A 110,983-nucleotide genomic window follows, 5' to 3' on the forward strand; every position below is an offset into this window, starting at 1 on the left:
GATCGACGCCGCCCTGGACGTCTTCGACGAGGAGCCGCTGCCACCCGACGACCCGTTGCGCGCACTCCCGAACGTTCTCCTGACACCCCACCAGGCCGCCGCCACCGTCGAGTGCTACTTCGAGATGGGCCAGATCACCGTCGACGAAATCGAACGCCACGCGACCGGCCGCCCCCTCCGGTACGAACTGACGGAGGCGGCCCTCACGCGGATGGGGTGATCAGCAGGTTGCCGTCGAGGCGGTTCGGAGGGCTCGGCGGTGGAGGGGGTCGAGGTGGTGGTGGGCGGCGCCGGTGGCGTTGGCGATCGCGAGGGAGATGTCGCAGCGCAGGCCGCTGCCGCGGAGGTCGTCCACGCGGACCAGTTCGGCCAGCAACTGGGTGGTGAGCGCGTCGAGCTTCTGGCGGATCACGTTCAGGTCGGGTCCGCTGGTCGGGGCCTTGTCCGGATGGGCGGCCCAGTAGGCGAGCAGGCCGCGCTGGACCACCTTGCTGGCCTCGATCTGGGCGCGGAAGAAGGCCGCGGTCGAGTCCGGGTCGATGCCGAGCTGTACGGCGGACGCGCGGACCGAGTCGAGGATCTGCTGCTCACGGACCGGGTCGTCGACCGGCTTGCCGCTGAAGTATTTCGAGGCCGCGACGTCGTCACCGACCAGGATCCGCTGGATGACCAACTCGGTCAGCGCCTCCAACGACGGCGCTGTCTCGTGCACTCCCCCGAGCTGGACGGTCGTATTCGGCGCCGCATCGGCTGCCGGCATCAGCAGCGTCGACGTACCGACTGTGGTTGCCGCGACGGCTGTCGTGATCAGCTTTCGAAGCACTTGCTCCACCCTTCCCCGATGAAAGTCCAGAACGGGTGGGGACTTTACGCCGCGATGGGTGCATCCATGCAGCTCGCACCCATCCGGAGCCCCGGCGGTACCGAATCCCAGCCATGCACAGGGCACTCGGGGCATTAGGTGGTGTGGTCGCAGCCGGTACGGCGCTCGCGGCCGGATATCTCGTCGCGGGCCTGACCGGCGGACCGTGGCCTGTCGACGCGGTCGGCGTACAGGTCATCGACTGGTCCCCCGGGCCGGTCAAGGACTGGGCCGTCCGGAGTCTCGGTACGGCCGATCGTCCGCTGCTGCGCGTCGGCATCTGCGTGACGCTCGTGATCGTGGCGGCCGTCGCCGGATGGATCGGCGCGGGCGGGCACCGGCGGACGGCGGTTGCGATCGCGGGCGGGCTGGGCCTGGTGGGGTTGGTGTTCGCGATCGTGAGCCGGTCGTCCGCCGCCAACCTGGTCGACCGGTTGCTGCCGGCAACGGTCACCTTGGTGGTCGCGGTGCTGGCGATGGCCCTGGTCACACACGCCAGACCAACGCGGCAGCCGGGCGATGCCGCGCAGCCGGACGGGTTTGATCGGCGGCGGTTCTTGCTCACCGTTTCGGCGTTGGCCGTCGTCGGGGCCGGGGCTGCTGGTGCTGCTCGGTTTGCCGGCGGATCCGGGCAGGAGCTGCGGGCGGGTGTTCGGGTGCCGCGGCCGACCGACGCCGCGGGGCCCATGCAGGCGAGTCTCGACGTCCCCGGCATCAGCCCGTTCACGACACCGAACGCCAAGTTCTACCGCGTGGACACATTGCTCCAGGTGCCCCGGATCGACCCGCGGGACTGGGAGTTGCGGATCCACGGACTTGTCGACAAAGAGCTCCGGCTCTCGTTCGACCAGTTGCTCGAACGACGGCTGATCGAGCGCGACATCACCCTGACATGCGTGTCCAACGAGGTCGGTGGTCCGTACACGGGGAACGCCCGCTGGATCGGCGTACCGATCGCGGATCTCCTGCGCGAAGTCGGCGTCCGGCAAGGGGCTGACGCGGTGAAGTCGACCAGCGTCGACGGGCTCACCATCGGTACGCCGCTCGCGGCGCTCACCGACGGACGGGACGCGATCCTCGCGCTCGCGATGAACGGCGAACCGTTGCCGTTCGAGCACGGCTTCCCGGTGCGGATGGTCGTCCCCGGCCTGTACGGGTACGTGTCCGCGACCAAGTGGATCGTCGACTTCGAGGTCACCAGGTTCCAGGACTTCAGCGCGTACTGGACCGACCGCGGCTGGTCGGTCGAGGCGCCGATCAAGACGTCCTCGCGCATCGACGTACCGAAGGGCTTCGCGACCGTGAAGGCCGGACCCGCGGTCGCCGCCGGGGTCGCGTGGGCGCAGCGCCGCGGCATCAGCAAGGTCGAGGTCCGGGTCGACAACGGCCCGTGGCGACCGGCCCGGCTGGCGCCCGTCGACGGCCCGGACACCTGGCGGCAGTGGACGTTCCGCTGGAACGCCACGCCCGGCACCCACAAACTCACCGTTCGCGCGACCGACGCGACCGGCGAACTGCAGACCGATCGGCAGGCACCGCCGCGGCCGAACGGCTCGAGCGGCCTGCACAACACGGTCGTGATGGTCGAGTGACCCATCCGGCCCCCGAACGGCTCCGAAGTACTCCTGTCATCAACCCATTGAAGGAAGAGATCGAGTCATGACCAAGTACCTCACCCGCGCCGGCGTCGCCCTCAGCGCGCTGGCCCTCGCAATGACCGCATCCGCTTGTGGTGGTGGCGACGACAACAGCAGCGCCTCCAGCGGTACGACGACCAGCACGAGCAGCAGCGCACCGGCGACCAGCACCACACCGTCGACGAGCGACACGGCCGGCGGACTGGTCGGACCGGGCTGCGCCGGCTACGCGAAGGCCAACCCCTCGGGCGCCGGCTCGATCGACGGTATGGCGGCCGCACCGCTGGCCACCGCCGCGTCCGGCAACCCGCTGCTCAAGACCCTGGTCGCGGCCGTCTCGGGCAAGCTGAACCCGAAGGTCGACCTGGTCTCCACGCTGAACGGCGGCGAATTCACCGTCTTCGCGCCGGTCGACGCCGCGTTCGCGAAGATCCCGGCCGCGACCGTGAACACTCTGAAGACGAACGACGCGCTGCTGACCAAGATCCTCACCTACCACGTCGTACCCGGCCAGCTCGACCCGATGGCGGTCGTCGGCAAGCACTCGACCGTCGAGAAGCAGGACGTCACCGTGAGCGGCTCGGCCGACAGCCTGAAGGTGAACGGCGCCAACGTGATCTGCGGCGGCGTGAAGACCGCGAACGCTACGGTGTACCTCATCGACTCCGTTCTGATGCCCCCGGCAAGCTGACCGTGAACGAACCGACCGCGCTGCCTTGGCCCGCCGGATCGCACTCGCGATCCGGTGCGGTCGCGGACAGCGACCTCCTGATGCTGACCGCGACCGGTGACACCGCCGCGTTCAGCGCGCTCTACGACCGAGTCGCGCCGTGGGTGTTCGGCCTCGTACGCCGGGTGCTCCGCAACCCGGCCCAGTCCGAAGAGGTGACCCAGGAGGTCATGCTCGACGTCTGGCGCACCGCGACCCGGTACGACGCCGACCGCGGCTCCGCGCGCTCCTGGATCCTCACGATCGCGCATCGTCGCGCGGTCGACCGGGTGCGCTCCGAGCAGGCCGCCGCCGACCGCACCGAGCAGGTCGGCGCGCGGTCCGTGGACGTCGCTTTCGACCAGGTGGCCGACACCGTCACCACCCAGCTCGAAGCAGAGCAGGTTCGGCGGTGCCTCGGCTCGCTGACCGACCTGCAACGCGAATCCATCGAGCTCGCGTACTACAACGGCTACACCTACCCCGAGGTCGCCCAGCAACTCGGGGCCAAGCTCCCGACCATCAAGGCAAGAATGCGCGACGGCCTGATCCGCCTCCGCGACTGCCTCGGAACCACGAAAGGGCAGGCGCGATGACGGAACCCGACGTACACACCCTCACCGGCCCCTACGTGCTGGACGCGCTGCCGGACGACGAGCGGGTCCGCTTCGAGGCCCACCTCGCGGAATGCACCTTCTGCACTACCGAGGTCGACGAGTTGCGCGCCGCCGCGGTGAAGCTGGCGACCCAGGTCTCCACTCCGCCGCCTCCCGCGCTGAAGGCGAACGTGATGTCCGCGATCGAGAACGTCCGCCAACTCCCCCCGGTCGTCCACGATCAGCCCGCCGTGCGTCGGCGCTTCAGGCGTCGATCGATCCTGGCACTGGCGGCCGCGGCGGCTGTGGTCGCCGTCAGTGGCGGGATCGCGATCGACCAGTACCGGGATCGGACCGCCGCGGAGCAGGCCAACCGGCAGATGGCCGCTGTTCTCACGCAGCCCGACGCGCGGACCGTTCACGGGGCGGTCCAGGGCGGCGGGCAGGCCACGGTCGTCGTGTCGGCGAAGGCCGACAAGTCGGTCGTCGTCCTGCGGGATCTGCCCGAGCTTCCCGCGCACCGGACCTACCAGCTGTGGATGATCGACCCCGGCCAGACCGCCCACTCGGTCGGCCTCGCGGCCGGCGATCTCACCAGGGTCATCAACGGTTCGACCGCCGGGATGAAGGCGTTCGGTCTCACGGTCGAGCCCGACGGCGGATCCCCCAAGCCGACGCTCCCCGCAGCGGCACTGATCCCGCTGGCCTAGCGGGTGTCTGATGGTTCCACCCCCCGAGCGCAGAAAATCTGGTTCTGAAAATCTGGTTCTGAAAATCTGGCGCTGGAAACTCGTGCTCATCGGACCGATGAGTTCGGGGTGGCTCGGCGGTCTGTACAGGTGTGACTAGAGAACAACGATGGGTTCTGGGCTTGGCCTCGCTCGGGTCGGTCATGGTGGCGCTGGACGCTCTCGTGGTGGCGGCGGCGCTGACGACGATCCGCGGTGACCTCGGCGCAACCGCCGAGCAGCTGGAATGGACGGTCAACGCCTATGGACTGAGTTTTGCGATGCTTCTGATGACGGCCGCCGCGATCGGCGACCGTCTGGGCCGGCGCCGTACCTATGCCTCAGGTTTGGCGCTCTTCACGGCCGCGTCGGTGGGGTGCGCGTTGGCCACCACGCTGCCGTTCCTGATCGCGGCCCGGGCCGTGCAGGGCGTCGGCGCGGCGATGGTGATGCCGTTGGCGATGAGCCTGCTCGGGGCGGCTTTCCCGCCGGAGAGGCGCGGCCAGGCGATCGGTGTGTTCAGCGGCGTGACCGGGATCGCCGTACTCGGTGGGCCGCTGATCGGCGGCGCAGTCACCGAAGGGCTGTCGTGGCAGTGGATCTTCTGGATCAACGTGCCGATCGGCGCGCTCGCGATCGCGTTGGTGCTGACGAAGATCCAAGAGAGCACCGGCCCGGCGCGACGCCTGGACCTGGCCGGCGCGGTGCTGATCAGCCTCGCCGTACTGGGCCTGGTCTGGGGCACGGTGCGCGGTGAGTCGGCCGGCTGGACGAGTACCGAAGTACTGGGTGCCTTCGCGATCGGGGTCGTGATGCTGGCGGCGTTCGCATGGTGGGAACGGCGGACGGATCATGCGATGGTGCCGCTGAAGTTCTTCCGGAACCGGACGTTCACCGCGGCGAACTCGGCCGGGTTCTTCCTCAGCGCGGCGTTGTTCAGCGCGGTCTTCTTCCTGTCGCAGTACATGCAGGTGATGCTCGGATCGGCGCCGTTCAAGGCCGGTCTGCAGCTGCTGCCGTGGACCGCGACACTGTTCATCGTCGGCCCGATCGCCGGCCGGCTGGTCGACCGCGTCGGCGAGCGCCCACTGGTCGTCATCGGTATGGCGCTGCAGACCGCCGGCATGTTCTGGGTCAGCCGCGGCGCGGACCACTACTGGGAACTGATCGTGCCGCTGGTCGTCACCGGGTGCGGGATCTCGCTCGCGATGCCTGCGGCCCAGAGCGCGGCGATGGCGGCGCTGCCCCGGGAGTCCGTCGGGATCGCGTCCGGGATCTACAGCATGAACCGGCAGATCGGCGGCGCGGCAGGGGTCGCGGTCCTCGGCTCGGTCTTCACAGCAGCCGGTGGCTACGCCGGCCACGGCTTCGGCCGGGCCCTCGCCGGATGCGGCGTACTGTCGTTGATCGGGGCCCTCTCGGGGCTGGCGATCGCGGCCCGCCGTCGTACCGGCGGTGTCGACGGTGTCGACGGTGTCGACGGTGTCGACGGTGTCGACGGTGTCGACGAGGCGAAGGTGGTGGAAGGAGTCCGATGAACCTCGAGGAGGAGTTCGCGCAGTATCGGGGCGAGCTGGTCGCGCACTGCTACCGGATGCTCGGCTCGCTGCACGACGCCGAGGACGCGGTCCAGGAGACGTACCTGCGCGCCTGGCGTGGTCACGCGGACTTCGAGCACCGTTCGTCGGTCCGGACGTGGTTGTACCGGATCGCCACGAACGTGTGCCTGAACCTCCTGCAGCACAGCAGCCGACGGGTCGTCCCGTCGGCGCTGGGTGCCCCGGGCAACGATCCCGACGAGCTGCATGCCCAGGCCCTGGAGGTGCCGTGGCTGGAGCCGTTCCCGGATCAGTTGCTCGGGGCCGACCCGGCCACGGTGGTCGGTGATCGCGCGAGCCTGCGACTGGCGATGGTCGCGGCGATGCAGCACCTTCCGCCGCGGCAACGCGCCGTACTGATCCTGCGCGAGGTGCTCACGTGGCCGGCCGCGGACGTCGCCTCGTTGCTCGACACCACGACCGCCGCGGTGAACAGTTCGCTGCAGCGCGCACGGGCCGAGCTCGCACGGTTGCGGCCGCGTGAGGACGAGTTGAGCGAGCCGCACGAGCCGTTGCGGCGAGCGTTGCTCGACCAGTTCCAGGCCGCGATGGAGAGCAAGGATCTCGTCGTACTGGAAGGGCTGTTCAGCGAGGATGCGCGGTGGGAGATGCCGCCGATCCCGACGTGGTTCAGCGGGCGTTCCGACGTACTGCGATTGCTCGACTCGAAGCTGCGCCCGGGTCCGGACCGACGGGTCCTGGTCGAGACGTCGGCGAACGGCCAGCCGGCGTTCGCGCTCTACATCCGCGGCACGGACGACCTGTTCCACGCGCACTCGATCAAGGTGCTGACGTGCACGAAGGACGCGATCTCGGCCGTGCTCGCGTTCCACCAACCTGCTTTGTTCCCAGCCTTCGGGCTGCCCCTGATCCATGGGAGATCTTGATGTCATTGGCAACCACTCTGCGGGAACTGCATGTTCCCGGCACGCCTCTCGTCGTACCGAACGCGTGGGACGCCGCCTCGGCCCAAATGGTCGAGAAGGCCGGATTCGCCGCGGTCGCGACCAGCAGCAACGCGACGGCCGCGGTCCTCGGGTACGACGACGGCGAGCACGCGCCCGTCGACGACGTACTGGCGGGTGCGGCACGGATCGCGCAGTCGGTGTCCGTCCCGGTCACGGTCGACTTCGAACGCGGCTACCGGCTGGCTCCGGGCGAACTCGTGGAACGCTTCCTCGCGACCGGCGCCGTCGGGCTCAACCTGGAGGACTCCGACCCGGCGACCGGGTCGATGATCGACGCCGGTGAGCAAGCGGACTTCCTGGCCGCGGTCCGTGCCGCGGCCGGTGACGCGCTGGTGATCAACGCCCGGATCGACGTGTTCATCCGCAAGGACGGTACGGCGGACCAGCAACTGGCGACCGCGCTCGACCGCGGGAACCGCTACCTGGACGCCGGCGCCGACTGCGTGTACCCGATCGGCGTCGGCGACCTGGACCTGATCTCCACGCTCACTACGCAGCTCGACGGCCCGGTGAACGTCGGCTACGGGCAGGGCGCGAACTCGGTCGCGGACTACGCGGCGCGCGGCGTCGCCCGGGTCACCTTCGGCCCGATGTTCCAGCGGCACCTGTACGCGAAGTTCGCCGACGCGCTCCTGCCCGCGATCGCCGCGGACCACAATCCGTTCACTGCATGAGATCGGGAACTTCCTCGGCGTGGATTCGGCCGCGGTCCTGCTTTTCGGCGGACCGTAGAGCGGCGGGCGCTGCGGTCGGATCCGCCGGGCGGCGATGGTGCCAGTCGGTGACGGACTGGTAGGCGGCTGCGACGGAGAGGAGGCGGTCCTCGCCGAACGGCTTGCCTCCCAGGATCGTGCCGATCGGTACGCCGTTCGCGGTGAAGCCGATCGGCAGGGCCAACTCGGGAAGTCCGAGCGCGTCGAACGGTGTCGGTGACGTCTGCACCACGACGTCGCACTGCTCGAACAGATCCTCGAGGACCCGCTCCAGCAGCACCACCTTGGCGCGCTGGCCGATCAGGAACTCGTTGGCTCCCAGCAACGCGCCCTGCAACCAACCCGTCACAGACACGCCGAAGCCGCGGAGGTTCGACTGCAGCATCGGAAGGAACGGCTCGCTCCGCTCAGGGAGCCGGACATTGTTGAAGGCCGCGTTCGTGAGCAGGTCCCATTCGTCGGGCATGGTCACGTCGACAACCGACAGCCCCTCGATCCCGGCGAGGACGTCGAGTGCCGTCGTACGAGCGGCGGCGGTCTCCGACGTACCGCTGGTGAACCCGGGGATCACGCCGATCCGGGTCCGCCAGCGGGCCCGTCCCGGTCGCACGGGTGTCGCTGCCATGACGAGGTCGGGCACGGGCGGTAGCCCTTGTGTTCTTGGGTCTTCCGGGTCCTCGCCCGCCATCGCGGTGAGCATGATCGCGGCGTCCATCGCGTCGCGTGCCAGCGGGCCTGGATGGTCCCGGGTGTAACTCAGCGGCACAATGCCGTGCAGCGACACCCGGCCCATGGTGGGCTTCAAGCCTGTCAGGTTCTGTGCGTTCGACGGTGCGGTGATCGAGCCGCCGGTCTGCGTTCCGACAGCCGACGTCGCGAGCCGGGCCGCTACCGCGGTCGCCGAGCCGGACGACGAACCGCCTGGGTCTGTGGTGGGATCGTTCGGCGTCCAAGCGTTCACCGTGGTGATGCGGCCATCGGGCGTGGTCGCACGAGTGGTGGCCAGCGGCCCCATCTGCGTCTTGCCGAGAACAATCCCGCCGGCTGCGGTCAGCCGTCGTACGGCGGTCGCGTCGAAGGGCGGCACGAAGTCGGCGAACAGGTACGAGTTCGCCGTCGTGGTGACTCCCCGCGTGTAGTAGTTGTCCTTGATCGCCAACGGGATCCCGTGCAGCGCGCCGCCGCGGGTCCGGCCGAGCGCACGCGCCCGGGCCAGCGCCTCGTCGGCCAGCACCAGGTTGAACGCCTGGTACGCCGAGTCGAACGCGGTGATCCGCGCCAGATGAGCTTCCACCAACTGTTCGGGCTTCAGTTTGCCCTTGCGGATCAACGTGGCGGCTTCGGCGATCGTGAGCTCGCTGACGTCCACCGATCTCGCCGGTACGTCGACCAATGACGCCGTACCGCTGGACTCTGGGGCTGCGTGCGCGACGGCCGGCAGCGCTACCGAGCCGACCGCGGTGGCGGCAGCCAGTGCGCTCGCGCGGTGGAGGAACGATCGCCGGTCGACCTGGTTGTCCTGCGGCGCGCTCATCGGGCCTCCCGTACGACGTCGATGGACGGGTACAGCTTCGGCGGAGCGGCCTGCTGCGCGAGCCGGGCGTCCGCGGCAAACGTGTACGAGCTCAACGGAAGCACCGTCGTACGCATGAAGCCGCGCAGACTGGCGAGCACGGAATCCCGGCCCGGGCTCCCGGTGTCCGGATCCGGCGCACTTCCGGCCGGCAACTGCTCCAGATCGATCCCGATGGACGCCAGACGCGCCCTGATCATCACGTCCAACTCGGCGTCGGTGGGCTGACTGAGACTCACGAGTCCCTCCCGGTCGTGGCGGCAACCTGTCAGCCTTTTATGTCATCTTCAACTACTCCGTACGTTTCACGGGGATCACCACCAGATTGCGGCGCGCGGTGGTGTGGGATCGGATCGATCGGGTACTGACGGTTCGGTAGTAGAAGGCAACCATCGAGAGAACGGGGAAACCACGATGGGCATGTTCGACAACATGAAGGACAAGGCCGGCGACCTGGTCGACGATCACGGCGACAAGGTCAGCGAGGGCATGGACAAGGCCGGTGACTTCGCCGACGAGAAGACCGGCGGCAAGTACGGCGACAAGATCGACCAGGGCACCGACATGGCCAAGGACCGCCTGGACGACCTCGACGGCCAGAACGACGACATCCCGGACGACCAGTCCTGAGCCTGTTCTGAGCCTGTCCTGGACCTGGCCTGAACCTGGCCTGAACCTGGCCTGAACCTGGCCTGAGCCGAGCGCACCTGAGGCGGCCGCGGATCTCCCCGCGGCCGCCCAGGAGCCTGTCTGCTCGCCGCGCGGACGCAATACCGGCTGGTCGATGCCGCAGGCAACAAGTTCCCCGAGTGCCGGCTGAGATTTCCGCTGAATGCTGGCGGCAACCACGCGGTCGCTGGTGGTCAGAAACGCTCGGCCCGGAGCTGGTGGTGTTCATCCACAATGCCGGAACGCTGACGCCGCTCGGCTCGGCGGATCACGTCGACACCGAGCAGTACACGCGCAACGTGCTGCTGAACTCCGCGGCGGCTCAGGTGCTGGGGCAGTCGTTCCTCCGCGCGGTATCCGGGCGAAACTGCGAGCAGCCTCGGCCACCTCGCGAAACCGGAGACCGTGGCGCGGACGATCTGGTCACTGCTCGACCGCGATCTTCCCAACGGGATGGTGCTGCACGTCCGCGACGTGACCTAGCGGCCTCCGGCGACTGTCCAGGTGTGGGAGACGCCGGCAGCGAGAGACACCTCCTCGCGCTGCTCCCGGTGCCGGAGTACGACGGTGGTGTCCCGGTCGGCCGTCAGTACGGCGTTGGCCGCATCCGGGGACCAGGTGAGGTCGACACGGACACCGCCACGGGCCCGGAGACCGGTGATCGATCCCTCCGGCCACGCCTCCGGGAGCGCGGGGAAGATCTCGAGCTCGCCGGTGTGGCTCTGCAGCAGCATCTCCGCGATCCCGGCGGTCGCGCCGAAGTTGCCGTCGATCTGGAACGGCGGATGCGCACAGAACAGGTTCGGGTACAGGCCGGATCCGTCGCCCACGTAGTCGGTGGCGGCGTCCGCGGCGGGGGTGAGCAGTTCGCGGACCAAGCGGTGAGCGGCGGCGCCGTCGCGCAGCCTTGCCCACAACGAGATTCGCCAGGCCAGCGACCAGCCGGTGCTCTTGTCGCCACGCAACTCCAGGGTGCGGGCAGCGGCCGCGGCGAGTTCCGGCGTACCGTCCGGGGTGATCTGGTCGCCGGGATGCAGGCCGATCAGGTGGGACGTGTGGCGGTGCTGCGGCTCGGCCTCGGGCAGGTCGGCCAGCCATTCCTGCAGCTGCCCTTTGCTACCGATCTTCGGGGCGGGGATCCGCTTGCGGGCTGCCGTCAGGTCGTCGATCAGCGGGTCGGCGAGGCCGAGCTCGGCGGCGATCTGTGCGCACCGATCGAACAGGTCGGCGATCAGCGACAGGTCCATAGTGGACGAGGTCGTGACCGAGGCCGGTTTGCCGTCTTCGGCGACGTACTCGTTCTCGGGTGAGGTGGAGGGGGCGGTGCCGAGGGTGCCGTCCGGGAGTTCGATCAGCCAGTCCCGCGCGAATTCCGCGGCGCCTCGCAGCGTCGGCCAGACGTCGTTCAGGTACTCGCGGTCGCCGGTGAACGCGTAGTGGTCCCAGAGGTGCCGGCACAGCCAGACGCCGGCCATCGGCCAGTTCGACCACTTCGGGTTGCCGTCGACGGGCGTGGTCCAGCACCAGGCGTCGGCGTTGTGGTGGGCGGTCCAGCCCTTGGCGCCGTACAGCTGTTCGGCCGTACGGCGGCCTGCTACGGCGAGATGTTTGACGTAGTCGAGGAGCGGTTGGTGACACTCCGAGAGGGATGTGGTCTCGGCGGGCCAGTAGTTCATCTCGGTGTTGATGTTGACCGTGTAGTTACTGCTCCACGGCGGCTGCAGATGCTCGTTCCAGATCCCTTGCAGGTTGGTCGGCAAGCCACCTGGACGGGAACTGGAGATCATCAGGTATCGCCCGAAGTTGTAGATCAGCGCGGCCAACCCGGGGTCGTCCCCCGCCTCCACGAGCCGCCGGTCGGTCGTCAGCTCCTTCGCCGAAGGAAGAGTGAGCACCGACCGCCGAAAGAGCTCCTGGTAATCGCGGACATGCTCCTCCCGCAACCCCACCCCAAACCGCCCGCCGTCTCTCACCTCGGCGTCCCCCACCTCGGCGTCCTCCACCTCGGCGTCCTCCACCTCGGCGTCCTCCACATCGGTGTCGTCCACGTCGGCCGCTTCCACGCCGGCCCCTGCCACACCGGTCCCCTTGGTGAGGGCGGTGCGGGCGGCGGTGTCGGCTGCTTCGCGGCACTCGTCCGCGGTGCGGGTCGGGGTGGTGTGTGGGTCTTCGTAGCCGGTGGCTGTGGAGAGGACGACCAGGAGTTCCGTGGTGTTGCTGACGGTCAGTTGGTCGTTCGTGGGCGTGAGCGTGCCGTCGGAGTGCGCACGCAGTACGACGGCCGCGTTCATCCCGCGGTCGTCGCCGTCGGAGTACTGGATCGGCTCGACAGCGTTCCCGTGGGGCGGGGCGACCGACGACGGACAGATGGCTAGCAGTGCTAGCCCATTGTTGCCTAGGGCCTGCGTGGTGGCGCGGAGCTGCGAGGTGAGACTGAGCGTCACGGTCAGCGGCTGCGAGGCACCCAGACGTAGGACCAATGCCTGCGCCGGTGCGCTGACGAAGACCTCCTGCCAGACCTCGACCCCGCCCACTTCGTACTCGGCGCGGGCGACCGCGGTATCCAGGTCGAGCCGGCGCCGGTAGTGCGAGACCGCGCCGGCGGACTCAAAGTCCAGCAGCAGGTCGCCCAGCGGGAGATAGGCCTGCGAGTGACCGCTGTGAAACACGTGCGCAAGCTCCTCGGCCGCGCGTACGTCGCCCGCCGCCAGCGCCGCTCGCACCCGCTCAACCGCACCCGCCCCAACCCCGCGCACCCCAACCCCATCGACTCCATCGCGCCCACCGGTCGCGCCGACCTCGCCGGTCGCGCCGACCTCGCCGGTCGCGCCGACCTCGCCGGTCGCGCCGATCTCGCCGGTTGGCGTGGCGAGCCGACGGGTCGTCTCGGGGCTGCCGGACCAGCAGGTTTCGTCGTTCAGGGCGATCCGGTCCTGCGTGGTGCCGCCGAACCACATCGCGCCGACCCGGCCGTTGCCCAGCGGGAGCGCCGCCAGCCAGTCCGCGGCGGGAGCGTCGTACGTCAACTCGGTGGCGGCCGCAGTCATCCGATCTCTCATGCCGCGATCCTCCCCCGCGCACACACCGCCGCGCGACCGGGGGTCCGGCTGCTGGTCAGGTATGCCGGACCTGGGCCACTCACCAAACGCGGCGGGCCGCCCCGGGGCAGGCGTGTAGCAGCAGTGAGCGAGGGCGTCGGGACGAGTTGGTGAGTGACGGACGTCCGCGCAGCGCTCAGGCGGCTTGGGCGAACTGGGTTGCGTAGAGGTCGGCGTACAGGCCGCCCTGAGCGAGTAGTTGGTCGTGGGTGCCGCGTTGCTGGATGCGGCCCTCGTCGAGGACGAGGATGACGTCGGCGTTGCGGATCGTGGAGAGGCGGTGCGCGATGACGAGCGACGTACGGCCGACCAATGCGTTCGCGAGTGCGGTCTGGACGGCGGCCTCGGACTCGGAGTCGAGGTGCGCGGTCGCCTCGTCGAGGATCACGATCGACGGCGACTTGAGCAACAGCCGCGCGATCGCGAGCCGCTGACGTTCACCACCGGACAACCGGTACCCGCGATCACCGACCACGGTGTCGAGACCGTCCGGCAGGCTGTCGACAAGCGTCGCGATCTGCGCCGCCTCGAGCGCCTGGTGCAGCTCGTCATCGGTCGCGTCCGGGCGGGCCAGTTGCAGATTCGCGCGGATCGTGTCGTGGTACATGTGCGAGTCCTGCGTGACCACACCGATCGCCGCACGGAGCGAGGCCTGGGTGACTTCGCGTACGTCGTGACCCCCGACCAGGACCGCGCCGCCTGTGGCGTCGTACATCCGGGAGACGAGCGAGGAGAGCGTGGACTTCCCGGCGCCGGACGGGCCGACGACGGCGACCATCTGCCCGGGCTCGACGGTGAACGTGACGTCCTTGAGGACCTCTTCCCCGGTCTCGGCCGACAGCGTCGCGACGGACTCGAGCGAGGCGAGCGACACTTCCTTGGCGGACGGGTAGTGGAACGACACGTGGTCGAACTCGATCGACGGCTCCGCGTCGGGCGGCAGCGTCTTCGCGTCCTTGCGGTCGGCAACCATCGGCGGCAGGTCGAGCACCTCGAGAACCCGCTCGAAGCTGACCAGCGTAGTCATGATGTCGACCTGCATGTTCGAGAGCGCGGTGAGCGGCCCGTAGAGCCGGTTCAGGTACGCCGTCAGCGCGACGACCGTACCGATCCCGAGCGCTCCTTCGACGGCGAAGACCCCGCCGACGCCGTACACGAGAGCGACCGCGAGCGCGGCTACCAGGGTGAGCGAGACCCGGAAGACACCGGCGTACATCGAGGTGGTGACACCGATGTCGCGGACCCGGGCGGCCTTGCCGGCGAAGTCCCGCGAGGCGTCCTCGGTGCGGCCGAACACCTTGGCGAGCACGGCGCCGGCGACGTTGAAGCGCTCGGTCATGGTCTGCGCCATGGTGGCGTTCAGCTTGTACGTCTCCGCTGTTGCCGTGCGCAACTTTCCGGCGAGCAGCCGGGCGGGGATGACGAAGAGCGGCAGTACGACGAGTGCGAGCAGGGTGATCTGCCAGGACATCACGAACATCGCGGCGAGTACGAGTGTGACGCTGAGCAGGTTGCTGACCACGTTCGAGAGCGTGGAGGTGAACGCCTGCTGGGCGCCGAGCACGTCGCCGTTGAGGCGCTGGATGAGCGCGCCGGTCTGCGTCCGGCTGAAGAACGCGACAGGAAGCTGCTGCACGTGGTCGAACACCGCGGTGCGGAGGTCGTAAACCAGACCTTCGCCGATCCGCGACGAGAACCAGCGCTCGGCGAGCGTGATCGCGCTGTTCGCGACCGCTAGCAGTGCTACGACGAGTGCGAGCCAGACGACCACTTGGGCGTGGCCCGGCACGATGCCGCGGTCGATGATCGCCTTGAACAGCAGCGGGGTGACCGCGCCGGTGCCGGCGTCGAGCGCCACGAGGACGAGAAAGGCGGCCAGGTGGCCGCGGTACGGACGGGCGAACCCGAGGATCCGGCGGAGCGTGCCCGCCGACAACTTGTGGTGCCGGACGGAGGAGTCCTTCAACAGCGAGCGCATCGCGCGCCCACCGCCCCCTCCCCCACCCGGAAATCCGGAAATCTGCGACATGCAGTTCCTTCCAGTCAGGGATCACAACATAGTGAGGTTAACTCACTATGAGCTAACCTCACAAGATGGTGCTTTGTTCCCCGCGGGCGCGACGGCACGACACGCTTGCTCGTCTGGGTTCTGCTGGTGCTTCCTGGGTTGCTGGTCTGGGTTCTGCTGGTGCTTCCTGGGTTGCTGGTCTGGGTTCTGCTGCGCTTCCAGGGGGTGGGCGCTCGCGGATGCGGAACGGTTCGCGGCCGGTCGCTCCCATTAGGCTCTGGGCATGCGTGATCCCGATGATGCTGCGGAGCAGATTGCCGGCCTGCTGGACGGGATCGTTCGCCGCCAGCGGCGGGCCTCGCGGGAGGGGTTCGGCGGGAGCGTCACGCACGGGCAGTTCCGGGTACTGCGGACGCTCGATCGCGCGGACCGGCTGCTGCGGCTGAGCGAACTGGCAGCGCAACTGGGCATCGTGCCGCGATCGGCGACGTCGGTCGTGGACGATCTGGAGGCGGCCGGGCTGGTCGCGCGGCAGCCGGACCCGCACGACCGCCGCGCCACCCTCGTCTATCTCACCCCTGACGGCCTGAAGGTTCTGGCCACCCTCCGCAAGAAGCGCCGCGACGTGATGGTCAGTCAGTTGGCGCGACTCACCCCCGACGAGCAGCAGACGCTCGCCGTACTCCTCCAGCGCCTTGCCGAGGAATAACCCGACGCCACACGCCGCACCCCCGCGCTGCACGCCGACGTCCCACCCAGCCCCGCCTCCCGTGGGTTGACGTCCGAGATGCAGGGTTTGCGTCCGGGATCTCGGACGCAAACCCTGCATCTGATGGGTCGACCCACCAACGGTGGGGATCCGAGCGGGGCGGGTCAGGCCTTTTTCAGGTGGGCGATGATGCCGTCGAGGTCTTCGATCATGCGGTCGGGGCGGACCATGTGGCCGCCGGGGTCTTCGTAGGCGGTGAAGGGGATGTTGGCCTTGTCGAGGGCGGCGCGGAACTCGCGGTGGCCGGCCAGGACCTGGGTCTCGTTGGCGTAGTCGAACGGGTCGGGGCTCGGGCTGGTGCCGGCGACCAGGAAGATGCGTTTGCCGCGGTAGCGCTCGAGGTTCTCCATCGGGTTGTCGGCGGTGACGCGTGCCTCGTCCCACGCCGGGGCGCCGTAGATCGTGCCGCCGGCCAGGTCGACGGCCGCGGAGGACACGTTCGCCCAATGCACGACCAGGCCCGCGTCGCGGCGGACGCTCGCGGGACCGGAGTGCGAACTGACCGAGGCGAAGTGGCCGTAGTACTTCGCCGTGTACTTGAGCGCGCCGAAGCCGCCCATCGAGAAGCCGGCGACGGCACGGCCGGCGAACTCGGCGTACGTGCGGAAGTTGGCGTCGATCCACGGCACCAGCTGGTTGAGGTGGAAGCTCTCCCAGTTGCGCGGGCCGGTGTTGGAGCTGACCGGATTGGAGTACCAGCCGGCCTTGCCGCCGTCCGGCATCACCACGATCAGCGGCTTGCCCGCGGTCCAGTCGCGGATGCCGAGGCGGTCGAACGCGATGAAGTCCTGGTTGCCGCCGTGCAGCAGGTACAGCACCGGGTAGGTGCGCCCGCTGGTGTGATAGTCGCTCGGCAGCAGGACGTTGACGGCCGGGGCCCAGCCGATCGCGTCGGTCTGGAAGCGGTAGTACCACATCCGCGGATCGTCTTCGTTCCGCTCGGTGATGTGCAGGCCGAATCCGTCGTCGGCGGCACTCGCGGCGAGGGAGGTGGCCAGAATGGTGCCGGCGCCGAGGCCGGCGGCGACGGTCAGCCCGCCGGCGGCCTTCAGCATCGTGCGCCGGGTGGGGCGAGGTGCGCTCACCATGATCTCCTGAGCTGTAAGGGATAGAAACGATCACCATCGGTGACGGTGTCGATCTAAGTTAGTAGCATAACTTTGGGTCAGGCCCGGTAGAGGAGAGTTGTGACAGCGAATCCGCCCCGCCGGAAGACCGGCGGTCGCCAGGCGCAGATCACCATCGCGGACATCGAGCGGGAGGGCCTGCGGCTCGGCCTGACCAACCTGACGGTGAACGGCGTCGCGACCGCGCTCGGCGTCACCCCGACCGCGCTGTACCGGCACGTCGACGGCAAGGCCGGGCTCGAGGCGCTGGTCGGTGAGGCGGTACTGCGGCAGCTGCACATCGTCGACGATCCGAACGACGACGTCGAGACGCACTTGTTGTCGTTCGCACGGCAGCTCCACACGTTCGTGCTCGAGCACCCCGGGCTCGCGGCGTACCTGCAAGGGCTATTCCCGCGCGGTGAGGCCGGCGTACGGCTGCAGCGGGAGGCGGTCGAGGCGCTCGGCCGGCGCGGTTACAGCCCGGCCGGTGCGGTGCTGATGTCAGGCACCGTCGCGTCGCTCGCGATCAACCTGACCGCGGCCGAGGAGCGGCATCGCCCGTACTCCGAAGGTCCGCACCAGCGCGAACTCGAGAAGGTCTACGCGCTCCTCGCCGCGGACGAGGTGCTGAGCGCGGCGCATCAGGAACTCCCGACGATCACCTCCGAGGCGTACTTCCGGATGGTCATGACCGGCTGCATCCGCGGCCTGGTCGCCGCGGCACCACCGAACCGCCCGGTGCTCGACGTACTCACCGACCTCGGTCTGGAGTAGTCGCCCCTAGGTGAGCCAGTACGGCGAGCACGCGGCGGTGGCCGTCTTCGCTCTCGGGCAGCGACAGCTTCGTGAACAGGTGCCGGACGTGGGCCTCGACAGTGCGCTCGCTGAGGTAGAGGCGCTTGGCGATCCCGCTGTTCGTCAGGCCCTCCGCCATCAGTTGCAGTACGCCGCGTTCGCGCTCGGTCAGTGTCTCCAGCGGATCGCGCCGTGCCATCAGTCCCGCGACCACCTGCGGATCCAACGCCGATCCACCGCGGGCGACCCGCTCCGCCGCGGCGAGGAATTCGGCCACGTCGAGCACCCGATCCTTCAGCAGGTACCCGAACCCGCCGAGCGTCACGAGCTCGACCACGTGCTGCGTCTCGATGTGCTGCGACAACAGGAGTACGCCGACCTCAGGGTGCGTGCGCTTCACCGCGTGCGCGGCCCGGGCGCCCTCGTCCGTATGGGTCGGTGGCATCCGGATGTCCGCGACGACCAGATCAGGCCGGTACGTCGTGACCGCTTCGAGCAGACCGTCCGCGTCGCCGAGGGCCGCGACCACCTCGTGGCCGCCGTCGACGAACAGCATCCGGAGCCCTTCGCGCAGCAGGACCTGGTCCTCGGCGATCACGATCCGCACGGCAGCTCCGCGACAAGCGTCGTACCGGCACCGGGCCGGCTCTGCACCTGGAACGTCCCGCCGAGGGCGGCCACGCGGTCGGCGAGCCCGGTGAGCCCGGTGCCAGTTCGCGGTGCCGCTCCGCCGACGCCGTCGTCGACGACACGGACGACGAGACGCTCGCGGTCGTGGTCGGCGATCAGGTCCACCCGGCTCGCACCCGCGTGCTTGACCGCGTTGGTGAGGCCTTCGCAGCAGATGAAGTAAGCCGCGGCCTCGACGCCGGTGTCGAAACGACGGTCCGGCATCCGTACCGAGACCGGCAGCGGCGCCCGCCGCGCCAGCTCCTGACACGCCGGCGCGAGCCCTGAGTCCAGCTGCGCGGGCGGCAGGCCACGGGCCAGCTCCCGCAGCTCCCCGATCGCTACAGCCGCCTCTGCAACCGCCCCGTCCAACGTGGCTCGAACATCGCCGGCCGGAGCATCGCCGAGTTGGTGCTGTGCATGGCGGAGGGCGAGGCCGATCGACACCAGGCGTTGCTGGGCGCCGTCATGCAGATCGCGTTCGATGCGACGACGCTCCGCGTGGGCGGCCGCGACGATGCGCGCCCGGGACGCCGTCACCTCGACCAACTGCAGGCTCAGCTCGGCCCGCAGCCGCGCGATCTCGACCGCGAGCCCACCGTCCTCGACGACTCGCCGTACCAGGTCCGGAGCAAGCTCGGTCCGGTCGTACAGCATCACGCCGACGGGCTGTTCACCTCGCTCGATCGCGACCCGGTGCCGTCCGTCCGCGTCGTCTCGAGCGGTCCCCGACAGATCGACATACCGACGGCTCTCGGGAAGAAACACGAGCAGCTCCAGGCGAGGATCACCGAGAATCTCGCGGAGCACGGCCTGCACGTCCTCGGGCGGCCGCCGCCCCGCCCGCACGTCGTCGAGGAACGTGCTCATCCGATGCAGAGCGTCGTACCGCGACCGGTTGAACCGTCTGTCGACCAGGTCCTGGACCCTCGCCCGCAACGGCCGGAACAGAACCGTGCAGACAAGGGTCGCGACCGCGACGGTCCATGCCGACCCCCGTCCGAGAAAGGCGCCCAGGGCAACAGTCACGACGGCGTACGACGAGACGAGGAGGACCGTCAGACTCGCGTACGCGACCGTCCGGCTGATGAAGAAGTCGATGTCGTACAGGCGGTACCGCAGGATCGCCGCGCCCGCCGCCAAGGGCAGTCCGGTCAGCGCGACCGCGGCAATGAGGCCTGCGGCGGGGCTGACGTACCAGAGCACGAAGCTCAGAGGCAGCGCGATCCCCGCCACTACCGCGGCGAGCACGAACCACTTCAGTTGCTGACGTTCCAGCCCGGTGGAGCGCCGGAATCGTACGGCGAGCGACACCACCGCGGCCACGAGCGAGCCGAGGAACAACGGCATCCCGATCCCGAGCAGCAACCCCGTCGGCAGTGATGCGATCGCCCACGGATTGCGCCCGGAGGTGAAGTCCCGACCGCGGTCGGGGCTCAACGACCACGCCGCCATGCTGATCAGCAGACCGGCCGCGCCGACCCACGGCAGTGCACGCCATCGTCGGCCCGGCAGCCGCCCGGTCGGGAACAGCAAGAACGTCAGCGTCCACCCGTACCCGTTCGGCAGCCAACTGACCGCCGAGATCCCCTCGCCGATGGGGCCGCCCGGCCACCCCTCCGCGGCCGCGCGGAGACCCCATCCCTGGGCGAGGTCGGAGCTGATGATGTTCAGCAGACCGAACCCGCAGAACAACCACCCGATCGCGTTCTCCGGCCGCCGCCGCACGATCACCGTGCCGGCACCGAGGACGGCCAGGTTCGACAGGCCGTAGAGCACCGTGTCGTAGACCGGCTCGAGGCGCCACGACAGGACGACCGCGGCCAGCTCCGCGATCACACCGATCCCGAACATCCCGGCTGCTACCGGCCGACGACCTCCCACGGCACCATCGTGGCAGCGCCGGGCCGTCCCGCCAACAGTGCTGACACCTACGCCGAACCTCGTACTGCTGCCGATGCGCGCGGCAACGAGCCGTTCCTACCGTCGAGGCACTGTCTTCGAAAGGTGGGGAACCATGAACCGCAACCTCGGTATCACCGGTCTGATCGGCGCCGCAGTGACCACACTGACCGGCCTCGCGGTCGAGGTCGTCGTGAAACCGGCGTCCGAAATCTCCGACAAGCTGTGGAGCTACCCGTGGAGCGCCGACGCGTTCGTCCCGGTCTCGATCGTGTACGCCGTACTCCATCTGCTCGTGTTCCTCGGGATGGTCGCCGTGTTCCGCGCGATGACGACCCGGGCCGGCCGGATCGGCGCCGCGCTCGCCGCGGGCGGGACGTTGGTCCTGCTGCTCGCCGAGCTGGCGTCCGTGCCGATCGCCGACCAGCGCCTCGACGACACCGGTCCGCAACTGGTCGGCGCCTGCTTCGGCCTCGGGGTCGCCCTCACCGCGATCGGCCTGATCGTTGCCGGCGTCGTCGCATTGCGGCTGTGGACCGGCTGGCAGCGGTACGCCGCCCTCCTCGCAGGCGTCTGGTCCGTGGTCATGATCGGGCTCAGCATGACCAGCGCACTTCCACTCGGCGTCACGATCTACGGCATCACGCTGTGCGTCTTGTTCGCAGCCGTCCTCACACGTCGCACGCAGGCAGCAGCCTCGAACCCACGGATCCGCGCCCGGATCGAGCCCCGGATCGAGCGCTGAGGATGTGGCGTCTGTTGGCGGCCGGCGGGGCCTGCGGGCTGGCCTGGGCCTGCGGTCTGCGCGGATTCATGGCACAGGTCGCGGGGCCCGGGTCCACGGTCACCTGGTCCGGAACCTTCGGCTGGATCCTCCTGCCCGGGGCGGTTCTCGGCGCCCTGCTCGGATGGTCCGAGTACCTGCGCCGGACCGGCGGGAGGCGGCGGCGGTGGCTGACGTTCTCCCCGCTGCTCCTCGCCGCCGTACTCCTTCCCGGCATCACGGACCCGGCACATTTCCTCGCCGACGGCATCGGCGGCGGCGCTCTCGCGGTACCGCTGTTCGGCATGGCCGGCGGCTACGCGATCGCCGGAAGTGGCCGCCGATCGGCCCGGATCGCCTGTACGGCGGTCGCGTTGCTGCCGATCCCGGGATGGCTCATCGCGGCGCTTGCCCAGGGCTCCGCCATCGGACCGCGCGAGGTGTGGGTCGCCCTCTATTTCTGGTCGCTGCTCGCGGTGCTGTCGTTCGCGTCGTCCATCCCGCATCGGAGGACGACCACGGATCGGCTCGTCAGTTACCAGTAGCGAGCGCTCGGGCGCCGGCCAGTTCGAAGAGGAACGTGTTGACCGGGGTCGGGACGGCCGATTCGGCGCCGAGGCGTACGACGGCGCCGGTCCAGGCGTCGAGCTCCGACGGGCGGCCGGCGATCAGGTCGCGCTGGAGCGACGTCGTCCCGTCGGCGGGGAGCTGATCGACCCAGGCGAGCGTCCGCGGTAGGATGTCCTCGGCAAGCCGAATGCCTCGCGCCCGTGCGATGTCGCGGATCTCGGTGATGGCCTCGGTGAGCAGCCGGCGGGTGGCGGGGTGGGTGCGGAGTACGCCGTACCCTGCGCCGGTCGCCGTACCGAGGCCGCCGCCGGGGACGACCGAGAGGAACTTCGTCCACAACGCTGCCCAGATGTCGTCCGGAACGGTCGCCTGGAGTCCCGCCGCGACGAAGGCGTCGCGCAGCAGACCGGTTCGCGGCGTAGCCGTGTTGTCCCATTCGCCGAAGTTGAGCTTCCCGTTGCCGAGATGCCGGATCAGGCCGGGACTCTCGACGTACGCGATCACCTCCGCGGCGCCGGGCAGTACGGCGTCGCGCCCGTAGACCTCGGCGACCTGATCGGGCGCCTCGACTCCGTTCTGCACCGTGACGATCGCGGTGTCCGGTCCCACGAGCGGGCGGATTGCGTCGATCGCGTCGGGCAACTGCCACGTCTTCACGCAGATCAGCACGTAGTCCACCGGACCGATCTCGGTCGGCTCACTGGTCGCCTGCACGGGTAGCTGCAGGTCGCCCGCCGGGCTCCGCACCACGAGCCCGTCGGCCGTCAGCGCCTCCAGGTGCTTGCCCCGGGCCACGAACGCCACGTCCTGCCCGGCGGCGGCCAGCCGCGCGCCGAAGTACCCGCCCACACCGCCCGCGCCGACGATCCCGATCCTCACAAGCCCTCCCTCTGCTACCGGTTCAACTGGTAACAGAAGGATAGACTACGCGGCATGGACACGCGCTTCACCTGGGTCGGCGGGCGGCCGTCGGTCGACTTCACTGCGACTCTCGGCAAGCGGCAGCAGGCACCGTTCGAGCGCATCCCGGAGCCGGCCGATCTCGGCCGCTGGTTCCGCGAAGCCGGGCTCGCGCAGGACGAGCCCGCTGTTTCGGGGCGTGCATATCGCCAGGCTGTCGAGCTGCGGGAGGCGTTGTACCGGCTCTTCACCGGGACGACGTACGCCGCTGATCTGGAGGTGGTCAATCGGTGGAGCAGTCGTCCGTTAGCGGGTCCTCGGCTGACTGCGGAGCTTCATGCGGAGAGTGGATCGGTCGATGTGCCGGGTCTGCTCAGTGGTTTGGCTCGGGACGCGGTCGACTTGCTGTCCGGTCCGCTTGGCGATCGGATCCGAACGTGTGCGGCGGACGAGTGTTCGCTGCTGTTCGTTGACGCTAGTCGTGGCGGGCGGCGGCGTTGGTGCTCGATGAACACGTGCGGAGCACGCGCGAAGATGGCGACGTACCGCGCTGTGGATTGATTGAGAGTTTCGCGCAATCGGCCGGGGCGGTCGCGGGCGGGATGGTTGATTGATCGGCATGCGTACACCGACTACAACGCCGGCGCAGGCGGCCGGGATGATCCGGCGGGACCAGGACCTGTTGCTGAGCCGGATCGAGGGACTGGGCGAGGACGAGCTGCGGGCGCCGTACGACGTGACCGCCGGACCGCTCGGGGATTTCTGTGACTCGTTGCACGACCTGGTCGCGCACGTGCTGATGTGGGACGAGATCACGCTCGCCGTACTGCGAGAAGCCCGGGCGGGCCGCCTGCACTGGAGTCTCGATCCGCGCTGGGAGACCGCCGAGATCGGGCGCGCGCTCAACCTCGGCGGCGTCGAGGCGGGCCGGCGGATCCCGTCCGAACTCGTGCTGCACCGATTCCACAGTGTCGGCGAGGCCCTCGTCGACGAGATCTCGCGGTACGACGAGGAGACCTGGGCGGACCCGTCGACGGGTGCCGGGTTCGACGGGGGGATCGGGGCGCTGACGGAGTACGTCTCGACGACGCCCGACGGGATCCTGTTCGCGCATGCGGCGCGTCACCTGCAGCCGGTGAGCGCATGACGCGCGAAGTCGTCGACAGCCCGGAGTACGGACCGGAGACGGACGCGCTGCGGAAGGTGCTCGCCGATCAACCCGGGTACCCCGAGCTCGATCCGTATCAGGCGTTACTGCTGGATCGGGAGGACCTGCCGGATCCGGCGCTGGCGGGTGAGCGTGATCCGCGGCCGGGGATCGCGGACGTCGTGATCGAGCTGCCGGGGCGGTCCCTCGAGACGCGGATCTACAGCATGTCGCCGGAGCCTCGACCGGTTCTGCTCTGGCTGCACGGTGGTTCCTTCATCGGCGGGCATCTGCGGGACATCGAGTACGCGACGTCCGGAATAGCTGCCGGCGGCAACGTTACTGTTGTCTCCCTCAACTATCGGCTCGCGCCGGAGAATCCTTATCCAGCAGGACTTCTCGACGTTCACGACACGCTTCAGTGGATTCGCGAGAACCTCGACGGCGACGGGCGGGTCGCGGTGGGCGGTCAGAGTGCGGGCGCGGCCTTGGCCGCCGGGGCGTGCCTGCTCGCTCGGGACGAAGGTGGCCCTGTCCCCGATCGCCAGATCCTGTGTTATCCGACGCTGGACGTGCACCCGGACGCCGAGTGGTACGAGTGGTACTTCCCCGCGGACGACGTACCGGCGGCCGCCGTACCGCTGCGGGCCGACTCGCTCGCGAGGCTTCCGCCGACGCTGATGCTGGCGGCCGGGCGGGACTCGTTGCGCGACGACGCGCTGGCGTATGCGGGTCGCCTGGAGCAGGACGGCGTACCGACGCGGCTGGTCGAGTACGCGGACACGATGCACGCGTTCCTGAACTTTCCGGGCGCGCTGTCCGCGGGCCGCCACGCGGTCGAACTCATCGCCGCGGACCTTCGTGCTGCGTTTTCCTAGTTTTCCTAGTTGCCTAGTGGTCGGCGCGGTGAGTGAAGAAACGGGCCGGGTTGCCGGCGGCGCGCGGGTTCGAGGCCAGCCAGACGGCGAACGAGTCGGGGTGGCGGCGTTCGAGTTCGTCGAGGTAGGCACGGCGTACGTCGGCCATCGCCTGCCTCCGGTCGGGCCCCATCGCACGCTGGAGCTGGGTGAAGCTTCGCCGCCAGGCGAGGCACAGCTCCTCGTCACTCAGCTCGCCGACGCTCCGCACCACGGCGACCAGATACTTCGGCATCGGCAGGCCCGCGGCCGGGTCGTCCTCGGCGCGGACCGCGTTCAAGTGCCGGTTCGATGCCTTGGGCAACCTGATCGTCCGGCGCGGCCGTTCCCGCGCCGGCCGGTCGGCCCGGCCCGAGCGCAACCAGTCGATGACCGGCGGAGACACGCCGACCATCAGCAGGAGCAGCGTCACGGTGCGGGCTCCGATCGCGGCGGCGTACCCGCAGACCGCGAGTACGCACAGTCCACCGAGCACCGCACCGCGGGGAACCATGTTGAGCAGGTCCGAGGTCGGCAAGTCGCGGCCGAGACCGATGCTGAGACAGATTGCGCCGGCGGTGAAAGCGGCGACCGTGAAGACCACCAGGTTCGTCGCCGGTGACACGAAAACCAGTGCACTGACCACACCGAGAATGGCCAGCAGCCCCACGGCTGCCCGCCAGATCCGCAGATACCGCAGCTCGACGTCCACCATGCTCACCCAGTGCCCATCGCCCGGTCCTCCAACCGGAGTCGAGTGGCTCCCCCTAGGCCAGTGTTACTCGTTTCAGGGCAGTAATGAAGGCCGCCGTGGCCGGCGGGTCGGGCGGTTCGCCGTAGGTGGCGAGCAGGATGCGGCGAACGACCGGCAACTCGGTCGATCGCACCCCCTCGGCGAGGTGCGCCCGCAACGCCAGACCGGGCGTGGTGGTGACACCGAGACCGGCGCGGACGAGGGCCTGCTTGACGATCACATCATCGCTGGTGAAGGCGATCCGCGGCGTGAAGCCGGCGTCCGCGCAGTGCTGCAGCAGCTCGTCGCGGCAGTTCACGCAGCCCGCGATCCAGTCCGAGTCCCGATGGTCGGCGAGGGTTTCTCCGGTCCGGCGGCTGAGCAGATGGATCGGGTCGTCACGCAGGTATGTGTACCGGATGCCGTCGTCCGGCTGCTCGTCGTCGTACCGAAAGACGATCGCGAGATCGATCGCACCTGCCCGCAACTGCTGGACGGCAACCCGCGGGTGGACGTCGGAGAGTTCGAACTGGATGTTCGGGTGTTCGCGACGGAGCTCGGCCGCCGCGGGTGGGACGAGTTCGCTGAGCGCCGAGCTGAAGGCGCCGAGCCGGACCAGGCCGGAGCGCAGGCCGACGAGCGCGGCGAGCTCGGCGTCGGCGGCGTCGACGCGGCCGACGATCTCCGCGGCGCGGCGCGCGAGCACCTCGCCCTCCGGGGTGAGGCGGATGCCGCGGCCGGCCTTCTGGACGAGCTTCGCGCCGGTCGCGGCCTCGAGCCGGGCGAGATGGTGGCTGACGGTGGGCTGCGTGTAGTGCAGCGCCGCGGCCGCCGCGGTGACCGAACCGTGCGCGGCGACCGCGGCCAGCACCCGCAACCGGACAAGATCAAGCATGTATCGATGCTATCTATGCTTCGGTCGCGACATTGGCATTGGACGCATGGATCAGGCCGGAGCAAGCTGAATGCCATGACAGGCACAGTGATCTGGCACATGACGATGTCCCTCGACGGCTTCATCGGGGACCGCGACGACAGCGTCGACTGGATGTCCGCCGCCGACGGCGGCCCCTCCGGGCTCGGCGACGAGGTGATCGCGACGTGCGGCGCGTTCCTGTGCGGCGGCAAACGCGTCGAGGCGGTCGGCGAGAACCGGCCGTACGGCGGGGTGTGGCAGGGCCCGATCCTCATCTACACCCACAAGGACCCGGCCACGAACCCGATCCCGGAATTCACCTATGTCTCCGGGGACATCCGGGACGTCGTGGCCCAGGGCCTGGAGGCAGCCGCCGGCAAGAACCTGGTCGTCACCGGCGGCACGGTCCCCCGACTGGCGGTCGAAGCCGGACTCGTGGACGAACTCGTCCTCCACATCATCCCCATCCTTCTCGGCGAGGGTGTCCGCTTCTACGACAGTCCCGGCGTACACCCCACGAAACTGAAGCTCCTGAGTGCCGAGAACCTGAACTATCGGTTCGAGGTCCTGAGGTAGTGCAACCGGTTGCACGGAGCCTTAGGGTGTGGGCATGGCATCACGTGCCGGCCGGGCGCCGGGGGTCACCATCGGGGACGTCGCGGCCGCCGCCCGGGTTTCGCGGTCGACGGTGTCGCGTGCCTTCACCCGGCCGCAGCTGCTCAGCCAGGAGACCGTGCAGCACGTCCGCGCTATCGCGATGCGGCTCGGGTACGTCGGCAACCAGGCGGCGCGGGCGCTGTCGACAGGACGGTTCGGGAACATCGCCGTCGTCGTACCGGATATCGCGAACCCGTTCTTCCCGCCGCTGGTGCGCAGCCTGCAACTGGCAGCGGAGACCGCCGACCTCGCGGTGTTCCTCGGTGACTCCGACGAGTCCGCGGAGCGGGAGGCCAAGCTGATCGCCCGGCTCGCGCCGCAGGTCGAGGGGTTCGTGCTCGCCTCGCCGAGGCTGTCCGAGGAGTTGATCCGCGAGCTGGCGGCGACGCGTCCCGTCGTCCTGGTCAACCGCGATCTGGACGGGATCCCGCGGGTCCTGATCGACTCGTCGGGCGGGATGACCGAGGCCGTGCTGTTGTTGAAGAAGCTCGGCCACCAGCGGCTCGCGTATCTGGCCGGGCCGCGCGACTCGTGGTCGGACCAGCAGCGGCGGAAGACGCTGACGCAGACGTCCGCCAAGGCGGGGCTGACGGTGGAGATCGTCGAGGTCGGGCGGCCGACTTACGCAGCGGGGCGGGACTCGGTGTCGGCGGTCGTCCGATCGGGAGCGACCGCGGCGATCGCGTTCGACGACGTGGTGTCGCAGGGCGTGCTGGCCGGGCTCGAGGTGCGCGGCATCTCGGTGCCGACGGACTTCAGCCTGGTCGGCTGCGACGACACCCTTGCCGCCCTCACGACGCCGGCCCTGACCAGCGTCTCGGCGGGTGCCGCAACCGCCGGTACGGCGGCCGCGAAACTGCTCGTCAACCTGCTGGAGGCCACCGAGCCGAGCGCCGAGTGCGTCACCATCGCGACTCACCTGGTGACCCGCGCGACGACCGCGGCGGCACCGAACTCGACGTCCTGATGCGTTGACGTGCAACCGGTTGCATGCTGGAATCACGATCATGACGCGTATCGCCATCGCCGGCGCCGCCCATCCACACGTGGCCTACGCGACCGCGGAGGTCGATCAGGTCGCCGAGTACGAGCTGGTCGCGGTGGCTGATCCGTCCCGCGAGACCGCCGAGCGGTGGGCCACGCCGTACGACGCCAAGGTGTTCACCGATCACCAGCAGATGCTGCGCGAGGTCGAGCCCGATGTCGTCATGGTCGCCGGGATCTACGGCGACCGCGGTCAGGTTGTGGTCGACGCTCTGAACGCCGGCTGCCACGTGATCGCCGACAAGCCGCTGTGTACGACGCTCGAGGACCTCGACGCGATCGCCGAGGCCGCGGAGCGCACCGGCCGCCACGTGACCCTTCTGCTGGAGAAGCGGTACTACCCCGTCACCCTCGGGGCACTGGGAATCGCGGATCAGCTCGGCACGATCCACGGCGTGACGTCGTCCGGCCCGCACAAACTGAACCGCCCGACGCGTCCGGCGTGGTTCTTCGAACGCGCGCGGTACGGCGGACTCCTCAACGACCTCGCCGTCCACGACATCGACGCCGCCCTGCTCTTCACCGGCCTGACCAGCGGGACCGTGAGTGGCTCGATCGTGAACAGCTCGTACGGCGTCGCGACGCTGAGCGGACCTGGTGCGGTCATCACCGCGGGCGTGGACTGGATGAACCCGGCCGGCTCGCCGGTGCACGGCGACTACCGGATGAAACTCGTCGGCACCAGAGGCACCGCCGAACTGCTCTGGGCGCGCAACCGCCTCGTCCTCACCACGACCGACCTGGCGCCGCACGACGTACCGCTGCCTGCCGGTCATCGCCCGGCCGAGCTCGTCCTGCAGGCGCTTGCTGCGGGCAACGAACCGGACATCACCACCGAGCGCGGCCTGCTGGCGACGCGGCTCGCACTCCTCGCGCAACGGTCCGCCGAGAACGGCGGGGTACCCATCTCCTGGACGACCGACTGAAGAGAGGTCCTATGCGTTTCGCCCTCATCGGTGCCGGCATGATCGGCGCCGTGCACGCTCGCCTCATCGAAGCCCTCGGAGTTCTCGGAGAGGAGGCCGTGCTGGCAGCTGTCGTCGACCAGAGCCTCGAACGCGCCGGCAAACTCGTCTCGCAGTACGGTGGTCGGGCCTATGCGACGCCGGCCGAGGCGTACGCCGCGGAGGAGGTCGACGCCGTCGGGATCTGTCTACCGAGCGCACTGCATGCCGATGTTGCCGTCGAGGCGCTGCGAGCCGGCAAACACGTGATCGTCGAGAAACCGGTCGACATCACGCTGGCCGCCGCCGACCGGTTGATCGAGGTGCAGCGGGAGACCGGGCTGACCGTCTCGGTGATCAGCCAGCGCCGCTTCCAACCGCCGGTCGCGCAGATCCGGGCCGCGATCGACAGCGGCGCCCTCGGGCGCGTGACATCCGGGATCGCCGAGTCCGCGTTCTTCCGGCCGCAGTCGTACTACGACGGCGACGACTGGCGGGGCACGCTCGCGGTCGACGGCGGCGGCGCCCTGATGAACCAAGGCATCCACGCGCTCGACCTGTTGGTCTGGATGCTCGGCCGGCCGGTCCAGGTGAGCGCGCAGACCGGGCGACTCGCCCACTCGGGGATCGAGGTCGAGGATCTCGCCGGTGCATCGATCGTCTTCGAGAGCGGCGCTATCGGGCTGATGCTGGCCAGTACGGCGGCGTACCCGGGCCGTCCGGTGCGGCTGACGATCCACGGCGATCAAGGGACTGCGGTCCTCGACGACGACCAGCTCGCGTACTTCGCCGCGGCGAACGCCGACGTACCCGAGGCGCCGGTGCTGGAAGGGCCGGACGGGTGGGGGCCGGTCGAGCTCGCGCATCTTGCGCAGTACCGCGACTTCATCGGCGCGGTCCGCGACGACCGCCCGCCGGCGGTGCCGCTGGAGGCCGGGCGGCGATCGTTGGCGACTGTGCTGGCTGTCTACGAGTCCGCCCGTTCAGGGCAACCGGTCGAACTGAAAGAGGACTGACTCATGCCCTTTCGCATCGCCCTGGTCGGCACCGAGAACAGCCATGCCGAGCACATCATCCAGCACTTGAACGTCGATCCCGTCGCCGACACCGCCCGCATCGTGGCGCTCGTGGGCGCGGATGACGAACGCAACCGGAAGCTCGCCAAGATCGGTGGGATCACCGAACTCGTGCCGACCTCGGCCGAGTTGCTCGGCAGCGTGGACGCACTGATCGCCACCAACCGCGACGGCGCGTTGCACCGCGAGCACGCCGTACCGTTTCTGGAGGCGGGCGTCCCGGTCTGGGTGGACAAGCCGTTAGCCGCGAGTACGGCGGATGCGCGGGCGATCCTGGACGCGTCGCGGCGCGGTGGTGCGCCGGTGACGTCGTACTCCGCGGTGCGCTGGGTCGCGGACGCGGATGCGCTCGCCGCGGCCTCGGTCGGTGAACTGCAGGCGGTCACGGTGACCGGGCCGGCTGATCCGGACAGTGAGTACAGCGGGATCTTCTTCTACGGAATCCATGCGGCTGATCTGGCGCAGCGGTTGGCTCCTGGCGAGCCTGGTCGGGTGACGGTCGAGCGCGTTGGGTCCACTGTCGTCGTGCGCTATGTGTGCGGCGGGGTGCTGGTGACGTTGCAGTTGGTGAAGCCTACGGACGACGGCCGGGTGCCGTTCCATGCCGAGCTCGTCGGGCGGACGGTGCTGGTGAGTCGCGACGTACGGCTTGATTCGGAGTACGTCGTACCTGGGCTGAAGGTCTTCCTCCAGATGCTCGAGACGGGTGAGCGCCCGCTTGACGACGCGACGATGCTGGCTCCGATCACGGTGCTGGAACAGGTCCTCACATAACTGTGGGCTGTGCCGTTCCATGGGTATGAACAGGTACGAACGACGCGTCGCCGGCGCTGACTGGGACGCTGTGGCCGCTTCGGTTGATGATCTCGGTTGTGCACTGTTGCCGCAGTTGCTGACGCCCGCCGAGGCCTTGCGGATCGCTGGGATGTACGACGACGTACAGCGGTTCCGGGCGACGATCGACATGGCGCGGCATCGGTTCGGCGAGGGACAGTACCGGTACTTCGATCGGCCGTTCCCTGAGGCTGTGGAGGCGTTGCGGCAGGCGCTTTATCCGCGGCTGCTGCCGATTGCGCGGGAGTGGTACTCGAGGCTCGGGCGGGAGGCCGAGTGGCCGGACACGCTCGACGAATGGCTGGACGTTTGTCATCGGGCGGGGCAGGAGCGGCCGACACCGATCCTGCTGCGGTACGGCGCGGGCGACTGGAACGCCTTGCACCGTGATCTCTATGGCGACAAGGTGTTTCCGCTCCAGGTCGTGATCAATCTGAACGACCCTGGCGTCGATCATTCCGGCGGTGAGTTCCTGCTGGTCGAGCAGCGGCCGCGGGCGCAGTCGCGGGGTACGTCGACGCTGATCCCGCAGGGGCACGGGTTGGTGTTCACGACGCGCGATCGTCCGGTGAAGTCCGCACGCGGCTGGTCGGCCGCGCCGGTGCGGCACGGCGTTTCGGCGATCCGCTCAGGACAGCGCCACACGCTCGGACTGGTCTTCCACGACGCGAAGTGAGGGCCGATTTGGCGATACGTCGTATTCGAACGTATGATCGAATGCATGAGTGAGTGTCCGGTCGATCAGGCTCCCGACGAGGCCAGCGGCCCGTCGGAGGTGCCGGCCGGACGGGCGCTGTCTGTCGTGCCTGGTGCGCCGGGAGCAGCGTCGGCGGGTCAGGGTGACGACGGGCACTGGGATGCCCCGTTCTTGGCGTTGGTCGACCGGGTGCGCGCTGATGCGCGGCTCGCGGCTCGGCACGGACTCCTCGGCCGGTATGACGGCCCGGACGACCGTGGTGCCGACTTGTTCGAGGCGGTGGCGTTCCAGGACACGTCAGAGTTGAGCGACTCAGGCTGGTTGGATCGGCACGAGGCGATCTGCCGGTTGGAGGCACGGCTGGCCGCCATGAAGGCCGAGGCGACCGCCGCGTACGAGACCTCGTTGCACGGTGTGTCGGCTGATCTCGGGCACCGCCACCCCGAGCCTGGGGATCGGGTCGCGGAACCGGGCGAGCGTCGATGGGTGGCGGGTGATCTCCGGTCGACTGCTGACGAGCTCGCGTTGGTGTGGCAGATGCACAAGGGCGCTGCGATGGCCAGGATTCATACGTCGTGCGAGTTGGTGCACAACTTTCCGGCGACATTGCGGGCGCTGGAGGAAGGTCAGTTGACCGAGCGGGCCGCGTTCACGATCGTGCGGGAGTTGTCGGTCCTGGACGATCCGGACGCTCGGCGTGCGGCCGAGACGGCACTGCTGGGGTGGGCCGAGAAGCATCCGTTGCAGAAGCTGAAGCAGGAGGCGCAGCGGGAAGCCGCGCGGCGTTCGCCGGATGCGCGTAGCAAGGCGCACGCGCGGGCGATGGATGAGCGGTCGGTGCGGATCTTCCCGAACAGTGACGGCACGGCTGAACTGGTTCACACCCACGACGCCTTGGACGCGGGCGCGGTGATGAACAGCCTGACCCGTGCGGCGGCGTACCAGCGTCGTCAGGGGGACTCCCGCTCCATGGACCAACTGCGGGCCGACATCGCGCTGGAGCGGCTCCTACCCCGGACTCGAAGGGGCAGAGAACCGGGCGAAAACGCAGACGTTGAGCTACACGACGACTCTACCGCTGGCGTGGACGCCACCGTCGTCATCCATGCGACTGGCGCCGAGATTCGCGCACTGATCGACGGCGAGAACAGCACTGGCGGGACGGCCGAACACTACGGGCCGATTCCCCAAGAATCTCTGCGTAAGCACCTCACTCGCGCTCTGGCTCGAACTCTCCTCGGGGGTGCCGGCCGGTCCCGGATCGGCCTTCGGCTCAGCGACGAGCCACCGGCCGGGAAACCGGACAGGTACGCACCGGATGCTGCGACCGATCGCTTCGTCCGCCTGCGTGATCGAACCTGCCAGTTCCCTGGGTGCAACCAGCCTGCTGAGTTCGCCGATGTCGACCACCGCGTCGCCTTCGCGGAAGGCGGCCGTTCCACCACTGACAACCTTCATTGCCTGTGCCGGCACCATCACCGCCTCAAGCACGAAGGCGGATGGGTCATCACATCCAATCCCGATGGCACGGCCACGTGGACCAGCCCTGCGGGTCGGCGCTACCGCACGCCTCCGCCTGATCGCGGCGGTTCTGATCCACCCGACTCTGGTGCGCCATGGTGATCGTGGCGGGTTACTCGGCTGCGGCCAGGTCGGAGCAAATGTCCCAGGCCGCCTGCCGGAGCTGGGCGGCGGTGTCCGCGGTGAGGCCCTTCACCGGTACGTCGGTACCGACCGGGTCCTCGTTCAGCAAGGCGATGAGGAACACGCATGCCGCGAGGTAGCTGCCCGCGAGCGCGGGGTGGCTGTTGTCCGCGTCGTGCAGTGCTGGTTCGTCGTACTGGCTGAGGAAGCGCTCCCAGACCATCCCGACTGGTACGAGCGTCGCACCGAGTTCCACCGCGGCGCCGCCGTACGCCTTGGTCAGAGCCTGCTGGGTCTCTGGTGCGTTCCTGCGTGCCCAGGTCAGGTAGAACGCGGTCCGCGCACCGGCCGCGGTGATCGCCTCGTCGAAGTCGCGGGCGCTCTCCCGGAAGCGATCCGGGCTCTTGATCGGAAGCGTGCTCTGCTCCTGCAGTACGACGGTGTCGAATCCGCCGCCCGCGATCTCGTCGAGCGCCTTGCCCGCGTTGAGATGCTGCCGCAGCGACGCGCCTCCGGCCGAGATCAGCTTGTGCTCGATCTCAAGGCCGCGCGCCCCGGCCAGCCCCTTGAGCAGCCCGGGCAGGTTGTTCCGCGAGGTGAAGCTGTTACCAACGAAGAGGATCCGCACGACACGGACGCTACTACTCCCCCGGGACCGAATCCGTTTGACCGCCGCCCGCGCCCGGCTGTTGAGTTGCGGGATGAGCGAGCTTCGGATCGTGCCGGTGACGGACGACCAGACGGTGCTGGACTGGCAGCGGGTGCACAACGAGATCATCCCGACGGCGCCGCTGTCGGTCGACGAGATCCGTGAGCGGATGACGCGGCACGTCCTCGAGGTGGCGTACGACGGTGACGTTGTCGTCGGATGCTCCACGGTCCGGCCGCCGTCCGAGGAGACCTCGGCCGCAGTGGTGATCGCTCGCGTGCTCCCGGCGTACCGGCGTCGTGGCTTCGGTACAGCGATCTACGAGCACTGCTTGCGGCGCGGGCGGGAGCTGGGCGATGGCATCGAGACGCACATCCTCAGCAGCAACGAGGACGGCGTACGGTTCGCGAAGGCGCACGGGTTCGTCGAGGTGGAGACCTACTTGCTGCCGGGCGACACGATTCCGTTCATCGAACTACGGCTGGGTGAGTGACCATGCGTTTCTCGATCAACATTCCGAACTTCGGAGACTTCGCCGACGCCCACACCGTCACGCGGGTGGCGAAGGCCGCCGAGGACGCCGGCTGGGACGGGCTGTTCTTCTGGGACCACGTCGTGCACAGCAAGGAGCGGCGGCGCGGCCAGCCGTTCGGCGACCCATGGATGCTGATGACGGCGGCCGCGCTGGCGACGTCGCGGATCAAGCTCGGTCCGCTGGTCACGCCGATCGCCCGGCGGCGGCCCGAGCAACTCGCGCGACAGGTCGCCACCCTCGACGGCCTGAGCGGCGGCCGGGTGATCTTCGGCGCCGGGCTCGGTGGGCCGATCGACGACGAGTTCGGCAGCTTCGGCGACGAGACCGACCCGAAGGTGCTGGCCTCGCGGCTGGACGAGGGCCTCGACCTGCTGACGGCGTACTGGTCCGGCGAGCGGGTGGACCACGCCGGCGAGCACTACCGCGCCGATGACGTCGAGTTGCTTCCGGCAACGGTCCAGCGACCGCGGCCGCCGGTCTGGATCGCCGGCTACTGGCCGCGGAAGGCCCCGATGCGCCGAGCCGCGCGCTGGGACGGCGCCGTGCCGCTGTTCAAGACCGCCAACCACGGCGAAGCCCCACCGGTCGACGAGCTCCGTGACCTGGTCGCGTTCATCAACGGCGAGCGCAAAGACACAAGCACGCCGTACGACGTGATTGTCGGCGGCATCAGCCCGTCCGACCCCGCCCGTTCCCGCGCCCTCGTCGAACCGCTCGCCGAAGCGGGTGCGACCTGGTGGGACGAACGCCAACTCATCACCGGCACCGACTTCTACCGCCTGGACCCGATCTTGCGCCGCATCGAGCAAGGCCCACCGAGCCTCGGCTGACCCCGCGAGTGCAGCCGACCTAAGCTTGCTCGCATGAGCGATGACCGTCCGTCCTGTTGTGCGCCCGCACGCGCTGAGGTGGCGGCACCTCCGCCGGTCTCGGACGCACGCGGGGAGCATGGGGTCGAGCAGGTTGTGCTCAGTGGTGGCTCGTTCGCGATGGGTAACAGCAACGGGGACGAGAACGCCGCCGACGGCGAGACGCCGGTGCATCAGGTCGAGTTGGCGTCGTTCAGCATCGACGCGACCAGCGTGACGAACGCCGACTTCGCCCGCTTCGCCGATGCGACCGGCTACCGCACCGAGGCCGAGACCTTCGGCTACTCGGCAGTGTTCCATCTCGCCCTGGCCGCCGAACCGGACGAGGTGATGGGACCGGCATCCGGGACCCCGTGGTGGGTCGGCGTCCGCGGCGCCGACTGGCGACATCCGGGCGGCTCGCGGTCCGATCTCGACGGACTCGACGACCATCCCGTCGTCCACGTCAGCTGGAACGACGCGGTCGCCTACAGCAAGTGGGCGGGGCGACGGCTGCCGACCGAGGCCGAGTGGGAGTACGCCGCCCGCGGAGGTCTCGAGGGCCTGCGGTACCCGTGGGGCAACGAATTGATCGACAACGCGACCGACGGCGAGTGGCGGTGCAACATCTGGCAGGGCGAGTTCCCGCGGACGAACACCGAGGAGGACGGCTACCTGACCACTGCGCCGGTCCGCACCTTCCAGCCGAACGGCTACGGGCTGTGGCAGATGGTCGGCAACGTGTGGGAGTGGTGCGCGGACTGGTTCGGCCCGCGCTACTACAAGTTCTCCCCCGCCGAGAACCCGCCCGGACCATCGCTCGGCGCGGCCCGGGTGATGCGTGGCGGCTCGTACCTCTGCCACGACTCGTACTGCAACCGCTACCGCAACGCCGCCCGCTCATCGAACACGCCTGAGTCCTCGATGGGCAACGCCGGCTTCCGTACGGTCGGTCTCACGCGTCCTGAGTGACCGCAGGCTGCCGCAACCCCGGCGTACTGGCCGCGACCGCGGCGACGGCTGCGACACACAGCAATGCTCCGGAGGCGAGCGAGGCCACCGGTGAGGTGAGCTGCGCGACCACGCCGCCGCGGAGGTTGCCGAGATCGGGGCCGGCCTGACCGACGATCTGCTCGGCAGCACTGACCCGGCCGAGCAGTTCGGGCGGCGTGTGCAACTGGACGATCGTGCTGCGGGAGACGACCGCGACGGTATCCGCCGCACCGGCGAACGCGAGGCACACCAACGCCAGCCACGCGGCCGGCGAGAACGCGAACAGCAGCAGGGCAATCCCCCACCCGGCCGAACCGCACAACATCACCAGCCCGTGCCGAGGCAATCGGGTGAACGACCCGGAGAACAACGACGCGGCGACCCCGCCGACAGCGATCGCGGTCAGGAACAGCCCGAGCGTCCGCGGGTTGTTTCCGAACCGCTCCGCGTTGATCACCGGGAACAGACTGATCGGCATCGACAGCACGGTCGCGGCCAGGTCGGTGATCAACGCACCCCGGATCACCGGCGTCGCGACGACAAACGTCAACCCGTCCCAGACCCCGCGCAGCCCCGGCTTCGCAGTGGCCTCGATCTTCATCCGCGGCAGCCCGAGTACGCCGTACAGCGCGGCGAGGAAGCTCACCGCGTCGACGAGGTAGCAGACGCCGACTCCCCAGGTGCCGACGATCACGCCACCGAGCGCCGGCCCGAGCAGCATCGCACCTTGGAACCCGATCCGGTTGAGCGCGATCCCGGCGGCCAACTGGTCACGCGACAGCAGCTGCGGCAGCACGGTCCGCGCCACCGGTCCGGCTGTCGCGGCGAACGCCGACTGTACGGCGACCAGCGCCAGCAGCACCCCCACCGGGACCCGACCGATCACCAACTGGCTGGCCATGACAGTTGCGGTCAGCAACTGCCCGATCGTGGTGAGCAGGTAGATCTTGCGCCGTTCGAGCCGGTCGACGAGCGTGCCCGCGAACAGGCCGAGCACGATCAACGGCAACGCCTGCGCCAGTCCGACCGCGCCGGTCCAGGCCGGACTCGCGGTCTGGTCCCAGACCTGGAACATCACCGCGACGAAGGTCAGCTGACCGCCGAACCCCGACAGCACCTGCCCGATCCACAACCGCCGGTACGTCAGGACCTTCAGCGGCCCGAGGTCGATGAACGTGTGCTTCACTGCAGCTTCTCCGCGATCCGGTCGTGGAAGCTCTTCCGGGCCAGTGCTTCCTCGACATCGCGGACGACCTGGGTCATCGGGTACGGCAGCTCGGCCTCGAGCTCGGCGATCGCGGCCTCGGTCGCCCGCCACTCGGCAGCGAGCAGCTCGACGAGCTTCTTGGACTTCGCGGTGAGCGTGACCTGCTTGCTCCGCGCATCCGCACCCGGCACGGTCCGGACCAGGCCGGCCGCGCGCATCCCGGCCACCTTCTGGCTGAGCGCCGAGTGCGTCCGCCCGATCGCCTCGGCCAGCTCGGTGATCGTCATCGGCCCTTTGAGATGCAGCTGGAGCAGTTCCCGCACGTACGTCGGCTTCAGCCCCTTGATGTCCCGATCGAGGTAGATCTGCCCGATCTCGGCATCGAGCCGCGCCAGCAACTCGTGCAACGGCCGCCACAAACTCTGCTCAGTGGGATCCTCCATGCACGGATCATAACAGCACTTATATAAGCACTGTTACATCTGGTCGATGCCGCGCAATGGTTGAGATCCACCCAGCGGCGAGACCGGCGGCCAGCAGGCTGATCACGGCGACGGTCGCGAAGCCGTAGCGCGTGTCGGAGTGGCCGGTGACGACCGAGGCGATCAGCATGACGACGATGGTCGCGGCGAGTCCGTACCCGTTGGCCAGACCGAACGCGTGTCCGACCCGCGACACGTCCACCGACGTCATCAGCAACGACCGCGTCGCGATCCGTGCCTGCCCGAACAGGAAGGCGCCCACCAGCACCAGCACCATCAGCACGGGTACGCCGAACAGCGGCTGCAGCGCGAACAACGTCGTACAGACCAAGAATCCGCCGACTGCGAGCTTCAGGTCACCGAGGCGGGCCGCGGATCGACGGTAGACAGCCGCGGCGAGCAGGAAGCCGGCTCCGCCCAGCGCGTCGACCACGCCGAGGACAGCCGGACCGCGATGCCATTCTCCGATCAGCAGCACCGGAAGCAAGGCATTGAAGACCGTCACGACCACGAGACCTTGACCGAAAAGCAAGGCCAGCGGCGCGAGCGGGAGAACCCGTGCCGCGGTGGGCCGTGCAGCCCGGGTTGTTTCCCCGAGTGACTCGGCTGGCCGGCGTCCCGTTCCGACCGCGACCACCAGTACGGCGGACAACGCGAACGTCAGCGCATTGAAGGTGAAGAGCGGCTTCGGACCGAAGTACTGGAGCGCGACTCCACCGACGGCAGCGGACAGGAGCATGCCGCACTGGAGGGCGATCTCGTAGTGCGCGTTGAACCGACGCAGCTGCGCGGTGGCGACTCGTTCGCGGATCAGTGCGGCACTGGCCGGCGTGAACTGAGCGGCAATGACCGCCAGCGCGAAGTTGGTCGCGTAGACGAGCGGCTGCTGGGACACCCCGAGCGCCAGTCCGACCGGGAGAACGAGCGCGGCCACCGCACTGACGAGGTCGCAGATGATCCACAGGCGGCGCCGGTCGAAGCGGTCCGCAAGGCGACCGAAGTACGGCGAGAGGACGGCCTGCGGTACGGCGACAGCGATGAAGAGCCAGCCGACGTCGAGCATCGAGCCCTGCGCGCGGACCAGCAGCAGCGCGGCGCCGAGGAGCTGGATGTTGTTGCCGAGGGACGTGATGAAGGCTGCGGGCAACAGCAGCCGAGGTCGTGAGGTCACACGGTCAACCGTGACAGCAAACACTGACAGTTCATGGCAGCGTTTCTTTTCGCTACTCCAGTTCCGTAAATCGTGTTACAGTCCTTTTCCGATACCGCAGTAGCGAAAAGGGGATGGCGATGGTGCCACGAGGACGGCCGCGGGACGCCGGTGTCGAGGGGCGGGTGCTCGACGCCGCGATGGCCGAGATGCGCGCCCGGGGGTACGACGCGATGTCGGTCGACCGGGTCGCCGAGCGAGCCGGGGTCGCGAAGACCACGATCTACCGCCGGTGGCCGAGCAAGGCCGAGCTGGTGATGGCGATGATCACCGAACTGACCAGCGCCGTACCGTTCGATCCGACCGGTGACCCCCGTGGAGACCTCACCGACTTCGTCGCCGGCATCGCCGCTGCGCTCGACGCCATCCCGACCACCCTGATCGCCGACCTGGTCGCCGCGGCCGCCCGCGAGCCGCGCGTCGGCAACGGTGTGCGCGCGCTCTGGGCCGAGCGCCACGCGGTAGTCGCCACGGCGATCACCCGCGCCCAGGCGGACGGAATCATGCCCGCGCACGCCGATCCGCGCGTCGTCGTCGACCAGCTCGTCGGCGCCCTGTACTACCGGCTCCTCATCACCGGTGAGCCGATCGATCCCGCCTACGTGAGGGCGCTGGTGAACAGCACCCTCGGACCGGAGCAGTCATGAAGAAGTTCCTCGTTGCCCTCGGCGCCGTTCTCGTCGTGGTCGCCGGTTGGACCGCCTACACGGTCGCCCGCCCGTTAGTCCTGCACACCGAGCTCGATATCGACGCCTCCCCCGAGCAGGTCTGGAAGGTCCTCACGGACCGCCAGGCCTACCCGGACTGGAACCCGTTCATCACCTCGTCGACCGGTGAACTCACGGTCGGCGGCACCATCACCAACGTGCTGCGCGACACCAAGGGCAGCGAAACCAAGTTCACGCCGAAACTGCTCGCCGTCACGCCGAACCAGGAGCTCCGCTGGATCGGCAAGGTCCCGCCCGGCGCCGTCTTCGACGGCGAGCACTCGTTCCGCCTGACTGCCCTGCCGGACGGCCGCACGCACCTCGTCCAGGAGGAGAAGTTCAGCGGTGCCGCCGTCCCCTTCACCCGCTCGTGGCTCAACAAGTCCATCAAGCCCCAGTTCGAGGCCATGAACCGAGCCCTCGCCGCCCGGGCCCTAGCTAAATGACGGTGAGGTGGCTTGGGGGATGAGGAGCTTGGCCGGCGTGGTGATACCTACGGACCAGACGTCGAGGGTGTTGCCGGAGTTCCGGAGCGGGTAGAGGAGGGTGTCGTTGCCCTGCCAGACGGGCTGGTCGTCGATGGGGCGTGAGTCGGGTGGATGGGTGATGCGGCGGGTGCCGAGGTCCAGGACCGCGAGGCGCCAGACGCCGTCGGCGACTTTTTGTTTGTAGGCGATTCGGCGGCCGTCTGGTGACAGGGAGGGGCATTCGACGTTCTCAGCGATCGCGGTGCCTCGGTACGCGCGGTAGTCGGCCTCGATCAGGTACGTCTTCCCCTTGCTCGCCATCGTCACGTAGAAACGGTTGCCGTCGGCAGCGAACGTGATACCCCAGTAGTTCACGTCCGAGGCGAAGTACCGCTTCCCGTCGACGAACACGGCGAGCTCTTCGATCGTCTTCACCAGCCGCCCGGTGTCCACCTCGTACAGCCCGGTGCGGGTCGAGAAGCCGGTGGCGGCGTACGAGTCACCGGTGACGAACAGCGTCCAGTTCACGAACCGCCCGTCCGGCGACACCCGGGCGCGGCTCGGCGTACCGGGCAGCGTCTCGCGATGGCGTTCGTGGAGGCTCGCGTCCAGCACGATCAGATCGGTCATCGCGGGAAGCGAGCCGGCCTTCAGCCGCAGGCAGATCGCCGTACCGTGCGCCGCGGCGAACCGGTCGCAACGCAACTCCCCCACCCGCCGGGCAGCACCTGGATCGGCCATTGGTACGGCGGCCAGCTTGCCGGCGTCCGGTCCTTCGGCGAGGTTGCGGAAGAACAGCGTCTTGCCGTCGAACCGCATCGGCTGCCCCGTGACAACCGGTACGGCGTTCTCGGCCGCGCCACCGTCGCGTGCGTGCGCGACGTACGTGATCGCCCCTGCGAGGAGTGCGAGGATCCCGATCGCGGAGCCCAACAGCTTCGACGTCATCGGCGTACCTCCAACGGTCTGAAGATGGCGGCGGCGATCGTGACCGCTAGCAGCGCTAGCGTGAACGCGAGGAGCGCCGGCCGAAGGTCCCAGAGAGTCCACAGCAGGCCGACGGCAACGGCTGCGGCCATGCGGGCCAGTGCCTGCCCGGTTTGCAGTACGGCGAGACCGCTGGCGCGGAGGTTTTCGGGCAGGAGCGGACCGACGGCGGCCGGGAGCACACCGTCGGTGGCGGCATAGAAGGCACCGTGGAGAGCGAGGACCAGCCACCAGGCGCCGACCGGTCCGCAGACGATCAGGAGCGCGACGATCAGCGCGAGGTGTCCGCCGAGGAAGACCTTCCAGCGACCGATCCGATCGCCAAGCCGGCCGAGCGGGATCGCGAGCAGGAGGAACGTGCCGGCAGTCCCCCACGGGAGCAGCGGAAACAAGCTGGTGCTGATGTCCCAACGACGCTGTACGGCGAGGTAGACGAAGGAGTCGGTGATCGTGAAGAGACCGAGCGCCGCCGCCCAGACACAGCACCGGCGGAAGTTCGCATCACGCAGCAGACTCAGCATCGGAAGCCCGCGCGAGGGAGGGGTCGGCGACGGGGATTGGTCGCGGACGAAGGCTGTCAACAAGATCACACCGCAGGCGGCCAGCGCGAAGCTGGTGACGAAGACCGAGTTGTAGTCGTTCAGGCTCGCCCACAGGACGAGAGTTGCTACCAGCGGCCCGAGGAAGGCGCCGATCGTGTCGAGAGCCCGGTGGACGCCGAACGAACGGCCCATCGTCGAAGGATCGCTGCTCAGCGAGATGAGGGCGTCGCGAGGTGCGGTCCGGATGCCCTTGCCGGCGCGGTCGACGGCGAGGACCGCGCCGATCGCCGGAACCGTGGAACCGGCGGCCAGGAAGCCAAGCTTCGAGATCGCCGAGAGCGCGTAGCCGACGCCGGCGACGGTCTTCAGCCGTCGCCAGCGGTCGGCCACATGTCCGCCGACCAACCGCAGTACGGCGGTCGCTCCGGCGTACAGGCCGTCGAGCAGGCCGAACTGCAGGGGGTTCAGCCCGAGCCCGAAAACCAGGTACAACGGCAGGATCGCGGTCACCGTCTCGGCCGAGACGTCGGTCACCAAGCTGACGATGCCTAAGGCAACGACATTTCCAGGGACATTCCTGGGAACCCGTCGCAGTGGTGTCCGGAGCGGGCCGACGGATGCGAGGTACATCAGTGGCAGCTGTACGTCGGGCTGCTGTCCAGGACCTTGCCGTCGAGCCCGATCAGCTGCGTGGCGAACGTGCTGTCGGTCATCGACAGCTTCAGTACGCCGAAGTCCGAGATGATCTTCGCCGTCGCCGGATGCGCGGCGTGCACCGGGTACAGGGGCGCTCCGCCCATCCCGCCGATGATCTGGACCGGGCCGTTCGCGTCCTTGTCACCGTCGGCGTTCTGCGGCAGGAACCGCTCGTAGTGGTGGTCGTGCCCGTTCAGCACCAGGTCGGTCTTCGCCGACACCAGCGTCCGCCAGAGCGGGTCCGCGTCCGGGTTGTCGCCGTGGTCGCCGGAGCTGAACCGCGGGTGGTGGTAGTACGCCGCGATGCAGCCCTTGGTGTTGCTCGCGAGATCCTGCTTCAGCCAGGTGAGCTGTACGGGCTCGCGAAGCCCTTCTTCCTTCACGAAGTCGTTCGAGTCGAGCGCGATGAAGTGCCAGTTGCCGTGGTTCCAGCTGTAGTAGTTCTTGCCCTGCGGCGTCGCGATCGAGCCGAAGTAGTCGTGGTACCCCTTGAACGGCGTGTCGTCGTACGTCTCGTGGTTGCCAGGGATCGGGTGGGTGATGCTCTTGAACTTCCCCCACGTCTTCGCGTAGTAGTTCTGGAAGTCCGACAGGTGGGCGTCGTCGTACTGGTTGTCGCCCATCGTGATCACCGCGGCGGGATTCATCGCCTCGACCAGCTTCGCGGTCTTCGGATGGATGCAGTCCGAGTCGGACGCCGTACAGCGGTCCGCGATGTCGCCGGCCGCCGCGAGCACGAACCCACCGGTGCCGCCGGTCGATGTCGTCACGGTGATCGACTCGCTCGCGGCCGACACGTTCCCGGCCAGGTCGCGAGCGCGCACGGAGTACTTGTACGTCGTGTTCGCGGTCAGCCCGGTGTCGTTGTACTGCGTGCTCGTCGTCGTCGCGACCGCAGTACCGTCACGCAGAACGTCGTACCCGCTCACACCGACGTTGTCGGTCGACGCAGCCCAACTGAGGGCGACGGACGTTGCCGTGGCGCCCGTGCTCTTCAGGCCGGCCGGGACCGTCGGCGCCTGGGTGTCGCCGGACGAGTCGGTCGTCCCGTAGACCTCGAGCTCCCACAGCGAATAGCCGTACGACGTTCCACGCTGAGTGCCGACGACCCGGACGTACCGCCCATGCCCTTGCAGGCCGGTGAGATCGTCGGCCGCACCGTTGCCGTCCGCAACTGTCTTGATCGTGCTGAAGGTGGTGCCGTCGTCGGAGACCTCGATCCGGTACGCCTTCGCGTACGCGGCCTCCCAGTTCAGTTTGACCCTTCCGACGGTGGCCGCCTGGCCGAGGTCGACGCGGATCCACTGCGGATCGACGCCTTCGGTGCTGGCCCAGCGGGTCGACGTACTGCCGTCGACCGCCTTGCCTGCGGTCAGGGTGTCGTCCTCGATGCTCGAGGCAATCACCGGCTTGCCCTGCGACAGCAGGGTGTCGGCGTTCGTCCGAGCGTTGGCGGCGGACCCGCCGAGCGCGGCGAGCAGACCGACGGGTAGCACCAGCGCGAGCAGGCGCAGTCTCATGAGATACCTCCGGGGGCGCGGAGCAGAATTGTTAGGAAGGTTACCTAACAGCTAATGGTAGGTAAAGGCCTCAGTTTCGTTATATGCGTGGTATGCATCAACTCTGCACAAAAGATTCATTGGACGGATCACTGGCGGGGCTGGTTGGCTCAAGGGCATGGATATGCGCACGTTGGGACGAGCAGGTATCGAGGTCAGCCCGGTCGGATTCGGGTGCTGGGCGATCGGGGGCCCGTTCAGCAACCCGGCCGGCGAACCACTGGGCTGGGGCGTGGTCGACGACGAGGAATCGGTGCGGGCGATCCGCCGGGCGGTCGAGCTCGGCGTGACCTTCTTCGACACCGCGGACGTGTACGGCGCCGGCCACAGCGAACGCGTACTGGGCCGGGCGCTCGCCGGGATCCGCGACCAGGTGGTGATCGCGACCAAGTGGGGCAACACGTTCGACGAGTCGACCCGGATCATGCACCACCAGGACGCGACCCCGGAGTACGTCCACAAAGCCGTACGGGCGTCGCTCGAGCGGCTTGGCACCGACTACCTGGACCTCTATCAGCTGCACTTCGACACCACCGACGAGATCGCACTGCCGCTGCGCGAGGCCTGCGAGGAACTGGTCCGCGAGGGGCTGATCCGCAGCTATGCGTGGAGCACCGACACAGTGCACAGCGCGGAACTCTTCGCGCAGGGCGAGCACTGCACGGCGGTTCAGCACGAGGCGAGCGTTCTGCACGACGCACCGGAGTTCTTCGCGCTGTGCGAGCGCGAGAACCTGGCGAGCATCAACCGGACCCCGCTCGGCATGGGCATCCTCGGCCGCCGGGACGCGAACAAGCCCGCGACCGGCGCGGACATCCGCACCCTGCCGCCGGCCTGGCTGCGGTACTTCGACGAGGGCGGCGTACCGGCGCCGGAATGGTGGGAGAAGGTGTCCGCAATCCGCGACGTACTGCAGAGCGATGGGCGGACGCTCGCACAGGGCGCCCTGGGTTGGCTGTGGGCGCGGAGCCCGCGGACGGTGCCGATTCCTGGTTTCAGGACCGTCGCGCAGGCCGAGGAGAACGCGCGCGCGATGGAGTTCGGCCCCCTGACGGACGATCAGCTGAAGCAGATCGCGACGCTACTGGCCGCGTGAATCGCCTTTGGCCGGATGGGTACTCCGGGGAGTAAGCGAACCTCGAGAGGATGACGGCCGATGCGAGTGAAACACGGCAGGCCCATGATCACCGGAGCGGCCCTGACCATCGTTGGAGTCGGCGCCGGGATGCTCACCGAGTACCTGCTCGACCCGGACCAGGGCCGAGCACGCCGTGCGCGGATGCGCGACAAGTCGTCCCGCTCGCGACGCCGGTTGGCCGGTGGACTGAGCGGGATGTCCCAGGATGCCGCGAACCACGGCCGGGGTCTGGTGATGGGAATGCGGTACCGCGTCACCGGCCGGTCGGCAGACGACGCCGTACTGCACGATCGGGTGCGGGCCGAGTTGGGGCGGCACGTCAGCCATCCGCATGCGCTCCAGGTGCGGGTCGACGGCGGCATCGTGACGCTCACCGGTGACGTGCTGGCGGCCGAGGAGAAGTCGGCCCGGCGGGCTGTCAAGCGGATCCCGGGCGTGAAGGGCGTCCACGAGCAGTGGAACGTGCACGAGGAGCCGGGCGACGTACCGACCCTGCAGGGCACCGGACGCTCCAAGAGCTAGCGGCGGCTGTCGCCTACTGCCACTGCGCTGTTTCACGGTCGAGGTCGGGAATGGGCCCCAGAAGCGTCCACCCCGGCTCCAGGGCCCGGGTGCTCCGGAATCCGCGGTCGTCCGCGAACTCGTCCACGTCCGTGTCGTCGGGAGCGTGCATGATCGTGTAGCGCGGCGGGTCTTCCCCGTAGAAGCAGAAGAACGTGCGGTCTTGATCCTTCGACTGATGCACGATCCTGTCCGCGCTCGGCAGAGCCAGGTACGTCGCCTCATCGCCCGGGGTCGTCCGCTCGCAGACCTCAGCTCGCCCGGAGTCGCGCACGCAGATCCACGCACGGGTCCAGACGATCCGCTCGGCCTGCGGGTGGGCGGCCACCAACTCTTCCATTCGGGCCTCGGCCTTGCTGAACCGCGTGTGATCGAACGCCGTCTCCAGTTTGTCGAACCGCCGGTGGTCGAACCCGCTGCCGAAATATGCCTCCAACGACCAGAGGACAGCGACCCGGAAGGCCACGAAGAGCGCCGCCACGACGACCAGCGTGACCAGCACGATCCGAACCGGCGAGCGCCGCCTGGTCGCCGTCGTCGGGAGAGTTCCTCGTTGTGCGCCCACGCGACTTTGGTACCACGGCCCTTGTGTCACCGGTTGTTTATCGATATACCTACTGCCGTGCGACGACAGCAAACTTCAGCCGCGCGGCTTCGTCGTGCCGCGGAGAACCAGCTGCGCGGCGACGACGAGTTCCTTCGGGTCGCGGCCCGGGCTGCCGAGCTGCGCCGTCATCAACGCGGTGATCGCGTCCGCCATCTCCTCGTGCCCGGGGTTGACCGTGGACAGCGACGGCACCAGGTACGCCGCCTCGTCGATGTCGTCGAACCCGACCACCTGTACGTCGTCCGGCACGCGAACCCCGGCGTCGGCGAGCGCGCGCAACGCGCCGATCGCCAGTACGTCGGTCAGCGCGAACACGGCGTCGAACGCGATCCCACGATCGCGCAGCGCCCGGATCCCGTCGTACCCGTCCTGCAGGCCGAACGAGGAGCGCACGTTCAGCTCCGGGTCGACCGGTACGCCCGCCTCGGTGTGCGCGACCTCGTAGCCCTCCGCCCGGAGCGCGGGCATGGTCGCGGAGCCGCCCGGATCGCCACCGAGCATCGCGACCCGGCGCGCGCCGGTCGCGAGCAGGTGCGCGGTGGCCTGGCGGGCGCCGTCGACGTTGTCCATCATCACGTGGTCGAAACGCGACGGCTGCGCCCGCTCCCCGATCATCACCACCGGCGCGTCGGTGCGGAGCTGGCTCAGCTCGCCCGGGTCGATGTCGACCACGCTGAGGATCAATCCGTCGTACATCCGCAGCCGCGAGAACGCGACCGCGTCCAGTTCGCCCTCGCGGCTGGCGCCGGTGCGTTCGGTGACGATCCGCAGGCCGTGCGTCTCGAACCGGTCGGCGAGGCGGGCGGCGAGCTGGGCGAAGTACGGGCGCTCCAGCTCGGGTACGGCGAGACCGACCACGCCGGTGCGGCCGGCGCGCAGATGCCGGGCGGCCAGGTTCACCTGGTACCCGAGCTCACCGATCGCCGCCAGCACCCGGTCGCGGGTCTCCGGCCCGACCCGCGGCCGGCCGTTGATCACGTTCGACACCGTCATCGTCGACACCCCGGCGAACCGGGCGACGTCGGCCATCGTCACGACACTCGATGGCTTCCCCATGCGGACCACTGTAGGACCTAAAGGACATAGGAGGGCTCAATGCCTGAAGCACGCGTCGCGATCGATCTCGACGTACCCGGACCGACGATCAGCCGGCACCTGTACGGCCACTTCGCCGAGCACCTCGGGCGATGCATCTACGGCGGCTTCTACGTCGGCGAGGACTCACCGATCCCGAACGAAGGCGGGATCCGGCTGGACGTGGTCGAGGCGCTACGGGCGCTGAACATCCCGAACCTGCGCTGGCCCGGCGGCTGTTTCGCGGACGAGTACCACTGGAAGGACGGCATCGGGCCGAAGGCCGACCGACCGTCGATGGTGAACACGCACTGGGGCAACGTCGAGGAGAACAACCACTTCGGCACCCACGAGTTCATGGCGTTGTGCGAGCTGCTGGGCGCCGCGCCGTACGTGAACGGGAACGTGGGCAGCGGGACCGTGCGGGAGATGAGCGAGTGGGTCGAGTACCTGACCCGCGACGGCGACAGCCCGATGGTGCGGCAGCGCAAGGCCAACGGGCGCGACGAGCCGTGGAAGATCCCGTTCTGGGGCATCGGCAACGAGGCCTGGGGTTGTGGCGGGAACCTGCGGGCCGAGGCGTACGCCGACCTGGCGCGGCAGTACGCCACGTTCCTCAAGGACCACGGCGACAACAAGCTGTACCGGATCGCGGCAGGCGCGTCGGACGACGACCTGAACTGGACCGAGGCGTTGCTGAAGTCGATCAGCTGCCTGGGCTGCGGCCGCGACCCGAAGAACATCTACCAGGCGATCTCGTTCCACTACTACACGGTCGCGGGGACCTGGGAGAACAAAGGCAGCGCGACCGAGTTCAGCGTCGACGACTACTACCGGACGTTGTCGAAGGCACAGGACATCGAGCGGGTCATCCGTGCGCACTCGGCACTCATGGACGCGTACGACCCGGAGCGCAAGATCGGTCTCGTGCTGGACGAGTGGGGCACGTGGTGGGATGTGGAGCCGGGCACGAACCCCGGGTTCCTGTACCAGCAGAACGCGATGCGGGACGCGCTGGTCGCGAGCCTGCACTTCGACGTGTTCCACCGGCACGCGGAGCGGCTCGTGATGGCGAACATCGCGCAGACGGTCAACGTACTGCAGGCGATGCTGCTCACCGACGACGAAGGGGGACTCGTTCGTACGCCGACGTACCACGTCTTCGAGATGAACAAGGGGCATCACGACGCGCAGTCCTTGCCTGTGCACGTGATCGAGGGAGCGACCTACGATCTCGACGGCAAGGCGATGGACCTGGTGTCGGCGTCCGCCTCGGTGAAGGACGGGCAGGCGCTGGTGTCGATCAGCAACCTCGATCCGGCCGCGGCACTGGACGTCGTACTGGATCTCCGCGGCGGATCGCCCAGCGAGGCTGCCGGACGGTTGCTGACGGCATCGAAACCGCAGGCCTACAACACGGTCGCGGATCCGGATGCGGTGGCTCCGGTTCCGCTGAAGGTGGAACCGGAGCCGCGCGGGCTGCGGGTGACGCTCCCGCCACACTCTTTTGCGACGGTCAGTTTGGTTTTGTGATCGCGATCTGGAACTCGTGCACCCAGTTCGCCGGGTTCTCCATGTCGAACTGGAGCGTGACCTCCCGGGCATACCCCTGGCTGCGGTAGCCGTTGTCCTCGATCCACCGGGCCAGCGTCTGCATGCTGCGGTCGGCCTCCATCATGTCGCCCTGGTGGACGATGGTGGCGGCGTCGAGCCCAGGGAGTTCGGTGATGTCGACGTCCAACGCCGTACCCGTCGTACCTGTTTCGACGGGTACGGCGGCGTGGACGCGGATCGTCTCGTTCTCGGCGTCCTCGTAGTACGCGACCGGCGAACCGCACGGGTTCACACCGGCCGCGCCGAGGCGTTCGAAGAGCTGGCCGAACAGGGGCTGGAGCACCGGGCCGATGTCCGCACCGTCGTAGCTCGGTGAGATGGCGGACAGTTCGGCGACCCGGGTCGGGGCGATGTGTTTCAGGACGACGTCCTCGGTGGGCATGTGACCTTCCCTCTCGATGAGTCGGAGCCTCGCCTCGACGCTCGTCAGCCGGGCCGCGCTGCGGGCCAACTCGTCCTCGAGCTGGGCCTGCCGCAGTCGCAGCATGCCGCGCAGTTCCTCGGCGGACAGCTTGGCGTCGACGATCTCGCCGACCTGCTGCAGGCTGAAGCCGAGGTCCTTGAGGGCGACGATGCGGTTCAGCCGGCTGAACTGGTCGGCCGAGTAGAACCGGTAGCCGGTTGCCGCGTCGACGACGGCCGGGCGGAGCAGCCCGAGCGCGTCGTAGTGCCGCAGCATCCGTGCCGACACCTGCCCGAACGCCGCGAAGTCTCCGATGGTGAACATCCACCCACCTTCCGGCTTGACACAGTGTCAAGGTCAAGCCGTAAGGAGCGTACTGCGGTTAGGAGGAGACGCGGGTACGGCCGTCGCGGACCGCGGCGACGGTGAGGGCGGTGACGACGAGGGCGACTCCGCCGGCGCCGAAGCCGGTGACCAGGATGCCGCGGCTGCTCAGCCGGGCGTCGCACTGCATCGGCGTGATGCCCTTGTCGGGCTGGAAGACCGAACCGCAGCCGTCGCCGCCGGCATGGACCGGCCGGACAGCGAGCACCACCCCGACGATCAGCAGGACTGCACCCACCGCGCCGAGGACCTTGCTCAGCACCGGCCGTCCGCTCGGGTCTGGGGGCGTGCGTCAGCCAGGACCGACCATTGTTGGCGGGTCAGAGCCCACATACGCACCCTCAGCTCCCTGGCAGCTCGGTAAGATTTGATCAAATCTAACGCAGCTAGCCGTCAGCGTTGAAGTTGGGCACGGCCCAGTGCTGGAATCTTCACCCACTTCTAACGCTCCGGTTCACCCCTTCCAACGCCGCCCGGACCGCATCGGTTCAGCCACTTCTGCCGCTGTCCAGGCGGCATCGGTTCAGTTGTCCAGGGCGGCGACCAGGGACCCGCTCGCGCGGCCGTGCGCGACGTCGGAGAGAGCGCGGTCGACCGCATCGAACGGAACGACCGTCGTGTGCGCCGCAACCGGAAGCCGGGCGACAAGCCGGAACAACTCCTCGCCGTCGCGACGGGTGTTGGAGGTGACGCTGCGGAGATCGCGCTCGTGGAAGAGGTGCCGTTCGTAGTTCAGCACCGGTACGTCGGACAGATAGATACCCGCGACCGCCACAGTTCCACCGGGCTTGAGCGATTCGAGCGCGGCCGGGACCACGTCGCCGGCCGGAGCGAACACGATCGCCGAGTCCAGCGGCACCGGCGGCCGATCCCCGACGAACGCAGCACCCAGTTCACGGGCAAGGGCCTGGTTTCGCTCGCCGCGGGTCACCACGAACAGTTCGGCGCCCTGGGTCAGAGCGAGCTGCGCGGTGAGGTGGGCGCTCGACCCGAAGCCGTAGATACCGAGCCGGCCGCCGGGCGGCAGGTTCGCGCGGAGCAGGGAGCGGTAGCCGATGATCCCGGCACACAGCCACGGTGCGAGCTCCGCCGCGGGACGATCCGCCGGCAACGCGTAGGCGTAGTCCTCCGGCACCACGGCGTACTCCGCGAAACCGCCGTCGGCGTCCCAGCCCGTGTACGTCGAGCGCGGGCAGAGGTTCTCGGATCCTTGGCGGCAGAACTCGCACACGCCGCAGGTGCCGCGCAGCCAGGCGATCCCGACGCGGTCCCCGATCGCCAACCGCTCGGCCGCCGTACCGCGATCGACCACCTGCCCCACGGCCTGGTGCCCTGGGACGACACCCGGGCGCTTCGGTGCCAGGTCGCCCTCGGTCAGATGCAGGTCGGTCCGGCAGATCCCGCACGCCTCAACCTGTACGAGTACTTCGCCGGCGCGGGGCTCTGGCACGGTCCGACGTACGCGCTGCAGCGGACCACTGTCGACGGGTCCTGGTCGATCGACTGCCCACGCCTGCATCTGCTCCATGGCTCCATCATGCGACTCGTTGCAGAGCACGTTCACGACGCTCGGCGACCTTGGAGCCGGACTCTCGGCGAGCCATTCGCCCCAGTACGACGGGCGCGAGCAGCAATCCGGCGACGGCCCAGATCCCGAGGACTGCTGCCGTCTCCAGGTGGCGCCACGACTCGCCGACCTCGACCACGACCGCTTCGCCGGGGAGGAGCGCGGACCGCATGCCGAGGCCCATCCAGTAGACAGGCGTGAGCTGGCCGATCCACTCGAGCCATCCAGGCAACGCGGTGATCGGGTAGAAGATGCCGGAGACCGCGATCAGCGCGAGCATCGGCAACTGGATCAGGCCTTGGGAACGCGCGCTGGTGAAGATCGAGCCGAGGATCGCGCCGATCGGCAACGTCGCGACCATGCCGAGCAGCAGTATCCAGACCAGTGTGAACCAGTGCGCGGATCCGAGCGCGAGTCCTTCGACGAGGAACAGACCCGGGATCAGGAGGATCGCGAGATCCGCCAGCAGCCCGCCCGCGACCGACACGACTTTGCCGATGAGGTAGCTGACCATGCCGTTCGGAATGGCCTTGGCGCGCAGCAGCGTGCCGTCCTCGCGATCGGCGGTGAGCTGCTGGCTCATGCTGATCATGCCCATCGCGGCGTTCATCCCGAGGATGCTCGGCAGCGCGAGTGCGCCGAGCAGGAGGCCGGTGGAGCCGAAGTCGCGATGCCGGAGGAAGAAGAGCGCGGCCAGCATCAGCACCGGCCAGAGGAAGTGGCTGAAGAGTTCGGGACCGTTGGTGAAGGACTGCCGCAACTCGATCAGCCCACGTCGCCAGCCCGTCTTCACGCTCGCCGTTTTCACGCTTGCCTCCGCTTTCACGCTTGTTCCCGGACCAGGGTGAGGTAGGTGTCTTCGAGTGAGGCCCGGCGTACTTCGAGTTCGCGGACCGCGTCGCCGTACGTCGCGAAGAGCTCGCGGACGAACCCCGTGGAGTCGGCGGTCGACTTCCGGAACGGTTGACCGTCGACCGACCAGCGGACCTCGTCCTCCCCCGCGATCAGCTCGGTGAGCTGCGCCGTACTGCCGGCGGCGATGATGCGGCCGGCGGCGAGGACGAGGATGCGATGCGCGAGTTTGCTCGCCTCGTCGAGGTCGTGGGTGGTCAGCAGGATCGTCGTACCCTGCTCGGCCGCGAGCCCGCGCACCAACTCGTGGAACTCCGACCGCGCCTCGGGATCGAACCCGGTCGTGGGCTCGTCCAGGAACAGTACGTCGGGGCGGCCAACGATCCCGATCGCGACATCGAGCCGCCGGCGCTGGCCGCCGGACAGCGTCTTGATCTTCTGGCCGGTGTACGGGGTGAGGCCGACGGCGTCGAGAAGCTCGCCGGTCGGCCAGGCGCGTCGGTACGGCGCGTAGTACGAGCCCAGGTGGTGGAGAAGCTCTCCAACACGCCAGTTGCCGTGGTCGCGCCAGGACTGCAGCACGATGCCGATCCGCGACCGCCAACGCTCGTCACCCGCGGCCGGGTCGACGCCGAGCACCTCGACGCGGCCCGCCGAGCGGAGCCGGAAGCCTTCGAGGATCTCGATCGTCGTACTCTTCCCGGCGCCGTTCGGACCTAGCAGTGCTAGCACCTCGCCGGGGCGTGCGTCGAACGTCACGTCATGCAGGACCTCGCGATCGCCGTACCGCATCCGCAGGCCGTCCACTGTCAGAACCATGCCATAGAAACTATGTTGCGTTCACTGGATCGGCAATCGTCAGACTCCATGGCGAGCTCGTGAAACCCTGTAAAACATGGCATTCTGTGCAATGAGATTGTGAGAGAACGCAACTCGTTGCAATGAGCTGACAGTGAATGCGCGGAGGTTGTCGATGCCCGGAGGCAGGCTGAGTCATCAGGACCGGCTCGACATCGCGGCCGGCCTGGCGGACGGGCTCGGGTACGCCGAGATCGCGCGGCAACTGCAGCGGCCGACGTCGACGATCAGCCGGGAGGTCGCACGCAACGGCGGCGCAGGCGGATACCGGGCCGACCACGCCCACTACGCGACCGCGTCCCGCGCCCGCCGACGCCGCCCCGCGCCCACGGACGCGCGTGGAGATTCGCAGGCGATCGAGCCGCGGCGGGCATACGCCGAGCGGTTCGCCACGATGATGGTCGACGGCGGGCTGCCGCGGATGGCCTCGCGCGTGCTAGCACTGCTATATACATCCGACTCCCCCACGCTGACGGCTGCCGATCTCGTCCGGGCGCTGCGAGTCAGCCCGGCGTCGATCTCGAAAGCGATCGGCTATCTCGAGCGGGTCGGGATGGTGTACCGCGAGCCCGACCCCGTACGCCGGCTGCAGCATTACGTGATCGCCGAGGACGTGTGGCTGAAAGCGTGGGAGGTCAGCGCGCGCACCAACCACAACTGGGCGGCGACCGCAGCTGAGGGCGTCGAGCTCGTCGGGCGCGATACCCCCGCAGGCGAGCGGCTCACGCAGATGGCGGAGTTCTTCGAGCGGCTCAGCGAAGACATGTCCGGCGGCGCCGGCTTTCAGGACTGCCTAGCAGTGCTAGCAGTTCTGTGGGAACCGGATCGCGCTGCGGAACTCGCCGCCCGGCTCGGTTGGCCGGTCGAACGCGTCACCGATGCAGCCGACTACGCGATCAAGGCTTCAGCGCAAGAGAGTGCGGAGCAGACGCCGCGTCAGGCCGCCGTCCGCGAGGCCTAGCTCGACGAGGTCGTCGAACACCTGCTGATCGGCAGCGGCCGCGCGGATACCGCCGTCGAGGATCCGGTCCGATCGGCTCAACTGGGCGACAAGCGCGGTGTCGCGAAGATGCCTGGCGAGCAGGCGAGTCGTGCGCCGGCGGTACGGCGTACCGGCGTCCGACGTCCCCGCCCGCAGCGCGTCGGCGATCGCCCGGCCCGCCAACAGACCGGTCGCGACCGCGTAGTAGATGCCTTCGCCGGTCATCGGATTGATCAGACCGGCCGCGTCCCCAGCAAGCAGCACCGGCCCGCTGCGTGGACGCCACGACCACCCGGCGAGCGGCAGGTGATGACCCCACCACGACTCCCCGCCTTCGGTCGCCCCCGGGAGCAGCGCCTCGAGGTGGTTCAGCAGCTCGGTCCGCGTCGGGCGGGTGCCGGCCAGCAGTTCGCCGTACCCGACGTTCGACCACCCGTCGCCACGGTCGAAGGACCAGGCGTACGACGGTTGCCGACCAGGCCCGTACGCGATCACCTGACTCGCCGCGCGTGCGGCCGGGGTCGGCGCGTAGCCACGGATCGCCAGCGCGACCGGACCAGGTCGCAGACCGAGTTCCCGCCGTACGACGGAATGCGCGCCATCGGCACCGACAACGAAGCGCGCGTCCAGGTCCTCGTCCACGATGACGGATCGGTTCCGGATCTCGAGGCCGCGGACCCGGCGGCGGACGAGCTGCGCGCCGGCCGTCCGCGCGGCCTCGACCAGGCGTTGGTCGAAGACCATCCGCGGGACCACCCAGGTCGGCCGGGACATCTGCCGATCCACGCCGACGTCACCACGATTGAGCACGAACCGCCGTACCGGCGTCCAGTCGTCGAGGATGCCCGTGACACCGACTCCGGCCAGCAGGTCGAGTACGTGCGGGGCGATCCCGTCACCACAGGCCTTGTCCCGCGGGAACTCGTGCCGGTCGAGCAACAACACCGACAAACTCGGATCCGCCGCCAACGCACCAATCGCAGCCGCCGCTCCCGCCGGCCCAGCTCCAACAACGATCACATCCCACACAGGCGCCTCCCCAGCCACAGTCTTCCAGCTCCAGCTAGCGTCCGCGCGGTGCGGCGCTTCGCCCGAGGTCAGGTGCCGGGCCGGCGGCCGGGTTTGTTGGGCCGGCGGGTTGTCGTACGGCGGGGGCGTGGTGTGTGCGGAGTGACCGGGCCCGAGGGAGTGACCGGGCGGGCCTCGTCGAGGTCGACGACTTTCGGGGGTGGTGGGACGAAGACCGGGACGGTTTCCTCCTCGTCGACGACGGGCGGGGCAGGTGGCAGCGGCGCGGCCGGTGGGGCGGGCTTGGCGCGGGCCGCCGACTCCTTGCTCACCCGAGGCTGGACCTTCGCGACCGCGGGGGCGGCGAGCGGGTTGCGAGGCGGCCGGCGGTGCGGGAGGCGGGTGCTCAGTTCGATGCCGAGCGCATCGATCAGTTTGCGGCAGGCAACGATCGAGACGGCGACCGCGAGCACCGTGCAGGCGGCGAACAGGACCGACTGGCCGCCGGACGACCAGTTCGAGGGATCGGTGCGGACCATCGCGGCGATCATCGCGACGACAATCGCGTTGGTGATGCCGAGGGCAACGGCCAGGCCGACCGTCCGGAGCAGTACGCCGCGCTCGAGCCCGACGTCGTCGGCCGCCGCGACCAGACCGGCGATCAGTCCGGCGAGGACGGGCACTGTATAGACAAGCGCGAGCGTGAGTCCTGGGCTCGCGACGAGATAGAAGATGTCGAACACCACCGCGGTGCCGGTCAGCGCGGCGGCGAAGCACACCACCATCGGCGGATACGCGCGCAGAACCGCGACCGCGTCCGCGGGCACGGTCTTGAACATCCGCAAGGCCAACAGCAACGACTCATCCCCTCGTCCTCCCCCCATTGTGCAGTCCCGCCACCACCCTCAGTGAGATGCCCCGCAGCGAGTCGCGGATCGCTAAGGTCGGTGTCGTGGACGAAGAGGTGCGGACAGCGGTCGAGGCGGAGTTGCGGTTGTTGCTACCGCAGGTGCGTGGGTCCGCCGAGGTCGACGTACTGCTGGATCCGGAGTTCGTCGAGGTCGGCGCGTCCGGCCGGCTGTGGGACCGGGCGGCGATCGTTGCCGCGTTGGCGTCCGGGGAGATCACCGACGCAGACCCGATCGAGGCGTACGAGGTCGCCGGCGTTCGACTGGCCGACGACCTCGTACATGTCACCTATGTGTCCCGGCGTACAGGCGGTACGCCGGTCCGCCGCAGTTCGATCTGGCGACGGACCGACGGCACCTGGCGCCTGTACTACCACCAGGGCACTCCGACAGCTGACGGACCAGACAGGGCCTAGGCCGCAGTCTGCACCGGGGCCAGCTTCTCGCGGAGGTCGGTGAGGATCCGGCGGAGGACCCGCGAGACCTGCATCTGGCTGACGCCGATGTCCTCGCCGATCTCCGACTGGGTCCAGCCCTCGACGAAGCGCAGTTGCAGGATGCGCCGGTCCCGATCGCCGAGGTCGGCAAGCACCGGCTCCAGCATCTCGACCGTCTCCAGCTGATCGATGCTCGCATCGTCGTCATCGGCAACGACATCCGCGAGCGTGAGCTCCGCGTCGGCCTCGGCGGGCCGGTCGAGCGACAGCACGTTGAAGCAGCCGCGTGCAGCGAGCGCCTGCTCGACCTCGGTCACCTCGACCTCGAGGTGGTCCGCCAGTTCGGCGGGTGTCGGTTCGCGGTTCAGCTGCTGCTCCAGCTCCGGCAGCTTGCTCGCGATCGTGCCCTGCATCTCTTGGAGCCGGCGCGGGATCCGGACCGTCCAGGCGCAGTCGCGGAAGTACCGCTTCACTTCGCCGCGGATGGTCGGGATCGCGAACCCGATGAACGGGGTGTCCGCCTCCAGGCGGTAGTGATGGGCTGCTTTCACCAGCCCTAGATAAGCGACCTGTTCCAGGTCGTCGGCCTCGGCGCCCCGCCCGCGGAACCGGCGTGCGATGCCCTTGGCCATTTCGAGGTTGAGTTCGACGACCTGTTCGAGAAGTTCTTGCCGCTCGACTTCGTCGGTGCTCGCGGCCCGGCGTTCCATCAGTTCCCGGGTAGCTGCTTCACGGGCGGCCCGATCGGTCGGGGCGCCGCTGCGGGTGGATTCCCGCTCGATGGTGCTCGTAACCATTGGTATGACCTCGCGACTGTCTCGTCACGGCGTGGCACTTCGCTGAACCACGGTCATGCCTACAAGAGCAGTCGTACCCCACATTCTCGAAACTCATGCATGCCGATGCGGAAGCCGTCGAAAACGGTCACCGATCGCGACCGGGAGGCGGCGACCAACGCTCGTTTGACCACGCGAAGATCACAGGACGTAAGGGAGCGGACACACGGACCAAAAGTGTGTACGATGCAGATGCAAGCCCAAATGCACGTGCATATGCCAAGGACGTACGGAAGGTGCAGCTGATGACTGCGATCTACAACGGCATGCCCGGCGACTCGAACAGCGAGCTGATCTGGCGCAAGAGCCGCCGCAGCGGCCCGAACGGAAACTGCGTCGAGGTTGCGAAGCTGCCGGACGGCGGTGTGGCGGTACGCAACTCGCGCTTCACCGAGGGACCGGCGCTGGTGTTCACAAAGGCAGAGATCGAGGCGTTCCTCGGTGGCGTTCAGGACGGCGAGTTCGGCTACCTGATCTGAGCAAGAACCAGCAACAAGGGCAACTCAGAAGCAAGGGCCCCTTCGCCAGGCGAGTGACGAAGGGGCCCTTTCCTGTGCCCTGAGAACATCGGTACGACGACCTGCCGGACGACCTCGAACGACCGTCGGCCGGCGCAGTGCCGCGCGGTCGCTCGACGTACGAAAACGCCAGGACCGACCCTCCGAAGAGAGTCGGTCCTGGCGTTGCCCGAGGGGCGGGTATGGACTACTGGACGGTGAGCGGCCAGAGCTGCTCGCTCGGCAGCTCGGACGCCTTTCCGGTCGCCGCATTGTCAACGGTGATTCGCAATCCGGTGAACTTCGGCGTCATCACTCGCTGGTACCGCGACGCGCGGTCCGGCTCCGCGACGTACTCGGCGATCAGGTGGTCGCCCAGCCAGATCCGCACCATCTTCCGTCCTCCTGTTGCTCTGTCGGTGGTCATGGGGCCAGGCTCACGATCGGGTCGCCGTCGAGTTGGCGAACGCCGCGCAACCAGCCCTCGAAGGCCCAGCGCTGTTGCTCGGGGCAACGCGCGACCAGGTCCTGGATCTCCCGCTCCGTCAGCTCCTCGGGCGCACGTCCGCCTGCCATCGCGGCGGTCTGCTCCACAACCTCACTGTCGTCGTCGTTCATCGACTCGGGTTCCCCAACCAGTCATGCCAACGGGGGGCCGTCGGCGGTCTGTAGGACCGGCCTGCCGGATCACGCGATGTCACTTTTCGCGAGACCCAGCTCACCTTCTGTGCATGAATCAATCATGGCGTCGGCACGCGGCGAATGCAAGCGCCCGATGCACGTGCATCCGCACGTTTTCCATTTTGAGACCAGATCGGGCCACTTTCCGCCTGCATGAGCCTGGATCGACCACCGGCGAACAGTGTTCGACGCCTGCCGGACGGCCTACTATGTACTGACAAAGAAGATTGACCGGGATCGACTAGGCTTACACTCCGTGATCGCTGGTGCGGATACGACGCTCTTTTGTAAGAACTCCGGCAGATCACCGCTCGGGCATGCGATGATGTGCACCTGCGGATGAGGTTGCCGACGAAGACCGCTGGGGCCGCTGGGAGGTGGGTGTGACCGAGTCGGGCGCGCAGAGCGGGCCGACCGCGCTGCGCATCATTCTCGGCGGGCATCTTCGCCGGATGCGGATGGCAGCAGGGATCAGCAGGTCCGACGCGGGGTGGGAGATCCGGTCGTCGGAGTCCAAGGTCAGCCGGATGGAACTCGGCCGCGTCGGCCTCAAGGAGCGCGACGTCCGTGACCTTCTTACTCTGTACGGCGTCGACGACGAGGAAGAGCGCGAGCGCCTCCTCGCTCTGACCCGCGAGGCGAACAACCCCGGATGGTGGCACCGGTACGGCGACGTACTCCCGAGCTGGTTCCACTCTTACCTGGACCTCGAGGCCGCGGCGCAGCTGATCCGTGTCTACGAGCTGCAGTTCGTACCCGGCCTGCTGCAGACCCCCGATTACATCCGCGCCGTGATCCAGTTGGGCCGCGGGCTGATTCCGGCCGAGGAGGTCGAACGGCGGGTCGCGCTGCGAACCAGCCGCCAGAGCATCCTGACCCGTCCGGACCCCGTCCGGATCTGGGCGGTCGTCGACGAGGCGGTGCTCCGTCGGCCGATCGGCGGCGTCAAGGCGATGATCGCGCAGCTCGACCACCTGCTCGAGGCGTCGCAGTACCCGAACGTCACGCTGCAGGTGATGCCGTTCGACGTCGGCGGCCACGCAGCCACCGGCGGCGCCTATAGCATCCTCCGTTTCCCGGAGCAGGATCTCCCGGACATGGTCTACATCGAGCACCTCAGCAGTGCCCTGTACCTGGACAAACTCGAGGATCTCGACCAGTACACGGCCACCATGGAAGCCCTCTGCGTCGCAGCCCCACCCCCCAACAAAACCCGCGACATCCTCACAAACATCAAGAAGGACTTCGAGAGCTGACCGCAGTCCGCTCTGGTCAACTGGTGCGGGTCTTGTGTGGAGAGCGGGACGAGCACGGGCGACAGGGGCCGGCATGCCCGCCCCGCTGATCATGGGGTGCGGCTGATGAAGACGAGGGGATGGCCGGTCAGCTCTTCAAGCAGGTCCAGCCCCGCCCCCGTGATTGGAGCCGGCCCGGTACGGCGGGTTCAGTTCTGCGGTCGCCATGCAACGACGGTACGGAGATCGCGTGGTCACGCACCATTCGAATCTGAGCGGTCCAGTGGTGCCTGATGCGGCCTGTTTCGGCTCGGCGAGGTACCGACGTACAGCTAGAACGCGAGGTTGTGGATAAGGACGCGATTCGTCATTGCGCGATCAGTCCCGCGACGAAGGCGCTGGTGTCACGCGGGCTGAGTGCAGTGGCACGCAGGTGGTCGAAAACCAGGCTGTGACGCTCGACCTCTGCCTCCGATTCCAGGAAGATGTCGCCGGCCACACTCTCCACATAGACGATGTCGGGTGCCACCGCACCGAACTTCAGTTGGACGAACGCACCGAGCATCCCGGGATGAACCCCGCGGTCGAACGGAATCACCTGCAGCGTGATGTTCGGGCGCTCACTCATTTCCAGGAGCCGGCCGAGCTGCGCGCGCATAACAGCACGGCCGCCGACCTCCCTGCGCAATGCCGCCTCGTCGATCACCGCCCAAAGCTCCAGCGGATCTCGACCGTCTCGCGTCCGGCTCAGAATGCGCTGCCGCTCCATCCGGGTCTGCACGCTCAACTCGAACCTGTCGGTGTCTCTCGGCAAACCGTCGGCCAGCGCCGCACGGGCATACTCCTCCGTTTGCAGAAGCCCCGGAACAAACAGCGATTCGTAGTTGTGCGCGACCTTGGCCTCCGACTCAAAGCTGATGTATGCGGCGTAGCTCTGCGACATCACATCCTTGAGCTGGCGGAGCCACCACGGTTGCTTTCCGCCTCGGGCCAGTTCGATGAGTTCGGTACGGCGGGCCTCAGGCACGCCGTACAGGTCGAAGAGGGTCTCGAGAGTGCCGGTGTGCGGCTTGGCCTGGTCCTTCTCGATGCGCCAGAGCGTGCCCTGGTTGACACCGGTGCGTTCCTGGACCAGCTCGCGGGTCAGGCCGGCCTCCGAGCGCAGCGTTCGAAGCTCGGCCGCGAGTCGCCGAAGCCGAACGGTCGGCGGACCGGCTGGTCTCGGCATTTATCCACAACCTCTCGTTTTCGCGGTCGCGAAGGTACGCAGTCTGACTAAACCGACCGATCCACCAACCATGAATCCAGATCCGCTGCATTACGTGTACCTGGATTCGTATGGTACAAGAGTCATTACCCTCCGTACGGTCGTGTCATGGCAACGCTTCAGGCACGAACGGAACGAGGTGGCTCGCAATGATCCTCGGCATGTGGGCGCTCTCCATCGGCACCGCACTCGTCGCGATCCTGATGATCCGCGACATCACCCGCAACCTCAGCGACCGATGAGCCTCACGCAACCACCCCTCCCAACCGACCGCCACATCCGCGTCTGTTCTGGCGGTTCCCCGCGACCCTTCCGGCTCGAGCTGACAGCACCTGTTAGGTGTTGTCCGTCAGCCATTGGATGAGGGGTTGGGTGGCTCGCCAGTCTTTGCGGATTTGGGTGGTTAGGGCTGGGGTGTGGATTACGGGTTCGAAGCCGTAGTTCTTGCTGACGGTGAGGGATTTGTGGCGGAGTAGGTCGATGCGGGGGTGGGCGGGGTCGTAGCCTCGGGGGCTGGTTTTGAGTTTGTCGCCGCCTACGGTCCAGCCTGCCTTCACCAGTTTGGCGAGGAGTTTCTCGAGTTGTTTGCCGCGGCGGTCGTCGTCGATGGCGGTGCGGACGCGGGCCAGACGCTCGGACGACGCCTCGTAGAAACCGGCCGCGACCCGTACGCCGGGTGCGGACACCTGCACGTACCACCCGGTGGCGGGCGCGACGTCGATGAAGGCGCCTTGGTGGGTCTTGTACGGCGTTTTGTCCTTGGCGAACCGCACGTCGCGGTACGGGCGGAACAGTTTCGCCGTACCGAACTCCTCCTCGAGCTCCGCCAGCAGCGCGGCCATCGGCGCCCGGACCGACTCGTCGTAGACGTGCTTGTGCTCCGTCCAGAAGGTCTTGGTGTTGTCCATTTCGAGATCATCGTAGAAGTCCAGCGCCGCAGCCGGAAAACCGGTAAAACTCATGGGGTCACGATAGTTCGCCCGGCAGATCGGACAGACACCCCATGCGCGCAATCCAGGTCACCCGGCTCGGCGGCCCCGAGGTCCTCGTACCGACCGAGCTCGAACCACCGGTCGCGGGCCCCGGCCAGTTGCTCGTCGAGGTCGGCGCGGCCGGCGTGAACTTCGCCGACACCCATCGCACCGACGGCTCGTACCGCGGCGGCGTCACGCTCCCGTTCGTCCCCGGCGTCGAGATCGTCGGCCGTACCGAGACCGGCCGCCGCGTCCTCTCCCCCATCCTCGAGACGGGCGGAGGGTACGCCGAGTATGCCGTGGCGCCGGCGTCCCGCGCGGTCGACGTACCCGAGGAGGTCAGCGACGGGCAGGCGCTCGCGCTGCTCATCCAAGGACTGACGGCCTGGCACGTACTGCGGAACAGCACCCGGCTCCGCGCGGGCGAGTCCGTGCTGGTGAACGCTGCGGCCGGCGGTGTCGGATCGATCGCGGTGCAACTCGCCAAGCACTTCGGGGCCGGCCTGGTCATCGCGACGGCATCGACCGCGGCGAAGCGGGAGCTCGCGCTGGAGCTCGGCGCGGATGTTGCTGTGGACAACAATCCGGACGGCTACGTGGGCCGGATCCGGGAGGTGACCGACGGTGTTGACGTCGTACTGGATTCGACCGGCGGCGCGACGATGCTGGCCGGGCTGGAAACACTCAACGGCTTCGGCCGCCTGGTCAACTACGGCAACGCCGGCCGGGAGGGCCGGCCCAGCATCGACCCGAGTGCGCTTGCCCAACGCAACCTTTCGGTAGCCGGCTTCTGGCTGGTGCCCGCGATGGACGAGCCGGGCGGGTACGTCGAGCCGCTGACCGAGCTGCTCGCCCTCACGGCCGCAGGTAAACTCCGCCCACTCGTCGGCGCCGAGTACCCACTGGAGGAGGCCCGCCGTTCACACGAGGATCTGCTCGCCCGCCGCACCACCGGCAAGCTCGTACTCAAGCCGTGAGAGTCGTGAAGAAGGCACGGATGTCCGCGGCCAGCACCTCGGGTTGTTCGAGCGCGGCAAAGTGACCGCCGTGCGGGTGGCTGGTCCAGCGGACGATGTTGTCGGTGTGGGCGACCTTGTGTCGTAGCGGGATGAAGTTCTCGTGCGCCAGATCGAGGAGCGCCGTGGGCGTCCGCGACGGCTCGGCCGGCTGACCCCAGTACGACGCGTGCGCGCGCTCGTAGTAGATCGCGCCGGACGATCCGCCGGTCCTCGTCAGCCAGTAGAGCATGACGTTGGTGAGAAGCAGGTCCTGGTCGATCGGCGAATCCGACCAGGTCGCGAACTTCTCGGCGATCCACGCCAGCTGCCCCACCGGCGAGTCGGTCAGCGCGTAGGCAAGCGTCTGCGGGCGGGTCGACTGCAGGTCGGCGTACCCCTGCTGCTCAGTCGCGAACTCCTGCTGCCGGTGCCACGACGCCCAGGTCCGCTCGCGCTCCTCTGCATCCAGGGGCGCGAGTTCCGCGAAGGTCGGTTCGGAGGTCGCGCCCGCGCCGGGGATGAGGTTGAGATGTACGCCGATCACGCGCTCGGGATCGATCCGCCCGACTTCGCGGGAGATCGCCGAACCCCAGTCGCCGCCCTGCCCGCCGTACCGCTGGTATCCGAGCCGAGTGACCAGCTCCGTCCACGCCCGCGCGACGCGCTTGAACTCCCACCCTGGCTCGGTGGTCGGGCCGGACAGGGTGAAGCCGGGAATGGTCGGGAGGATCAGGTGGAAGTCGCTCAGCAACTCGGCGACGAAGGTGAACTCGACGATCGAGCCCGGCCAGCCGTGCGTGAGGACGAGCGGGATCGCGTCCGGCGACGACGAGCGGAGGTGGGCGAAGTGGACGACCGCCCCGTCGATGACCGTTGTGTACTGCGGCCACGCGTTCAGCCGTGCCTCGGCAGCCCGCCAGTCGTAACCGTTGCGCCAATAGCCGACCAGTTCCCGCAGGTAGTCCAGCGGTACGCCGCGAGACCAGCCGGCCCCTGGCATCTCCGAGGGCCAACGCACCAGGTCCAGCCGCCGCCGCAGGTCGTCCAGCTCGCTCTCCGGCACGTTCAGCCGAAACGGTTCGATCGTCACCGCGGCACTCTGACACAGGAGGTGCGGGTCAGGCGGTGATTTTCTCGTGGGTGCGGTCGCGGATGACCTTGACCGCGACGGCGGCGATCACGCACAGCACGCCGGCGCTCATCACGACGGTGGTCAGCGTGCTGGCGCCGTTCAGTGCGTTGTCGCAGGCCATCGGCGTGATCCCGGCCGCCGGCCGGAACGCGGAACCGCAGTCGGTCCCGCTCGCCGAAACCGACCGGAACCCGAGCAGCGCGCCGCCGGCCAGCAGCACCAGCCCGGCCGCGCCGAGAATCCTGTTCAGCGAGATCACGGTCAGACCGAATCCGCTAGGGCATGTCTTCCGAGCCCACGCCGTCGCGAGCAGGTGCTCGGTGCGGTGCATCGGCGTGCGGGGGCGAAGGTCTCGATGCGGAGCATCGTGGCCTTTGCACCCGTGCGGCGAGGTGCCGTGCCGAGTGCCGCGCAGTAGGCGTGGGCTCGGAAGACATGCCCTTGTGGTGGGCATGCCGATCGCACGCCCCGTGAGCCCCGTTGCACTTCGATCACTCCTGACGTCGTCGGACCACCCAGGCATCGACGGTACGGTCCGGCCTGCGATGATCCCCACCCGAGCAGCCGGTCAGGATCGATTCTTCACAGAGACCTTACTCAGAACATGACCGGCTGTGACGGTGATCTCAGATCAAACGACGGTGCGGTTCAAGAGGAAGGCACTCTCAACCGAGACGTTCCTCCAGATACACCGTGATCTCGTCCCCCGGCTGCTTGCCGAGCAGCGTCCGCAGCTCGCCCTTCACGGGCAGTTTGTGGGTCCCGTCACCGAGAGCCATGAACGAGCTCTCGAACGGGTGGCCGTCCATCGTGCCGCGCACCTTGACCAGTCCACGCGTCCCGAAGTACGCCGCCGAATCCGGCATCTGCACGTAGGTCCAGCCGCCCTTCGCGTCGCTCTTCAGCAGGGGCGCGGTGAAGGTCTTGTCCAGCTTTCCGGTCTTCTTGCTCACGGTGAGCTCCTCTCTACACAACTGGGTAGAGACTGCGAACGGCGTTTCGACATGTTCCGCCAACCTATTCTGGGAAACGTGCAGATGACGATCCGCCGGGCCGGGCGGGACGACGTACCGGCGGTGCTGGCGCTCCTCGACGGGGCGACCGAATGGTTGGTGGCCCGCGGGCGGACCGACCAGTGGGGTACGGCGGCCCACTCGACGAGCCCGCGGCGGGTCGAGCAGATCACCGGCTTCGCCGACGACGGCGGACTGTGGGTGGGCGAGACGGACGGCCGAGTGGTCGGAGCACTCGCCGTCGGCGCCGCCCTCGACTACGTGCCGCCGGCAACCGAGCCGGAGCTGTACGTGCGGCTGCTCGTGACCGACCGCCTGTCGGCCGGGCAAGACTTGGGCGGGGTCCTGCTCGAGCATGCCCGCGGGCTCGCCCGCGAGGACGGCGCGCGGGTACTGCGGGTGGACTGCTTCGCCGGCGGCGACGGGGCGCTGGTCCGGTACTACGAGAAGCAGGGCTTCACGCGGGACGCCGAGTTCGCCGTACCGCGGGTCAATGATGTGGACTGGCTGGGTCAGGTGCTGGTCCAGCGCCTGTGATCGCGCGGTGAACCACGCCGTGTGAGTCGCTGCAGTGCTCCGGCCCCTGGCTTGCGGTTGCGTGGTCGACCTGCAGCGTCGAGTGCGTCAGATGGTGGCGCTCGGCAAGCACTTCCTCGATCCGGATCCGGATCTGGTGACAGTCGAGACCCTCGGCGACCAGGATGTGCGCGGACGCGGCCGGTTCGCCCGAGGTGATCTCCCAGACGTGCAGGTCGTGCACCTCGACCACGCCCTCGACCGCGCACAGCTCGGTGCCCAGTGCGTGCGGGTCGATCGCGATCGGCGCGGCCTCGAGGAAGATCCGCCCCGAGTCCCGGACCAGGGATACGCCGGCCTTCAGCATCAGTACGGCGACCACGAACGCGGCGATCGCATCAGCGCGCGCGAACCCGGTCAGCAGTACGACGAGACCGGCGATCGCGGTCGCGACGAAGGCGAACAGGTCGTTCAGGATGTGCTGGAACGCGCCCTCGACGTTGAGGCTGGAACGGTTCGCCTTGCTGATCAGCCAGGTCGCGAACAGATTCACCACGATGCCGACGACGCCTGTGATCAGCACCAGCGCACCCTTGACCTCGGGCGGATGGATCAGCCGGCTGACGGCCTCGTACACGAAGTACACGGCGAGCAGCAGCAGCGTGATGCCGTTGGCCTGCGCGGACAGGATCTCGACGCGCTTGAAGCCGTACGTGAACCCACCGGCCGGCGGCTTCGCGGCGAGCCGGATCGCTAGCAGTGCTAGCGCGATGGCGATCGCGTCGGTGAGCATGTGCGCCGCGTCCGTCACCAGGGCCAGCGAACCCGCCGCGAACCCGACGATCACCTCGGCGATCATGAAGCCGACGATCAGCGCAAGCGCACCGCTCAGCAGCTTCCGGTCCGCCGCCGCGCTGACACCGTGCCCGTGCCCGTGGCCGGCACTCATGCTTGCGACCTCTCAGGGTGGACGGCGTCGGTGTGCTCGGTGTGCGCGACCGCGAGATCGAGCAGCATCCGCACGTGGGCGTCGTCGAGCCGGTAGAACGCGTTCCGTCCGTCCCGCCGTACGCCGACCACGCGGTGCGCACGCAGCAACCTGAGCGCGTGGGATGTCGCGGACTCGCTCAAACCGGTGATCGCGGCGAGATCGCAGACGCACAGCTCCCCGTCGAGCAGCGCGACGAGCAGCTTCAGCCGTCGCGGATCACCGAGCAGACCGAACACATCGGCCGTGTCGGCGATGTCCTCCTCGCCCGGCATCCTGGCGTTGACACTCGCCACCCGCTCCGGATCGACCAGACGGACGTTGCAGGCGTCATGCTGCACATCTGCAGAACTGTTCATATGTCCACGGTAGAGCACCTCCCGAAAGCCGGCAACCGCAACCCGAACGGTGAAGGGGGCGCCCCCGAGCGGCGCATCTCGACCAACTTTGTGAAGCCACCAACCACTTCGCCGGCCCAGGAATGACCGGTGGCTTCTCAAAGATGGCAGCAAGCTGGCGGCTCAGGCCAGTGAGACCAGGTCGAGGTAGTCGTCCGACCACAGGTCCTCGGTCGCGTCCGGGAGGATCAGCACGCGGTCCGGGCGGAGCGCCTCGATCGCGCCCTCGTCGTGCGTGACCATCACGATCGCGCCCGGGTAACTGCCGACCGCGCCGAGCACCTCGTCCCGGGACGCCGGGTCGAGGTTGTTGGTCGGCTCGTCGAGCAGCAGGACGTTCGCGCTCGAGTGGACCAGGCCGGCGAGGGCCAGCCGGGTCTTCTCGCCACCCGACAGGACCCCGGCCGGCTTGTCCACGTCGTCACCGCTGAACAGGAACGAACCGAGTACGTTCCGGACCTCGCCGTCGGTCAGCCCCGGCGCGACCGACGCCAGGTTCTGCCGGACGGTGCCGGCCAGGTCCAGCGTGTCGTGCTCCTGCGCGAAGTACCCGAGCCGCAGTCCATGACCGGGTACGACGCGGCCCGCGTCCGGCTCTTCGCGGCCCGCGAGGAGCCGGAGCAGTGTGGTCTTGCCCGCGCCGTTCAGCCCGAGGATGACCACCCGGCTCCCCCGGTCCACGGCCAGATCAACACCGTCGAGGACCTGCAAGGCGCCGTACGACTTCTTCAGACCGACTGCGGACAGCGGCGTCCGGCCGGACGGCGCCGGGGCCGGGAGCCGGATCTTGGCGACCCGTGCGGCTCGGCGTACCGGCTCCAGCCCGGCGAGCAGCCTGTCCGCGCGACGGGCCATGTTCTTGGCCGCCATCGCCGTACTCGCGCCGGCCTGCATCTTCGCCGACTGGGCCTGCAGGATCGCGGCCTTGCGCTCGGCGACCGCACGCTCGCGCTTCCGGCGCCGCTCGTCCACCTCCAGCTGCTCGAGGTACTTCGTCCAGCCGGTGTTGTGGACGTCGATCGTCAGCCGCTGCGGATCCAGGTGGAAGACCCGGTTGACCGTTGCCTTGAGCAACTCGCGGTCGTGGCTGATCACGATCAGGCCGCCGGGGTACGCCAGCAGGAACTGCCGCAGCCACAGCACCGAGTCGGCGTCGAGGTGGTTGGTGGGCTCGTCGAGCAGCAGTACGTCGTGCTGCGCGAACAGGATCCGGGCCAGCTCGACGCGCCGGCGCTGACCGCCGGACAGCTCACCGATCGGCTGCTCGAGGGCACGGTTCGGCAGACCGACGCCGGCCGCGAGCCGCGCCGCTTCCGCCTCCGCCGCATAACCGCCGCCGGCCTGGAACTCGGCTTCGGCGCGCGCGTACGCCGCCATTGCCTTCTCCTGTGCCTCACCGGTGGCCGTACTCATCGCGGCCTCGGCCGCACGGAGCTCCCGTACGGCGACGTCCAGGCCGCGCGCGGACAGGATGCGCGCGGTGACGGTGATCGCGGGATCGGCCGCCCGCGGGTCCTGCGGCAGGTAGCCGACCGACCCGGTCACGGTGACCTGCCCCGCCGCGGGACGCGTCTCACCGGCCAGGGCTTTCAGCAGGGTCGTCTTGCCGGCGCCGTTACGGCCGATGAGCCCGACGCGGTCCCCCGCGCCGACGCTGAACGAAATGTCGGCCAGCAACAACTGCGCACCGACCCGAATATCTACACCGCGAACGGTGATCATGATGGTTACTCTCCGTGGTAGCTAGTGGACACACCTCACCTGCAGAAGCGGGTGCGCCAGCTAGACACAGAGGCAAGTAGCCATGCCCCCAAGGTAACCGCGGCGGGCAAGATCCGTCAGCTGATTTTCGCGGGGAGCTCGACGACGAAGCGGGCACCGCCGCCCTGACGGTCGGTGACCTGGATCGTGCCGTGGTGCCACTGGACGTGGCGGGCGACGATCGCCAGGCCCAGACCCACACCGCGGCCACGGCCCGAGGTCTCGCCGCGACCGAACCGTTCGAAGATCCGGGACCGGTCCTCGACGGCGATGCCCGGTCCGGCGTCGTCGACGGTGATGATCACGCCGAGACCGCCCGCCTCGACACCTACGCCCTTGCAGCCGCCCGCGTGGTCCTCGGCGTTCTCGACCAGGTTCGCGATCACCCGCTCGAGCCGGCGCTTGTCCGCGTGCAACGTGAGCGCCTCGGCCTCCGGCGCGACGACCGTCACCTCCCGCCCGGCGGTCGTGTCGGCCGCGGCCCGGACCAGGTCGGCGATCCGGACGATCTCCCGGCTTCCCCGGTCGCCGCCGTCGTCGCGGGAGATCTCCAGCAGGTCGATCACCAGCCGGCGGAACCGGTCCAGGTCGTCACCGAGCAGTTCGACCGGCTCCCGTACCGCGGCCGGCAGCTCGGCGCGGTGGTTCTGGATCAGCTGCATCGAGTTCAGCATCGTCATCAACGGCGTACGCAGCTCATGACTCACGTCGCCGGCGAACCGGGCGTCCGCCGCCACCCGTCGCTCGAGGTCCGCCGCGGTCTGGTTGAACGACCGCGCCAGGCCGCCGAGATCCTTGTCGTCCTCCGCCGGCAACCGCGCATCGAGCTTCCCGCGCGCGACCGCGTCCGCGACCCGGGCCAGCTCCGCGAGCGGACGCAACGCCAATGTGCTCGCCAGCCGCCCGACCGCGAGCCCGACCAGCGCGGTCGCGATCGCCGCCGCGATCAGGGTGATCTTCATCCGCCGCAGCGTGTCGTCCAGGCTGCCCAGCGGATGCCACTCGAAGAACGCATCCCCCTGACGCCCGATCGGTACGCCGACCGCGAGCACCGGCTGCCCGCCCACCTCGATCCGCCGGTGCACCACGTTGCCGCCGATCGCGCTCTCGATCAGGTCCGGCGGCAGATCGGACGGCTTGCCGGTCATCGCGTACCAATGGTCCTGGAGGTAGAGCATCGAGGCCGCCGCGTCGGTGGACGGCAGGCTGTTCATCACCTCCATCACGGACACCCCGGGCTGCAGCGTCGGGGTTTCGCACTCGACCCGCTCGTGGCTGGGCCGGCACGGCTCCGGCGGACCGAACAGCCCGTACCGCAACGCTGCCCCGTTGTCCGCCGTGATGGTCTCGGCCGCCGACTCGCGCTGCTGCACCAGGTAGTCCGAGACAACGGTCCAGGTCACGATCGACAGCACGGCCGACAACCCGAGCGCCAGCAGGCCGTACGCCAGCATCACGCGGCCTCGGAGGGTGACCCGTCCCAGCAATGTCAGCTCACCAGTCGGTAGCCCAGGCCGCGGGCCGTGACGAGATGCTTCGGGCTGGCCGGGTCGCGTTCGATCTTCAGCCGCAGCCGGCGGATGTGTACGTCGACGATCCGGCTGTCACCGAAATACCCGTAACCCCAGACCTTCGACAGCAACTGCTCGCGGCTCAGCACCTTGCCCTCGGCATTGGCCAGCTCGGCGAGCAGCTTGAACTCGGTCCGGGTCAGCGGCAGTACGTCGCCGTCCCGCGTCACCTCGGCCCCCGGTACGTCGATCCGGAGGTCACCGATCTCCAGCAGGTCCGCCTGCCGCGCGCTGGCCGGCTCGACCCGGCGCAGCAGCGCCCGGATCCGGGCCGACAACTCCTTGGCGACGAGCGGCTTCGTCACATAGTCGTCCGCCCCCGCCTCCAGGCCCGCGACCACGTCGTGACTGTCGGTCCGCGCGGTCACCATGATCACCGGTACGTCGCTCGCGCGGCGGATCTCCCGGCACACCGCGAAACCGTCCCGGTCCGGCAGCATCAGGTCCAGTAGCACCACGTCCGGCGGTTCCCGGCGCAGCGCGGCCAAAGCGTCGTACCCGTTGGCCGCTTCCGCGACCTGGTAGCCCTCGTCCTCCAGGGCAAGCCGCAGTACCCGCCGGATGCGCGGCTCGTCGTCCACAAGCAGCAAGCTGTGTGCCACGGGACCAGTGTCGCTCACCGCCGGGGCGGACGGCGGTTACGGCTGTCATGAATCCGTCATCTTCGCGCGGGCGCCGATTGACATCTGTTTGACGGTTCCGTGACCCCGGTCGCACGCCCGCCCGGGAGTCCTAACTTCGGCGCTATCGAGTCCCGGAGGAGGACCAATGGCCAGAAGACGGCTGGCGGCAGTATCCCTTGCCGCCGTCGCGAGCATCGCGCTCGCGGCTTGCAGCAATGGCGGCGGAACAACGTCCGGATCCGGAGGAGGATCCGCCGGCACACCGGTCAGCGGCGGCACCCTGAACATGCTCGGGTCCGGCGACGTCGACTACATGGATCCGAACGTCAGCTACTACTCGATCGGCTACCTGAACCTGCGGATGTGGAGTCGCCAGCTGTTCACGTACCCGGCCGATCCCGGCACCGACAACACCAAGCCGGTGGCTGATCTGGCCACGGACGTCCCGACCGCCGCCAACGGCGGGATCAGCGCCGACGGGAAGACGTACACGATCAAGATCCGCCCCGGCGCGAAGTGGAACACCACCCCCGCCCGCGCGGTGACCGCCGAGGACATGGTCCGTGGCGTGAAGCGGACCGCGAACCCGGTGCAGCCGTTCGGCGGCATCCCGGACTTCGCCAAGTCGATCGTCGGGTACCAGGCGTTCGCCGACGGGTTCGCGAAGGCACCGAAGACGGTCGCCGGGATCCAGGAGTACATCGACAAGACACCGCTGCCGGGCGTGGTCGCCAAGGACGCGAGCACGGTCGAGTTCCACCTCACCAAACCGGCCACCTACTTCGTCGACATGCTGACGCTGCCCGCCTTCTCGCCCGCGCCGGCCGAGTCGCTGAAGTACCTGCCGGCCAGCACCGAACTCGGCAACAACTTCCCGTCCGACGGCCCGTACAAGGTCGACAAGTGGGTGCCGACCAAGTCGATCACGTACTCCCGCAACCCCGCCTGGGATGCGGCGTCCGACCCGGTCCGCAAGGCGTACGTCGACAAGATCGTCGTGAACGAAACCGTCAGCCAGGACTCGATCCAGCAGCAACTGCAGACCGGGACGCCGAGCGCCGACCTCGAGTTCGACGCCGGCCCGCCGCCGTCGCAGCTGCCCGCACTGATCGCGAAGAAGGACAAGAACCTCAACCTCGGGATGACCGCGTCCAGCAACCCGTACGTCATCTACAACACGGTCTCGCCGAACAACAACAAGGCCCTGCAGAACGTGAAGGTCCGGCAGGCGCTCAACTACGCGCTGAACCGCGACCACATCCTGCAGGTCATCGGCGGACCGACGATCAACCCGCCACTGACCCACGTCCTGCCGGACAACATCGTCGGCTCGAAGCAGATCGACCCGTACCCGAACAACGTGGACAAGGCCAAGCAACTGCTGCAGGAGGCAGGGTTCCCGCACCTGACGCTGAAGTTCCTGTACCGGAACGCCTCCGAGGGCAGCAGCAAGACCTTCCAGACGGTTCAGCAGGACCTGTCCAAGGTCGGGGTCACGGTGGTCGGCGTACCGTCGCCGAACGCGGACTTCTACGTGAAGTACCTGCAGGTGCCGAGCGTCGCGCGGCGCGGGACCTGGGACCTGTCGCTGGCCGGTTGGGGCGCTGACTGGTACGGCAACGCGGCGCTCTCGTTCTTCAACCCGCTGTTCTCCGGTGAGCCGTCGTACCCGCCGATCGGCAGCAACTTCGGGCTGTACAACAGCGCGACCACCAATGGCCTGATCGATCAGGCCATCGCCGCTCCCACTCAGGACCAGGCAGCGGACCTGTGGGCCAAGGCCGACGCGCAGGTCATGGCCGATGCGCCGTTCTTCCCCCTGACCAACCCGAAGAACCCGAACTACCACGCGGCCCAGGTGCACAACGCGGTCTACATCCCGGCCCTGCAGATGTTCGATCCCACGAACGTCTGGCTCGACAAGGACAAGCAGGGCGGCTGAACCTCATGGCCCTACTGGAAGTAAGAGATCTTCGGGTCTCCTTCGACACCCCGGACGGTACCGTCCGTGCCGTCCGGGGGCTGTCGTTCGACGTCGAGGCCGGGCAGACGCTCGCCGTGGTGGGCGAGTCCGGCTCCGGCAAGAGCGTCGCCACCCAGACCATCACCGGCCTCACCCGCGGCGCGAAAGTCTCCGGTACGGCGTACTTCGACGGCACCGACCTGATCACCGCGGACCCGGCGACGCTGCGGCGGCTGCGGGGCGCCCAGATCGGCATGATCTTCCAGGATCCGCTGTCCAGTCTGCATCCGCAGTACCGGATCGGCTGGCAGATCGTGGAGATGATCCGGGCGCACGACCTGACCATCGGCAAGCAGGCGGCCCGGAAACGTGCCGCCGAACTGCTCAGTCTGGTCGGCATCCCGCGGGCAGCGGAGCGGATCGACGACTATCCGCACCAGTTCTCCGGCGGGATGCGGCAACGGGTGATGATCGCGATGGCGATGGCCCTCGACCCGGCGCTGCTGATCGCGGACGAGCCGACCACCGCGCTCGACGTGACGGTCCAGGCCCAGGTGCTGAACGTGATGCGCCGGTTGCAGGAGCAGTTCGGTACGGCGATCATCCTGATCACGCACGACCTCGGCGTGGTGGCCGAGATGGCCGACGAGGTCGTCGTCATGTACGCCGGTGCGGTGATGGAGCGCGCGCCGCGCCGGGACATCTTCTACCGCAATCACCACCCGTACACGCAAGGTCTGCTCGCCTCGCTGCCGGCCCGTAGCGAGGACCGGCTGACCCCGATCCCGGGCACACCGCCCAGCCTGATCAGCCTGCCGAAGGGGTGCCCGTTCGCGGCCCGGTGCTCGCACGTGTTCGACAAGTGCTCGGAACCACCACCGCTGACCGACGTGGGCGGCGACCCACGTCATCAGTCCGCGTGCTGGCTCCCCCACGACGTGAACGAGGCGGTGGCTTCATGACCGACGTACTCCTGAAGGTCGACGACGTACGGAAGGAGTTCCCGACCCATTCCAAGGAGGTTGTGCAGGCTGTCGCCGGGGTCTCGCTGGAGGTGCACAAGGGCGAGACGCTCGGACTGGTCGGCGAGACCGGCTGCGGGAAGTCCTCGCTGGCCCGTTGTATGGCGCATCTGTACGACGTGACGTCGGGCTCGGTGTGGTTCGAGGGCCAGGAGATCAGCAAGCTCTCGCGCAAGGCGATGCGGCCGCTCCGTAGGGACGTGCAGGTGATCTTCCAGGACCCGTACGGCTCACTCAACCCGCGCCGCCGGGTCGGGTCGATCATCGGGGATCCGTTCGCGATCCATGAGATTGCCTCCGGCAACGAACGGAAGAAGAAGGTCCAGGAGCTGATGGAGCTGGTCGGGCTGAATCCCGAGCACTACAACAGGTTCCCGGCCGAGTTCTCCGGTGGCCAGCGGCAACGGATCGGCGTCGCGCGGGCGCTCGCGCTGCGACCCAAGCTGGTGATCTGCGACGAACCGGTGTCGGCACTGGACGTGTCGATCCAGGCGCAGATCATCAACCTGTTGTCGGATCTGCAGCGGGAGTTCGACCTCACCTACGTGTTCATCTCGCACGACCTGTCCGTGGTCCGGCACGTGAGCGACCGGATCGCGGTGATGTACCTGGGCAAGATCGTCGAACTGGCGCCGACCAGCGAACTGTTCGGCCAGACCCGGCACCCGTACACGAGGGCCCTGCTGTCGGCGCTGCCGGTAGCGGACCCGGACACCGCCGACAGCCGCGAGCAGATCATCCTCGGCGGCGACATCCCGTCCGCGACGAACCCGCCGGCGGGGTGCCGTTTCCACACCCGCTGCCCGAAGGCGCGCCTCGACTGCACAGCCGAGGAACCAGTGCTCGAACCGGTCCTCACCGACAAACCCGACCACAGCACCGCGTGCTTCTACCCGTTGACGGTAGGCGAGGACTTGTCCACCGCCGTACCTGACCTGAGGGCATCATGACGGTATTGATGCCACGCCTCCGGCGCGGCGGGTCATGGGGCTGTGACTCCCGGTCTTCCCTCGTCGTTCCGGTCGCTTCGCTCCCTCCACTCCTCAGTCCAGACCGGGAGGCCCCATGACCAGCGCCATCGAGATGGTTGATGTTCTCGACGAGCCGCAGGCGATTGAGGGGCGGAGTCCGTTCTCGCTTGCGTTGCGGCGGTTGCGCAAGGACAAGGTGGCGATGATCTCGCTCGCCGTGATCGTGCTCATCGTGCTGATGGCGATCCTCGCGCCGGTGTTCGCGGCCGTGACCGGGCATCCGCCGAACGAGCAGTACCGCGACCTCGGACTGACACCGGACGGCCTGCCGCGCGGACCGAACGGCACGTTCTGGCTGGGGACCGACGACCTCGGCCGCGACGTCCTGGTGCGGATCGCGTACGGCGCTCGCATCTCACTGCTCGTCGGCGTGATCGCGACCGCCATCACGGTCGTCATCGGCGTCGTACTGGGGCTTGCCGCGGGGTTCCTCGGGGGGATCACCGACACGATCCTGGCGCGACTGATCGACGTGGTGCTGTCCGTGCCGTTCCTGCTGGTGGCGATCGCGCTGGTGTCCGTGACCGGCCCGAGCCTGACCGTCACAGTACTGGTGATCGGCTGCTTCAGCTGGGCGTCGGTGGCCCGGATCGTCCGCGGTCAGGTGCTGTCGCTGCGGGAGCGGGAGTTCGTCGAGGCGGCCCGTTCGCTCGGGGCAGGCGACCGGCGGATCATGTTCGTCGACGTACTGCCGAACGTGATCGCGCCGGTGATCGTCTACACCACACTGCTGATTCCCGTGGTGATCGTGACCCAGGCGACGTTGTCGTTCCTCGGACTCGGCCTGCCGCCGCCGACCCCCGACTGGGGCGGGATGATCAGCGAGTCGCAGAACTACTACACGACCGCGTGGTGGTTCATCCTGTTCCCCGGTCTGGCGCTGCTGGTCACCACGCTCGCCTTCAACCTCTTCGGTGACGGGGTCCGGGACGCCTTCGACCCCCGCGCAGATCGGACCTGATCATGGCCATGTTCCTGATCCGCCGGATCGGTCACGGGATCCTGGTCCTGTGGCTGATCAGCGTGGCGGTGTTCGCCCTGTTCTTCGTTGCTCCGAGCAACGTCGCGCAGACGCTCGCCGGCCGGCAGGGTACGCCGGAGACGATCGCGCTGATCAAGCACCGGCTCGGTCTCGACCTGCCGGTCTGGCAGCAGTACCTGCACTTCCTCGGCAACGCGGTGAAGGGGAACCTCGGGTACGACTACTACCACCAGGTGCCGGTGACACACATCATCGGGCAGGCGCTGCCGATCACGGTGTCGCTGGCACTCGGGGCGGCCGTGCTGTGGCTGGCGCTGGGCGTGTTCAACGGCGTCATCTCGGCGACGCACCCGCGATCGCTGGCGGACCGCGGACTGACGCTGTTCGCGTTGTTCTTCTACTCGTTCCCGTCCTTCCTGCTCGGCCTGCTGTTGCTGTACTTCCTGTACTTCCGGCTCACACTGTCCGGCTTCGGCTGGTTCCCCGCGGGCGGCTACTCGCCGCTCACCGGCGGGGTCGGTCCCTGGTTCCAGCACCTGTTGCTGCCCTGGGTCGCCCTCGCCTTGTTGCTGGCGGCAACGTATACCCGATTGACCCGCGGCTCCATGCTGGACGTTCTCGGTGAGGACTACATCCGGACCGCGCGGTCGAAGGGGATCCGGGAGAGCCGCGTGGTCGTCGTCCACGGCCTGCGCAGCGCACTGACGCCGGTGGTCACGCAGTTCGGCATCGACCTCGGGCAGCTGATCGGCGGCGTGGTCGTCACCGAGACCGTGTTCAGCCTGCCCGGGCTCGGACAGACCGCCGTGGTCGCGATCAACCAGCAGGACCTGCCGGTGATCATCGGCATCGTCCTGTTCGCCTCGGCGGCGGTCGTGGTGGCGAACATCCTCGTCGACATCGGGTACGCCGTACTCGACCCGCGGGTGCGACTGCACTAGCTGTACCGAAGGGCGGGTGGTATGTGGCCCGTCCTTCGGTACGTTGTTCCTCGTGATCGCTGTCTATGGCGCTGGTGGGATCGGGTGTTACGTGGGTGGCCGGCTGGCCGCAACCGGTACGCCGGTGACGTTCGTCGGCCGCCCGCGAATGGCCGCCGAGCTCGCGACGCACGGCCTGCACCTGACGGACTACCTCGGAGCGGACCTCCGGGTCGCTGACGTGCCGTTCGAGACAACACCTGCGGGCGCAGCCAAAGCGGACCTGGTGCTGGTGACTGTGAAGTCCGCCGCTACCGAGAGTGCTGCGGAGGAGCTGGCCGAGGTTCTGTCGCCGGGGACCGTGGTGGTGAGCTTCCAGAACGGCGTGCGGAACGGCGAGATGCTGCGGTCGCGGCTGACCGAGCAGGTCGTGGTGACCGGGATGGTCCCGTTCAACGTGCTGAACCGGGGCGCCGGTGTATTCCATCAGGGCACCGAGGGCGCGCTCGACGTACAGCGGGATGCCGCGTTGGCGCCGCACCTGAAGGCTTTCGAGCAGGCCGGGTTGCCGCTCGCGCAGCACGACGACATCCTTCCGGTGCAATGGGCGAAGCTCTTGCTGAACCTCAACAACCCCATCAACGCCCTGTCGAACCTGCCGTTGCGCGACGAGCTCTCGCAGCGTGCGTACCGCCGCTGCCTGGCCGCGGCGCAGGCCGAGACCCTCGGGCTCCTCGACGCGGCCGGGATCCGGCCGGCCCAGCTTCTGGCCGTCCCGATGCACCGCTTCCCCGCTGTCCTGCGGTTGCCGGACTTCCTGTTCCGGCGGCTCGCGAGCAAGGTGCTGGCCGTCGACCCGCTCGCGCGGACGTCGATGTGGGAGGACCTCGAGGCCGGCCGGACGACCGAGATCGACTACCTGAACGGCGAGGTCGTGCGGCTGGCGGAGTCCCTCGGCCGGACCGCGCCGGTCAACGCACAGCTGGTGGAGCTGATCCGCGCGGCCGAGACCGAGCGCCGGTCCTGGTCCGGCGCCGAGCTGATGAGTCATCTTGAAATATGAGATGAAATCTCTCGTATCATGAACGCATGGATGTTGCGGTGGTGGGTGGGAGTGTGGCCGGGCTGCAGGTGGCGCTGACGTTGGGGCGGGCGCGTCGCCGGGTGGTCCTGTTCGACGACGGGCGGGCGCGGAACCGGTCCGCGTCGCACGTGCACAACTTCCTCGGCGCGGAGGATCTCGCGCCGGGCGAGCTGCTGGCGATGGGACGGAAGCAGGTCGCGGCGTACGGCGTTGATGTGCGGGACACGCGGGTCGACGACGTGGACGTGGACGGTGACGAGTTCGTCGTCGGCGGGGAGCGGGTGCGGGCCGTCGTACTGGCGACCGGGTTGTGGGACGAGTTGCCCGACGTACCAGGAGTGGCTGACGGATGGGGTCGGTCGGTGGTGGCTTGTCCGCACTGCGACGGGTGGGAGGTGCGGGATCAGCCGCTGGTACAGCTCGGGATGCGGGGGTCGCCGGAGCGGTCGGTTGCGCGGGCGTTGCTGCTGAGCCGGTGGAGCGACGGCGTGACGTTGTGCACGGACGGGGACGAGCTGACGGCGGCACAGGTGGATCAGCTGGCTCGGGCCGGGGTGGCTGTGCGGACCGAGCCCGTCAAAGAGGTGCGGGAAGGTGCTGTGCTGCTGGATGGGGTGGAGCTGGCGGCGCGGCGGGTGTTCGTGGTGGTGCGGCAGCATCAGCAGAGTGATCTGGCCGAGCGCTTGGGGTGTCAGGTCGCGGATGGGGCGGTCGTGACGGACGAGGGCGGACGGACCACTATGCCTGGGATCTACGCGGTCGGTACGACGACCAGTCCGGCACTGCTCGCGATCGGCGCCGCAGGTCATGCGAGTACGGCGGCGGTCGCCGTACACGGGGATCTCCTAGAGCTGGACCTGGGCGGCGGGCGGTAGCCGCGTCGGGTCGGCGATCGGCCAGTCCACCGGCGGTTCCGGGAGCTCGTCCAGTTGCAAGAGGCACCAGGGCGAGAGGTCGGGGAGCTGCCGTACGTCGTTCCACTCGGCCCACCGGTAGTCCGCGACCTCGGCCGGGTTCGGCGTCGGGTCACCGGTCCACCACACTCGGTACACCGGGCAGATCTCGTTCTCGACCATGCCGGTCGGCATCTCGGCGCGGTACCGGAACTCCGGAAGTACCAGGTCCACGGCGTCCACGACGATCGACAGTTCGTCCGCGAGCCGGCGCCGTACCGCCTGCTCCACCGGCTCGCCCGGAAGTGGGTGCCCGCAGCAACTATTGGTCCAGACGCCGGGCCAGGTGGGTTTGTCGAGCGCCCGCCGGGTCAGTAGCACCCGCCCGGCCGCGTCGATCACGTAGCAGGAGAACGCGAGATGCAGCGGCGTCGCCGCGTGGTGGACCGTCGCCTTGGCCTCGGTCCCGACCGCACGCCCATCCTCGTCCACCAGCACAACCCGCTCGTCGATCACCCTCTGAGCCTAGGGTATGGGTCCCGCTCCCACGCCGTCGCGAGCAGGTGCTCGGTGCGGTGGCTCGGCGTGCGGGAGCGAAGGTCTCGATGCGGAGCATCGTGGCGTTTGCTCACGTGCGGCGAGGTGCCGTGCCGAGTGCCGCGCAGTAGGCGTGGGAGCGGGAGCCATGCCCTGAATCCGATTCCGGCAGGTGCCCGGCGGCTGCTAGCCTCGGAGTGTGACCAAGCACTGCGTGACCTATCGACCGGCTCTGGGAGGAGTCGGCATTCAGTAGTCCCCGCAGTCGCTGCACCCAGAGCCTCCGAGGCAGGAACCGTCCGGTTCCTGCCTCTTTCCGTTTGCCGGAGGCACTGGTTCACGGGTGCCTCGTCCTGAGAGGAACCCTCATGAACGCTGTCATCGACCGGTTACGCCGTACCACCGACCTCATCGTCGGCGAGGACGACCTACGCGAACGCCTGGAGTCCGGGCGGCCGCTGCGGATTAAGTACGGCGTCGACTGCACCGCGCCCGACCTGCACCTCGGGCACGCGGTCAACCTGTGGATGATGCGCCAACTGCAGGACCTCGGGCACCGGGTCGTGTTCCTGCTCGGCGACCTCACCACCCGTGTCGGCGATCCGACCGGGCGCTCCGAGACCCGGCCGGTCCTCACGCCGGAGCAGATCGACGCGAACGCCGCATCGTTCCTCGAACAGGTGTCGCTGATTCTGCGGACCGATCCCGACGTCTTCGAGGTACGCCGGAATTCCGAGTGGTACGACGCGATGCCGGTGGCGGAGCTGTTGAGTCTGTTCGCCCAGGTCACGCAGGCGCAGCTGATGAGCCGGGACATGTTCCGCGAGCGGGTCGCGGCCGGGCGGGAGATCGCCGTCCACGAGCTGGTGTACCCGGTGCTGCAGGGGTACGACAGCTTCGCGATGCAGAGCGACCTGACGATCGTGGGTTCGGACCAGCTTTTCAACGAGCAGCTCGGGCGGCACTTCCAGCAACGGTTGGGCGCGCCGCCGCAGGTGGTCATCACGACGACGATCACCCCCGGGATCGACGGCCGGGCCAAGCAGTCGAAGTCGCTCGACAACTACATCGGGCTGACGGACAGCCCACGGGACAAGTTCGGAAAGGTGATGAGCATCCCGGACTCGCTCGTCGAGGCGTACGCGCGGGTCTACACCGAGCTGCCCCTCGACACGGTCGCCGCACTCGCAGACTCCACGGCTGCGGGCGGTCCGCCGGCCCGCGACGCCAAGCTCCGCCTGGCCGCCGCGGTCGTGACTCGCTACCACGGCGCCGGCACCGCCAAGGCCGAGCTGGACACCTTTCGTCACACGTTTTCCGACCGTTCCGAACCGGACGAGATGCCCGAGGTTGTCGTCACCGCTGAGGTCGCGACCGCCTTCGACCTGCTGCGCGCCGCCCGCCCGAACGACAGCAACTCCGCCCTGCGCCGCCTGCTCCAGCAGGGCGCGGTAACGATCAACGGCGTACGGACAGACGATCCCACGGCCGCAATCGACCTCGACGCGGGCGTCGTACTCAAGTCAGGCGCTCGCACTTGGCACCGGATCACGCGACAGTAGGCGGGTGGAACTCAAGACAGTAGACGCCTTGATCAGCGTCGGCGACCGCTACGCCGGGCGAGCGCCGACGTTCGAGGTCGAGCCGGGGTGGTGGGCCGAGGTCGAGGCGATCACCCGGCATCTCGACGAGCTGCTCGGGGTTCGGACGGTGGTACTGCGACTCGTGCATGCCGACGAAGGCGTGATCGGCCGCGGCGGACGGGTCGTGTACCACGTCCAGGCGCTCGAAGAGCCACGGTACGGCGTACTCGACGAGACCCCGCTGCCCGACTGGGACGCGATCATCGCGCCCGAACCGTTGCGATCGACCTGGGCCGAGATCGACGGACCGAGCCGGCTGATCGAGTGGGCGCAGAACATTGCCGGATCGCACGACGCCGTACAGGTGAAGACGTGGAACCTGTCGTGCCTGATTCGACTCCCCGGCGCATGGGCCAAGGCCACCAGCCGGTTCGGCAGCATCGACGCGGACATCATCCAGCACGTCCAGCGGTACGACGCGACGCTCGCGCCCGCCGTACTCGGCAAGTCGACGGACAACCGGTGGTCGCTCCTGGCCCACGCCCCAGGCATCGACTGCTGGGAGCCTGACCAGGCGACCGTCGACAACGTCGTGAGTCGCTGGGTCGCCGCTCAGGCCGCGCTCGCGTCCGAGGCCGACACGCTCGCAGCCCCTCGCCTGCTACCGGAGGACCTGGTCGGCGAGGTGACGCGACTGCTGCCTCGCGTCGAGCTCTCCCCCGATGAGTCGGCCGACCTGGATCGGCTGGTCGCAAAGCTCCCCGACATCGTCGACGAGCTCGACGCGGCCGGCCTGCCGATCTCGGTCGTGCACGGCGACTTCCATCCGGGCAACTGGCGGTCGGACGGCATCAACCGGGTCATCGTCGACTGGGCCGACGCGTTCATCGGTCACCCGGCGCTGGACGTCCAACGCCTTCACGAATTCCTGCCTGCCGGGAAACATCCGCACGTCACGGAGGTCTGGTGCGCGGCGTGGAAGAAGCATGCGCCGGGCAGCCATCCACTCCGGGCGATCCGGCCGATGAAGGTCCTCGGGTTCCTCACCTACGCCCTCATGTACCAACGCTTCCTGGACAACATCGAGCCCGACGAACGCGTGTACCACCAGGACGACCCTGCCATCTGCCTCCGCGCCGCCGTCCGCGCGCTGTGATGCGGACCTGCGGCACTCACCAACTGCGCACGAGGGCGGGTGTTCACGCTCGGCGGGTCGGGGGGCTCGGTCCGTCGCGACGGTTGGTGAGTGCCTGACGTCCGGAGTTGCTGGTCGAGCCTCGTGGAATGTGACAGGGTTGCGCGGGTGACGGTTCTGATTACAGGTGCGTCCGGGAATGCGGGTGGCGCCGTGGTGCAATCGCTGGCGGAGCAGGGGATCGCGGGGCGGGCGTTGATCCGCTCGGAGGGTGAGCTGCCGGGTGGTATCGAGCCGGTGTACGGCGATCTGAATCGGCCGGAGACGTTCGTCGACGCGTTGCCCGGGGTGACCGGGATCTTCCTGTTGAGCGGATACGACCGCCTCGACGAGTTGCTGTCGAACGCGGTGCGGGCTGGGGTGCGGAAAGTCGTCGTACTGTCCAGCAGTTCACTGGACGGCGAGCTGACGAACGCTGTTGCCGCGTATCACCACGCCACCGAGGAAGCAGTCCGGGCGTCGGGGCTGGAGTGGACGTTCCTCCGGCCGAACTCGTTCATGTCGAACACACTGCGCTGGCGCGACCAACTGTCGGCCGGCGACGAGGTGCGGGTGCAGTTCCCCGACGTACCGGTGTCGACGATCCATCCCCGCGACATCGGCGACGTAGCGGTCCGCGCACTACAGGGCTCCCACGACGGCGAGGTACTGCGCCTCACCGGCCCGGTCGCCCTCACCCCGGTCGAGCAGGTCGCGATCCTCGCCGAGACCCTCGGCCGCCCGCTGACGGCGTACCCGATGAGCCGCGCCGAAACCCACGAGGCCTTGTACGCCTCCATGCCGGAGCCCTACGCCCGAGCCATCGAATCCTTCTTCGCCGACGGCACCATCGACGAAACCACCGTCAACAACACCGTCCCCGAAGTCACCGGCCACCCCGCCCGAACCCTCCAGACCTGGACCCAGGAAAACGCTGCACTTTTCGCCTAGCTGAGGGCCTTCAGGTACTCCGGGGTTGTGCAGACTGTGCCCAGGCGGGGGAAGACGTACGAGATGGCGAAGTTGTGGGCGTGGTCGTCCAGGCCGGTCATGGCGTCGGTGAGGAAGAAGGTTTCGTAGCCGAGGTCCGAGGCGGCGCGGCCCGTGGATTCGACGCCGAAGTTCGTGGCGATGCCGGCGAGTACGACGTTCGCGATGCCGCGGGACTGCAGTTCGGTGTCGAGGGGCGTGCGCCCGAAGGCGCCGATCGTCTGCTTGACGATCACCAGGTCACCGGGCTGCGGCGCAGCCTCGGGGGCGAATCCGCTGCCCTCCGGCTGCACCTCCACCCCGGGCCGATCGACCCGGACGTTCACCACCAGACCGCCGGCGGACCGTGTCGCCGCGGCCAGTGCCGCGGATCGCTCGAGCACGACCGATCCGCTCAACGGCGCAGTCTCCAGCGCGATGATCCGCGGCATCAGGTCGATCAGGACAAGCGCGGTACGACGGGACTCCAAAGGGTTCACAGGGTGAGCCTAAGATCCAGCAGATCCACGCCGGCCAAGTAGCCGGTTGCTGCCCCGTTCTTGCCGGTAACTGTCACCACGAACTGATGTTGGCCCGCCGCCAACTGGACGGTGCCCAGCGCAACTGTCTGTGTCCCGACCCCGGACGCCTGGTAGCCATCGAAGCTGACCGCCGCGTTCCCGTCGACCTGTACGTCGACGATCCCGTAGTCAGCCGCCTTCGTCAGGACGGTGGACAGCTGATACGACCCGGTCGTCGGCACGCTGAACCCGAGCACTGTCTTGTCACCAGCCTTGCTCCCGTGGATCCACGCCTGCGCGCCACCCGACCAGCTGACCCCGCAACAGTTCCCCTGCGGATCCACCGCGACGGTCGACGACACGGGCGGCAGCATCGACTCCCCCTCAACCCGCAACGTGCTGCCACTCGTGCCCTGCACAGCGCTCGACTTCGGGCCCGTATGACCGGCGAGGTCGACCGCCGCGATCCGGTACGTCCACGTCTCGTGCAGCCCGAGACCACGATGCAGGAACCCGGGCAACGGCGACGTACCGAGCAACTTCTCCGCGCCACCCGCTTTCGCGCCGTACACGTTGTAGCGCGCCACTCCGCTGTCGTCGCTGACGTCGTTCCAGGTCACGTTGATCGCATTGTCGGAGCGACCCGTGGCAGTCACACCGCCGACCGCACCGGGCGCCCTGTTGTCGCTGTACGGCGCCGTCAACGACTGGACGACGTACGACGAAGCCGTCCACGCCGGCCCGCTCGGGCGGAGCTCGATGTCGAGGCGGCCCTTGCCGGCTGTGATTGCTGCAGGCAACTGGTAGTTGTCGTCAAGCCAGCGTTGATGGGTGTTGCCGAGCGGCTGCAACCACGCACCGGCATCCTTGCCATTGACAATCACCTGCGCCGACTGGCCGGCCGCGTTCTGGTCGCTCGTCCGGCGGAGCGTGACGCCTCGGTTCGCCGGGTCGGTCTTCACGCTGAAGCGGATCGCCTGCGTGCTGGAGCGAACCTGGTCGGTGAGGGTGATGTCGTCGTGATCACCCTCGTACACCGAGCTGAGCTCCGCCTGGGTCCCGTCGTCGACGTACCCGTGCTGCTGACGACTGCTGGCCGAGCCCGTGTCGATACGGTCGGTCTCCCGCGCGCCGAACTTTGACGCGGTGTACAGGAAGGCTGTCGAGCCGTAGATCGCCGGGTGGTCGTCCTGCTGGCCGTGCTCGATGCCGAAGTCGAGCTGGTTCTCGAAGGAGACCGAGTCGGTGATGTGCAGCCGCCACGCGCCGTCGCACTCGTTGGTGCAGAAGCCGGCCCGCACCTCGTGCGCGGAGTTGCCGTGGAACGGGGTCGAGTAGGTGCCGGCGTTGAAGTACCAGCCGGACTCGTAGTAGTCCTCGGTCCCGGTGCCGTGAATGGCCGGCGTCCGCTCGCCGTCGACGTACACCCGCTCGTCCCCCTCCAGGTAGCCGCGAGTGTTGCCGTCGGCAAGCAGTCCTTCCATCGTGTGTGAGACACCCACGAACTTGCCGCGGCCGACGACGTCGGCGAACGTCCAGTCGCTGCCCTGCGTGGTCTCGCCGCGTGTCGAGATCGCTGTCAAGTAGCCGATCTTCCCTGCCGCCAGGTCGGCCGCCTTGCGCGCGTCGCGAGCCGAAGTCACCTCGCCCTGCCCCTTCAGCGGGTACGTCGTCTTGTTGACCAGTGTGACCGTGGCACGCGCGGCGTACGGCATCGGCCACCAGGAGGAGTACCAGCCGTCGGGGTCCATGGCGAAGAAGAGTGAGTGGACCGGGTTCTCGCCGAGACCGGAGCCGAAGAACTCGCCGAGCGGGGCGTCGACGCGCTTCTCGCCATCGATCGTCACCTGCACCCGCACACCGGCCAGGAGCGTGTCGGACGGCTTGACGCGGGCGGCGTCCTCGTCCGTGGCGGCGTACGTCATCGCGTGCTCACCGCTCCAGTTCTGCTTGGTGATCGCGTAACCGTGGGCCTGCTCGTCGGCGACGTGGTTCGGGCCGACGTCGAGTGTGTCGGTGCGCTTCACCTGACCGCCGACCGTCGAGTCCGCCCAGTACGCGAACTCGTTGAAGTCCAGGTCGGACGAGACGAATTCGTTGGTGATCGTGATCTGCGACTTGCCCGCCGTCAGCGCGGCCGGGAGGTCGACGGACTGGTCGTGCCACTGCGCGCCCTGCGCCTTGAGCGGCGCCCATTCGCCGGCGGGCGCACCGTCGACGAGGATCTTCGCGCGCTGGTTGCCGATCCGCAGATCCATCCGGCGGGTCAGCTTCACGCCCGTGTTGGCCGGATCGATCTTCAGCGTGAACTTGCTTCCGCCGAGGAACGCGCGACCGTCGTCGGCGAGGCTCTTCAGGTCGAGGCCTACGAGGTCGGGCAGGTTCAGCCGCAGCGCGCTCAGTTCGCCAGGACCGCGGACGTCGGCAAGCGTCACCTGCTTGCCGGGGGCAAGATTCAACGGAGTGCTCGTGGTCCGCGCGTCGGGCCGCGCGGGCTTCGGATCCCTCGTGCCGGCCGCATTGAGCAGGGCGAGCACGTCCTCGGCCTTGTCGCTCGGATCGAAGGTCTGTACGCCGTTCGCGTCCGGGAACTGGCGGTAGTCGACATGGTAGAAGTACGGGTTCGTCTGCGTGGTGATCCGCATCGACGAGCGGTACGGCATCGGGACGCGGATGTAGACGCCGCCGCTGGTCTGCACGCCGTTCGCGACCAGCGGGTAGCTGAACGGTGCGCCGAGCTTGCCGTCGACGATGTCCTGCAGCGAGCCGTGCAGGACCTGCTTGCCGTCGAGTTCGACCGTGATCGTGCCGGTCTTGGTGACGTTGCCCTCGTCGCGCGTGAACCAGATCGAGGCGACCTCACCAGGGCCGCTGTCCTCGGCGATCACGCAGCCCGCATCCGTCGTACGTAGGCACGAGTAGGTGCCTTCGAAACCGTCGTTGTTCGTGCCGTCGCGGCCGAAGCTGGAGAACTGCTTGGTGCGGACCGCGGTCTGCAACTCGGGGAGGCGGTCGAGGTTCCGGTACACCTCCCAGCCGACCGGCCCGTTGTTCCCGGACGGGCCCGCCGAAGCTGCCACCGAACCGGTCAGCATCAGCACCGAAGACATCAACACAACGACAGCACGACGGAGCATGGGCGGTTTCCTCCGTGACGGGAAATCGATTTCTGAGATGTCTACCATCGTTGTCCCTGCTTTGAGAAGACCTCGCCGGTGTCCAGTTGCCGAGCCCGCTGCGGAGCGCCCTTGCCGGACAGGCGAGACTGGACCCCGCACACAACTTGAGACTGCGGGAGATTTCGATGAGTTCTGCCAAAGCCCAGATCGGCGTCACCGGCCTCGCGGTGATGGGCCGCAACCTCGCCCGGAACCTCGCGCGCAACGGGTTCCGCGTCGCCCTGCACAACCGGTCCCAGGCCCGCACCGACGCGCTGGTCGCGGAGTTCGGCTCCGAGGGCGAGTTCGTGCCCTCGACGGACCTGGCGGGCTTCGTCGAGTCGCTGGAGCAGCCGCGCAAGGTGATCATCATGGTCAAGGCCGGCGCACCGACCGACGCGGTCATCGACGAACTGGTGCCGCTGCTGGACGAGGGCGACATCGTCGTCGACGCCGGGAACGCGCACTTCGCCGACACCCGGCGCCGCGAGGCCGCGCTGAAGGAGAAGGGCCTGCACTTCGTCGGCAGCGGCGTGTCCGGCGGCGAGGAGGGCGCGCTCAACGGCCCGAGCATCATGCCGGGCGGCTCACCGGAGTCGTACGCCGCGCTGGAGCCGATGCTGACCAAGATCTCCGCGCACGTGAACGGCGAGCCGTGCTGCGTGCACGTCGGCCCGGACGGCGCCGGCCACTTCGTGAAGATGCTGCACAACGGCATCGAGTACGCCGACATGCAGCTGATCGCGGAGGCCTACGACCTGCTCCGGCACGTCCTCGGCCTGTCCCCGGCGGAGCTCGCGGACGTGTTCCGGGACTGGAACACCGGCGACCTCGAGTCGTTCCTGATCGAGATCACCGCCGAGGTCCTCAGCCAGACCGATCCCACCACGGGCGGCTCCTTCGTGGACATCGTCCTGGACCAGGCGGAGCAGAAGGGCACCGGCCGCTGGACCGTGCAATCCGCGCTCGACCTGGGCATCCCGGTCAGCGGCATGGCCGAGGCCGTGTTCGCGCGATCGCTGTCGGGTGACGTCGTACGGCGGGAGGCTGCTGCCGGCGTACTGCCCGGGCCCGGGGACGCGAAGGCCGCCGTCGACCGGGACGCGTTCATCGACGACGTGCGGCACGCGCTGTACTCGTCGAAGCTGGTCGCGTACGCGCAGGGCTTCGACGCGATCCGGGCGGCGAGCGACGAGTACGGGTGGAACGTCGACCTCGGTGCGATGGCGACGATCTGGCGGGGCGGCTGCATCATCCGGGCGCGGTTCCTGGACCGCATCAAGGAGGCGTACGACCGCAACCCGGAGCTGCCGTCGTTGCTGGTCGACGACTACTTCCGGGATGCGATCGGGAGTGGGCAGGACGCGTGGCGCCGGGTGGTGGCGACCGCGGCGACCGTCGGCGTACCGGCTCCTGGGTTCTCGGCGGCGCTGTCCTACTACGACGGCCTGCGAGCCGAGCGGCTGCCTGCTGCCCTGATCCAGGGTCTGCGCGACCTGTTCGGGGCGCACACCTACAAGCGCGTCGACCGTGAGGGCAGCTTCCACCTCGAGTGGTCGGGCGACCGCTCCGAGGCGACTGCGTAGACGACAACCGCAGCAACACACAGGAAGCCTGCGGCTCCGACGCCGGCCACATTGAACCCGTGTACGGCGTCGGAGTGCGCGGCTACTGTTCCTGCGACTGTGCTGAGCAGCGCCGTACCCAGCGATGCACCGACCTGCTGGGACGTCATGACCATCGCGCCGGCCACTGCACTGTCAGCACCGGCTCCGAGGGTCGCAGTGCTGTTGGCGGTGACGAGGACCCAGCCGGTGCCCAGACCGACCAGCAGGAACACCGGCATCACCTGCAGCCAGTAGTTGGAGTCCGGGCGCAGGAGACCGAGGAGTCCGAGACCTGCCGCGATGGTGAGCAGTCCTGGACAGATCAGCGCTCGCACGCTCGCCTTGGCCAGCAGGCGGCTCACCGCACGTACGCCGACCATCAGCCCGACCGTTAGCGGCAGGAAACTCAGTCCGGCGCGGATCGGCGAGTAGTGGCGGACCGTCTGCAGATAGAAGGTCAGGAAGAACAGGGCCGCGAACATGCCGATCGCAAGGCTGAAGACGGCCAGGTACGACGCACCTCGCTTGCGGTCTCGCACCACTCGCAGCGGCAGCAGTGGGGACGCCACTCGCACCTGTACTGCCAGAAACGCTGCTAGCAATGCCACGCCCGCAGCCAAGGATGCGTACGTCGCGGGCGCGCTCCAGCCATCCGACTCCGCGCGGCCGAACCCGAACACCACTGCCATCAACCCCGTGGTGGCCAGCACTGCACCCAGTACATCGACTCGCACATCGGCAGCGCGTTGCACCGGAGGTACGGCGTACAGGACTCCGGCCGCGGCTAGTGCGGCGATCGGGAGGTTGACGAACATGGACCAGCGCCAGTCCAGGTACTGCGTCAGCACTCCGCCGGCCAGGATGCCCAGTCCGGACGCACTGCCCATGACTGCGCCGTAGATCCCGAACGCCTTTCCACGCTCCGCCGCTGCCGGAAACGAGGCCGCGAGCGTTGCCAGCACGGCTGGGGTCAGCAACGCGCCGAAGACGCCCTGCAGAGCACGTCCGGTCAGCAACATCGCCCCACCGGTCGCCGCTCCACCGAGCGCGGAGGCCAGGGCGAATCCGGTCAGCCCGATCAGGAGCGCTCGCCGACGCCCGATCAGGTCGCTCATCCGTCCGCCGAGCAGCAGGAGTCCGCCGTACCCGAGCGCGAAGAGGGTGATCACCCACTGCCGCGACGGGTCCGACAGCCCCAGGTCCTGCTGCATCGACGGCAGCGCGATGTTCACGATCGTCAGATCGATCCCCACCATCAACTGCGCCGTCGCCACCGCGCCAAGCGCCCACCACCGCCGCGTCACTGCCGGCGGAGGTGCGGTTTGTGTCTCGAGTTCGCTCATGGTCATCCTTAAGTGAACAGCTGTAGTGCTACGACTGTAAGGCAACGTGCGTTGCAATACAATCGGGTTCATGGATGCTGGGACGACGCGGAGCCGGAACCGGCGCGGGCAGGGCGAGCTCCTGCGGCGCGAGATCATCGACGCCGCACTGCGGATGCTGAACGAGCTCGGCGACGACGAGGCGCTCTCGCTGCGCGCGGTCGCCCGCGAGGTGGGGATCGCCGCAACCTCGGTGTACATCCACTTCACCGACCGCGACGAGCTCGTCTTCGCGGCGCTCGAGCAGGCCACCGCCGACCTGCTGCGCGACCTCGAGCAGGCCGAAGCGAGCGGCGGCGACGACCCCGTACGCCGGCTACGCGCGCGACTCCTGTTCCTGGGCAGTTGGACACGGGAGTACGCCGGTCTCTACAAGGTGCTGCATGAGAGCACGCTGAACCGGCGGATGCACCTGGTCTTCAAGGAGGAGCTGTCGATCCGCGCGACCGCCGCCGTTCAGGCCTGCATGGACGCGGGGCTCGCGCCGATGGACGACGCGGCGGCGGTGGCGCTCGACCTGCGCTCGGCGGTGCACGGCGCGGTCTCGATCCGCATCAACGAGCCGGAGGCCGATCTGCCGCCTCTTGAGGAGCAGGTCGATCGATTTCTGCGCAGGCTGGTTGGCGTATCAATCGAACATGTGTTCTAATGGTCGTCCCGCGTCAGTTCCGAAGGAGATCGCCGCAACGATGACCGTAGACACTCTGGCAGTTGAGACGCCGTCCGACCTCGCCGACACTCCCGACCCGACCAACCTGTCGACGGCCGCCCCCGAATCCACCTCCACCCCGACGCCCGCCGAGCCGACCGAGCCGACCGAGGCCGCGAAGCCGAAGAAGGCGCCGGCCAAGAAGGCCGCGAGCAAGAAGACGAAGACCATCGAGCTGACGCTGACCGTCACCGGGACGGCGGACGGCGAGTGGCGCGCCGAGCTCAAGCAGGGCACGACGTACCTGGCCCGCGACCTGGCCGTCGCCGCGGCCGCCGTGTCGCGCGCCGCCAAGGAGTTGCACGAGGACCTGTCGACCCCGATCGACGAGGTCATCGAGGAGGCCCGCGCCCAGCAGGCCGCCAAGGTCGCCGCCCTCGAGGCCGAACTGGAAGCCGCCCGCAAGGCCCTCGCCGACCTCGACTGAGCACCTCGCTGAGCTCCGCCTGATCCCGACAAACAGGCTCCCCGTGGTCGGTCACCTTCCCTGATCGACCATGGGCAGGAAATTCAGAACCCGTCCGCAGCCGTGTGAGGTGGGTGCGGACGGGTTCTGGAAATCTACTCGGGCTGTGTCTTCAGGACGATGCGGAGGTTTGCCTTGGGCTGGTGCTGCCAGGCCTCCTCGGCCTGCTCGAGCGGATAGGTCTCGATGATCGGCCGGACGTTCTTCAGGACCGCGAAGTTCAAGGTGTCCTCGGAGTCCTGAGCAACGCCGGAGTACCAACCGGACACCGACAACCGCCCGTCGGCGAGCGCGTGTCCGGTCACCTGGATCGGATCGCTGCCTTCCAGAACGATCAGCTGACCGTTCGGTCGCAGGCCCTTCACCAGGTCCGACTGGAGCTCCCCGCGAGACACTGTCGCGAGAATCGCGGCCGCACCGCCGAGCGCCTTCAGCGCTTCACCGGCGTCGCCCTCGGTGCTGTCGATGTACTCGTCCGCCCCGAGCTGCCGGGCGAGCTTCTCCTTGTCCCGTCCGCGGTTGATCGCCACGGTCCGGAAGCCCATCTTGTCGGCGAACTGGATCGCCAGATGGCCGACCCCGCCGACCCCCTGCACCGCGACCGTCTCCCCCGGCCCGGCGTGCGCGTGCCGGAGCGCGTTGAATGCGGTGATCCCGCCACACATCAACGGCGCCGCCTCCTCGAAGGACAGGCCCTCCGGGATCCGCGCCACCGCGTCCTGCGGCACCACCAGGTACTCGGCGTACCCACCGTCGTACGACGTCCCGACGATCGTCCGGCTGACGCAGTTCGTGAAGTCGCCGCGCCGGCAGAACTCGCAGGTGAAGTCGACGCCGCCGGACCAGCCCACGCCGACGCGCTGCCCGGCCTCCCAGACCGTGACCCCGTCGCCGACCGCGTCCACGACGCCGGCGATCTCGTGGCCGGGGATCCGCGGCAGCGTCGTACCGAAGAGCGCGTTCCGCGGGATCGCGTCACCGCCGCAGATACCGCAGGCGTACACCTTGACCCGGATCTGCCCTTCCGCCGGCTCCGGGATCGGTACGTCGGTGACGACGAACGGACCGCCGGCCTGCTGGACCTGTGCCGCACGCATTGTTCCAGTCATTGCTCTCCTCAGAAGTCAGTGCATTCCGCCGTCGGCGACGATCTGCTGCCCGGTGATCAGGCCGGCCTCGTCGCTCGCGAGGAACGCCGCGATACCGGCGACGTCCTCGGTGGTGCCGAGCCGGCCGATCGGCACCATCGCGACCAGGCTCTGCTTGTACTCGTCGTTCGCCGGATCGGTGAAGATCCCGGCGCCGTCGATCGGGCCCGGGACAATCGTGTTCACGGTGATCCCGCGCGGCCCGAGCTCCAGCGCGAGCACGCGGGCCAGGTAGCCGGTCGCGACCTTGCTGGTGCCGTACAGGCCGACTCCCAGTTGCGGGACCGTGGTGGTGTTCGACGAGATCGTGATGATGCGGCCGTTGTCCGCGATCCGCCGGGCCGCTTCGCGCAGCACGAAGTACGGGCCTTTGGTGTTGACCCGGAACAGCAGGTCGAAGTCCTCCTCGGTGACCTCGGACACCGAGACGTTGACCTTCTCCATGCCGGCGTTCGCGACCACGATGTCGACCTGGCCGAACTCGTCGAGCGTCGCGTCGTACAGCCGCTGGATGCCGTCGACCTCGGACACGTCGGCGGCGACCGAGATCGCCCGGACGCCGAGCGCCTTCGCCGCGTCGAGGACATCGGCCGCGGCGGACTCGTCGCGGGAGTAGTTGACCACCACATTCGCGCCCTGGGCGGCGAGCCGGAGCAGGATCGCCCGGCCGAGCCCCTTCGACGAACCGGTGACGAGCGCCGTTCTCCCCTGCAGCGTCATTCTTTGCCTTCCCCCATCGCCTGACCTGTCTCGATCGTCTCGCCAGATCGGGCGGTGTGGAAACAGAGACTTCTTGGCGAGGGCACAACAGATCGTTGTGCCACCATGGGAGGCGTGGATCTGAGCTTGCGGCTGTTGCAGTCGCTCGAGGCCGTCGCCGCGGAGGGCAGCATGACGCGGGCCGCGCGGACCCTCAACCTGACGCAGCAGGCGGTCAGCGGACAGATCCGGCAATTGGAGCGTGTGGTCGGTACGCCGCTGGTCGAGCGGCGCCCGACCGGGATCGAGCTGACCGCGGCCGGGGAGGTCGTGCTCAAGCAGGGCGCGGCGCTGCTGTCGTCGGCGCAGGCCATGGTGGCCGAGGCGCGGCTGGCGGCGGCCGGGCGGCCGGATCCGCTGCGGATCGCGTTCAAGGCGCAGAGTACGGCGCATTTCATGCCGGCGGTCGAGGCCGCGCTCCGGCGGGAGGCGCCCGAGCTCGAAGTCCGACCGATCGCGTCGCACACCCTGCCGGACGAGATCGACGCGCTGATCGCGGGGCGGGCGGACGCGGCGTTCCTGTGGCTGCCGATCGGGGACGATCCACGGTTCGCGATCCATCCGCTGCTGCCGGAGGACCGCTGGGTCGCGCTGCCACCCGGGCATCGGCTGGAGTCGCGGACGACGCTGCGGATCGCGGACCTCGCCGACGTACCGGTCATCGGTCCCCGGGACGGGATGCCCGCGGCCGTGGTCGACTTCTGGTTCATCGATCCGCGCCCGGACGGCACCCGCGCGCTCTTCGGACCGCAGGCCCGGACGCCCGAAGAATGCCTGCATCTGGTGGCGGCGGGTCACGGCTGCTGGATCGCGCCGGCCTCCACGGTCACGTACTTCGCGCATCCGCGACTCACCTGGCTACCGCTCGTCGACGCCGAGCCGAACGTACTCGCCCTGATCTGGCCCAAGCACAGCGCGAACCCGATACTCCATCTGCTCCTGGAACAGACCCGGCACGCGCTCAAGACCTTGCCGACAGCAACAACCTGACCGGCTCCCGGCGGTCGGCGTCCCGACCGTCGAACGGGGCATGAACGGGATGTGACGGAAACGGCACGCCGAAGTGGTGGGCGGGGGTGCCGGGTTGGCCTTACCGTGGGTGACCTGGGCCGGGTCGGTGGGCCTTGATCTGGTCGAGGGGTTTGGCCGCTCCGGGGTGAGAAGGGGTCAGATGAGCACTTTCCAGGACTTGGGTTCGCTGCTGATGGTGCGCGGCGCCGACGAGATCGACCATGCGGGCGGAAGCTTGTACGTCCACCTGCACCGCGTGGCCAAGCGCCTCGGCTCCCTCGGTGCGTCCGACACCCTGGTGCTGGCCGGCCTCGCCCACGCCGCCTATGGGACCGACGGCTTCCCGACCCATCTCTTCGACTGGCAGACCGAACGCCCGGTCCTGGAGGCGGTGATCGGCCCCGAGGCCGAGCTGATCGTCTACCGGTACGGCGCCTGCGACCGGGAGACCACCTGGCGCGACCTCGCCGAGCACCGCACCGTGGCGGACCGCTTCACCGGTACGTCGGAGGAGCTCGGCACCGAGGACCTCCGCGACTTCGTCGACCTGACGATCGTCAACGAGCTCGACGTCCTCGACCACGACGCCGAGCGTGCCCCCGAGCTGCGCGCGTTCCTGCGGGAACAGATCCCTCGCTGGCAGTCCCTCGCCTCCCCCGCGGTCCTCACCGAGTCCCAGCGCATCCTCCAGCTGTGACAAACACGAGCCTGTAAAACTAGAGCCGTGAAACGGTTCCTGTGGCGGGGGTCCTTGGGACTTCTCGGGCTCTGGCTGATCGTCACCGCGGCATCTCTCGGCTACAACCTCGTCACCAACGGAACCGCGACACCACCACCGGGCCTCAAGTACGTGCAGGCCGGCGATGTCCACACCCGTTACGACACCTGGGGTACGTCGGGAGCACCCGTCGTACTCGTGCACGGGTCAGCGGAGTCCGTCGACACGTGGTCGCGGCTGGTGCCGCTGCTCGCCACCAGCCATCGCGTGTACGCGTACGACGTCACCGGCTACGGGTACTCCGAGCGCAAGGCGCCGTACACGATCGAGCATCTCGCGGCGCAGCTGCTCGGCTTCCTGGACGCCATGCACCTCGGTGGTCCGGGTGAGCCGCGGCCGATCCTGGTCGGGCATTCGCTCGGCGCCGGGATCGCGGCCGAGGCGACGCTGGAGGCGCCGGACCGGATCGGCGGGATCATGTTCCTCGACGGTGACGGGTTGCCGCTGCCGGGCGGGCAGGCCGGACCGCCGCGGTGGCTGATCGTCCCGCCGTACCGGACGTCGCTGTTCCGGCTGGTGCTCGACCAGGGCTGGCTGCTGAAGAAGCTCTACAACAACGTCTGCTCCCCCAGCTGCCCGGAGATGGTGGTCGACGACTGGACCCGGCCGTTCCGGCAGCCCGGTGCTGAGCAGGCGGTCTGGCAGATGACCGCGCACGGCATCCCCGCGGTCGCTCCTGAGCGGCTGGCGAAGCTGAGCGCTCTGACGCTCCCCAAAGCGGTCGTTTTCGGCGTCGACGACACGAACGGCGGCAACGCGGTCGAGACCGCGACCCGCATCGGCGCCCCCGCGCCGACGTTGATCCCGAACGCCAACCACCTCACGCCGATCTCCCACCCGGCCGAGGTGGCGGCCGCGATCAACGCACTTCGCTGATCGCAGATTTCTGGAAATCCGGCGACCGTCGACGGATGATCGGGGTATGGCCCGTTACGAAGTGGTTGCGCGCGCGAAGCCCGATCGTCGACTGTCCAACGGCGACTACATCGACCTCGCTCTGAACTCGTGGTCCTTGGACAAGGGCCTGCGGTTCCAGCGGATCGAGGACCTGCCGGACGGGGCGATCGCGGTCGTCCTGCAGCAGAAGATGTCGCCGCGCAAGCACGACACGGCCTGCGAGATGGCGAACCGGAGCCTGGCCCAGCTCGGGATCCCGGCCAGCCAGGTCCAGCAGATCGACCTGCACCGGATGACCCGCAAGGGCGGCCGCGCGCTGGTCCGCTCGTGGGTCGGCCCCAACAACCCGCCAGGCCCCGGCACCGCCGGCGACCGCGAGCCCCGGCGTCCGAAGCCGACGCCGCCGCACCTGCAGGCCTACCTCAAGGAGTGAAGACCTCGAACCGGGCGCCGTACTTCGTGCCCAGCTGAGTTCCGGCCGGGCGTGAGGTGCCTTCGAGGAACTCCTCCGGGTCGAAGTGCGGCCAGTTCAGCCCGTCGATGTAGGCCTTGTGCGCCTTCAGCGACTGCACTCCGACGTCGAACGTGTCGGTGGTGTCCACCCCGTGCCGCGCGGCGGGTGACCCGGCCGCCCAGACCTGCCGTACGCCGTCCCACTTGTCGCCGGCGTCCGGGAAGATCCACCGGTTCGCGGCGTCCCGGACCGCGTCGAGCGTGGCGCGGCCGGTGTTGATGTGGTCGGCCTGGTTCAGTAGGACGTCGCCGTCCCAGGTGTCGCGGAAGTTGTTCGTGATGACGATCTCCGGTTGGTGCCGGCGGATCACGGCGGCGATCACGCGGCGGAGCGCCACGCCGTACTCGATGGTGCCGTCGGGCTGGCCGAGGAACTCGACCGCGGAGACGCCGACGATCCGGGACGACTCGATCTGCTCGGCCTCGCGCAGCGGTCCGGCCTCGGCCGGGTCGACGCCGTCGATCCCCGCCTCGCCGGAGGTCAGCAGGCAGTACACGACCTGTTTGCCCTGTGCGGTCCAGCGCGCGATCGCGGCCGCCGTACCGAACTCCAGGTCGTCCGGGTGCGCGACCACGGCCAGCGCCTTCTGCCAGTCCTCGACCACGGGCTCCAGCCGTTCCACAGTGCTCATGACCGCAGGCTAGTCTCCGAAGACCTGTCGGGTGTAGGCGTTGCCGAACGTCCGCTGCGGATCCAGCCTGTCGCGGACCGCCAGGAAGTCGTCGAAGCGCGGGTAGCGGCCGCGCAGGTCGTCGGCCGTGAGCGTGTGCAGCTTGCCCCAGTGCGGCCGGCCGCCGTAGTCGGCAACGATGTTCTCGAAGGCCCGGAAGTACGGGTCGTGCGGCAGCCGGTGGTACTGGTGGATCGCGACGTACGCCGTCTCGCGCCCGGACGCCGTGGACAGCCAGATGTCGTCCGCTGCGGCCACGCGGACCTCGATCGGGAACGGGATCCGCGACCCCGACGCGTCGATCCACGCCCGCAGCCGGCGGATCACGTCGACGACGTGCTCCCGCGGTACGGCGTACTCCGACTCGCGGAAGACCACGTTCCGCTCGGAACAGAACACCTTGTACGACGCGTCGACGTACTCCCGTGCCGACAGTGCGCGCGAGGCGAGCCGGTTGATCCGCGGCACCATCCCGGGCTGCCGGACCGCGAGCCGGTTCGTCAGCTCGAAGACCTTGTTCGACAGCAGCTCGTCGTCGATCCACCCGCGGACCTTGCCGACCGGCGAGGCGCCGACGCCCGGGGCGACCCGGTTGTTCCGCTTGGTGAGCGCGATCTCGGTGTGCGGGAACCAGTAGAACTCGAAGTGGTCGTTGCCGTCGGCAAGCTCGTCGAACCCGTCGAGGACCTCGCCGAGCGGCAGCGGCATCTCCTGCGCGCGCAGCAGGAACGCCGGCACGCACTGCAGGGTCAGCGAGCTGATCACTCCGAGCGCGCCGACCGAGACCCGAGCCGCGGCGAAGACGTCCGGGTTCTCCTCGGCCGAGCAGTGCAGCACCGAGCCGTCGGCGGTGACCAGGTCGAGCGCGACGACCTGCGTGGCCAGACCGCCGAGCCGCGCGCCGGTCCCGTGCGTGCCGGTCGAGATCGCACCGGAGACGGTCTGCTTGTCGATGTCGCCGAGGTTGGCCATCGCCAGGTCGAACGCGGCCAGGCCCGCGTTCAGCTTCCGCAGTCCGGTGCCGGCGCCGACCGTGACGCGGCCGGACTCCTTGTCGGCGTGGACGATCGAGGACAGTCCGTCCAGCCGGATCATCACCTGCTCCGGCACCGAGCAGCCTGTGAACGAGTGCCCGGAACCGACCGCTTTGAGCTTCTTGCCCTGCTCGGCCGCGGACTTGACCGCGGCCGCGAGCTCGTCGGCCGAACCTGGTCGCAGGGTCTCGATCCCGGTCGCCGACTCGGTGCCGGCCCAGTTCCGCCAGGTGCTCATCCGAAGTTCTTCCCTTCGCCCCGGTAGGTGACGAGTTCGGTCACCTCGTCACCGTCGACAGCGTGCACGACGTCGAACCGCTCCAGCATCTCGCCCGCCTTCGCGTACCGCATCCACACTCTGTCGCCGATTCGCAGCCGATCGGCCGATGCTCCCTGGACCGGAGTCTGCACCTCGCCGGCGCCTTCGGTGCCCAGCAGCTTCAGTCCGGACGGCGCGGCGGGCAGCGGCAGCCGCGACTTCTTCGCCGGCCCCGAGGCCACGTACCCGCCGCCGAAGAGCGTGGCGATCCGCGGTGCGGGCCGCCGTACGACGTCCAGCGCGTAGGCCATCGCGTGCTCGGGCTGGAAGACGTCGTACTTGTCGAAAAGGGTCGGGCCGTAGAGACCGGAGCCGGCGGTGACCTCGGTGACCACCGGGTCGGCGCTGCTGATCTCCAGGCTGCCCGTCCCGCCGCTGTTGACGATCCGGAGCGGCGCGATCTGCTTGACCGCGTCGACGACCGCGCCGCGCCGGTCGGCGAGCTCGGCGGCCGAGCGGCGCTTCACCCAGCGGACGGCGGGCGACGTGTCGGGGAGGCCGGCGATCTGCGCCTCGTAGAACATCACGCCGGTCAGCTCGAACGCGTCGTCCGCGGCGACCGTGCGCGCCAGCGCCGCCACGTCGGACGGGGTCCGCAGCGGCGAGCGCCGTACGCCGAGATGCTGGCCGAAGATCCGCAGCGAGGCATCGACGTCGAGGCAGATCTGGATCCGCGCGGTGCCGGTCGCGGCGGCCTTGACGTACTCGAGGTGCTCCGGCGAGTCGATCATCAGCGTGATCCGGGACGCCGCCTCGGGGTCCTCGGAGAGCTCGCGAAGCGCCGTCCGGTGGGCCGTCGGGTAGCCGAGCAGAATGTCGTCGACACCGTTGCGGGCCAGCCAGAGCGCTTCGGGGAGCGCGTAGCTCATCACGCCGTGGAACCCGGGCCGCTCGAGCGCGGCCATGATCAGCGCGCGGCAGCGGACCGACTTGGACGCGATCCGGATCGGCGTACCGGCGGCGCGCCGGACCAGATCGTCGGCGTTCCGCCGGAACGCGGCGAGGTCGATCACCGCGTACGGCGCGTCCAGCCGCGCGGTCAGGCGGGCATACCGGTCGAAGTCACCCATAACCGGAGTGTAGGACACGAAATACTGAAAGGTAATACAACTTCTCCTCCAACTTCGGACCCTGGGGAGTCCGGACCAGGGTGTCTCACGGGCGCGACCCAAGGCCGGCACAGCTGAATCTGGATCCACACCCACTCGGAAAGGATCCTCATGAACGTCAGCCGCCGCACCCTCCTCCGGACTACCGGCGCCGCCGCGCTGGCCACTCCGTTACTCACAGCAGGCGCGGCCGCCTCTCCGAAGCTCCCGTTCGGGCCGGTCAAGCAGATCGACGCGGGCGTCCTCAACGTCGGGTACGTCGAGCTCGGGCCGGCCCACGGCACCCCGGTGCTCCTGCTGCACGGCTTCCCGTACGACATCCACAGCTACGAGCAGGTCGCCCCGCTGCTCGCCCGCCGCGGCTTCCGCGTCGTGGTGCCCTACTTCCGCGGCCACGGCAGTACGACGTTCCGCTCGGCCGCCACGCCTCGCAACGTCGACCAGGCCGCGTTCGCGCTCGACACCCTCGCTCTGATGGACGCGCTCGGGATCGAGCGGGCCGTGCTGGCCGGCTACGACTGGGGCTCGCGTACCGCCGACATCATCGCCGCGCTCTGGCCGGAGCGCGTGAAGGCACTGGTCTCGGTCACCGGGTACCTGATCACCAACCTGGAGTTCAACAAGAAGCCGCTGCCACCCGCGGCCGAGAACGCCTGGTGGTACCAGTACTACTTCGCCACAGAACGCGGCGCGCAAGGCCTGCACCAGTACAAGCGGGAGATCGGTGAGTTCATCTGGAAGTTCAACTCGCCGACGTGGAAGTACAGCGCCGCGACGTACGCCCGGACCGCGGCCGCCTTCGACAACCCGGACTACGAGGCCATCGTGATCGGCAACTACCGGTGGCGGCAGAGCCTGATCCCGGCCGAGCCGGAGTACGCCGAACTCGAGAGCGAGCTGCAAAAGGCGCCGAAGATCGCCGTACCGACGATCACCATCGACGGCCGCTACGACCCGTTCACACCGGCCGGGAACGGTTCGTCGTACCGGGACCACTTCACTGGGCGCTACCAGCACCGCACCTTCGACGTGGGGCACAACGTGCCGCAAGAGGCACCGCGGGAGTTCGCGCAGGCAGTGATCGACGCTAGTCGATGACAGCCTCCAGAGCCGGTACGACGCTGCGCGCCCAATCGGCCTGCTGATCGGCGCGTGTGGACGTCGTGGCGAGTAGGGCGACTGTGGAGCCGCAGACGATGGACAGGTCGACGTAGGACTCCGCACCGGCGTACGTACGCACCCCGGCAGCAGCTGTGTCGTTGGCCCAGAGTTGTTTGACGCTCAGGTCACCGCCAGTGCCGCAGGCGTCCATTCGTGCCTTGTAGCCCTTGTAGTAGGTCTCCGCCTGCTTGGAGTTGCTGAAGCGGAGCAGGAGCGCGGTGGCAGGTAGAGCGTCGGCTGTGCGGTAGCTGCCGGTCAGTGCGTAGGCGGGGACTGGCAGCGAGCCGTTGACTGGCTGGCCGGCACAGCCGGAGGGCAGTGCTTCGTACGACGCCTGGTGTGGGTCGCGTCGGCGGGTCCAGGTGTTGTTGCCGATGAAGCCGGCCTCCGCACCACCCGGGTCCGTATAGGTCTTCCAGCCGGTGCCGAGCTTGTCAGGTGCTGGGAGGTTGCCTGCGGTGAGCGGACCGGCGTTGGCCGGCGGCGGTGCGGTCGCTTGCTCGGGCACCTCTGGCGGGACAGCCGCATCTGTCGGTTTGCTGGAGCTCAGCGTGTTGGTGGGCACCGGGACAGTGCCTCCGACCACTGTGGGGATCGGCGTCGGTGTGGGCTCTTGGGCGGCCGAGTTGGGGCTGCAACCAACCAGAGCGAGTGACAACGCGGTGGCGACTACTAGAGCTTTCACTTCGGCTCGAAGTGCTGGTAGTCGGGCTTGGCCCAGCCAGCACCCCAGAAGTACCCCTGGCCGATCAGAGCCTTTGTGGCGGCACTGCTCGAGAAGAGCATGCCGGGGCGCACCGCGGACCGGTTGCGGTACGCCAGCCCGTTCGACGGGTACCAGACGCCGTTCGCGGCCAGGTACGGGTTCTCCACGGTGTTGATGTCGATCGCCCAGCCGTACGAGTGCGGCGACAGCGAGTACGGGTCACCCGTGACGCGGCGGCAGTTGAACGCGGACGTGTTGTCGGCCGCCATCGCCTTGATGTCGCTGCCGCCGAACACATCTACCCGGCGCATCTGCCGGATCGGGAACTTCGACGCAAGAGTGGAAGTCCACACGGTGATCATCTTCGCCACCGCGGCGTCCCGCAGGATCAGCTCGCCACGGTGGACGCGGCCGTCGAAACCCCAGTAGTTCAGCTGCAGCAGTCGCAGCGACGACGGTTTCACAGGACATCCGGCGCGGTACGTGTTCGGCACCATCGCGGCGGAGACGGCGTACACCTTCGGATTCAAAGCCGCCTTGATGACGATCGTCGCGAGGCCGGAGTACTCCATCGCGGACTGGGCGACGGACCGCGTGACGACGCGGACGGTCCGCGTCTTCGGCAGGTCGTCGGGGACCCGGAGCCGGAAGTTGCCTCGCGTATCCATCGTGGCGATGTCCAGCAGTCGCCATACCCCGCTGCCGACGTACTCCTGCAGCGCGAGTTCCTTGCCCGGTTCGCCCGGCACCATCCGTCCGGTGACCGAGACGGCGGTCAGCGTCGCATACCAGGACGCCGGTGTGTTGATCAGGATCTTCCGGTCCTGGATCGGCACGGTCCGGTAGTCCGAGATCGCGAGCGCCGTCTCCGCCTTGACCCCGATCATCGTGCGGAACGCCCAGGTGCCTGTGGACGCCGACACGAAGCTGAACTTGTACACGCCGCCGGCCGTGGTCCGGGTCGAGGCGCGCAGTACCCACGCGCCGGGGACGCGCTGCCACAGCGTGATGTAGGAGCCAGTGATCGGCTGATTGATCTTGCCGGTGAAGACGGTCGGCTTGTCCTCCCAGGACGCAGCCGGCTGATCCAGCGTGATCGACCACGCCGCCGCAGGAGTCACCGCTGGCTTCGGTGCAGGCGTGGGTGTAGCTGTCGGCGTAGGTGTTTCAGTAGGACTCGCAGTCGGCGTGACGCTCGGCGAAGGACTCTCGTCCGCGTACGCCACCCCGACCGACCCAAGACTCAACAGAACTGCCACCGCCACCCCGACGACGCGTTTCATCCGCCCCACCCTCCCTGGACAACGCCTACCCCTTATAAGAGGCAGTCGCCCGGGGAGAGGTCACACGAAGGTGGGAAGTTCTTTCACTCCTGCAGTCTCTTCACGGCGGCGTCGATGCGCTCGTCGGTGCCGGTGAGCGCGACCCGGACGTGCCGGTCACCGGCGGTTCCGTAGAACGCACCGGGTGCGACGAGGATCCCCCGGTCGGCCAGTGCGCCGACGGAGCCATAGGCGTCGTACGACGGGTGTGACGCCCACAGGTACAGCCCGCCGTTGGACAGGGTGATCTCCCAGCCCGCGTCGGTCAACGCATCCCGCAGTACCGCACGGCGACGCAGGTAGCGAGCACGCTGCTCCTCGACATGAGTGTCGTCGGCGAACGCGGCAGCCATCGCGGCCTGGATCGGCGACGGCACCATCAGCCCAGCGTGCTTGCGTACGGCGAGCAGCTCGGTCACGACGGTCGGGTCACCGGCAACGAAACCACCGCGGTACCCGGCGAGGTTGGAGCGCTTGGACAGCGAGTGCACCGCCAGCAGGTTGTCGAAGCTGCCACCGGAGATGTCCGGGTGCAGCACCGACACGGGCTTCTGGTCCCAGCCGAACTCGGTGTAGCACTCGTCGCTGACCAGCAGTACGTCGTTCGCCCGAGCCCACTCGACCGCACGTCGCAGGTCTGCCGGCGAGGTGATCTCTCCGGACGGGTTGCGCGGAGAGTTGAGGTACGCGACCCGGACCGGCCCGTCGTACGTCGTCGGGTCCGCGACCGGGACGCTGGTGGCCCGGGCGAGTGCTGCGCCGGCCTCGTACGTCGGGTAGGCCAGGTCCGGGATGAGGACCGTGTCACCGGCGCCGATGCCGAGCAGCGTCGGCAGCATCATGATCAGCTCCTTGGTGCCGATCACGGGCAGTACGCCGCTCTGCGGGTCGACACCGCTCACACCGAGCCGCCGCGCCATCCAGTCCACAGCCGCCTGCCGCGCCGCCGACGTACCGATCGTGGTGGGGTACGCCGGGGCGTCCGCCGCGTCGGCCAGCGCCTGCTTCACCAGCGCCGGCACCGGGTCGACAGGACTGCCCACCGACAGGTCCACGATCCCGTCGGGATGCGCGGCCGCCTTCTGCTGATAGGGGGCGAGCTTGTCCCACGGGAAGTCTGGCAACCGGCTGGAGGTCTCGAAGATCACCTGCTTATTCTCCCCCACCCGCTCGGCGGCTGAGATCGCCTGTCCAGATCACTACGATCAGTGCGGACAGGGGGTGACCGAATGACGTATGACGTGGCAGTGGTGGGGGCCGGCGCGATGGGGTCGGCTGCCGCGCGGGCGCTGGCCGCGGCCGGGCGAGAGGTCGTTTTACTGGAGCAGTTCACGCTCGGGCACGAGCGCGGCGGGTCGCACGGCGCGACGCGGTTGTTCCGGTCCGCTGCGGACGACGCCGAGATAGCTGAGCTCACTGAGCGGGCGCGGCCGCTGTGGCGGGAGCTGGAGGCCGAGTCGGGCGAGACGCTGCTCGAGGAGACCGGTGGGATCGACCACGGGATGGGCGACGCGTCGATCGAGGCCTTCCGATCGTTGCACGGGGCAACCGGGTCCGTGTTGTCGGCAGCGGAGGCTGCTGAGAGGTGGCCCGGCTTCCGCTTCGAGACCGCCGTGCTCTACCAGCCGGGGTCAGGTCGGCTGTACGCCGATCGGACCGTTCACGCGCTACAGGTCGTGGCTGGTCGTTTGGGCGCCGAGTTCCGCGTGCAGTCACCAGTACGGGCGCTGAGGGCGCATCACGGTTTTGTCGAGCTCGACGTACCAGGGGGCGCAGTGCGGGCACGGCACGTCGTACTGGCCACTGGACCGTGGACTCCGAAGCTGGCGGACGGACTGGTGTCGTTGCCACCGTTCACGGTGACTCAGGAGCAGCCACGGTTCTTCACACCCCGGTCAGACGAGCTGGAGTGGCCGTCCTTCGTGCACCACGGCCCTACCAGCTACGGCCTCTACGAGCCCGGCTCCGGGGTCAAGGTCGGACTGCACGCGACCGGGCCGGAGGTGGACCCCGACGAGCGCGACTTCCAGCCGGAGCCCGAGCGGGACTCGGCGCTGCTGCGGTACGTCGAGCAGTGGTACCCGGGACTGGACCCTCACAGGTCCGCGGCGATCAGCTGTCTCTACGACAGCACGCCGACGTCCGACTTCGTCATCGACCGCGCCGGACCGGTGACGGTCGCCGCCGGGTTCTCCGGCCAGGGATTCAAGTTCGTGCCGCTGGTCGGCGCGTTCGTCCGCGACCTGGTCACCGGCACTGCCCAGAAATCCGGCCAGAAGTCAGCGCAGAAGTCAGCTCAGCCGCCGGTCCGGTTCAGATTTCAGAGCTTTCAGAGGTAGAGGCCGGTCTGGCCGTCCTCCAGGCGGCCGGCGGCCACCGCGTGCAGGTCGCGCTCGCGCAGCAGGATGTAGTCGTCGCCGCGCACCTCCACCTCGGCCCGATCCTCCGGGTCGAACAGCACCCGGTCGTCGACCTCGACGGTCCGCACGTTCGCGCCGATCGCGACCACCTTCGCCCAGGACAGGCGGCGCCCCATCTGCGCGGTGGCGGGGATCAGGATGCCCGCCGACGACTTCCGCTCGCCCTCCTGCTCGAGGGAGACCAGGACGCGGTCGTGCAGCATCCGGATCGGGAGTTTGTCGTCGGACAGCCGCTTGCGTGAAGTCACCGGCGACCCACCAGCCGGCGGATCACCAGGAGCACACCGACCACACCGCCCACGGCACCGACGACCGCAAGGATCTTCTGGGTCCGCAGCTGACCCCGCTCGTCGAAGACCTGGGCCTTGGCCTGCTCGACCTGCCGCAGGGCGAGGTTCTTCGGGTTCGCCCGGTCGACCAGCTCGTCCACGGCCGAGGCCAGGCGCGCCCGGGTGGCGGCGATGTCCGCCTCGATCTGCTCGGCGGTCCGAGCCTTCGTGTCCGCCACGTGTCGGCGCTCCTTCCATCGGCGGGGCTGCCCCGGTCTGCCCCGGTCACCCACCATCCTCGCAGGTCATGCTCGCAGGTCCACGACCACCTTGATGTCTTCCGGTTCCCGTACCAATGCGTCCGGCCACTCGGACAGCGGCACGGTCCGAGTGATCAGCCGCTCCAGCCAGGCCCGGTCCGCGGCCAGCAACACGTCAACCGCGTCGGCGTAGTGCCGCTTACCTGCGTTCACCGTCCCGACGAGGGCCGCGTTGCGGACCACCAGCTGCCGGACCAGCGCGTCGAGCTGTACGTCGACAGTCGCCGGCCCGGGGTGGATCCCGGCCAGACACATCACACCAGCAGGCGGCAGTAGCGCGGCACAGTCGAACACCAGTTGCCCAGCACCCGTTGCCTCGATCACCACATCCGGTACGACGTTCAGCAGCGCCAGTTCGGTGATGTAGGTCCCGCCAAGCGCCCGTACCAGCTCTGGCTTCGGCCCGTCCTCAACCCTGTCCAGCACGTGTACGTCGTACCCGCGCTGCCGGGCGATCAGTGCGGCCAGCAATCCGATCGGTCCGGCACCCGTCACCAGTACGTGCTGCGGAGCGAACCACGATCGGGCTCCGACCTGGTCCACCTGCTCCCACGCCTTGGTGAGGATGCTTGCCGGCTCCACAAGCACACCGAGCTCTCCCAGTGCAGCCGGCACGGGTACGGCGAAGTACGGGTCGACCCGCCAGCGCTCAGCGCCGTACCCGTCCATCTCCTTGATGCCGCGCTCGGTGTACTGCCCGTTGCGGCAGAAGTCCCATTCACCTCGTGCGCATGCCGGACAGGGCACCGGGTCTGGTCGGCGTACCACTCCGGCGACCAGGTCACCTGGGGCGAAGCCGGAGCCGACGGGTGCCTCTAGCACGCGTCCGAGCGACTCGTGCCCGATGACGAGGTGGTCGGCACCGGGACGGCCGCTGCCGAACGCTCCGGAGACCAGCTCCAGGTCGGTCCCGCAGATGCCGGTGAGCCAGCCCTCCACCAGGATCGAACCGTCGACGACGGGAGGTTCTGGGACGTCGCCCACTGTCGCCGAGTCGGACTTGCCCGGCGTGACTGTCATGGCCCGCATCGGGTCAGGCTAACCGGGTCATGTCGACGGTCACCTCGATGGCCGTCGCCGCCTCGCCCGAGTAGATGCCCTTCAGCGGCGACACGTCCGCGTAGTCGCGGCCCGTCGCGACCCACACGTGCCGGTGCCCGATCGAGATGTCGTTGGTCGGGTCGAAGCCCCACCACTCGCCGGTCCACGCCTCCACCCACGCATGACTCTCGCCGACGACCGTCTCGCCCACCGCCGCGTCCGGCTTGGTGTGCAGGTAGCCCGAGACGTAGCGGCTCGGTACACCGACCGCGCGCAGCATGGCCAGGGTGAGGTGCGCGTAGTCCTGGCACACGCCCTCACCGGCCTGCCACGCGTCGACAGCGGACGAGTGCACACCTGTGGTGCCGCGCTGGTACTTCAGCGTGTTGTGGACCCACTTGGACACCGCCAGCACGGTCTCCTGCGACGAACGGCCCCTGCGCAAGGAGCGGGCGACCGCGGACAGCTCCCGGTGCTTCGGCACGTAGGTGGTCCACTCCAGGTACTCGGCGTACGTGTCCAGGACGTCTGCTGACTTGAGCTGCATCCAGGTGACCTCAGTCGACGGTGGCGGCTGGTCGCTCGTCTCGACGACGGAGGCCGCGATCACCTTCAGTTCGGTGTGTGGGCTGTGCAGATCGAAGGAGTTGACCTCGGTGCCCCAGTAGTCCGTGTACTTGTACGCGCGGGCCGGAGGGATCGTCTCCAGCCGAGCCACCATGAGGTTCTGCCGGTCGTCATGACGCGGTGTCAGCCTGGCTTCGTTGTAGGACTGGGTCACGGCCGTCGCGTAGCGGTAGCCCGTCGTGTGCACGACGCGGAGGCGCCAGTTCACAGGTTCACCTCCGTGTTGTTCCACTCGATCCACGGCACCGCATGGAAGTACTGCCGGGACACCGCCTCACCGACATCGCGGACCGTCGCCTGCAGCGCCTGCAGTCTGCCGGTCAGGTTGTCCAGCAGCTCCGCCGGCTGCAGGAACTCGAGGTCGCTGCGTGCCTTCCCCAGCAACCGCGACGCCTCCGCACCCGCACCGATCCGCGCCGACGGCCCGTGGTCGAGGTCCTCCAGACAGGACTCCGCCTGCTGCAGCGCATAGAACACTGACCGCGGGAAGAGCCGGTCCAGCAACAAGAACTGCACCACGCGGGACGCGTCGAGCGCACCGCGGTACGTCCGCAGGTACGTGTCGTGCGCACCCGCAGAACGCAGTACTGTCACCCAGCCGGGCGACGTGGGCCGGTCGCCTACTCGGGACATCAGCAGCCGGACAAGCATGTCCACTCGCTCCACCGACCGCCCCAGCACCAGGAACCGCCAGCCGTCGTCGCGGCTCATCGTGGAGTCGGCCAGCCCGGCGAACATCGCGGCCCGGTTCTCCACGAACGTGAAGAACTCGTGCGGCCCCACCCGGCGCGCAGCACGCTGCCGCTCGGGTACGGCGTTCCACATCGCGTTGATGCACTGCCACAGCTCACTCGACACCACCTCACGCGCGACCCGGGTGTTCTCCCGCGCGCTGGCGATCGAGGACACGATCGACCCGGTCTCGGGCGACATCGCGACCAGCTCGGTCAGGCCCCACACATCCAGCTCGCTGCCGTCCGGTGGGGTGATGCCGAGGACCGAGAGCAGCCGGCGGCTGGCCGTGTCGGCGTCGACGGTGGCGTCCTCCAGCAGTTGGTGGACCGAGACATCGAGGATCCGCGCGGTGTCGTCCGCGCGTTCGACGTACCGGCCGATCCAGTACAGCGACTCGGCGTTGCGTGCGAGCATCGTCAGCACCTCCTCATCACTGTTGCTGCTGCTGTTGGGCGACGTTCAGCTCAGGGCCTTGCTCCGGCGTACTCTCCGGCTTCACCGCGGGGGTCCCGAGACCGGGTCCACGAAGCTCTGCGTCCTCACCGGACGCTCTGGGCGCCAGCACCCACGTGTCCTTGGACCCGCCGCCTTGTGACGAGTTGACGATCAGGCTGCCCTCGGGAATCGCCACCCTGGTCAGTCCACCCGGCAGGACGAACACGTCCTCGCCGTCGTTGACCGCGAACGGCCTCAGGTCCACATGTCGTGGCTGCAGCCGTTCACCCACCTTCGTCGGCACAGTGGACAGCTGTACGACGGGTTGCGCGATCCAGCCCCGTGGGTTGGCCCTGATGCGCCTCCGCTGTGCCTGGAGCTCCTTGGGCGAGGCATCCGGCCCGAACACGATGCCGTACCCACCAGAGCCCTCTACCGGCTTGGTGACCAGCTCGTCCAGGCGGTCCAGTACTTCAGCATGCTCTGCGGGCAGCCAGCACCGGTACGTGTCGACGTTCGGCAGCAGCGGCGTTTCGCCCAGGTAGTACTTGAGGATCTCCGGAAGGTAGGTGTAGATCAGCTTGTCGTCACCGACACCGTTGCCGATCGCATTGGCGATCACCACGTTGCCTGCGCGGGCCGCGTTCACCAGACCCGCCACACCGAGCACGGAGTCCGGAACGAACTGCACCGGGTCCAGGAACTCGTCGTCGATCCGCCGGTAGATCACGTCGACGCGCTGCTCGCCTTCTGTCGTCCGCAGGTAGATGACGTTGTTGCGGGCCAACAGGTCCCGCCCCTCGACCAGCTCCACCCCCATCTGCCGTGCCAGCAGCGAGTGCTCGAAGTACGCCGAGTTGTAGACACCTGGTGTCAGTACGACGACGTTCGGGTCAGTCACGCCGGGTGCCGCGGCCCGCAGCGAGCGGAGCAGGTGTACGGCGTAGTCGCCGACCGCACGGACCCGGTGCTTGGCGAACAGGTCCGGGAACACCCGTGCCATCGTCCGGCGGTTCTCCATCACGTACGAGACCCCGGAGGGGCTCCGCAGGTTGTCCTCGAGCACCCGGAAGTCGCCCTGCTCGTCACGCACCACGTCGATCCCGGCCACGTGGATGCGGACACCGTTCGGCGGTGCGATACCGGCTGCCTGCCGGTGGAAGTGCTCACAGGAGGTGATCAGCCGGCGCGGCAGTACGCCGTCCGCAACGATCTGCTGCTCGCCGTAGATGTCGGCCAGGAACGCCTCCAGTGCCCGCACCCGCTGTACGACGCCACGCTCCAGCCGCGACCACTCCGACGCCGTGATCACCCGCGGCACCAGGTCCAGCGGGAACGGCCGCTCCTCCCCTGACAGGCTGAACGTGATCCCCTGGTCGACGAGCGCCCGGTCGAGCGCCTCGGACCGAGTGGTCAGGTCCGCGGGCTGCAACGGCTGTAACGAGTCGTGCAGCCGCCTGTACGCCGTACGCACACCGTCGACCGGATCGAACATCTCGTCGTACGCCCCGGCATGCGGACGACGCGGGTCGAGGTAGCCGTCGAACAACTGGCGGGAGGATGCGCGACTCATCTGCGCATCTTCACCCACGAACCGCCCGCTCGCACCCAGACAGCGGTCTGTTCTTCCGCACGTAACATTGCGCTCAGTAGACCTACCCGTGGAGGACCTGATGTCCGATCGTCTGTCCGTCGGCGACACCGCCCCCGACTTCACCCTGCCCGATGCCGACGGCAACGAGGTGGCACTGGCGGACCTGCGCGGAAAGAACGTGATCGTCTACTTCTACCCGGCCGCGATGACCCCGGGCTGCACCAAGCAGGCCTGCGACTTCCGGGACTCGCTCGACTCGCTGCAGGCCGCCGGGTACGCCGTACTCGGGATCTCCCCCGACAAGCCGGCCAAGCTGGCGAAGTTCCGGGAGCGCGACGGCGTGACGTTCCCGCTGCTCAGCGACCCGGACAAGGAGGTCCTGCAGGCGTACGGCGCGTTCGGCGAGAAGACCATGTACGGGAAGAAAGTGACCGGCGTGATCCGGTCCACGTTCGTGGTCGACCCGGAGGGGAAGGTCGCGGTCGCGCAGTACAACGTGAAGGCGACCGGCCACGTCGCCAAGCTGCGCCGCGACCTGGGGCTGTGATCCTTGGATCCTGACCTGGGATTGTGAAAAGGCACCTCACCCTGGGCGTTTCCGGAGGGAAACATTCGACCGTTTCATGCCCTTGGTCCATGGAACGGTCGTTTAAGCAAACTAGCGCTGTGATTTGGGTCACACGAACATCTCAGCGGATCGCAGCGGAGTCGGCACTCTCGGTGAGTTTTTAAGCGTTCCTGTGAAAGAGCGGTACTCCGGGGACGGTTCCGGTTCAGCGACGGGTGTGTCACGACCGTCGGCGGCCTTCGCCGTGACGTGCGGAAACCGGGTAATCTGCGCGCGCAGTCTGCCTCTGGGAGGGAGGGACCTGCCGCGATGGGAAAACATTCCTCTGCGGTGACGCGAAGTAACAACAACCGTCGCTCGGTGTACATCACCGCGGTCGGGCTACTGGTGCTGTCGTTGGGCGCCGTCTTCGTAGTCCGGTCCTTCGGGTCCGAGGCAGGCGCCGACGGGTTCCTCGGCGCCGGCAAGGCCTGCGCCGACCCGACACAGATCCAGCTGGCCACGACGCCCGAGATGCAGTCCCCGCTCGAAGCCGCGGCCAAGTCGCTGGCGGCCA

Annotated in this window: 116 protein-coding genes (2 of these 116 only partly in view); 58 read left to right on the forward strand and 58 right to left on the reverse strand. The window is 68.5% G+C overall.

Features of this window, described 5'->3' with window-relative positions; genetic code table 11:
- A protein-coding gene (locus tag EV651_RS25755) for a hydroxyacid dehydrogenase (RefSeq protein ID WP_133787819.1) crosses the window boundary here: on the forward strand, window positions 1-220 show its end. The gene continues 779 nt to the left of window position 1, outside the view; the window shows 220 of its 999 coding nt (coding positions 780-999); its start codon lies off the left edge, out of view; it ends in the stop codon at window positions 218-220.
- Here the strand turns inward: EV651_RS25755 and aroQ are convergent, their stop codons facing one another.
- Window positions 221-823, reverse strand: a complete 603-nt coding sequence (gene aroQ, locus EV651_RS25760; RefSeq protein ID WP_202870509.1) for a gamma subclass chorismate mutase AroQ — start codon at window positions 821-823, stop codon at window positions 221-223.
- 113 nt (window positions 824-936) lie between these two features.
- On the opposite strand from aroQ, the gene EV651_RS25765 reads away from it, so the two are divergent.
- The 7 genes from EV651_RS25765 (at window position 937) to EV651_RS25795 (ending at window position 7,772) form a co-directional block, all read left to right on the forward strand.
- Complete coding sequence (locus EV651_RS25765; protein ID WP_133787820.1) at window positions 937-2,454, forward strand: molybdopterin-dependent oxidoreductase; 1,518 nt, start codon at window positions 937-939, stop codon at window positions 2,452-2,454.
- A 67-nt stretch (window positions 2,455-2,521) separates the two neighbouring features.
- A complete protein-coding gene (locus EV651_RS25770) occupies window positions 2,522-3,190 on the forward strand; it encodes a fasciclin domain-containing protein (protein WP_133787821.1) in 669 nt (222 codons plus the stop codon).
- Between the two features lie 2 nt (window positions 3,191-3,192).
- A complete protein-coding gene (gene sigK / locus EV651_RS25775) occupies window positions 3,193-3,804 on the forward strand; it encodes an ECF RNA polymerase sigma factor SigK (protein ID WP_238157189.1) in 612 nt (203 codons plus the stop codon).
- The gene (locus EV651_RS25780; RefSeq protein WP_133787822.1) at window positions 3,801-4,514 is read left to right on the forward strand and encodes an anti-sigma factor domain-containing protein; all 714 of its coding nucleotides are present in this window, start codon (window positions 3,801-3,803) and stop codon (window positions 4,512-4,514) included. Before sigK ends, EV651_RS25780 begins: the two co-directional genes overlap by 4 nt.
- A gap of 161 nt (window positions 4,515-4,675) precedes the next feature.
- Window positions 4,676-6,070, forward strand: coding sequence for a DHA2 family efflux MFS transporter permease subunit (locus tag EV651_RS25785; RefSeq protein WP_238157190.1), 1,395 nt, complete (start codon window positions 4,676-4,678; stop codon window positions 6,068-6,070).
- The gene (locus EV651_RS25790) at window positions 6,067-7,017 is read left to right on the forward strand and encodes a sigma-70 family RNA polymerase sigma factor (RefSeq protein ID WP_133787823.1); all 951 of its coding nucleotides are present in this window, start codon (window positions 6,067-6,069) and stop codon (window positions 7,015-7,017) included. Before EV651_RS25785 ends, EV651_RS25790 begins: the two co-directional genes overlap by 4 nt.
- Window positions 7,017-7,772, forward strand: a complete 756-nt coding sequence (locus tag EV651_RS25795; protein ID WP_133787824.1) for an isocitrate lyase/phosphoenolpyruvate mutase family protein — start codon at window positions 7,017-7,019, stop codon at window positions 7,770-7,772. The genes EV651_RS25790 and EV651_RS25795 overlap by 1 nt, the downstream gene beginning before the upstream one ends.
- Here the strand turns inward: EV651_RS25795 and EV651_RS25800 are convergent.
- The gene (locus EV651_RS25800; protein ID WP_133787825.1) at window positions 7,762-9,345 is read right to left on the reverse strand and encodes an amidase; all 1,584 of its coding nucleotides are present in this window, start codon (window positions 9,343-9,345) and stop codon (window positions 7,762-7,764) included. The genes EV651_RS25795 and EV651_RS25800 overlap by 11 nt on opposite strands.
- Window positions 9,342-9,623 carry a hypothetical protein gene (locus tag EV651_RS25805; protein WP_133787826.1) on the reverse strand — a complete coding sequence of 94 codons (282 nt, stop codon included), beginning with the start codon at window positions 9,621-9,623 and terminating at the stop codon, window positions 9,342-9,344. The genes EV651_RS25800 and EV651_RS25805 overlap by 4 nt, the downstream gene beginning before the upstream one ends.
- Window positions 9,624-9,798: 175 nt before the next feature.
- Between EV651_RS25805 and EV651_RS25810 the strand changes: the two genes are divergently transcribed.
- The gene (locus EV651_RS25810) at window positions 9,799-10,014 is read left to right on the forward strand and encodes an antitoxin (protein ID WP_133787827.1); all 216 of its coding nucleotides are present in this window, start codon (window positions 9,799-9,801) and stop codon (window positions 10,012-10,014) included.
- A gap of 518 nt (window positions 10,015-10,532) precedes the next feature.
- Here the strand turns inward: EV651_RS25810 and EV651_RS25815 are convergent.
- Entirely contained in the window at window positions 10,533-13,112 is a 2,580-nt protein-coding gene (locus EV651_RS25815; RefSeq protein WP_133787828.1) for a glycoside hydrolase N-terminal domain-containing protein, read from the reverse strand.
- A gap of 175 nt (window positions 13,113-13,287) precedes the next feature.
- Window positions 13,288-15,129: an ABC transporter ATP-binding protein gene (locus EV651_RS25820; protein WP_133787829.1), complete on the reverse strand. Its 1,842-nt coding sequence runs from the start codon at window positions 15,127-15,129 to the stop codon at window positions 13,288-13,290.
- Between the two features lie 313 nt (window positions 15,130-15,442).
- Here EV651_RS25820 and EV651_RS25825 point away from each other — a divergent pair, with 313 nt between their 5' ends.
- Window positions 15,443-15,868 carry a MarR family winged helix-turn-helix transcriptional regulator gene (locus EV651_RS25825; RefSeq protein ID WP_133787830.1) on the forward strand — a complete coding sequence of 142 codons (426 nt, stop codon included), beginning with the start codon at window positions 15,443-15,445 and terminating at the stop codon, window positions 15,866-15,868.
- 164 nt (window positions 15,869-16,032) lie between these two features.
- Here the strand turns inward: EV651_RS25825 and EV651_RS25830 are convergent, their stop codons facing one another.
- Window positions 16,033-17,013, reverse strand: a complete 981-nt coding sequence (locus tag EV651_RS25830) for an alpha/beta hydrolase family protein (RefSeq protein ID WP_305000130.1) — start codon at window positions 17,011-17,013, stop codon at window positions 16,033-16,035.
- Between the two features lie 102 nt (window positions 17,014-17,115).
- On the opposite strand from EV651_RS25830, the gene EV651_RS25835 reads away from it, so the two are divergent.
- Window positions 17,116-17,811: a TetR/AcrR family transcriptional regulator gene (locus EV651_RS25835; protein WP_133787832.1), complete on the forward strand. Its 696-nt coding sequence runs from the start codon at window positions 17,116-17,118 to the stop codon at window positions 17,809-17,811.
- Here EV651_RS25835 and EV651_RS25840 read toward each other — a convergent pair.
- Both EV651_RS25840 and EV651_RS25845 read right to left on the reverse strand, forming a co-directional pair.
- Window positions 17,789-18,439, reverse strand: coding sequence for a response regulator transcription factor (locus EV651_RS25840; protein ID WP_133787833.1), 651 nt, complete (start codon window positions 18,437-18,439; stop codon window positions 17,789-17,791). The genes EV651_RS25835 and EV651_RS25840 overlap by 23 nt on opposite strands.
- Window positions 18,427-20,385 carry a histidine kinase gene (locus EV651_RS25845; protein ID WP_133787834.1) on the reverse strand — a complete coding sequence of 653 codons (1,959 nt, stop codon included), beginning with the start codon at window positions 20,383-20,385 and terminating at the stop codon, window positions 18,427-18,429. The genes EV651_RS25840 and EV651_RS25845 overlap by 13 nt, the downstream gene beginning before the upstream one ends.
- A 133-nt stretch (window positions 20,386-20,518) precedes the next feature.
- Here EV651_RS25845 and EV651_RS25850 point away from each other — a divergent pair, with 133 nt between their 5' ends.
- Both EV651_RS25850 and EV651_RS25855 read left to right on the forward strand, forming a co-directional pair.
- Entirely contained in the window at window positions 20,519-21,148 is a 630-nt protein-coding gene (locus EV651_RS25850; RefSeq protein WP_133787835.1) for a hypothetical protein, read from the forward strand.
- Between the two features lie 2 nt (window positions 21,149-21,150).
- Window positions 21,151-21,711 carry a hypothetical protein gene (locus EV651_RS25855; protein WP_133787836.1) on the forward strand — a complete coding sequence of 187 codons (561 nt, stop codon included), beginning with the start codon at window positions 21,151-21,153 and terminating at the stop codon, window positions 21,709-21,711.
- Here the strand turns inward: EV651_RS25855 and EV651_RS25860 are convergent.
- Window positions 21,698-22,615, reverse strand: a complete 918-nt coding sequence (locus EV651_RS25860; RefSeq protein ID WP_133787837.1) for a 2-dehydropantoate 2-reductase — start codon at window positions 22,613-22,615, stop codon at window positions 21,698-21,700. The genes EV651_RS25855 and EV651_RS25860 overlap by 14 nt on opposite strands.
- A gap of 54 nt (window positions 22,616-22,669) precedes the next feature.
- Between EV651_RS25860 and EV651_RS25865 the strand changes: the two genes are divergently transcribed.
- From EV651_RS25865 to EV651_RS25875, 3 genes are read left to right on the forward strand one after another with little or no spacing between them, the layout of a single operon-like run.
- Entirely contained in the window at window positions 22,670-23,197 is a 528-nt protein-coding gene (locus EV651_RS25865) for an ABATE domain-containing protein (RefSeq protein ID WP_133787838.1), read from the forward strand.
- 58 nt (window positions 23,198-23,255) lie between these two features.
- On the forward strand, window positions 23,256-23,783 hold the full coding sequence (locus tag EV651_RS25870) for a hypothetical protein (protein ID WP_133787839.1): 528 nt from the start codon (window positions 23,256-23,258) through the stop codon (window positions 23,781-23,783).
- Window positions 23,780-24,661 (forward strand): alpha/beta hydrolase, encoded by an 882-nt coding sequence (locus EV651_RS25875; RefSeq protein WP_133787840.1) that lies wholly within the window; start codon window positions 23,780-23,782, stop codon window positions 24,659-24,661. Before EV651_RS25870 ends, EV651_RS25875 begins: the two co-directional genes overlap by 4 nt.
- Window positions 24,662-24,674: 13 nt before the next feature.
- Here the strand turns inward: EV651_RS25875 and EV651_RS25880 are convergent, their stop codons facing one another.
- A complete protein-coding gene (locus EV651_RS25880; RefSeq protein ID WP_133787841.1) occupies window positions 24,675-25,400 on the reverse strand; it encodes a hypothetical protein in 726 nt (241 codons plus the stop codon).
- 46 nt (window positions 25,401-25,446) lie between these two features.
- A complete protein-coding gene (locus tag EV651_RS25885) occupies window positions 25,447-26,307 on the reverse strand; it encodes a LysR family transcriptional regulator (protein ID WP_133787842.1) in 861 nt (286 codons plus the stop codon).
- 75 nt (window positions 26,308-26,382) lie between these two features.
- On the opposite strand from EV651_RS25885, the gene EV651_RS25890 reads away from it, so the two are divergent.
- Genes EV651_RS25890 through EV651_RS25920 form a run of 7 tightly spaced genes read left to right on the forward strand, consistent with a single transcriptional unit; the run spans window position 26,383 to window position 33,203 of the window.
- Window positions 26,383-26,904 (forward strand): dihydrofolate reductase family protein, encoded by a 522-nt coding sequence (locus EV651_RS25890; protein WP_166658788.1) that lies wholly within the window; start codon window positions 26,383-26,385, stop codon window positions 26,902-26,904.
- 34 nt (window positions 26,905-26,938) lie between these two features.
- Window positions 26,939-27,952 (forward strand): LacI family DNA-binding transcriptional regulator, encoded by a 1,014-nt coding sequence (locus tag EV651_RS25895; RefSeq protein ID WP_133787844.1) that lies wholly within the window; start codon window positions 26,939-26,941, stop codon window positions 27,950-27,952.
- A 40-nt stretch (window positions 27,953-27,992) separates the two neighbouring features.
- Complete coding sequence (locus tag EV651_RS25900; protein ID WP_133787845.1) at window positions 27,993-28,955, forward strand: Gfo/Idh/MocA family protein; 963 nt, start codon at window positions 27,993-27,995, stop codon at window positions 28,953-28,955.
- Window positions 28,956-28,966: 11 nt separating this feature from the next.
- Window positions 28,967-29,989 carry a Gfo/Idh/MocA family protein gene (locus EV651_RS25905; protein ID WP_133787846.1) on the forward strand — a complete coding sequence of 341 codons (1,023 nt, stop codon included), beginning with the start codon at window positions 28,967-28,969 and terminating at the stop codon, window positions 29,987-29,989.
- Between the two features lie 3 nt (window positions 29,990-29,992).
- Window positions 29,993-30,823 (forward strand): Gfo/Idh/MocA family protein, encoded by an 831-nt coding sequence (locus EV651_RS25910; RefSeq protein ID WP_133787847.1) that lies wholly within the window; start codon window positions 29,993-29,995, stop codon window positions 30,821-30,823.
- A 19-nt stretch (window positions 30,824-30,842) separates the two neighbouring features.
- A complete protein-coding gene (locus tag EV651_RS25915) occupies window positions 30,843-31,559 on the forward strand; it encodes a 2OG-Fe(II) oxygenase (RefSeq protein WP_238157191.1) in 717 nt (238 codons plus the stop codon).
- Between the two features lie 45 nt (window positions 31,560-31,604).
- Window positions 31,605-33,203: an HNH endonuclease signature motif containing protein gene (locus tag EV651_RS25920; RefSeq protein WP_166658789.1), complete on the forward strand. Its 1,599-nt coding sequence runs from the start codon at window positions 31,605-31,607 to the stop codon at window positions 33,201-33,203.
- 10 nt (window positions 33,204-33,213) lie between these two features.
- On the opposite strand, the gene EV651_RS25925 is transcribed toward EV651_RS25920, so the two are convergent.
- On the reverse strand, window positions 33,214-33,852 hold the full coding sequence (locus EV651_RS25925) for an SGNH/GDSL hydrolase family protein (protein ID WP_133787849.1): 639 nt from the start codon (window positions 33,850-33,852) through the stop codon (window positions 33,214-33,216).
- Window positions 33,853-33,925: 73 nt separating this feature from the next.
- On the opposite strand from EV651_RS25925, the gene EV651_RS25930 reads away from it, so the two are divergent.
- From EV651_RS25930 to EV651_RS25940, 3 genes are read left to right on the forward strand one after another with little or no spacing between them, the layout of a single operon-like run.
- Window positions 33,926-34,366: a GNAT family N-acetyltransferase gene (locus EV651_RS25930; protein WP_133787850.1), complete on the forward strand. Its 441-nt coding sequence runs from the start codon at window positions 33,926-33,928 to the stop codon at window positions 34,364-34,366.
- 2 nt (window positions 34,367-34,368) lie between these two features.
- The gene (locus EV651_RS25935) at window positions 34,369-35,238 is read left to right on the forward strand and encodes an LLM class flavin-dependent oxidoreductase (protein WP_133787851.1); all 870 of its coding nucleotides are present in this window, start codon (window positions 34,369-34,371) and stop codon (window positions 35,236-35,238) included.
- A 33-nt stretch (window positions 35,239-35,271) separates the two neighbouring features.
- A complete protein-coding gene (locus tag EV651_RS25940; RefSeq protein WP_133787852.1) occupies window positions 35,272-36,228 on the forward strand; it encodes a formylglycine-generating enzyme family protein in 957 nt (318 codons plus the stop codon).
- On the opposite strand, the gene EV651_RS25945 is transcribed toward EV651_RS25940, so the two are convergent.
- From EV651_RS25945 to EV651_RS25955, 3 genes are read right to left on the reverse strand one after another with little or no spacing between them, the layout of a single operon-like run.
- Window positions 36,212-37,435 carry an MFS transporter gene (locus EV651_RS25945; RefSeq protein WP_133787853.1) on the reverse strand — a complete coding sequence of 408 codons (1,224 nt, stop codon included), beginning with the start codon at window positions 37,433-37,435 and terminating at the stop codon, window positions 36,212-36,214. The genes EV651_RS25940 and EV651_RS25945 overlap by 17 nt on opposite strands.
- Window positions 37,432-37,899: a MarR family winged helix-turn-helix transcriptional regulator gene (locus tag EV651_RS25950; RefSeq protein ID WP_133787854.1), complete on the reverse strand. Its 468-nt coding sequence runs from the start codon at window positions 37,897-37,899 to the stop codon at window positions 37,432-37,434. Before EV651_RS25950 ends, EV651_RS25945 begins: the two co-directional genes overlap by 4 nt.
- Before the next feature lie 19 nt (window positions 37,900-37,918).
- On the reverse strand, window positions 37,919-39,109 hold the full coding sequence (locus EV651_RS25955; RefSeq protein WP_133787855.1) for an MFS transporter: 1,191 nt from the start codon (window positions 39,107-39,109) through the stop codon (window positions 37,919-37,921).
- A gap of 119 nt (window positions 39,110-39,228) precedes the next feature.
- On the opposite strand from EV651_RS25955, the gene EV651_RS25960 reads away from it, so the two are divergent.
- Both EV651_RS25960 and EV651_RS25965 read left to right on the forward strand, forming a co-directional pair.
- Complete coding sequence (locus EV651_RS25960; protein WP_133787856.1) at window positions 39,229-39,795, forward strand: TetR/AcrR family transcriptional regulator; 567 nt, start codon at window positions 39,229-39,231, stop codon at window positions 39,793-39,795.
- Window positions 39,792-40,301, forward strand: a complete 510-nt coding sequence (locus tag EV651_RS25965; protein WP_133787857.1) for an SRPBCC domain-containing protein — start codon at window positions 39,792-39,794, stop codon at window positions 40,299-40,301. The genes EV651_RS25960 and EV651_RS25965 overlap by 4 nt, the downstream gene beginning before the upstream one ends.
- On the opposite strand, the gene EV651_RS25970 is transcribed toward EV651_RS25965, so the two are convergent.
- The 3 genes from EV651_RS25970 to EV651_RS25980 are packed head-to-tail and all read right to left on the reverse strand — an operon-like array spanning window position 40,290 to window position 44,067.
- On the reverse strand, window positions 40,290-41,270 hold the full coding sequence (locus EV651_RS25970) for a PD40 domain-containing protein (RefSeq protein ID WP_133787858.1): 981 nt from the start codon (window positions 41,268-41,270) through the stop codon (window positions 40,290-40,292). The two genes, EV651_RS25965 and EV651_RS25970, sit on opposite strands and share 12 nt — an antisense overlap.
- Window positions 41,267-42,481 carry an MFS transporter gene (locus tag EV651_RS25975; protein ID WP_133787859.1) on the reverse strand — a complete coding sequence of 405 codons (1,215 nt, stop codon included), beginning with the start codon at window positions 42,479-42,481 and terminating at the stop codon, window positions 41,267-41,269. The genes EV651_RS25970 and EV651_RS25975 overlap by 4 nt, the downstream gene beginning before the upstream one ends.
- On the reverse strand, window positions 42,481-44,067 hold the full coding sequence (locus EV651_RS25980) for a discoidin domain-containing protein (protein WP_133787860.1): 1,587 nt from the start codon (window positions 44,065-44,067) through the stop codon (window positions 42,481-42,483). Before EV651_RS25980 ends, EV651_RS25975 begins: the two co-directional genes overlap by 1 nt.
- Before the next feature lie 157 nt (window positions 44,068-44,224).
- Here EV651_RS25980 and EV651_RS25985 point away from each other — a divergent pair, with 157 nt between their 5' ends.
- Window positions 44,225-45,202 carry an aldo/keto reductase gene (locus tag EV651_RS25985; protein ID WP_133787861.1) on the forward strand — a complete coding sequence of 326 codons (978 nt, stop codon included), beginning with the start codon at window positions 44,225-44,227 and terminating at the stop codon, window positions 45,200-45,202.
- 84 nt (window positions 45,203-45,286) lie between these two features.
- Complete coding sequence (locus EV651_RS25990; protein ID WP_166658790.1) at window positions 45,287-45,766, forward strand: BON domain-containing protein; 480 nt, start codon at window positions 45,287-45,289, stop codon at window positions 45,764-45,766.
- A 13-nt stretch (window positions 45,767-45,779) separates the two neighbouring features.
- Here the strand turns inward: EV651_RS25990 and EV651_RS25995 are convergent, their stop codons facing one another.
- Window positions 45,780-46,370, reverse strand: coding sequence for a hypothetical protein (locus EV651_RS25995; protein ID WP_133787863.1), 591 nt, complete (start codon window positions 46,368-46,370; stop codon window positions 45,780-45,782).
- Between the two features lie 75 nt (window positions 46,371-46,445).
- Window positions 46,446-47,468: a LacI family DNA-binding transcriptional regulator gene (locus EV651_RS26000; protein WP_133787864.1), complete on the reverse strand. Its 1,023-nt coding sequence runs from the start codon at window positions 47,466-47,468 to the stop codon at window positions 46,446-46,448.
- Window positions 47,469-47,507: 39 nt separating this feature from the next.
- On the opposite strand from EV651_RS26000, the gene EV651_RS26005 reads away from it, so the two are divergent.
- On the forward strand, window positions 47,508-49,019 hold the full coding sequence (locus tag EV651_RS26005) for an alpha-N-arabinofuranosidase (RefSeq protein ID WP_133787865.1): 1,512 nt from the start codon (window positions 47,508-47,510) through the stop codon (window positions 49,017-49,019).
- On the opposite strand, the gene EV651_RS26010 is transcribed toward EV651_RS26005, so the two are convergent.
- From EV651_RS26010 to EV651_RS26030, 5 genes are all read right to left on the reverse strand, one after another.
- Window positions 49,003-49,827, reverse strand: a complete 825-nt coding sequence (locus tag EV651_RS26010) for a MerR family transcriptional regulator (RefSeq protein ID WP_133787866.1) — start codon at window positions 49,825-49,827, stop codon at window positions 49,003-49,005. The genes EV651_RS26005 and EV651_RS26010 overlap by 17 nt on opposite strands.
- Window positions 49,828-49,885: 58 nt before the next feature.
- Entirely contained in the window at window positions 49,886-50,149 is a 264-nt protein-coding gene (locus EV651_RS26015) for a hypothetical protein (protein WP_133787867.1), read from the reverse strand.
- Between the two features lie 261 nt (window positions 50,150-50,410).
- Window positions 50,411-51,415, reverse strand: coding sequence for a zinc-dependent alcohol dehydrogenase family protein (locus EV651_RS26020; protein WP_238157193.1), 1,005 nt, complete (start codon window positions 51,413-51,415; stop codon window positions 50,411-50,413).
- 7 nt (window positions 51,416-51,422) lie between these two features.
- Complete coding sequence (locus EV651_RS26025) at window positions 51,423-52,262, reverse strand: ABC transporter permease (protein ID WP_133787868.1); 840 nt, start codon at window positions 52,260-52,262, stop codon at window positions 51,423-51,425.
- Window positions 52,263-52,276: 14 nt separating this feature from the next.
- Entirely contained in the window at window positions 52,277-53,125 is an 849-nt protein-coding gene (locus EV651_RS26030) for an ABC transporter ATP-binding protein (RefSeq protein ID WP_133787869.1), read from the reverse strand.
- A gap of 154 nt (window positions 53,126-53,279) precedes the next feature.
- Between EV651_RS26030 and EV651_RS26035 the strand changes: the two genes are divergently transcribed.
- Window positions 53,280-54,125 (forward strand): GbsR/MarR family transcriptional regulator, encoded by an 846-nt coding sequence (locus tag EV651_RS26035; RefSeq protein WP_133787870.1) that lies wholly within the window; start codon window positions 53,280-53,282, stop codon window positions 54,123-54,125.
- On the opposite strand, the gene EV651_RS26040 is transcribed toward EV651_RS26035, so the two are convergent.
- The gene (locus tag EV651_RS26040; protein WP_238157194.1) at window positions 54,069-55,175 is read right to left on the reverse strand and encodes an NAD(P)/FAD-dependent oxidoreductase; all 1,107 of its coding nucleotides are present in this window, start codon (window positions 55,173-55,175) and stop codon (window positions 54,069-54,071) included. The two genes, EV651_RS26035 and EV651_RS26040, sit on opposite strands and share 57 nt — an antisense overlap.
- A 68-nt stretch (window positions 55,176-55,243) precedes the next feature.
- The gene (locus EV651_RS26045; protein WP_238157195.1) at window positions 55,244-56,011 is read right to left on the reverse strand and encodes a hypothetical protein; all 768 of its coding nucleotides are present in this window, start codon (window positions 56,009-56,011) and stop codon (window positions 55,244-55,246) included.
- A 56-nt stretch (window positions 56,012-56,067) separates the two neighbouring features.
- Here EV651_RS26045 and EV651_RS26050 point away from each other — a divergent pair, with 56 nt between their 5' ends.
- Window positions 56,068-56,478, forward strand: a complete 411-nt coding sequence (locus EV651_RS26050) for a DUF4440 domain-containing protein (protein WP_133787872.1) — start codon at window positions 56,068-56,070, stop codon at window positions 56,476-56,478.
- On the opposite strand, the gene EV651_RS26055 is transcribed toward EV651_RS26050, so the two are convergent.
- Entirely contained in the window at window positions 56,475-57,296 is an 822-nt protein-coding gene (locus tag EV651_RS26055; protein WP_133787873.1) for a SigB/SigF/SigG family RNA polymerase sigma factor, read from the reverse strand. The genes EV651_RS26050 and EV651_RS26055 overlap by 4 nt on opposite strands.
- 284 nt (window positions 57,297-57,580) lie before the next feature.
- Here EV651_RS26055 and EV651_RS26060 point away from each other — a divergent pair, with 284 nt between their 5' ends.
- Complete coding sequence (locus tag EV651_RS26060) at window positions 57,581-57,814, forward strand: DUF397 domain-containing protein (protein ID WP_133787874.1); 234 nt, start codon at window positions 57,581-57,583, stop codon at window positions 57,812-57,814.
- Window positions 57,815-58,040: 226 nt separating this feature from the next.
- On the opposite strand, the gene EV651_RS26065 is transcribed toward EV651_RS26060, so the two are convergent.
- A complete protein-coding gene (locus tag EV651_RS26065; protein ID WP_238151293.1) occupies window positions 58,041-58,259 on the reverse strand; it encodes a hypothetical protein in 219 nt (72 codons plus the stop codon).
- The gene (locus EV651_RS26070; protein ID WP_130381785.1) at window positions 58,256-58,450 is read right to left on the reverse strand and encodes a hypothetical protein; all 195 of its coding nucleotides are present in this window, start codon (window positions 58,448-58,450) and stop codon (window positions 58,256-58,258) included. The genes EV651_RS26065 and EV651_RS26070 overlap by 4 nt, the downstream gene beginning before the upstream one ends.
- Before the next feature lie 446 nt (window positions 58,451-58,896).
- Between EV651_RS26070 and EV651_RS26075 the strand changes: the two genes are divergently transcribed.
- A complete protein-coding gene (locus tag EV651_RS26075) occupies window positions 58,897-59,769 on the forward strand; it encodes a helix-turn-helix transcriptional regulator (protein ID WP_133787875.1) in 873 nt (290 codons plus the stop codon).
- Between the two features lie 346 nt (window positions 59,770-60,115).
- On the opposite strand, the gene EV651_RS26080 is transcribed toward EV651_RS26075, so the two are convergent.
- Together EV651_RS26080 and EV651_RS26085 are read right to left on the reverse strand one after the other, a co-directional pair.
- Complete coding sequence (locus EV651_RS26080) at window positions 60,116-60,976, reverse strand: helix-turn-helix transcriptional regulator (protein WP_133787876.1); 861 nt, start codon at window positions 60,974-60,976, stop codon at window positions 60,116-60,118.
- Window positions 60,977-61,350: 374 nt separating this feature from the next.
- Window positions 61,351-61,977: a DUF2461 domain-containing protein gene (locus EV651_RS26085; RefSeq protein WP_133787877.1), complete on the reverse strand. Its 627-nt coding sequence runs from the start codon at window positions 61,975-61,977 to the stop codon at window positions 61,351-61,353.
- 41 nt (window positions 61,978-62,018) lie between these two features.
- On the opposite strand from EV651_RS26085, the gene EV651_RS26090 reads away from it, so the two are divergent.
- On the forward strand, window positions 62,019-62,966 hold the full coding sequence (locus tag EV651_RS26090; RefSeq protein ID WP_133787878.1) for a zinc-binding dehydrogenase: 948 nt from the start codon (window positions 62,019-62,021) through the stop codon (window positions 62,964-62,966).
- On the opposite strand, the gene EV651_RS26095 is transcribed toward EV651_RS26090, so the two are convergent.
- The 3 genes from EV651_RS26095 to EV651_RS26105 all read right to left on the reverse strand — a co-directional run bounded on the left by EV651_RS26095 (window position 62,956) and on the right by EV651_RS26105 (window position 65,072).
- Entirely contained in the window at window positions 62,956-64,077 is a 1,122-nt protein-coding gene (locus EV651_RS26095) for an epoxide hydrolase family protein (RefSeq protein WP_133787879.1), read from the reverse strand. The two genes, EV651_RS26090 and EV651_RS26095, sit on opposite strands and share 11 nt — an antisense overlap.
- 28 nt (window positions 64,078-64,105) lie before the next feature.
- Window positions 64,106-64,378, reverse strand: coding sequence for a hypothetical protein (locus EV651_RS26100; RefSeq protein ID WP_238157196.1), 273 nt, complete (start codon window positions 64,376-64,378; stop codon window positions 64,106-64,108).
- Window positions 64,379-64,784: 406 nt separating this feature from the next.
- Entirely contained in the window at window positions 64,785-65,072 is a 288-nt protein-coding gene (locus tag EV651_RS26105; protein WP_133787881.1) for a DUF1905 domain-containing protein, read from the reverse strand.
- Window positions 65,073-65,156: 84 nt separating this feature from the next.
- On the opposite strand from EV651_RS26105, the gene EV651_RS26110 reads away from it, so the two are divergent.
- Complete coding sequence (locus EV651_RS26110; RefSeq protein WP_133787943.1) at window positions 65,157-65,669, forward strand: GNAT family N-acetyltransferase; 513 nt, start codon at window positions 65,157-65,159, stop codon at window positions 65,667-65,669.
- Here the strand turns inward: EV651_RS26110 and EV651_RS26115 are convergent.
- The 5 genes from EV651_RS26115 to EV651_RS26135 all read right to left on the reverse strand — a co-directional run bounded on the left by EV651_RS26115 (window position 65,623) and on the right by EV651_RS26135 (window position 70,968).
- The gene (locus EV651_RS26115) at window positions 65,623-66,597 is read right to left on the reverse strand and encodes a cation diffusion facilitator family transporter (protein ID WP_133787882.1); all 975 of its coding nucleotides are present in this window, start codon (window positions 66,595-66,597) and stop codon (window positions 65,623-65,625) included. The two genes, EV651_RS26110 and EV651_RS26115, sit on opposite strands and share 47 nt — an antisense overlap.
- Complete coding sequence (locus EV651_RS26120; RefSeq protein ID WP_133787883.1) at window positions 66,594-66,995, reverse strand: helix-turn-helix transcriptional regulator; 402 nt, start codon at window positions 66,993-66,995, stop codon at window positions 66,594-66,596. Before EV651_RS26120 ends, EV651_RS26115 begins: the two co-directional genes overlap by 4 nt.
- Before the next feature lie 162 nt (window positions 66,996-67,157).
- Window positions 67,158-68,756, reverse strand: coding sequence for an ABC-F family ATP-binding cassette domain-containing protein (locus EV651_RS26125; protein ID WP_133787884.1), 1,599 nt, complete (start codon window positions 68,754-68,756; stop codon window positions 67,158-67,160).
- A gap of 116 nt (window positions 68,757-68,872) precedes the next feature.
- Window positions 68,873-70,282, reverse strand: a complete 1,410-nt coding sequence (locus EV651_RS26130; RefSeq protein ID WP_133787885.1) for a HAMP domain-containing sensor histidine kinase — start codon at window positions 70,280-70,282, stop codon at window positions 68,873-68,875.
- Between the two features lie 2 nt (window positions 70,283-70,284).
- On the reverse strand, window positions 70,285-70,968 hold the full coding sequence (locus EV651_RS26135) for a response regulator transcription factor (protein WP_133787886.1): 684 nt from the start codon (window positions 70,966-70,968) through the stop codon (window positions 70,285-70,287).
- Window positions 70,969-71,134: 166 nt separating this feature from the next.
- Here EV651_RS26135 and EV651_RS26140 point away from each other — a divergent pair, with 166 nt between their 5' ends.
- The 7 genes from EV651_RS26140 to EV651_RS26170 all read left to right on the forward strand — a co-directional run bounded on the left by EV651_RS26140 (window position 71,135) and on the right by EV651_RS26170 (window position 78,866).
- Window positions 71,135-72,931, forward strand: coding sequence for an ABC transporter substrate-binding protein (locus EV651_RS26140; protein WP_133787887.1), 1,797 nt, complete (start codon window positions 71,135-71,137; stop codon window positions 72,929-72,931).
- A 5-nt stretch (window positions 72,932-72,936) separates the two neighbouring features.
- Window positions 72,937-73,914, forward strand: a complete 978-nt coding sequence (locus tag EV651_RS26145) for an ABC transporter ATP-binding protein (RefSeq protein ID WP_133787888.1) — start codon at window positions 72,937-72,939, stop codon at window positions 73,912-73,914.
- Window positions 73,911-74,924 (forward strand): ABC transporter ATP-binding protein, encoded by a 1,014-nt coding sequence (locus EV651_RS26150; RefSeq protein WP_133787889.1) that lies wholly within the window; start codon window positions 73,911-73,913, stop codon window positions 74,922-74,924. The genes EV651_RS26145 and EV651_RS26150 overlap by 4 nt, the downstream gene beginning before the upstream one ends.
- 115 nt (window positions 74,925-75,039) lie before the next feature.
- Window positions 75,040-75,966 (forward strand): ABC transporter permease, encoded by a 927-nt coding sequence (locus EV651_RS26155; RefSeq protein WP_133787890.1) that lies wholly within the window; start codon window positions 75,040-75,042, stop codon window positions 75,964-75,966.
- A gap of 2 nt (window positions 75,967-75,968) precedes the next feature.
- Window positions 75,969-76,928 carry an ABC transporter permease gene (locus tag EV651_RS26160; RefSeq protein ID WP_133787891.1) on the forward strand — a complete coding sequence of 320 codons (960 nt, stop codon included), beginning with the start codon at window positions 75,969-75,971 and terminating at the stop codon, window positions 76,926-76,928.
- 52 nt (window positions 76,929-76,980) lie between these two features.
- Window positions 76,981-77,970 carry a 2-dehydropantoate 2-reductase gene (locus EV651_RS26165; RefSeq protein ID WP_238157197.1) on the forward strand — a complete coding sequence of 330 codons (990 nt, stop codon included), beginning with the start codon at window positions 76,981-76,983 and terminating at the stop codon, window positions 77,968-77,970.
- Window positions 77,971-77,996: 26 nt separating this feature from the next.
- Entirely contained in the window at window positions 77,997-78,866 is an 870-nt protein-coding gene (locus tag EV651_RS26170) for an NAD(P)/FAD-dependent oxidoreductase (RefSeq protein ID WP_133787892.1), read from the forward strand.
- Here the strand turns inward: EV651_RS26170 and idi are convergent.
- The gene (gene idi / locus EV651_RS26175; RefSeq protein WP_133787893.1) at window positions 78,837-79,400 is read right to left on the reverse strand and encodes an isopentenyl-diphosphate Delta-isomerase; all 564 of its coding nucleotides are present in this window, start codon (window positions 79,398-79,400) and stop codon (window positions 78,837-78,839) included. The genes EV651_RS26170 and idi overlap by 30 nt on opposite strands.
- Window positions 79,401-79,789: 389 nt before the next feature.
- On the opposite strand from idi, the gene tyrS reads away from it, so the two are divergent.
- From tyrS to EV651_RS26195, 3 genes are all read left to right on the forward strand, one after another.
- Window positions 79,790-80,983, forward strand: a complete 1,194-nt coding sequence (gene tyrS / locus EV651_RS26185) for a tyrosine--tRNA ligase (RefSeq protein ID WP_133787894.1) — start codon at window positions 79,790-79,792, stop codon at window positions 80,981-80,983.
- Between the two features lie 4 nt (window positions 80,984-80,987).
- Complete coding sequence (locus tag EV651_RS26190) at window positions 80,988-82,160, forward strand: aminoglycoside phosphotransferase family protein (protein ID WP_166658791.1); 1,173 nt, start codon at window positions 80,988-80,990, stop codon at window positions 82,158-82,160.
- A 147-nt stretch (window positions 82,161-82,307) separates the two neighbouring features.
- Window positions 82,308-83,129, forward strand: coding sequence for an NAD(P)H-binding protein (locus tag EV651_RS26195; protein WP_133787896.1), 822 nt, complete (start codon window positions 82,308-82,310; stop codon window positions 83,127-83,129).
- On the opposite strand, the gene EV651_RS26200 is transcribed toward EV651_RS26195, so the two are convergent.
- Both EV651_RS26200 and EV651_RS26205 read right to left on the reverse strand, forming a co-directional pair.
- Window positions 83,126-83,647 (reverse strand): isochorismatase family protein, encoded by a 522-nt coding sequence (locus EV651_RS26200; RefSeq protein ID WP_133787897.1) that lies wholly within the window; start codon window positions 83,645-83,647, stop codon window positions 83,126-83,128. The genes EV651_RS26195 and EV651_RS26200 overlap by 4 nt on opposite strands.
- Complete coding sequence (locus EV651_RS26205; RefSeq protein ID WP_202870511.1) at window positions 83,644-86,778, reverse strand: DUF2961 domain-containing protein; 3,135 nt, start codon at window positions 86,776-86,778, stop codon at window positions 83,644-83,646. The genes EV651_RS26200 and EV651_RS26205 overlap by 4 nt, the downstream gene beginning before the upstream one ends.
- 194 nt (window positions 86,779-86,972) lie before the next feature.
- On the opposite strand from EV651_RS26205, the gene gndA reads away from it, so the two are divergent.
- Entirely contained in the window at window positions 86,973-88,412 is a 1,440-nt protein-coding gene (gene gndA, locus EV651_RS26210; protein ID WP_133787899.1) for an NADP-dependent phosphogluconate dehydrogenase, read from the forward strand.
- On the opposite strand, the gene EV651_RS26215 is transcribed toward gndA, so the two are convergent.
- The gene (locus tag EV651_RS26215; protein ID WP_133787900.1) at window positions 88,340-89,776 is read right to left on the reverse strand and encodes an MFS transporter; all 1,437 of its coding nucleotides are present in this window, start codon (window positions 89,774-89,776) and stop codon (window positions 88,340-88,342) included. The two genes, gndA and EV651_RS26215, sit on opposite strands and share 73 nt — an antisense overlap.
- Before the next feature lie 70 nt (window positions 89,777-89,846).
- On the opposite strand from EV651_RS26215, the gene EV651_RS26220 reads away from it, so the two are divergent.
- Both EV651_RS26220 and EV651_RS26225 read left to right on the forward strand, forming a co-directional pair.
- Entirely contained in the window at window positions 89,847-90,464 is a 618-nt protein-coding gene (locus tag EV651_RS26220; protein WP_133787901.1) for a TetR/AcrR family transcriptional regulator, read from the forward strand.
- Between the two features lie 40 nt (window positions 90,465-90,504).
- A complete protein-coding gene (locus EV651_RS26225) occupies window positions 90,505-90,951 on the forward strand; it encodes a DUF6319 family protein (protein ID WP_202870512.1) in 447 nt (148 codons plus the stop codon).
- A 134-nt stretch (window positions 90,952-91,085) separates the two neighbouring features.
- On the opposite strand, the gene EV651_RS26230 is transcribed toward EV651_RS26225, so the two are convergent.
- A complete protein-coding gene (locus EV651_RS26230) occupies window positions 91,086-92,099 on the reverse strand; it encodes an alcohol dehydrogenase catalytic domain-containing protein (protein ID WP_133787902.1) in 1,014 nt (337 codons plus the stop codon).
- A gap of 15 nt (window positions 92,100-92,114) precedes the next feature.
- Window positions 92,115-92,858 (reverse strand): SDR family oxidoreductase, encoded by a 744-nt coding sequence (locus EV651_RS26235; RefSeq protein WP_133787903.1) that lies wholly within the window; start codon window positions 92,856-92,858, stop codon window positions 92,115-92,117.
- 114 nt (window positions 92,859-92,972) lie between these two features.
- Here EV651_RS26235 and EV651_RS26240 point away from each other — a divergent pair, with 114 nt between their 5' ends.
- The 4 genes from EV651_RS26240 (at window position 92,973) to EV651_RS26255 (ending at window position 96,016) form a co-directional block, all read left to right on the forward strand.
- The gene (locus EV651_RS26240; protein WP_166658792.1) at window positions 92,973-93,887 is read left to right on the forward strand and encodes a LysR family transcriptional regulator; all 915 of its coding nucleotides are present in this window, start codon (window positions 92,973-92,975) and stop codon (window positions 93,885-93,887) included.
- A 181-nt stretch (window positions 93,888-94,068) separates the two neighbouring features.
- Window positions 94,069-94,605: a DUF6817 domain-containing protein gene (locus tag EV651_RS26245; RefSeq protein WP_133787905.1), complete on the forward strand. Its 537-nt coding sequence runs from the start codon at window positions 94,069-94,071 to the stop codon at window positions 94,603-94,605.
- A gap of 27 nt (window positions 94,606-94,632) precedes the next feature.
- The gene (locus tag EV651_RS26250) at window positions 94,633-95,562 is read left to right on the forward strand and encodes an alpha/beta fold hydrolase (protein ID WP_133787906.1); all 930 of its coding nucleotides are present in this window, start codon (window positions 94,633-94,635) and stop codon (window positions 95,560-95,562) included.
- Window positions 95,563-95,608: 46 nt separating this feature from the next.
- Window positions 95,609-96,016: a hypothetical protein gene (locus EV651_RS26255; protein WP_133787907.1), complete on the forward strand. Its 408-nt coding sequence runs from the start codon at window positions 95,609-95,611 to the stop codon at window positions 96,014-96,016.
- Here EV651_RS26255 and EV651_RS26260 read toward each other — a convergent pair.
- The 3 genes from EV651_RS26260 to EV651_RS26270 are packed head-to-tail and all read right to left on the reverse strand — an operon-like array spanning window position 96,006 to window position 99,190.
- The gene (locus tag EV651_RS26260; protein ID WP_133787908.1) at window positions 96,006-96,728 is read right to left on the reverse strand and encodes a PIG-L deacetylase family protein; all 723 of its coding nucleotides are present in this window, start codon (window positions 96,726-96,728) and stop codon (window positions 96,006-96,008) included. The two genes, EV651_RS26255 and EV651_RS26260, sit on opposite strands and share 11 nt — an antisense overlap.
- Window positions 96,729-96,737: 9 nt before the next feature.
- Entirely contained in the window at window positions 96,738-98,039 is a 1,302-nt protein-coding gene (locus EV651_RS26265) for a D-arabinono-1,4-lactone oxidase (protein WP_133787909.1), read from the reverse strand.
- The gene (locus EV651_RS26270; RefSeq protein ID WP_133787910.1) at window positions 98,036-99,190 is read right to left on the reverse strand and encodes an amino acid deaminase/aldolase; all 1,155 of its coding nucleotides are present in this window, start codon (window positions 99,188-99,190) and stop codon (window positions 98,036-98,038) included. The genes EV651_RS26265 and EV651_RS26270 overlap by 4 nt, the downstream gene beginning before the upstream one ends.
- A gap of 150 nt (window positions 99,191-99,340) precedes the next feature.
- Here EV651_RS26270 and EV651_RS26275 point away from each other — a divergent pair, with 150 nt between their 5' ends.
- Window positions 99,341-100,327 carry an alpha/beta fold hydrolase gene (locus EV651_RS26275; protein ID WP_133787911.1) on the forward strand — a complete coding sequence of 329 codons (987 nt, stop codon included), beginning with the start codon at window positions 99,341-99,343 and terminating at the stop codon, window positions 100,325-100,327.
- Here the strand turns inward: EV651_RS26275 and EV651_RS26280 are convergent.
- The 3 genes from EV651_RS26280 to dapC form a co-directional block, all read right to left on the reverse strand.
- On the reverse strand, window positions 100,317-100,955 hold the full coding sequence (locus tag EV651_RS26280) for a hypothetical protein (protein ID WP_133787912.1): 639 nt from the start codon (window positions 100,953-100,955) through the stop codon (window positions 100,317-100,319). The genes EV651_RS26275 and EV651_RS26280 overlap by 11 nt on opposite strands.
- A 116-nt stretch (window positions 100,956-101,071) precedes the next feature.
- Window positions 101,072-102,217 (reverse strand): M15 family metallopeptidase, encoded by a 1,146-nt coding sequence (locus EV651_RS26285; RefSeq protein WP_133787913.1) that lies wholly within the window; start codon window positions 102,215-102,217, stop codon window positions 101,072-101,074.
- A 245-nt stretch (window positions 102,218-102,462) separates the two neighbouring features.
- Window positions 102,463-103,563 (reverse strand): succinyldiaminopimelate transaminase, encoded by a 1,101-nt coding sequence (gene dapC, locus EV651_RS26295; protein WP_202870519.1) that lies wholly within the window; start codon window positions 103,561-103,563, stop codon window positions 102,463-102,465.
- Window positions 103,564-103,647: 84 nt separating this feature from the next.
- On the opposite strand from dapC, the gene EV651_RS26300 reads away from it, so the two are divergent.
- Window positions 103,648-104,757, forward strand: coding sequence for an FAD-dependent oxidoreductase (locus EV651_RS26300; RefSeq protein WP_133787916.1), 1,110 nt, complete (start codon window positions 103,648-103,650; stop codon window positions 104,755-104,757).
- Here the strand turns inward: EV651_RS26300 and EV651_RS26305 are convergent.
- The 6 genes from EV651_RS26305 to EV651_RS26330 all read right to left on the reverse strand — a co-directional run bounded on the left by EV651_RS26305 (window position 104,748) and on the right by EV651_RS26330 (window position 109,760).
- Window positions 104,748-105,041 carry a co-chaperone GroES gene (locus EV651_RS26305; RefSeq protein ID WP_198682459.1) on the reverse strand — a complete coding sequence of 98 codons (294 nt, stop codon included), beginning with the start codon at window positions 105,039-105,041 and terminating at the stop codon, window positions 104,748-104,750. The genes EV651_RS26300 and EV651_RS26305 overlap by 10 nt on opposite strands.
- A gap of 41 nt (window positions 105,042-105,082) precedes the next feature.
- Complete coding sequence (locus EV651_RS26310) at window positions 105,083-105,346, reverse strand: DUF3618 domain-containing protein (protein ID WP_238157198.1); 264 nt, start codon at window positions 105,344-105,346, stop codon at window positions 105,083-105,085.
- A gap of 66 nt (window positions 105,347-105,412) precedes the next feature.
- Entirely contained in the window at window positions 105,413-106,456 is a 1,044-nt protein-coding gene (locus EV651_RS26315; RefSeq protein WP_133787918.1) for a glucose 1-dehydrogenase, read from the reverse strand.
- A 4-nt stretch (window positions 106,457-106,460) separates the two neighbouring features.
- Window positions 106,461-107,303 (reverse strand): transglutaminase family protein, encoded by an 843-nt coding sequence (locus EV651_RS26320; protein WP_133787919.1) that lies wholly within the window; start codon window positions 107,301-107,303, stop codon window positions 106,461-106,463.
- Entirely contained in the window at window positions 107,300-108,244 is a 945-nt protein-coding gene (locus EV651_RS26325; RefSeq protein ID WP_133787920.1) for an alpha-E domain-containing protein, read from the reverse strand. Before EV651_RS26325 ends, EV651_RS26320 begins: the two co-directional genes overlap by 4 nt.
- Before the next feature lie 16 nt (window positions 108,245-108,260).
- On the reverse strand, window positions 108,261-109,760 hold the full coding sequence (locus tag EV651_RS26330) for a circularly permuted type 2 ATP-grasp protein (protein WP_202870520.1): 1,500 nt from the start codon (window positions 109,758-109,760) through the stop codon (window positions 108,261-108,263).
- A 178-nt stretch (window positions 109,761-109,938) separates the two neighbouring features.
- Between EV651_RS26330 and bcp the strand changes: the two genes are divergently transcribed.
- Complete coding sequence (gene bcp / locus EV651_RS26335; RefSeq protein WP_130381896.1) at window positions 109,939-110,406, forward strand: thioredoxin-dependent thiol peroxidase; 468 nt, start codon at window positions 109,939-109,941, stop codon at window positions 110,404-110,406.
- Window positions 110,407-110,787: 381 nt separating this feature from the next.
- Window positions 110,788-110,983, forward strand: the 5' end (the start) of a protein-coding gene (locus EV651_RS26340) for a substrate-binding and VWA domain-containing protein (RefSeq protein ID WP_238157199.1). 1,406 nt of this gene lie beyond the right edge of the window; 196 of the gene's 1,602 nt are visible here — the first part of the coding sequence; it begins with the start codon at window positions 110,788-110,790; its stop codon lies off the right edge, out of view.

This window comes from Kribbella sp. VKM Ac-2571 (genome assembly GCF_004362255.1).
In the GTDB taxonomy this organism is placed as follows: Bacteria; Actinomycetota; Actinomycetes; order Propionibacteriales; family Kribbellaceae; genus Kribbella; species Kribbella pratensis.

Bases quoted from the DNA above. Each gene is read 5' to 3' on its own strand.
- EV651_RS26245 (WP_133787905.1), top strand. From the start codon at position 94,069: ATGAGCACTTTCCAGGACTTGGGTTCGCTGCTGATGGTGCGCGGCGCC.
- EV651_RS26140 (WP_133787887.1), top strand. From the start codon at position 71,135: ATGGCCAGAAGACGGCTGGCGGCAGTATCCCTTGCCGCCGTCGCGAGC.
- EV651_RS26275 (WP_133787911.1), top strand. From the start codon at position 99,341: ATGAACGTCAGCCGCCGCACCCTCCTCCGGACTACCGGCGCCGCCGCG.
- EV651_RS25800 (WP_133787825.1), bottom strand. From the start codon at position 9,345: ATGAGCGCGCCGCAGGACAACCAGGTCGACCGGCGATCGTTCCTCCAC.
- EV651_RS25890 (WP_166658788.1), top strand. From the start codon at position 26,383: ATGACAGGCACAGTGATCTGGCACATGACGATGTCCCTCGACGGCTTC.
- EV651_RS26080 (WP_133787876.1), bottom strand. From the start codon at position 60,976: ATGCCGAGACCAGCCGGTCCGCCGACCGTTCGGCTTCGGCGACTCGCG.
- EV651_RS26060 (WP_133787874.1), top strand. From the start codon at position 57,581: ATGACTGCGATCTACAACGGCATGCCCGGCGACTCGAACAGCGAGCTG.
- EV651_RS25920 (WP_166658789.1), top strand. From the start codon at position 31,605: ATGAGTGAGTGTCCGGTCGATCAGGCTCCCGACGAGGCCAGCGGCCCG.
- EV651_RS25970 (WP_133787858.1), bottom strand. From the start codon at position 41,270: ATGACGTCGAAGCTGTTGGGCTCCGCGATCGGGATCCTCGCACTCCTC.
- EV651_RS25940 (WP_133787852.1), top strand. From the start codon at position 35,272: ATGAGCGATGACCGTCCGTCCTGTTGTGCGCCCGCACGCGCTGAGGTG.
- EV651_RS25915 (WP_238157191.1), top strand. From the start codon at position 30,843: ATGGGTATGAACAGGTACGAACGACGCGTCGCCGGCGCTGACTGGGAC.
- EV651_RS26120 (WP_133787883.1), bottom strand. From the start codon at position 66,995: ATGAACAGTTCTGCAGATGTGCAGCATGACGCCTGCAACGTCCGTCTG.
- EV651_RS25865 (WP_133787838.1), top strand. From the start codon at position 22,670: ATGGACACGCGCTTCACCTGGGTCGGCGGGCGGCCGTCGGTCGACTTC.
- EV651_RS26110 (WP_133787943.1), top strand. From the start codon at position 65,157: ATGACGATCCGCCGGGCCGGGCGGGACGACGTACCGGCGGTGCTGGCG.
- EV651_RS26030 (WP_133787869.1), bottom strand. From the start codon at position 53,125: ATGGTTCTGACAGTGGACGGCCTGCGGATGCGGTACGGCGATCGCGAG.
- EV651_RS26330 (WP_202870520.1), bottom strand. From the start codon at position 109,760: ATGTTCGATCCGGTCGACGGTGTGCGTACGGCGTACAGGCGGCTGCAC.
- EV651_RS26255 (WP_133787907.1), top strand. From the start codon at position 95,609: ATGGCCCGTTACGAAGTGGTTGCGCGCGCGAAGCCCGATCGTCGACTG.
- EV651_RS26145 (WP_133787888.1), top strand. From the start codon at position 72,937: ATGGCCCTACTGGAAGTAAGAGATCTTCGGGTCTCCTTCGACACCCCG.
- EV651_RS25895 (WP_133787844.1), top strand. From the start codon at position 26,939: ATGGCATCACGTGCCGGCCGGGCGCCGGGGGTCACCATCGGGGACGTC.
- EV651_RS25910 (WP_133787847.1), top strand. From the start codon at position 29,993: ATGCCCTTTCGCATCGCCCTGGTCGGCACCGAGAACAGCCATGCCGAG.
- EV651_RS26070 (WP_130381785.1), bottom strand. From the start codon at position 58,450: ATGAACGACGACGACAGTGAGGTTGTGGAGCAGACCGCCGCGATGGCA.
- EV651_RS26020 (WP_238157193.1), bottom strand. From the start codon at position 51,415: ATGGAGCAGATGCAGGCGTGGGCAGTCGATCGACCAGGACCCGTCGAC.
- EV651_RS26220 (WP_133787901.1), top strand. From the start codon at position 89,847: ATGGATGCTGGGACGACGCGGAGCCGGAACCGGCGCGGGCAGGGCGAG.
- EV651_RS25850 (WP_133787835.1), top strand. From the start codon at position 20,519: ATGAACCGCAACCTCGGTATCACCGGTCTGATCGGCGCCGCAGTGACC.
- EV651_RS25885 (WP_133787842.1), bottom strand. From the start codon at position 26,307: ATGCTTGATCTTGTCCGGTTGCGGGTGCTGGCCGCGGTCGCCGCGCAC.
- EV651_RS25950 (WP_133787854.1), bottom strand. From the start codon at position 37,899: ATGGAGGATCCCACTGAGCAGAGTTTGTGGCGGCCGTTGCACGAGTTG.
- EV651_RS25820 (WP_133787829.1), bottom strand. From the start codon at position 15,129: ATGCGCTCGCTGTTGAAGGACTCCTCCGTCCGGCACCACAAGTTGTCG.
- EV651_RS26160 (WP_133787891.1), top strand. From the start codon at position 75,969: ATGGCCATGTTCCTGATCCGCCGGATCGGTCACGGGATCCTGGTCCTG.
- EV651_RS25985 (WP_133787861.1), top strand. From the start codon at position 44,225: ATGGATATGCGCACGTTGGGACGAGCAGGTATCGAGGTCAGCCCGGTC.
- EV651_RS26085 (WP_133787877.1), bottom strand. From the start codon at position 61,977: ATGAGTTTTACCGGTTTTCCGGCTGCGGCGCTGGACTTCTACGATGAT.
- EV651_RS25770 (WP_133787821.1), top strand. From the start codon at position 2,522: ATGACCAAGTACCTCACCCGCGCCGGCGTCGCCCTCAGCGCGCTGGCC.
- EV651_RS25960 (WP_133787856.1), top strand. From the start codon at position 39,229: ATGGTGCCACGAGGACGGCCGCGGGACGCCGGTGTCGAGGGGCGGGTG.
- bcp (WP_130381896.1), top strand. From the start codon at position 109,939: ATGTCCGATCGTCTGTCCGTCGGCGACACCGCCCCCGACTTCACCCTG.
- EV651_RS26215 (WP_133787900.1), bottom strand. From the start codon at position 89,776: ATGAGCGAACTCGAGACACAAACCGCACCTCCGCCGGCAGTGACGCGG.
- EV651_RS26265 (WP_133787909.1), bottom strand. From the start codon at position 98,039: ATGAGCACCTGGCGGAACTGGGCCGGCACCGAGTCGGCGACCGGGATC.
- EV651_RS26170 (WP_133787892.1), top strand. From the start codon at position 77,997: ATGGATGTTGCGGTGGTGGGTGGGAGTGTGGCCGGGCTGCAGGTGGCG.
- EV651_RS25930 (WP_133787850.1), top strand. From the start codon at position 33,926: ATGAGCGAGCTTCGGATCGTGCCGGTGACGGACGACCAGACGGTGCTG.
- EV651_RS26270 (WP_133787910.1), bottom strand. From the start codon at position 99,190: ATGGGTGACTTCGACCGGTATGCCCGCCTGACCGCGCGGCTGGACGCG.
- EV651_RS26115 (WP_133787882.1), bottom strand. From the start codon at position 66,597: ATGAGTGCCGGCCACGGGCACGGGCACGGTGTCAGCGCGGCGGCGGAC.
- EV651_RS25965 (WP_133787857.1), top strand. From the start codon at position 39,792: ATGAAGAAGTTCCTCGTTGCCCTCGGCGCCGTTCTCGTCGTGGTCGCC.
- EV651_RS26155 (WP_133787890.1), top strand. From the start codon at position 75,040: ATGACCAGCGCCATCGAGATGGTTGATGTTCTCGACGAGCCGCAGGCG.
- EV651_RS26005 (WP_133787865.1), top strand. From the start codon at position 47,508: ATGCCTGAAGCACGCGTCGCGATCGATCTCGACGTACCCGGACCGACG.
- EV651_RS26050 (WP_133787872.1), top strand. From the start codon at position 56,068: ATGCCCCGCAGCGAGTCGCGGATCGCTAAGGTCGGTGTCGTGGACGAA.
- EV651_RS25825 (WP_133787830.1), top strand. From the start codon at position 15,443: ATGCGTGATCCCGATGATGCTGCGGAGCAGATTGCCGGCCTGCTGGAC.
- EV651_RS26260 (WP_133787908.1), bottom strand. From the start codon at position 96,728: ATGAGCACTGTGGAACGGCTGGAGCCCGTGGTCGAGGACTGGCAGAAG.
- EV651_RS25870 (WP_133787839.1), top strand. From the start codon at position 23,256: ATGCGTACACCGACTACAACGCCGGCGCAGGCGGCCGGGATGATCCGG.
- EV651_RS25975 (WP_133787859.1), bottom strand. From the start codon at position 42,481: ATGTACCTCGCATCCGTCGGCCCGCTCCGGACACCACTGCGACGGGTT.
- EV651_RS26065 (WP_238151293.1), bottom strand. From the start codon at position 58,259: ATGACCACCGACAGAGCAACAGGAGGACGGAAGATGGTGCGGATCTGG.
- EV651_RS26055 (WP_133787873.1), bottom strand. From the start codon at position 57,296: ATGGTTACGAGCACCATCGAGCGGGAATCCACCCGCAGCGGCGCCCCG.
- EV651_RS26230 (WP_133787902.1), bottom strand. From the start codon at position 92,099: ATGACTGGAACAATGCGTGCGGCACAGGTCCAGCAGGCCGGCGGTCCG.
- EV651_RS25900 (WP_133787845.1), top strand. From the start codon at position 27,993: ATGACGCGTATCGCCATCGCCGGCGCCGCCCATCCACACGTGGCCTAC.
- EV651_RS26305 (WP_198682459.1), bottom strand. From the start codon at position 105,041: ATGCTGCACGACCGCGTCCTGGTCTCCCTCGAGCAGGAGGGCGAGCGG.
- EV651_RS26225 (WP_202870512.1), top strand. From the start codon at position 90,505: ATGACCGTAGACACTCTGGCAGTTGAGACGCCGTCCGACCTCGCCGAC.
- EV651_RS25780 (WP_133787822.1), top strand. From the start codon at position 3,801: ATGACGGAACCCGACGTACACACCCTCACCGGCCCCTACGTGCTGGAC.
- EV651_RS26090 (WP_133787878.1), top strand. From the start codon at position 62,019: ATGCGCGCAATCCAGGTCACCCGGCTCGGCGGCCCCGAGGTCCTCGTA.
- EV651_RS26010 (WP_133787866.1), bottom strand. From the start codon at position 49,827: ATGTTCACCATCGGAGACTTCGCGGCGTTCGGGCAGGTGTCGGCACGG.
- EV651_RS26325 (WP_133787920.1), bottom strand. From the start codon at position 108,244: ATGCTCGCACGCAACGCCGAGTCGCTGTACTGGATCGGCCGGTACGTC.
- EV651_RS25765 (WP_133787820.1), top strand. From the start codon at position 937: ATGCACAGGGCACTCGGGGCATTAGGTGGTGTGGTCGCAGCCGGTACG.
- EV651_RS26000 (WP_133787864.1), bottom strand. From the start codon at position 47,468: ATGGGGAAGCCATCGAGTGTCGTGACGATGGCCGACGTCGCCCGGTTC.
- gndA (WP_133787899.1), top strand. From the start codon at position 86,973: ATGAGTTCTGCCAAAGCCCAGATCGGCGTCACCGGCCTCGCGGTGATG.
- EV651_RS26235 (WP_133787903.1), bottom strand. From the start codon at position 92,858: ATGACGCTGCAGGGGAGAACGGCGCTCGTCACCGGTTCGTCGAAGGGG.
- EV651_RS25790 (WP_133787823.1), top strand. From the start codon at position 6,067: ATGAACCTCGAGGAGGAGTTCGCGCAGTATCGGGGCGAGCTGGTCGCG.
- EV651_RS25810 (WP_133787827.1), top strand. From the start codon at position 9,799: ATGGGCATGTTCGACAACATGAAGGACAAGGCCGGCGACCTGGTCGAC.
- EV651_RS26300 (WP_133787916.1), top strand. From the start codon at position 103,648: ATGACGTATGACGTGGCAGTGGTGGGGGCCGGCGCGATGGGGTCGGCT.
- EV651_RS25935 (WP_133787851.1), top strand. From the start codon at position 34,369: ATGCGTTTCTCGATCAACATTCCGAACTTCGGAGACTTCGCCGACGCC.
- EV651_RS26035 (WP_133787870.1), top strand. From the start codon at position 53,280: ATGCCCGGAGGCAGGCTGAGTCATCAGGACCGGCTCGACATCGCGGCC.
- EV651_RS25875 (WP_133787840.1), top strand. From the start codon at position 23,780: ATGACGCGCGAAGTCGTCGACAGCCCGGAGTACGGACCGGAGACGGAC.
- EV651_RS26125 (WP_133787884.1), bottom strand. From the start codon at position 68,756: ATGATCACCGTTCGCGGTGTAGATATTCGGGTCGGTGCGCAGTTGTTG.
- EV651_RS26150 (WP_133787889.1), top strand. From the start codon at position 73,911: ATGACCGACGTACTCCTGAAGGTCGACGACGTACGGAAGGAGTTCCCG.
- EV651_RS26315 (WP_133787918.1), bottom strand. From the start codon at position 106,456: ATGCGGGCCATGACAGTCACGCCGGGCAAGTCCGACTCGGCGACAGTG.
- EV651_RS25905 (WP_133787846.1), top strand. From the start codon at position 28,967: ATGCGTTTCGCCCTCATCGGTGCCGGCATGATCGGCGCCGTGCACGCT.
- EV651_RS26205 (WP_202870511.1), bottom strand. From the start codon at position 86,778: ATGTCTTCGGTGCTGATGCTGACCGGTTCGGTGGCAGCTTCGGCGGGC.
- EV651_RS25980 (WP_133787860.1), bottom strand. From the start codon at position 44,067: ATGAGACTGCGCCTGCTCGCGCTGGTGCTACCCGTCGGTCTGCTCGCC.
- EV651_RS25795 (WP_133787824.1), top strand. From the start codon at position 7,017: ATGTCATTGGCAACCACTCTGCGGGAACTGCATGTTCCCGGCACGCCT.
- EV651_RS25815 (WP_133787828.1), bottom strand. From the start codon at position 13,112: ATGAGAGATCGGATGACTGCGGCCGCCACCGAGTTGACGTACGACGCT.
- tyrS (WP_133787894.1), top strand. From the start codon at position 79,790: ATGAACGCTGTCATCGACCGGTTACGCCGTACCACCGACCTCATCGTC.
- EV651_RS25990 (WP_166658790.1), top strand. From the start codon at position 45,287: ATGATCACCGGAGCGGCCCTGACCATCGTTGGAGTCGGCGCCGGGATG.
- EV651_RS25855 (WP_133787836.1), top strand. From the start codon at position 21,151: ATGTGGCGTCTGTTGGCGGCCGGCGGGGCCTGCGGGCTGGCCTGGGCC.